The sequence below is a fragment of the Camelimonas sp. FR25 genome (assembly GCF_059740505.1).
Map to the genome: position 1 here is coordinate 57046 of NZ_JCAWFG010000103.1, position 115343 is coordinate 172388.

The window sequence follows — 115343 nt, forward strand, 5'->3', positions numbered from 1 at the left end:
GCGCACGTCGCCCAGCGTGATCGGCGCGCCATTGACCCGGGCCAGCACGGTTTCATCAGGCAGGCCGGCGGTGGGGTCGGCGGCGGTTGCTGCTGGCGACGCGCCGCGCTGGGCGCTGACCGCGGGCGTCACATTCGACCGGCCCTCGGCGTGGGTCGCAGCAGCGCCCGCAAGGCTGGCGGCGATTGCGGCGAGACCTGCGACGATGGCGCGGCGCGTGCTGGCGATGCGTACATGAACATGCATGTGGCTCGTCCTGGCTGGTTCGTTCAATCGTCTCGTCCGGGCGCCTGTCGCCTGGACGAACCCAAAGGTAGGCGCCGACCGGCAAGGCTACGGCATGGCTACGGCATGGGGCCGCCGGGGGCATTGTGCGCGAAGACGGCCAGCGCCGCCATCGCCATGTGGCGTGGCCGCCACGCCCTCAGGCGCGGTGAGCCTCGCCGTCCGACAAGCTACGCCCGCTGGGCCCCTGCGCAGCTCCCCGCTACGCCGATCGGCGCACCGCCTGCGTCAAGCCTGCTGCACCAAGCCTGGGGCGCCGATGGGCGTACCCGGGGTGGCGGCTCAGGGCGTCCAGGCCGGGCGGGGCCTGGCTTCCTCATCGGCGCGGTGGGCGTCGTCGATGACGTCGCGCAAGGCGCGCAGGGCCAGCTCGACGCCTTCGCCGGACGCCGCCGACAGCATCAGGGGGCGCTGGCGGCAGGCCGCAGCCAGTTCGGCCAGCCTCGCGGCGCGCGTGTCCTCGTCAAGCGCATCGATCTTCGACAGCGCCACCACCTGAGGCTTCTCCGCCAGCTCATTGCTGTAGGCGGCCAGCTCGTCGCGCACCACCTGATAGGCGCCGGCGATGTCTTCCTGGGTGCCGTCGACCAGATGCAGCAGCACGCGGCAGCGCTCGACATGGCCCAGAAAACGGTCGCCGAGGCCAAGGCCCTCATGGGCGCCCTCGATCAGGCCGGGGATGTCGGCGAGCACGAACTCGCGATTGTCCAGCGCGACGACGCCGAGGCCGGGATGCAGCGTGGTGAAGGGATAGTCAGCGATCTTCGGACGCGCCGCCGATACGGCGGCGAGGAAGGTCGACTTGCCGGCGTTGGGCAGGCCAACGAGGCCGGCGTCGGCGATCAGCTTGAGGCGCAGCCAGATCCATGCCTCCTGGCCCTCAAGGCCGGGATTGGCGCGACGCGGGGCCTGGTTGGTCGAGGTCTTGAAATGGGCGTTGCCAAAGCCGCCATTGCCGCCGCGCGCCAGGCAGACGCGCTGCCCGGCCTCGGTCAGGTCAAACAGCATGGTCTCGCCGTCTTCGGCCAGAATCTGCGTGCCTGCCGGGACTTTCAGCACCACATCATCGCCCTTGGCGCCGGCGCGGTTGCGGCCCATGCCGTGCATGCCGCGCCGCGCCTTGAAGTGCTGCTGGTAACGGTAGTCGATCAGCGTGTTGAGGTTGTCGACGCACTCGACCCACACATCGCCGCCGCGACCGCCGTCGCCGCCGTCCGGACCGCCGAATTCAATGAATTTTTCACGGCGGAACGAGACGCAACCTGCGCCGCCGTCGCCCGAGCGGATGTAGACTTTCGCCTGGTCAAGGAACTTCATGGCTTCCCGTAAATCACTGCCGGCCTGAGTGCAAACCGCGCCTCTCCATAGAGCATATTGCCCTGGGGCGGAACCTGATTCCGGCGTGGCGGATCGCCCGCCTTCGGAAGGCAGGTCACGCGCTTGTCGCCCCAAGTGGCCCTTGTCGCCCCAAGCAGCGCGCTAGTCGCCCCAAGCCGCGCTGTTGCGCCTTGAAGCCGCGTGCGTGTTGCCCCAGGACGCGCGCAGGGCGCGACTACGCTGGCCGCCAACAGCGCCGCCCCTGCGGCCCAGGAAGGCCAGGGCCGCTCGCCATGCGCGCCGGACAGAGGTTTCGGGCTGGCTTTCTCGCGGTTTGCGGGCAAATCTTGGGCAGGGAGACGCCGATTCAGGCGCCGGCGCGCATGGCGCCGCCGTTCCCGGCCGGTTTCTGGCGCGGCGGCCTCATGGACGCGCCTCACACCTCACAATGATGCGGGCGGCGCCATGACAGCACAACCAGGCCCCAGCAGCCACGCGACCCTCGGCGCTGATCCAGTGACGACGCGGGCCTCCAACCAGCTCGGCGTCGGGCTGATGGTTGGCGGCGTCTTCCTGTTCGCGCTCAATGACGTGCTGGGCAAATGGCTGGTCGGGACGTTCGGGGTCGGACAGATCCTGCTGGTGCGCAGCATCGCCTGTCTGCTGATCCTCGCGCCATTCTATATGCGCACCGGGCTCGCGCCGCTGTGGCAGGCGCCGCGCCCGGGCCTGCAAATCATCCGCGCCCTGTTTTCGGCTGCTGAGGTGGCGCTGTTTTACGCGGCGGTGATCTGGCTGCCGCTGGGTGACGCCGTCACCTTTTATATGGCTGGGCCGATTTATGTCGCGGCGCTGGCGGCGCTGTTGCTCGGTGAACGCACCGACACCACCGGCTGGCTGGCGATCTTCGCCGGCTTTATCGGAGTCATTGTGGCGCTGGAGCCAGGCGGGGCGAGCTTTACCTGGCCGGCGCTGATCGCTTTGGCTGGCAGCATCCTGTTCGCCTTTTCGATGATCATCACCCGCTATCTGCGCGGCACGCCTGATGTGGTGCTGGTGACTGGAACCACCGTCGGCGCCCTGCTGATCAGCATCGTGCTGCTGCCGTTTGGCGGCTGGAAGCCGGCGGGCGCGGTGGATCTGCTGCTGATGGCCTGGCTGGGCGTGGTGGCGCTGATCGCCCATGTCTGCGTCAACCGCTCGCTGCGGCTGGCGCCGGCGACGGTCGTTGTGCCCTATCAATATCTGCTGATTGTCTGGGCGATGTTTCTGGGCTGGCTGGCGTTCGACGAACAGCCGCGCCTCACGGCCATGGCCGGCTCGGTTATCATCGTCGTCGCTGGCATCTTCCTGTTCCTGCGCGAAAAGCGCCAGGAACCGGCCGATCCGGACATCGAGACGCCGCCGCTGCCATGATGGGCGCGCGCCAAAGCCGCCCCTGGCGGTTGCAAGGGGCGGATATTCAGGATGGATGAACCATCAGGCGTGGCCGCCTGATGGTTGGGCCTGTTAGCGCTGGCGAGCCTTGCGCTCGGCGTAACGCTGGTCGCGGCGGGCCTTGGCTGCTGCGGCCTCGGCGGCGGCGTTCTCGGCGGCCTCTGCGGCGGCGCGGGCTGCCTCAGCTTCCTGCGCGGCCTTCTGCTCAGCGGCGGCAGTTTCAAGCCGCTGCTTCTCGGCGGCGCGGGCCGCCTCGCGTTCGGCGCGGCGCGCTTCACGCTCTTCAGCCGCGGCCTTGCGCTCGGCGGCGCGGGCGTCAAGGCTGGCCTGGGCGGCCTCGCGCTTCTGGCGATAGGCTTCGAGCCGCCCCTGGGTCGCTTCGCGGGCGGCGTTGCGGCGGTCGGTGAAGGCGGCGTTTGGGATCGTACGCAAAACAGTTCCTTTGTGTGGGCGATAGCCACGAGCAATCAGACAACAGCATCTGATCGAACAGATTTGGCCCCAAGACAAGAGCGGCGCCCCCATCCACGCACATTTGCCAGAGCACATGTCCGGCAATTGCGCAGCGACGCGCGCCTGGGGCAGGCGCAAGGCAGGGGTGCATGCGGGCCAGGGCAGCTGGTCAGGACGGTCGCCACATCTGCTGGCACGTTTCCCGGACCAGGCGCGACGGCAAGCGCTGCAAGCTATCAGGCCGTGAGCACGTGGCATGGCCGCCGCCCCATCGGACAACGCCAATGCCCCATGCCGTAGGCTGGACATTATGGCCGACAAGGCGGCGAAAGTGAGGAGGGGCCGCGTGGGGCGGAGCCGCGCCCGCACTTCCTCCCGCTTCGCGTCAGCTGGCGCGGAACGGGAGGCGGGGAGGGTGGCCAAACTGGTCACAGCGCAACCAGCCTCGCCAACCGACGTGCTGGAGCGGATTATTCAGCGGCGATCGCCAGCGGCGTTAGCTCGGCGTGATCATTGGCCGCTGACCATACAGGCGTTGCCTCAGCTGCCTGGGCCGCGCGCGCGCGCCGCAGGCGCACCACCGGCAGCATGCCGCCCCGCGCCGGGAACGGCGACAGCCCGGTGCCCTGCACGTCGAAGCCGAGCTTGCCCAGAACGCGCAGCGAGGCGGCGTTATGGGTCAGCGCTTCGGCGCCAATTTCTGTGGCGCCAGTCTCGGCGAAGAACAGCTCGAGCACGGCGCCCGCCGCCTCGGTGGCGTAGCCGCGGCCCCAATATTCGGCGCCGAGCCAGAAGCCGAGGAAAGCGTGGTCGACGTCGTCGCGCGCCGAGAGCGCCGGCGGCTGCACGGCGACGACGCCGATCAGCTCGCGTGGCCGCTTCTTCTCGCAGATCGCCAGGGTCAGGCCATCGCCGCGTGCGTTGGCGAGGCGGGAGGCAAAGATGAACTGGTCGGCGCCGCCTTGCGGATAGGGATGCGGGATCAGCGCGGTCATCTCCGCCACCGCCCGGTCGCCGGCCAGATGCTCAATGGCGCTGGCGTCGGCAAGGCGTGGCCAGCGCAGGCACAGCCTGTCGGTGGTCAAAGAGAAACCGTCGTCGATGGTCTCGCGGGTAAACATTGGCTCCGCTCCGATTGGAACTGGCGAATCGCTCCTGCGCCCAGGATCAGTGGGCCTGCATCCGCTGCGGAAGGGAAGAACGAAGCGATTCACGGCGTCGTGAGAGAGGTGGTCCGGACGTCTGGACTGTCCGGAAACGCGCCATGGTCTCATCTGGTTCACCGCATTCGCCTGAAAACTGGCGCATGCATGTCCCAGAGTTGCGACACTGCTGTGACTGCTTGTCTTTTCGCCCCGCAAAGGATGCGGCGAAGACCAGGTCTTCGCCGAAGGCCAGAGCCGTCACCGCCCCTGATGGGTCGGCGTCGGCTGCTGATGTCCGTGGTCAGAACACGTCGGAACCCATCAGCCTGTTACGCCTGATGGCGACGCGCCATGTGCAGGAAGCAACTTCCATGCCGGAAAAACAAAAAAGGGGAGATGGCGCCCCATCTCCCCTTTTCCGGAACCTTGCAGACATGACGTGCAAGCTTGGTTCCGCCAGGGTCAGGGACGCCGGCGGAAGCTTGTGTCATAAGCCTTCGCCGTTACTCAGCCGCCGCTTTCGACGCTGCGTCATTCGCCGGTACAACCGATACGACCGAGCGGCCGAGACGGATGCCGAAGCGCACTGCGCCGTCGGTGAGGGCGAACAGGGTGTGATCCTTGCCGATGCCGACATTGGCGCCCGGATGGACCTTGGTGCCGCGCTGACGCACGATGATGTTGCCGGCCACGACTGCCTCGCCGCCGAACTTCTTTACGCCAAGACGGCGACCGTCTGAGTCGCGACCGTTACGGGACGAGCCGCCTGCTTTTTTATGAGCCATTTTATGTCTCCTTTATTTGCCGGGGGCCGGTCTTAGCCGTTGATGCCGGTGATGCGAACCAGGGTGAAGTCCTGGCGGTGACCGCGCTTGCGCTTCGAGTTCTGGCGACGACGCTTCTTGAACGCGATGACCTTGTCGCCACGGCCGTGGCTGACGATCACGGCGTCAACCGAAGCCTTGGCGGCGTCGGCGCCGGCCTTGAAGGTCTCGCCTTCGCCGACCAGCAGCACGTCAAACTTCAGGGCGTCGCCAGGCTCACCAGCCTGCAGGGCGATCGAAATCTTGTCTTCGGCGGCGACGCGATACTGCTTGCCGCCGGCTTTGATGACTGCGAACATCGTTTGTTCCCGTGTTCTACCCCGACCTTGACGCCTGACGCAGGGAGCGTCCGACAGCTGGCCGGCTTTTTGGCAGCCCGTTTCCGGTGCTATGACGCGAAAGCCGCTGATATAACGGCAGACGCAAAGGGTCCGCAGGCAGGAGATCCTGCGCGGAAGCGGCTACATAGTCCGGCGCGGCCCGAAATGTCAATGATCGATCAGCGGTTTCCGGCGATGGCGCCGCTGGAAGGCGGGTCGCCAATGGGGTCAGTCGCCAAGGGTATCAATCGCCACGGGGATCATCTGCGCGCTGGAGTGCGCACGAAACTGCGGGGCCGCCTTTTGGCCAATACCGCAGCTGCGCCGCGCCGCAGTAGGCTGCGGCCATGTTCAGGCGGGCAACACCCGCGCCATCTCATCTCCAGCCGTAAGGGGAGGCGGCTCCCGGGCGCGCCTGCTGCAGCGCACTTGAGCCAGCTTTCCTGTTCCAGCGTTCTTGCCCCACCGTGTTTCGCCCGCCGCACTGGCGCGCCAGATATTCCGAAGGACAGCATCATGTCAGCAAACGACGTCGTCATCGTCAGCGCCGCCCGCACGCCAGTGGGGTCGTTCTCAGGCGCGTTCGCCGCCATGCCCGCCCACGAGCTTGGCGCCGTGGCTATCCGCGCAGCGCTGGAGCGCGCTGGCGTCGAGGCCGGCGCGGTGGATGAGGTGATTCTCGGCCAGGTGCTCACCGCCGCCCAGGGGCAGAACCCGGCGCGGCAGGCGGCGATGAAGGCCGGCGTGCCGGTGGAGGCCAGCGCCTGGGGGCTCAATCAGGTCTGCGGCTCGGGCCTGCGCGCCGTCGCGCTTGGCATGCAGCAGATCGCCAATGGCGACGCGAAGGTGATCGTGGCCGGCGGCCAGGAATCCATGTCGCTGTCGCCGCACGCCCATCATCTGCGCGCAGCCACGAAGATGGGCGACGCCAGCTTCATCGACACCATGATCCGCGACGGTCTGTGGGACGCTTTCCATGGCTATCACATGGGCAATACGGCAGAGAACGTGGCGCGCCAGTGGCAGATCTCGCGCGATGAGCAGGACGCCTTCGCCGTGGCCTCGCAGAACAAGGCGGAGGCTGCAAAGAACGCGGGCCGCTTCGCCGATGAGATCGCCGCCGTCACCGTGCCGGGCCGCAAGGGCGACGTCACCATCGACACGGATGAATATATCCGCGACGGCGCGACGCTCGAGGTCATGGCGAAGCTGCGCCCGGCCTTCGTCAAGGATGGCACGGTCACCGCTGGCAACGCCTCGGGCATCAATGACGGCGCGGCGGCGCTGGTGCTGATGGGGGCCGATGAGGCGGCGCGGCGCGGCCTTACGCCGCTGGCGCGCATCGCCTCCTGGTCGACGGCCGGCGTCGCGCCGGAGATCATGGGCTCGGGACCGATTCCGGCGGCGCGCAAGGCGCTGAAGAAGGCGGGCTGGAAGGTGCAGGACCTCGATCTCGTCGAAGCCAATGAGGCCTTCGCCGCCCAGGCCATTGCCGTCAATCGCGACATGGGCTGGGACCCGGCCATCGTCAATGTCAATGGCGGGGCCATCGCCATCGGCCACCCCATCGGCGCCTCCGGCGCCCGGGTGCTGACCACGCTGCTGCATGAGATGCGGCGTCGCGACGCCCGCAAGGGCCTCGCCACCCTGTGCATCGGCGGCGGCATGGGCGTGGCGCTCACCGTCGAACGCTGAGTCGCGGCTTAGCCGACCTACGCCGACGGGCGTCGCGATGTTCGCGACGCCCGTCCTTTTTAACGCTGCGATGAAGACCATTGGCGAAGGCCGCCGACGCACCTCTCACCAGGTGATGCGCAGGCCGGCCTTGCCGCTCCAGCCATGACGGCGACCGTCGAAGCTGGTCTGGTAGCTGGCCGAGGCATAGAGCGCGGCGTTGGCGTTGAACTGGGCGGTGACGCCGGCGCTGATGTCGGCCCAGGCCCCCTTCATGTCGGAGCGGAATGGGGTGTAGCCGAGGTCGCTGGAAAAATTGGCGCGCGGCGTGCCGGCGAATTCATTCCACAGATTGGCGCGCACCCAGGCGTTCATGCCGATCGGGCCATTGCTGCTCTCGATGATCCACGAGCGCGACAGCCTCGCGCCGATGCGGGCGGCGACCGAATTCACGCGGGTGAATTTGACGAAAGCCGCATCATCATGGCCGCTGTCGAGGTTGATCTTCTGCAGGATGATCTGGGCCTGCGGCTCCAGCACCCAGCCATCGCCAAGCTGGATCGGGTAGCCGCCTTCCAGCGAGAACGCCGCGCCAAAGCCATCGGTATTGAAGGTTGCGACCCGGCCAGAGGCGGCCTTGGCGTTATACCTGGTGCCCTGGGCGACGGCGTCCACATACCAGCCCGTGGCGCCGTAATGGGTCCAATAAGCGCCGACGGTATAAGCGTCGAAGCGCATGTCGCCGGCGCGACCGCCTGCATAATGCTTGACGTCGCCATCGGCGCGGCCAGCGCCAATGTAGAAGCCGAGGTGATCACGGCTGCCGTCGGCGTGCTGCTTGCGATACAGGTCCATGCCGATCTGGAAGGCATAAAAATCCCAGGCGAAGCCGGGGCCGCCAGCATAGCTCCTGTCGCCTGAGACACGGCCATGGCTGCCGATCACCCGGCCCCACACGGCGTTGGCGATCGGCGAGCCGCCCGCCGCTGCGGAGAAGCCGCGCTGCAATTCCTGCTCGCCAACGCGCTCATGCAGGGTGCCCAGCATCGTCTGGCCGTAGAGCAGCGCCATCGACGGCAGCGCAGCATAGAGCGCCGTCTCTCGCCGATAGGCCGGCGCCCCTGGCGTGCCGCCGCCGCCGCGCGAGGCGTCGTCATCGGTGCGCAGATACCAGGATTCCGGGTCGGAGGCGTCGCGCGTCCCGCGGTGCAGCGTGTAGCGATAGGGGCCGACGAGCAGTGGCTGCGGCGTGTTGAAGGCGTTGGCGGCGGTGGTTGCGCCATTAATGGCGCTGACCACCTGGATGCCATTGCCCGGCGTCGCGGCGCCGGGGCCGCCGATGTTGGTGATCAGCAGCGGTGTGGACCCGGTGGCGCCGCCGCCATTAATGATCAGCCGGTCGGACGGCGAGCCATCGCCGCCCAGATAAGTGTTGAGCGCGATGGCGCCGCCAGCGCCGTGGTAGCTGCCGACGGTGAGGGTGTTGCCCACCTGGCCGCCGCCGCCGATCTGCACGAGGCCGGCGTTGACCAGCTGGCCGCCCACGGTGAAATTGCCGCCTGGGCCGTCGGAGAACGCCGCCATGGCGTTGGCCACCGCGAGGACGCCCTGGTTGGCCACATCGCCGGTGACAGCGCCATAGCCGCCGAGCGTCGCGCCCGGGGCGATGCTCACCTGGCCGGGGCCGATGACGGCGCCGCGATGGGCTGCGTCGCCCACCGCCAGCACGCCAGCCGCGACGCTGGTCGGGCCGCTGTAGCTGCTCACGCCGGTGAGCAGCAGCGCGCCGTCGCCGGCTTTGCTAAGGCCGCCAGCGCCGGTGACGCCCTGGGTGATGACGCCGGTGACGCCCGCCGCCACGTCGACGCCGCCATTATTGGCGGTGACCGAGACGGCGCGGGTCGGGGCGAGGGTGAAGCTGTCGGCGAAGCGCAGGGCGCCGCCGTCGAGGGTGATGGCGCCGTCCGGCGCGCCGAGCACGGCGTCGGCGCTGGCGGCGATCATGCCCTGGCGGATCAACAGCCCGCCGGAAAATGTATTTGCGCCAGCCTGGGGCGCGAGCGTCACCACGCCGTCGCCGGTTTTCTCCACCGCGCCTGCGCCGATGATCTGGCCAGCGTAGGTCGCGTCATCGCCGCCGGGCTGGGTGAAGCGCACCACGCCGTCGTTGCGGATATTGGCGACATTGGCGGCGGCGTCGGCGCGCACCGGCAGGTTCTGCGCCCGGCCTTCGAGCACGCCGGCGCTTTCGACAAGGGTCTCGCCCAGATAATTGCTGTTGTCGCCGGTCAGCGTCAGCACGCCAGCGCGCACCGTCGTGGTCTCATAGCCGGCGAGCGGGCCGGTGATGGTCCACTGGCCGGCGCCTTCCTTGATCAGCTCCTGGAAATTCGGCAGATGGCCCGCCAGCTGGTCAGTCGTGCCCGCATCGCCATTAAGGAACACCCGATTGCGACCGTCGCCGCCATCGATGGCGCCGTCGATGGTCGATCCGGCCCAGATATGCAGCTGATCATCGCCGTAACCGAAGGTGAGATCGCCATGCAGCAGCGCATCGGGCCGGTTGATCATGACGATGCCGGTGTCGGGGCTGAAGCTGCCCGTGCCGATCAGGGCGCCGCCTTCGACGCGGGTGATGACGCCATAATTGTCGACCACATTGGCGACGCCGGTGGTTTCGTCCTGAAACCACAGAGCGGCGCTCCATTCGGCGCTGACCAGGCCGTAATTGGTGATGCGATTGCCCGAGCCGTGCACATTGATGGCTTCGGCGTTCATCTGGTCGCCGGTCTTGATCACCGAGCCGCCGCGCTCGATGACGATAGTGGAATTGCTGTTGACCTCGATGGTGTTGAGGCCGGTGTTGTACAGGCCGCCAGGGCCATCCCACACCGTCTGGTTGGTCACCGTGCCGCCGTCGCGCACGGTGATCGTCGCGCCGTCATGCAAAGAGATGGCGTTGGCGTCGGCAGTGCTGACGGTGGCGCCGCTCTCGATGATCACGGTCTGATTGTCATTGGCCGGGTCGCGGCCCGTGCCGATGGTCTCCGTCCACGGGTTGGGCGCGGCGGATGTGCAGGTGGTGGTCGCCCCGGACAGAACGCAGGCGGCGAGCGCCGGGCTCGTCGTGAGGACGTGTACTGAGGCGGACACGGAAATCAGTCCCAGCGCGGTGGTGGAAGTCAACAAACGCCTGAACGCCGACATCAAGTTCTCCAGCCGTCCTGCACCGCTCATGGCGCGGTCAGGGAGCAGGCGCGGCAACGCACGCAAGATCATTGCGCGTGCGACAGATGTGGCGGGGAATGGCTGCGTTGCAGATTGTTGTCAGCCGAAAGCGCCAGCGCCTGGTGTTCATCAATGCGCAACGCCAGGTATCCGCTGGCGTTGGCGGTGTCGAACAACAATAGCGATGATGATCGGTCGGCTGATCCGGGCAATACGGACCGACATGCTACCGAATTGGGCCGCTGTTGCGCCTTTTGGGACTCATCGACATCTCCGGCCCTCTACCCCTTTCGCTGGATAGGCGCTTGTGACGATTATTATTAACACACCAGGCATAAGCTCTGCGGTTTCGTTTTACATCTGACATCACGGCGTCGCACAATTGCGCTGCTGCGGAGACGTAGGTTGCCTTTAGGGCATGTGCCGTCGTTGAGCGGTGGCGCCCTGGAGCGGTGGGGCCTTGGGGCGGCGAGCGCCCGGCGGAGACAATCGCGCGCGGCGGCGGGCATGCCCCAGGCCAGACCCCAGCCGGCATCACGCCTGTGCGACCGAATAGCCGCCGTGGCCAGCGCCATACGCTTGCGGGGTAGTCGTCCAGCCAATCCGATCTGTCGCTATGGGGTCGTGCTTAGACTTTCCTCCTAAGACGTATTTCCGCCCGCCCTTCGACTTTCAGCCAGTATTGCCCACGCTGCCGTCGTCGTATCACCCCCCGAACCGGCCGATGTCCAGATATCGGCGTCGGGCGCTGCGGTGTCGCCGGCGTGCGCGCCACGTCCGTATGGTTGTTGTGATGCGCATGTTCTGTACTGACGCGGTGTGATGCCGGTCGGACATGCTCACGTGGAGAAGATTTATGTCCCGGGTTGCTGTTGTTACGGGCGGTACGCGTGGTATTGGCGCGGCCATCTCGCAGGCTCTTGCTGCGGCAGGTTACAAGGTCGCCGCCGTATACGCAGGAAACGACGAGGCGGCGGCGGCATTTCGCGCGGAGACCGGCATCAGCGTCTATAAATGGGACGTGGGCGACGAGGCCGCCTGCGCCGAGGGGCTGGCGCGCGTCGCTGCAGAGCTCGGCCCGGTGGATGTGCTGGTCAACAACGCCGGCATTACCCGTGACGGCATGTTCCATCGCATGACGCTGGAGCAGTGGCGCGCGGTGATGAACACCAATCTCGATTCCATGTTCACCATGACCCGTCCGGTGATCGAGGGCATGCGTGAGCGGGGCTTCGGCCGCGTCATCAACATCTCGTCGATCAACGGTCAGAAGGGCCAGATGGGCCAGGCCAATTATTCCGCCGCCAAGGCCGGCGTCATCGGCTTCACCAAGGCGCTGGCGCAGGAAAACGCCGCCAAGGGCGTCACCGTCAATTGCATCTGCCCTGGCTATATCGACACCGATATGGTGGCGGCGGTGCCGGAAGAGGCGCTGAAGAAGATCATCGCCACCATCCCCACTGGACGCCTCGGCAAGGCCGATGAGGTGGCTGATCTGGTGGTGTTCCTTGCCTCCGACCGCGCCGGCTTCTTCACCGGCGCCGTGCATACGATGAATGGCGGGCAATATATCGGCAATGGCTGACGGCGTTTGACCGGACCGTGAGGCGTCGACACGGCGCATATGACGAAGGCGGCTCCCGTAGCCGCCTTTTTTGTTGCGCTGCGCCAGTCATGGCCGTGTACCCGGGGCCGCAAGGCTTCCCTTCGCGCCAGCGCTGGTCTAACCCCGCTGGCGATCGCCCGCCGCGTGATGCGGGCGCCAGAGCGGCGCCTGCGGCAAGCAGGCCGGGGAAACGGACCTGGGACATGGCATTTTCGGTGGGCTTGAAGAACCAGAACTGGCTGACGCTGACGGCGGACGACATCCGTGCCGGGGCGACCATGGTCGGCGACCACAATCCGGTGCATCACGATGAGGAATTTGCCCGGACAACGCGCTTCGGCGGGCTGTTCGCCAGCGGCGCCCACACCTCGGCGCTGCTCGCCGGCATGGTGAGCAAGGGCTGGCCAAAGCTGGAGACGCCAGGGGCGCCGCGCGGCTATGTCGGGGCGGATTATTTCGTCCAGTTCAAGGCGCCCTGCATGGCCAACCACCGCCTGCGCTTTGAATGGGTGGTGACGGCGATAGAGCCGACCAGCCGCGGCCAGATTATCAAGCTGGATGGCAGCGTGACCGATGAAGACACTGGCCAGCTGACGCTGACCGGCAAGATGACCATGTTCGGCTATTTCGACTGAGGCGTGGCCGCAGGGATATTGAACCCTCTGGCCCTCAGCGCCCCACCGCCGTCATGCCCGTGCCTGTCACGGGCATCCACGACTCTGCTGACGCTTGCGCTGTAGCTGCCGAAGACGTGGATGGTCGGGGGCGCCCGACCATGACGGTAAGTGGGGTGGGGCGATGGCGCCAGGCGCTATCAGAAGTTGTTTTTCCACTCGCGCAGGGCGGCGAACACCGCCACCGGGTCGCTGGCGTCGAGATTGACCGAGGCGGCCAGGGCCGGCTGGTCGGCGCGCAGGAAGGGGTTGGTGGCCTTTTCATCGCGCAGCAACGACGGCACCGTCAGCTGGTTGTCGGCGCGCTGGCCTTCAACCACGGCGGCGCGCAGCTTCAGCGCGGCGTTGTCCGGATCGACCGCGAGGGCGAAGCGGGCGTTCGACAGGGTGTATTCGTGGCCGCAGAACACCTGGGTGTCGTCTGGCAGCGCCGCGAGCTTCTGCAGCGAGCGCCACATGTCCTCCGGCGTGCCTTCAAGCAGACGGCCGCAGCCCAGCGCGAACATGGTGTCGCCGGCGAACAGGGCGTGGGCGCTGGGGAAATAATACGAGATGTGGCCTGCGGTGTGGCCAGGCGTGAACAGCACCTGGCCAGCGAGGGCGCCGACCATCACCGTATCGCCCTGGTTCACATAAACGTCCGCCTCGGGCACGAACTCGGCCTCGCGCACCGGCGCGACCACCCGGGCGCCGAAGCGCTCTTTCAGCGGCGCGACGCCAGCCACATGGTCCGGGTGCTTGTGGGTGACCAGGATGTCGGTCAGCGTCCAGCCGGTCTTGTCGAGGGCGGCGAGAATCGGCTCCACCTCTGGCGCGTCGATGGCGGCGCAGGCGCCTGTCTCGGTGTCGCGCATCAGGACGCCAATATTGTCGGACAGGCAGGGGAAGACGTGGAATTCGGCTGGCATGCGGTTATCTCACTGGTCAATAGGCCTGAACGCGGGTCAGCCGCGGCGCGACCGGGTGGTTTCGATCGGGGGCGCGTCCTGCATTGCAACTCCCCGGCGACGCCGTGAAGCAACAGCACATGACATCCTCAGGGCGTGCGCCCGATTCACTTCTGTCGCATCTTGCCCTGAAGCGTGATCCGATCAAACTGACCAGTGGCTACGATCCTGTCTGGCTGTCGACGGCGCCCAGGTCTGGGATGCGGTTCTGCGGCGCAGTCGGCGGGTGTAGAGAGGCGTAGGCCGGATCGTGCGGCAGGTGACCTGATCAGGCGTCGCCGTCAACAATTCGCCCGCGCGCAGCACGGAGCGGGCCTGCGCCGGGCAGTCTGTCTGAACCGGTCGCCGCAAGCGGCGCGATAACAAGGAGCAATATGGCCATCGACGTCGTCGACCTGCGCGCGTTCTACGCCACGGCCACTGGCCGCGCCGCCAGCCAGATCATCGGCAAGGCGGTGGCGTCGCTGTGGACGTCAACGCGCGGCTTGCGTGTGCTGGGCATCGGCTACGCCACGCCCTATTTGCCGCTGGTCAGCGCCGGGGCTGAGCGCGTCGCCGCCTTCATGCCCGCCGCCCAGGGCGTGGTGAACTGGCCAGCCAGCGGCGCCAGCGCCTCGGCGCTGGTCGACGCCGGCATGCTGCCGCTGCCCGACGCCGCCTATGACCGAGTGCTATTGGCCCACTGCCTCGAGCATGCAGATTCGTCGCAGGACGTATTGTCCGAGGTCTGGCGGGTGCTCAGCCCAGGGGGGCGGTTGCTGCTGGTCGCGCCCAACCGCCGAGGCGCCTGGGCGCGCAGCGACGCCACCCCATTCGGCCATGGCCAGCCGTGGAGCCGCACCCAATTGCGCAATCTCCTGCGCCAGAGCCTGTTTTCGCCCGAGCACTGGCTAGACGCATTATATATGCCGCCATTCCGCGACCGGCTGCTGCTGCGCTCAGCCACCGGCTGGGAGAAACTGTGCGGCGGCCTCGGTCTGCCCTTCGCCGGCGTCCATGTGGTGGAGGCGAGCAAGCAATTGCACCGACCGATTGCGGTGACACGCCACCAGCGGGTGGTGCGCTTCAATCCGGTGCTGGCCCCCGAGGCCGGGGGCGCGCTGTCACGCAAGGCGGCCCCGTCTGGCCGTCAGGACATGCGCTGACGTTGCAGGGCGGCGGGGCCTGAGCTGCGCCGGTAGGACTCAGGGCGCCGGCGCCACGTCGACCACGTAGCCGCGACCGCGATCATCGGCGGCGACAATCGCCAGCCGCGCGCCGGGCCGGCAGACCTCGCCCTTGGCCAAAAGCGTAAAGCCAAGTCGTGTCCGGGCCAGATCCGGGCGTTGCGTCGCCGTCGCCGCTGCTGGCCGCAGGCGCTGGCGCGGGCCGCTACCGGCGGCGACGCCGTCACACAGCGCCGTCATGAGGGTGGCGCGATCGGGGGCCGTGAGATCAACCGTCCAGCCGCTGATCGCCAGCTTGCCGTCGGGCATGCGCTGCACCGCCTCCACCACGCCCGCAGGTGTGGCGAAGCCAGCGCCAGCTGAGTGCAGGCGGGCGTTCAGTGCTCGGGGATCGTCGGTCGCTGCGGCCGGGGCGACCAGCGCCACCACCTGCGCCGCCGTGTGGCGCAGGCGCATGTCCATCACTTCGCGCACAGCGCCCCAGCCAGCTAACGCGGCGAAGAGGAGGCAATAGATGGTCGCCAGGCGCAGCAACTGCGTCTCGCCCTGCGCGTCGATGCGGGCGCGCAGGCGGGCGTAGAGGGCGAGATCAACCCGCCCAAGCAGCACGCCGACCAGCACCGCCAGCGCCATGGCCAGCGCCCAGGCCAGCGGCCAGGGCGTGGCCTCGGGCGTCCAGTGATAGACGGCGATGATCAGCGGAATATGGGCGAGGTAGATGGCGTAGCTGGCGTCGCCAAGGGTGAGCCCGAGCCTGCGCAGCCAGGCCAGCGCCGGGCGCACGAAACCTGCGGGCGCCTCCCGCGCTGCGGTGACGCTGCTGGATTGCGGGCCGATGGTCGCGGCGATGGCCAGGGCGGAGCACAGTCCGGCGATGGCGCGATAGTCCTGCAATCCCACAAAATCCCAGGCGAAGAACGCCGGCGCCGGCGCCAGCGCCAACAGGGCGGGGACGCGCAACCGCCCGGTCAGCCACGGGACCAGCATGCCGCAGGCGAAGGCGATATTGGCGCTGGCCAGCGGCAGGCGCAGGATATCCGGGGTCAGCGACGCCTCAAACTCTGGCCACAGCCACATGCGCGCGCCGATCAGCGCCAGCCATACAGCGGCTAGCGCCGGGATAAAGCGGGCGCAGCGCGCCCAGACCACCAGAAACACAAAGACGTAGAAGGTGACCTCAAACACCAGGGTCCATTCCACCGAGCCAAGGCTCCAGGCGGTGGGCCCCACGGGGACCAGGGTCAGCGACAGCAGGCGCGGCGTATGGAAATAGCCCGCCAGCAGCGGCGACAGCAGACAATACAGCGCGATGATCAGCAGATAGATCGGATAAATCCGCGCCAGCCGGTGCAACAGGAAGCGCCCGGGCGGCGTGCGCGGCGCGAGCCGCGCCATCAGGAAGCCAGAGAGCGCGAAGAACACCGCGACGCCCCAGACGGCGAAGCGCTCCCAGACATCGCTGAAGCCGGCGGGAGCGCCTGCCTTGAGCACGGCGTATTGCGCAGCGTGGTAGACCACGACGGTCAGCGCCGCCACGCCGCGGAAATATTGCAGCGCGTCGATGCGGCCGGGTCGGGATGCGATGTGCTGGGTCAAGGTGCGCGCCGGTCCATCCTGGCTGGGCGGCGGGCGAGCGCCGGCGCCACCGCAGGTTTTCACCCTTGCTGGAATGCTTCTCATAAACATCTGGTGAACGCACGGCGGATTTGCGCTGAACACGCGCTTCGCCAACCACCTCCACCGCCGTCATGCCCGTGCTCGTCACGGGCATCCACGTCTTGCCTGTGACCCGACCGGACGCGGCGAAGACGTGGATGGTCGGGTCAAGCCCGACCATGACGGTGAGTTGAGGAGGGCGATGGCGCGAGGTGATGTTCCTGGCGTTCGCCATGCCGTGAAACGGGGGCAAGCACGTACCCGCTAGCCGCTCCACCGCCGTCATGCCCGTGCTCGTCACGGGCATCCACGTCTCGCCTGTGACCCGACCGGACGCGGTGAAGACGTGGATGGTCGTGTCAAGCCCGACCATGACGGCGGGTGGGGGGGATGGCGCTGGTTCATGCCCTGGCGTTCGGCATGCCAGCGAAGCAGGTAACGCTACCTCGCCGTCACCCCCCCTGCCGTCATGCCCGTGCTCGCCACGGGCATCCACGACTTGTCTGTCACCCGAGCGGATGCGCCGAAGGCGTGGATGGTCGTGTCAAGCCCGACCATGACGGCAGTTGGTGGCGATGGCGCAAGGCCATGTCGATGGCGTTCGGCATGCCACCGAAGCAGGCAACGCTACCTCGCCGTCAACCACCCCTGCCGTCATGCCCGTGCCTGTCACGCGCATCCACGCCTTCCTGTCACCCGACCAAACGCGGCGCATGCATGGCCGGTCGGCACAGGTCCGACCATGACGTCGGGTGGGGGCCAGGGGCGGGACGATCTTGCAGGGCTATCAGGGCGCGACCACATTGTGCTATGTCGCGCCGTCCGGGCTTGGCCCAGGAGGGTTGCAACCTGCTGCTCGCATAAGGCGCGGGTGGACGGTGTCCGCGAGGCGTCACACGCCGGACGGCTTCTGAGTTACATGTGTTCCATGCGTTGCAGGACCGTTTCAGTCCGGCCCGCCAACACCAACGAATGCGGCTGCCATCACCATGCGAAGCTATCTCGATTTTGAAAAACCCGTCGCCGAGATCGAGGCCAAGATCGATGAATTGCGTGGCGTCTCCGGTGGCGACGTTGATGTAACGCTGGATGATGAGATCAATCGCCTGCAGGCCCGGGCCAGCAAGGCGCTGTCCGATCTGTATGGCGCGCTGACCCCGTGGCAGAAGACCATGGTCGCCCGCCACCCGGCCCGTCCGCATTTCCGCGACTATTGCGACGCCCTGATCACCGACATGACGCCGCTGGCCGGCGATCGCGCCTTTGGTGAGGATGAGGCGATCATCACCGGCTTTGGCCGCTTTCGCGGCGAGCCGGTGTGTGTGCTTGGCCAGGAAAAGGGCTGGAACACGGAAACCCGCCTGCGCCACAATTTCGGCATGGCCCGCCCTGAAGGCTACCGCAAGGCAGTGCGCCTGATGGAGATGGCCGACCGCTTTGGCCTCCCCGTGCTCTCCTTCGTCGACACCGCCGGTGCCTATCCGGGCATCGGCGCCGAGGAGCGTGGCCAGGCCGAGGCCATCGCCCGGTCGACCGAGCAGGCGCTCGGCCTTGGCGTCGCCAATGTGGCGCTGGTGGTCGGCGAGGGCGGCTCGGGCGGCGCGGTGGCGATCGCCGCCGCCAACCGGGTGCTGATGATGGAGCACGCCATCTATACGGTGGCCTCGCCAGAGGCCTCGGCCTCGATCTTGTGGCGCAACGCCGCCCGCGCCCAGGATGCGGCGACCAATATGAAGATCACCGCCCAGGACCTGCTGAAGTTCGGCATTATCGACGGCATCGTGCCGGAGCCGCTCGGCGGCGCCCATCGCGATCCTGCCGCCGCCATCCGCTCGGCGGGCGATGCGGTCGCCGCAGCGCTGCAGGAATTCGCCGGCATGACCCCGGACGCCATCCGCAAGGCGCGCGAAGACAAGTTCCTCGCCATCGGCCGTAAGGTCTGAGCCACGGGGAGGCGCGCCATACGCCGGCCTCCGGCGAAGCTGCTTGGCCTATGGTTTCGGCCCAGCTCCCTGCTGCATCGGCGAAAGCGGTCCAATGGGCGTGCCTTGATGGCGACCAAGGGCGGCTGTACAGCGCCAGGCGCCGTAGAGTCCCGCTCAGGTTGTGCTGTAATAATGCAGGCGCAACCACCGCGCGCGGCGCACACGCCATGGCACGGGCGGTCAGAACCGGCCAGTGGCAAAAACCCGTTGCCCAGGTCGGCTTCATAGTGTCTCATCCCCGTATCTGGCTGGATCCGGAGGGGCGATGGCGCCCGTTTCGTCACGCAAACGCGCGTGCGTCTTGCTTTCGTGACGCGCTGCATGACCAGCCGGCGTCGGGGCAACGGGGACGGCGGCTTTGCCGCAACGGCGCCTGGTAAGGGCTTGGTAAGGCGACCTGGCTACAGACTGATGCGTTCAGGCGCCTGTTGGGGTCGCTGGCCATAGTGGATTTGGGAAGATGCTGAAGCTTGTCACCCGCGCCACCATCTTTGCCGTCGCCGCGCTTGCGCTGGCGGCCTGCAAGGATCATGGCGGACTGAGCAGCGCCCGCGCCCGCGCGCCGATCCCCGCCAAAACCGTCGCCCTGATGCAGGAAAAGGGCATGAGCCCCAGCGCGCCGATCCTGGTGCGCTCGTTCAAAAAAGAATCCGAACTCGAGGTCTGGAAGCTTAACAACAAGGGCGAATATGCCCTGATGAAGACCTATCCGATCTGCCGTTGGTCGGGCCAGCTGGGCCCGAAGATCCGCGAGGGCGACCGCCAGGCGCCCGAAGGTTTCTACACGGTCACCCCGGCGCAGATGAACCCGAATTCGAGCTTCTATCTGTCGTTCGACACCGGCTACCCCAACGCCTTTGACCGCGCCCACGGCCGCACCGGCAAGCACCTGATGGTGCACGGCGCCTGCTCCTCATCGGGCTGCTTCTCGATGACCGATGAGCAGATCGCCGAGATTTACGCCATCGGTCGCGAGGCCTTTGTCGGCGGCCAGCGCTCGTTCCAGTTCCAATCCTATCCGTTCCGCATGACGCCGCAAAATCTGGCGCGCTATCGTAATGATCCCAACATTGCCTTCTGGAAGAACCTGAAGGAAGGCTCGGATTATTTCGAGGTCACCAAGCAGATCCCGGTCGTCGGCCTGTGCGACAAGCGCTACGTCTTCGGCTCGCGCGTCGCCAGCTGCGCCAGCCAGGAACCGCCGGCGATCGCCCAGGCGCTGGCGAACAAGCGCGCTGACGATGAGCAGAAGGTGGCGGACCTTGTCGCCGCCGGGCAGAAGCCGATCCGTCTGGTTTATCATGATGGCGGCCAGCACCCGTCGTTCCGCGGCGAGGGCGGTTCGCTGCTGAGCCTGTCGCGCCCGTCCGCTTACGGCGGCCAGGTCAGCCGGCCGGAAGGCCTGGCCAGCGGGCCGCAGGAACTGGTGCTGCCCGATACCGACGCGCCACGTGGCGCGCTGGCCATGACGCCGCGCCCTGGCCAGTCGACGCAGCAGGCGGACACGGACCCGCTGCCGACGGGTTCGGTCACCGCCGACGCCGCGCCCGCCGCCCAGCCACAAGACGGCGCGGCAACCGGTCAGCCGGTCATCTCGGGCGCCGCGCCCGCGCCCTCATCGGGCCTATTCAGCAAGGCCCTGTCACTGGGCGGCCTGCTGTCGTCGGACAGCAAGCCGGAGGCCCCGGCGGCCAGCAACCCGGACACCGCCCGCGCCAATGAAGGCGTGCGCCCCAGCGGCGGCTGATTCCCGACGCCTGGCGCGCCGTTCATCGCAACCAGTCGCCATGGCCTGTGCCGGTCGCAGATCTGAACCAGATTGCGCCTGAGCGCGTTGTCTGGACGCAGGCCGTAGCCCGCAGAGGCTGCTCGAGGCACGCGGTCGCAGCAGCCATGCGCGCCAGACGCTACGTCGCTAACAGTGTTTGCCAGGCAGTGCTGGGTTTGCGACGGCTGGTATGGCGGCGTTGGCGCTGCTGGCGGACAGCTTTGGCTGGCGCGAGACGAGGGCTGCCAATGGCGGAGGTCCCGGATGACGCATCGGCGTGATGGGCATAAGGCTGAGGCGGCACATGACGCGTCACGCGGCATGCAGCTGCGTCAGGCATGCGTTTGGAGTCCCCCTGCCGCCTCCTGCCTGGCGGTCGCCTGGTGGCTGCTGGGCGCTTTGCCTGCCACTGCATCCAACGCCGCATCGCCCGCGCCTGAGGCCGCGGCTATCGTCTCCACCCAAGCCCCCCAGCCCCCCCCGGCGCCCAGCAGTCCACCCGCGCCGGCCGCTCAAGCCGACGCTGCGGCGCCCACCATTGCGGCGCCCGATCGCCGGGCGCTGCGCGAGAAGGTGATGGCGGCGGCGCGGGCCGCTGGCATGCCGCCGGAGCTGGCCGACGCCGTCGCCACCGTTGAAAGCAACTACAACCCCGCCGCCATTGGCGGCGTCGGCGAGATCGGTCTGATGCAGGTGCTGCCATCGACGGCGCGCATGCTTGGGTTCGCCGGCACACTGACCGAGCTGGCGGCGCCAGAGGTCAATATTCGTTATGGCGTCAGATATCTGTCTGAAGCCTGGCGGCTGGCTAATGGCGATATCTGCACCACGGTGATGAAATACCGCGCTGGCCACGGCGAAAGCCGGTTCTCGCATCGCTCGGTGGCCTATTGCCTGCGCGTGCGATCGCACCTCGCCAGCCGCGGTTACAAGGTGACGGGAGAGGCGCCGCCGGCGACCTTCGGCGCGCCGGTGGGCGCCGTGCGTGTCGCCGGCAAGGGCACGCGCGCGGCTGGCCGCCGCAGCCGCTACAACTGGCGCGCCGCCGACGCCCGCATGAGCGCCATCACCGCGCGCATCTCCACATCCGCGTTGATCATCGCCCGTTAGCGCTGGAGCAGGGCGCTTACAGCCGGCGTCGCATCGCTCCGTCAGCAGCCCTGCAAACAACGGGGTGATTTGCCTGCGTTTAGGTGAATGTCCGCGAGGCTACATCAGAATCGCCGCCGTTAGCCGCTGTCAGACGCCCATAGCGTCAGCCAGGCTGTAGCTTTCTGGCAACAGCCGAAACCCTATCTGCGCCTGCGATTCCGGAATGACAGCAAGATGACGCCAGTTGCCTAATCCCTGGGCGTGGCGCCCGAAACTTCGCATTGCCTGGATTCATTCCAGAGCATGAATGTGGTTTCGAGATCTTCGATTTCCAGGGGGAAGAACCTTTATGCGCAAGCTTACTGCTCTCGGCGCCGCCGCATTTGGCGCCTTTGCATTTGTCGGCCAGGCTGTCGCCGCCGACCTGCCGTCCACCAAGGCGCCGGCTGAGGCCCCGGCTCCGGCCAAGTCGACCCTGTTCGACGTCGCCTTCGGCGTGAAGTACACCTCGAACTACGGCTTCCGCGGCATTTCGCAGTCGAACGGCTTTGGCGTCGCCCAGGGCTATGCCGAGCTGCAGATGTTCGACAATTTCTTCTACGTCAACGGCTTCGCCTCTAAGGTTGACCTGCCGACCCGCGCCACCGCCGAGACCGACATTGGCGTCGGTATCCGCCCGAAGTTTGGCCCGGTCACCTTCGACCTCGGCTTCATCCAGTACGGCTATCCGGGCGAGCGTCGCTTCCTCGACCCCTTTAATCCGGTCACCTACACCACTCTGACCGGCGCCACCTTCGACGCCCCGGCCATCCTGTCGCCCAAGAACTCCGAGTTCGGCGAAGTGCACGCCACCATCAGCGTCGAGCCGCTCACGGGCCTGACCCTGGGCGCTGGCGTCTATCACGCCTGGGACTTCCTCGGCCTCGGCGCCGCGGCGACCTATTACAACGGCACCGCCAAGTACAGCTTCCCGGCTGAATTCATGAGCGGCATGAAGGGCAATTTCTACGTCTCGGGTGAACTGGGCTACTTCCAGCTCGGCCGCGTCGCCCAGCGTCTCGGCGGCGCCAAGCTGAAGAGCTACACCACCTGGAACGCCGGCGCCGGTTACACCTATGAGAACCTGACCGTCGACTTGCGCTATGTCGACACTAACCTCAGCAAGGCCGATTGCTTCCTGAACAGCGGCGACCCGGCTGGCTTCATCAACGGCGGCAAGTCCAACTGGTGCGGCGCGGCTTTCGTCGCCACCGTCTCGCTGGACTTCACCCTGTCGGGTCTGCAGCAGGCCCTGGCCCGCTAAGCAACCCAGTCGCGGCAGGCCACGGGAGGCGCGGCCTGCCAGCGCTGGGACCAGCGATCGCCACTGGTGAGATGACAACACACAAGGGCGGCCCAGCAGGGTCGCCCTTTTTTGCTGCCGTCACGCCCCCGTCATGCCCGTGCACGTCACGGGCATTCACGTCGTGCCTGTCGCCGGGCCGGACGCGCCGCAGACGTGGATGGTCGGGTCAAGCCCGACCATGACGGTGAGTTGGGGAGGGCGATGGCGCGAGGCGATGTCCCTGGGGTCCGCCATGCCGTCTAAGGGGGCAGGCACATACCCGTTAGCCGCCTCTCCGCCGTCATGCCCGTGCTCGTCACGGGCATCCACGTCTTGCCTGTGACCCGACCGGAGGCGCCGCAGACGTGGATGGCCGGGTCAAGCCCGACCATGACGGTGAGATGGGGAGGGCGATGGCGCGAGGTGATGTCCCTGGCGTCCGCCATGCTGTCTAAGGTGGCAGGCATACACCCGTTTGCCGCCTCTCCGCCGTCATGCCCGTGCTCGTCAAGGGTATCCACGTCTTGCCTGTGACCCGACCGGATGCGCCGCAGACGTGGATGGTCGGGTCAAACCCGACCATGACGGTGAGTTGGGGAGGGCGATGGCGTGAGGTGATGTCCCTGGCGTCCGCCATGCCGTCAAAGGTGGCAAGCACATACGCGTTAGCCGCCTCTCCGCCGTCATGCCCGTGCTCGTCACGGGCATCCACGTCTTGTCTGCCGCCGGGCCGGACGCGCCGCAGACGTGGATGGTCGGGTCAAGCCCAACCATGACGGTGAGTTGGGGAGGGCGATGGCGCGAGGTGATGTCCCTGGCGTCCGCCATGCCGTCAAAGGTGGCAAGCACATACCCGTCAGCCGCCTCTCCGCCGTCATGCCCGTGCGCGTCACGGGCATCCACGTCTTGTCTGCCGCCGGGCCGGACGCGCCGCAGACGTGGATGGTCGGGTCAAGCCCGACCATGACGGTGAGTTGGGGAGGGCGATGACGCGAGGCGATGGCCCTGGCGTCCGCCACGCTGTCTAAGGGGGCAAGCACATACGCGTTAGCCGCCACGCCCCCGTCAAGCCCGTGCGCGTCACGAGCATCCACGCGCTGACGCCACATTGGCTGATGACGCCGCCAGGAAGCGGGCGCGCATTCGCGCAAGGGCCGGAGCCGGGGCACGCGGAGGTAAGCCACGCGCAGGCCAATCGTCCGCCGTGCGCGTTCGCCTGCGGTCCGGGGAGCCTTGTGGCGGGCAGCTGCGTCGGACATGGATCAAACCACCCACACAAGCCGCGTCATCACCCAGCCGGCGCCGGAACGCAAAAGGCGCCCAACAGGGGCGCCTTCGCAACATTGTTCTGGCGCATGGCGCCGTGTTGTCAGCTCAGCTGGCCGTGGCAGTGCTTGAACTTCTTGCCCGAGCCGCAGGGGCAGGGGTCGTTGCGGCCGACGCGGCCCCACGTCTCCGGATTGGCCGGGTCACGCTCCACCGCTTCGGCCTGCAGCGCGGGCTGCGGCAAATAGCCGGCGGTGATGAAATCCTGGCTGGAGGCGAACTCATCCTGGCCGGAGGTCGCGTCGATGTGGTGGCCTTCCATGGCCGGCAGCGACGGCTCCGGCGGGGCCTCAAACATCACTTCCACGCGCATCAGCTGGCCAGTGACCTGCTCGCGCAGATTGCCGATCAGCTGGTCGAACAGCTGGAAGGCTTCGGCCTTGTACTCATTCAGCGGATCGCGCTGGGCGAGGCCGCGCCAGCCGATGACCTGACGCAGATGGTCGAGGGTGACCAGATGCTCACGCCACAGATGATCAAGGCTCTGCAGCAGCACCTGCTTCTCGATATAGGTCATCAACTCCGGCGAGTTGAGCTCGATGCGGCTGGCGTAGGCCTCATCAGCGGCCTTGTGCAGGCGCTCGCGGATCTCCTCATCGGCGATGCCCTCTTCCTTGGCCCAATCCGCCACGGGCAGATCAAGGTTGAGGAAGCGCTGCACCGCCTCATGCAGGCCGTCGACGTTCCACTGCTCGGGATAGGCGTCCGGCGGAATGTTGCGGGTGACAATGTCTTCCACCGTCTCCTCGCGCATCTCGTCAATGGTCTCACGCACGCTCTCGGCGGCCATGAAATCGCGGCGCTGCTCAAACACGACCTTGCGCTGGTCGTTCATGACGTTGTCGTATTTGAGGATGTTCTTGCGCATGTCGTAGTTGCGCGCTTCAACCTTGCCCTGGGCCTTGGCGATCGCCTTGTTGATCCACGGGTGGTAGATCGCCTCGCCATCCTTGAGGCCGAGGCGCTGCAGCATGCCGTCCATGCGGTCGGAGCCGAAGATGCGCATCAGCTCGTCCTGCAGCGACAGGAAGAAGCGCGAACGGCCGGGGTCGCCCTGACGGCCGGAACGGCCGCGCAGCTGGTTGTCGATACGGCGGCTCTCGTGCCGCTCGGTGCCGAGCACGTAAAGGCCGCCTGCGGCCAGCGCCACCTGCTTCAGGCGGGCGACCTCGGCGCGGATTTCTTCCTCACGCGCGGTGCGCTCCGGGCCTTCCGCCATGTCGCCCAGCTCATAGGCGATGCGCATGTCGGCGTTGCCGCCGAGCTGGATGTCAGTGCCGCGGCCAGCCATGTTGGTGGCCAGCGTAATCGCGCCCGGCACGCCAGCCTGCGCGACGATGAACGCCTCCTGCTCGTGGAAGCGCGCGTTAAGCACGGCGAACTGCTTCGACGGATTGCCGGTGCGGGCGCCTTCGAACAGCGGATCGAGCACGCGCGGATTGGCGAAATCGAGCTGGCGCAGGCCCTGCTCTTCAAGGAAGGCGGCCAAGAGCTCGGACTTCTCGATGGAGGTGGTGCCCACCAGCACCGGCTGGCCGTTTTGCTGCGCCTCGGCGATCTCGGCGGCGATGGCCTGGAATTTCTCCCGCTCGGTGCGATAGACGGCGTCGTCCTCGTCCTTGCGCTGCACCGGCACATTGGTCGGAATCTCGATCACCTGCAGATTGTAGATGTCGAGGAACTCATCGGCCTCGGTGCCGGCGGTGCCGGTCATGCCCGAGAGCTTCTTGTACAGGCGGAAATAGTTCTGGAAGGTGATCGAGGCCAGAGTCTGGTTTTCCGGCTGCACCTGCACGCCCTCGCGCGCTTCCAGCGCCTGGTGCAGGCCTTCCGAATAGCGGCGGCCCTGCATCATGCGGCCGGTGAACTCGTCGATGATGACGACCTCACCGTCCTTGACGATGTAGTCCTTATCCTTGGTGAACAGCGTGTGGGCGCGCAGGCCCTGATTGACGTGATGCACCAGCGTGGCGTTGGCGGCGTCATACAGGCTGCCTTCGCTCATCAGCCCGGCTTCGCGCAGCAATTCCTCGATGCGCTCATTGCCGTCCTCGGTCAGCGACACGGAGCGCTGCTTCTCGTCGAGGTCGTAGTGCTCCTTGGTCAGGTGCGGGATCAGCCTGTCGATCTGGTTGTAGAGATCGGAGCGATCCTCCAGCGGACCGGAGATGATCAGGGGCGTGCGGGCTTCGTCGATGAGGATCGAGTCAACCTCGTCGACCACGGCGAAGGCATGGCCGCGCTGGGTCATCTGCGCGATCTCATACTTCATGTTGTCGCGCAGATAGTCGAAGCCGAATTCGTTATTGGTGCCGTAGGTGATGTCGCAGGCGTAAGCGGCGCGACGCTCATCGTCGTCAAGGCCGTGTACGATCACGCCGACGCTGAGGCCGAGGAAATTGTACAGCTTGCCCATCCAGCCCGAGTCGCGGCTGGCGAGGTAGTCGTTGACCGTGACGTTGTGGACGCCGAGGCCGGGCAAAGCGTTGAGATAGGTGGCGAGGGTCGCCACCAGGGTCTTGCCTTCGCCGGTCTTCATCTCGGCGATGGCGCCGTCATTCAACACCATGCCGCCGATGAGCTGCACGTCGTAATGGCGCTGGCCGAGCACACGCCGCGCGCCTTCGCGCACCACCGCGAACGCCTCTTCGAGCAGGTCATCCAGGGTCTCGCCCTTGGCGAGACGCGCCCGGAACTCATCGGTTTTCGCCCGCAGCTGGTCGTCGGTCAGCTTCTCCATCTGGGGCTCGAGCGCGTTAATGCGCTTGACCCTCGCCTGGTAACCCTTGACCCGACGGTCGTTGACCGAACCAAACAGCTTCTTCGCGAGAGCGCCGAACATCGAAGACCTTTCGGACAGGCGGAACGCCTGGGACTGTTGCGTACGCCCTGTTAATCAGGGCGGGGCGTGCAAGTCCACCAATAACGTCCGCCACGTCCCGCCGTCCGCCGACGAGGCCGGCGGCGGCGGAGCATGTGAAATCATCAACACCGCGGTCGCAAAAAGCGAGGGCGGCGCTGCGGCGCGATCCCGTTGGGGTCCAGCCGCCGCAGGTGTTTCAGAAAACTAGGGCCACTTTTCGGCGGGCGCCATCCCAAACCGGTTGGCGCGTTTAAGTTTCCTGTCCAAAATTGCCGGCGACACAGCATGGCGGAGCGCCCGTGACGCGGTCCCGGCGTGCCAGACATGGGGGGCGAGGGGCATAGTGGCAAGACTGCTGAGGTCACGAGCCGGCGCTTCTGGCATGGCTCGCAGGACCGCGCCCCGCCCGTCGCCTTCGTCATGGCATGGTCCGTGGCCGGCGTTGCGCCAGCGGCAGGCGGTGGCGTTGCGGCGTCCCAGATCGTGGGGACGCAAGCGCTAACCACAGATCTTGCAGACCCTATAGGGCGACCTGCGGCGCAAGGAAGCAGGGGCCGGCGACGCCAGCCCCTGCCTGCGTAACCCGTCATCCGCGCCGTCTCAGGTGCGTGACGGCTCATACCAGGCTGCGAAGATGCTGACGCATCCTGAAATGCTCAGGCGCCGCACGGGCTTGGCCGGAACCCGATGAGTGGCGCTCATCGGGTGCTGGCATCAGTCGATCGGCTTCAGCCCCGCCTCGATGGCGCCGCGGCGGTGCTCGAGGAAGGGCGGCAGCGACACGCTCTCGCCCAGCGTCTCCAGGGGCTCATCGACGGCGAAGCCTGGGCCGTCGGTAGCGATCTCGAACAGAATGCCATTGGGCTCACGGAAGTAGAGGCTCTGGAAGTAATAGCGCTCAACTTCCCCGCTGTTCGCAATACGCAGGCCCTGCAGGCGTTGCGCCCAGGCGTGGTATTGCTCGACGTCAGGGGTGCGGAAGGCGATGTGGTGCACCGCGCCTGCCCCCTGCCGCGCCGGCGCCTGGCCGGCGGCGTTGATCACATGCACCTCGGCGGCGGCGCCGCCGTCGCCCATGCGCCACACCCGCACCTCGCCGTGTTGCGGGTCTGCGTAGACCCGGTCGTGGCGCATGTTCAGCACCCGCTCCAGAACCAGCTCGAGCATGGCGACGTCCGCCACCGCAAGCCACACCGGCCCAAGGCCGCGAATCTGGCGCGCGGCAGGCACAGGGCTACGTTCCCAGATATTGGCCTCGCCCGCGCCGCCGTCGTCGACGAGCGCAAGGCGCTGCCCCTCCGGGTCCTCAAAAGGCAGGGTCAGGCGGCCATCAACCGTGGCGATCTCGCCATGGCTGACGCCAAGGTCGGTGAAACGCTGTTTCCAGTAGGCCAGCGTCTCCGCTCCCGCCACCCGCAGGGCTGTGCGCGTCACGCTATTGGCGCCGCGCTGCTCGCGGGCGGCCGGCCAGTCAAAGAAGGTCAGATCCGAGCCAGGCGCCGCCTTGCCGTCTGCGTAGAACAGGTGCCAGGCGCTGACATCGTCCTGGTTCACGGTGCGCTTGACCAGGCGCATGCCAAGCGTGCGGGTGTAAAAGGCGTGATTGTCACGGGCCTGGGCGGTGATGGCGGTGACATGGTGGAGGCCAGTGAGCTGCATGGCGTGCTCCTTCTCCGGCGCGGGCCGGGGATGGGCCAGTCATACGGGGCAAGCCCGTAGCCGGCGCGTGTGGTTCTGCTGGCTCACAAGGTGATGGGCGTCCGTGTGCAAATCCATATCTGCATTTGCATGATCATCATTGCAGCTGCGCAAATGAGGCTGCCTTATACCAGACCCCGATGAGCATGACGCATGGGGGACTGGTTAAGCCCTCGCGGCGCCTGAGCATGTTACGATGCGGATGCGTCAGCATCTTCGCATCCTGGTATTACGGCTCCAGCTCGGCGTCCCAGTACAGATAATCGAGCCAGCTCTCATGCAGGTAATTGGGCGGGAAATGGCGGCCGGCGTCGTGCAGGTCGAACACGCCTGGCTGTTGCGGCTTGCGCGCCGGGAACATGCCGATGTCCTCGCACATGCGGTCGGCCTTGCGCAGGTTACAGGGGGCGCAGGCGGTCACGACATTGTCCCAGGTGGTCTGGCCGCCGCGGCTGCGCGGCAGCACATGGTCGAAGGTCAGGTCATTGTGCGCGCCGCAATACTGGCAGGAGAAGCGGTCACGCAGGAACACGTTGAAACGCGTGAAGGCGGGGCGTCGCGACGGGCTGACCCAGGTTTTCAGCGACACCACCGACGGCAATTGCATCTGGAAGCCAGGGCTGCGGGCGACGACGTCATAGCTGGAGATGATGTTGACCCGGTCGAGGAACACCGCCCGGATGGCGTCCTGCCATGACCACAGCGACAGCGGGTAATAGCTCAGCGGCTTGAAATCGGCGTTCAGCACCAGCGCCGGACAGCTCTCCGGGCTGCGACCGGGATTGGCTCTGAGCGGCGAACGGACTCTCATGTGCACTGTCACAGGCGCAATCTCCCGCGAGAGCAGGCGCCAGACGGCCCAGGGTCCGGGCGGCGCCCCGTTCTCGGTCGTTGCGACGGGATCAGGTTGGCGCGTCGCCACGAGGCCGGAAGCCGGCCATCGCAGCGCCACGCACCTTGCCGGGATGCCGGGGCGGAAACGCTCACGCCAGAAGTCAAGGCTCGCCACGCCCCTTCCCATGCGCCAGCGCCCCGAGGGGCACATCATCCGGCCGCGCGCTCCGCCCGTCGCGGGAACGCTTGGGACATCCAGATCGTCGCGCCGTTGCGGCGTCGCAGGCTGCCGGGCCACGCAGGCCCGTCGCCATCGATCCGCAAGCCAACGCAGCGCCTGTGGCGTTGCGCCGCCCAGCCCGGGGCTTTCCACGCCAGCTTCAGCCTGGCGTATGCGCGTCCGGCAGGTGCGAAAGCTGCGCGCCAGACGTCGCCATGACGGCGCGCCTCGCTGACGCAGCCAGGAATAATCCCTGACCCTTGTCACAGGTTAGCGCCGCTCCACGACAGCCACATGATGACGCCGCGCCTTCGCCAATGGGGGAGGCGGATCGTGTCCCCAGGGCCGCGCAGGCCAGCAAGGCCAGCAGGCTCTCAGATCTACGCTTCTGCCCGTGTATCCCATACCGGGCCGAAACCCGGACAGGTGAAGACGCCGCCGCCGCCCGCAGCAAGGGTGGTCGCGCGCTCGACCTGGAGATTAACCAAATTTTAGCGATGTGGGAGCGCTTTTTCGCGCCAGGCGCGCGGCCTGATCAGGCTGGCCGCCGCTGTGCCTTTTGGGGCGCAAGTCCCGTTGGGGGGCAAGTCCCGTTGATGGCACTCTCGTTGGGGGGCATGTCCCGTAGGGGCACATGTCTTGCCATGGGCTGAGGGCGCAGACGCCTCATCAGCCAGCGCCGCTGCATGGCGCGGGTCTGTTGCGCCGCCATGCATCAAGGGTCCCAGCCGGGCGGCGGCTTGTGATGCAGCGCCATGCAGGCGCCGCTGCCGCTGCGTGCATCGCTGCGATGGCCGCGTTGGGGTGGCCAAAGGTGGCCAAGGGTGGCCAAAGGTGGCCAAGAGTGGCCAAGGGCGGCCAGTTTCCGCCACTGGCCGCGCGGGAGATCAGTTCGGACAGCTCAGCGCGTCGGCAGCGGCTTCTCGCCGCGATAATCGTAGAAGCCGCGCTGGGTCTTTCGGCCGAGCCAGCCGGCTTCGACATATTTCACCAGCAGCGGGCAGGGGCGATATTTGCTGTCGGCGAGGCCCTCGTGCAGCACCTGCATCACCGACAGGCAGACGTCGAGGCCGATAAAGTCGGCCAGCTGCAACGGGCCCATCGGGTGATTGGCGCCGAGGCGCATGGCGGTGTCGATCGAATCGACCGAGCCGACGCCCTCATACAGGGTGTAGATCGCCTCATTGATCATCGGCAGCAGGATGCGGTTGACGATGAAGGCGGGGAAGTCTTCGGCGACGGTGATGGTCTTGTTGAGGGCGCGGATGAAATCCTTGGCCTGCTCAAACGTCACGTCTTCGGTGGCGATGCCGCGGATCAGCTCCACCAGCTGCATCATCGGCACCGGGTTCATGAAATGCATGCCGATGAAGCGCTCGGGCCGGTCGGTGGAGGCGGCGAGGCGGGTGATGGAGATCGACGAGGTGTTGGAGGCAAGCAGGGTGTCGGGGCGTAGCACCGGGCACAGTTCGCCAAAAATCCGGCGCTTGGTCTCTTCGTGCTCCGTGGCGGCCTCAATGACCAGATCGCATTCGGCAAGATCGCTGAAGGTCAGCGCCGGCACGATGCGCGCCATGGCGGCGCGGCGGTCGGCCTCGCTGAGCTGGCCGCGCGCCGCCTGACGGGCGAGGTTTCCATCGATAGTGGCCAGCGCCGAATTCAGACGCTCCTCGCTCAGATCATTCAGCCGGACGTCGAAACCGGAAGCCGCACACACATGGGCGATGCCATTGCCCATCTGACCTGCGCCAATTACGCCAACTTTCCTGACTGCGATCGCCATGTCTTTGCCATCCGGAGTGGGGTTTTGCCGGCGGCGTCATAGCGCCGCGTGCGCCGGTTCGTGAACAGAACCGCCATATGGTCTTCACTCTAGCCATGTTGCCCGGGTTTGGACAGTGGTTGTGCGCCGCGACGTCACCAGTTGCAGGCCCGCCCTGCAGCCAAAGCGCAACTTGCGCAGAACTCTGGCGCGTCGGTCATCGCAACGGTCAGGCATACCCATGGTCAGACGTCACAGCGGTCCCGGATGACGCCCCAGCCAGGGGAGAAGGCGTCCGCCGTGCCCTTGCCGGCCGTTCCGCCGCCGCTCGGGCGATTTGTCGCAAGCCGCACGCCGAGGTGTGCAAGACGCAACGCGCGCAACACGCAATGCGCACATGACCCAATGCGCGCCAGACGCAAAAAGGGCGAGACCCGAGGTCCCGCCCTTCGCGATGCAATGCGGTTGTGTCCCGCCAGCCCAGGCTGGCCCCATGGGGCCAGGCTGGTCCAGTGGCGGACTTACTTGCCCACCGCGGCCTGCAGCTCAGGCACCAGCGTGAACAGGTCGCCCACCAGGCCGTAGTCCGCGACCTGGAAGATCGGGGCTTCTTCGTCCTTGTTGATGGCGACGATGACGCGGCTGTCCTTCATGCCAGCAAGGTGCTGGATGGCGCCGGAGATGCCGACGGCGACATACAGCTGCGGCGCCACGACCTTGCCGGTCTGGCCGACCTGCAGGTCGTTCGGGGCGTAGCCAGCGTCAACAGCCGCGCGCGAGGCGCCCATGGCGGCGCCGAGGGCGTCGGCCAGCGGCTCGATGTACTTGGTGAAGTTCTCTGCCGAGCCGAGCGCGCGACCACCGGAGACGATGATCTTGGCCGAAGCCAGCTCAGGACGGTCAGACTTCGACAGCTCTTCGCCCTTGAACGACGAGATCGCCGGATCAGCGGCGGCGGCGACGTCCTCAATGGCGGCCGAACCACCTTCGCCAGCGCTCTGGAACGCGGCGGTGCGGACGGTGATCACCTTCTTGGCGTCAGCCGACTGCACTGTCTGGATGGCGTTGCCGGCGTAGATCGGACGCTCGAAGGTGTCAGCGGAGACAACCTTGGTCACTTCCGAGATCTGCATGACGTCGAGCCTGGCGGCGACGCGCGGCAGGATGTTCTTGCCGTTGGCGGTGGCCGGCGCGACGATGGCGTCATAGGCGCCTGCGAGCGACACGATGAGGTCGGCGACCGGCTCGGCCAGGGCGTTGGCGTAAGCGGCGTTATCGGCCACCAGCACCTTGTCGACGCCAGCAAGCTTTGCGGCCTGCTCGGCGACGGCGCGGGCGCCCGAACCGGCGACCAGCACATGCACCGGGGCGCCGAGGCCCTTGGCGGCGGCGACAGCCTTGGCGGTGGCGTCGTTGAGGGCGGCGTTATTGTGTTCAGCCAGAAGCAGGGTGGTCATATCAGATAACTCCAGCCTCGTTCTTGAGTTTCGCGACGAGTTCCTCAACCGAGGCGACCTTGACGCCAGCCGAGCGCTTCGGCGGCTCAACCGTCGACAGCACCTTCAGGCGCGGAGCGACGTCGACGCCGAGGGTCTCAGGCGAGGTCTCATCGAGCGGCTTCTTCTTCGCCTTCATGATGTTCGGCAGCGAAGCGTAGCGCGGCTCGTTCAGACGCAGGTCGGTGGTGACGATGGCCGGGAGCTTCAGCTCAACGGTCTGCAGGCCGCCGTCGATCTCGCGGGTCACGGCGACATTGTCACCGGCGACCTCAACCTTCGAGGCGAAGGTGCCCTGGGCCCAGCCGAGCAGCGCGGCGAGCATCTGGCCGGTCTGGTTGCTGTCGTCGTCGATCGCCTGCTTGCCAAGGATGACAAGGCCGGGGTTCTCGTTGGCGACAACAGCCTTCAGCAGCTTGGCGACGCCAAGCGGCTCAACGGCGGCGTCGGTCTTCACCAGGATGCCGCGGTCGGCGCCCATGGCGAGCGCGGTGCGGATGGTTTCGCTGGCCTGCGCAGGGCCAATCGACACAACGACGATCTCGGTCGCAACGCCCTTTTCCTTCAGGCGGATCGCCTCTTCGACGGCGATCTCGTCAAAGGGGTTCATCGACATCTTGACGTTGGCGAGCTCTACGCCGGAGCCGTCCTGTTTCACGCGGATCTTGACGTTGTAGTCGACGACCCGCTTGACGGGCACGAGAATCTTCATACCGGCTTCCCTTCAAGCACGAACGGGGGCGGGAGATGCCCGGCGGCGGCGCCAGGCGCGCCCCACGCCGCGCTGTTGCGCACGTGCGGACCGTCCTCTCCCAAGGCGCCGGAACGTACCGCGCCGCAGGCTGTTGTCAATGTTTGCGGACTGGCTTTTTGACGATGGTCGTCATTGCTTGCGCCTGATCACGCGATGTTGGGCGCAATGGCGCGAGTTTCATTGTCATTCCAGCAGCTTGTCCTGCAGGAGCCTGCGGCGGGCCAGGCTGGAATGGCTCTGAATAGCTCAAGGCTGTGACGCGGGCGCCCATGCCATGTCCGCGCCCATCCCGCCGCGCCTGTCGATACTTCCGCAGCGTCGCCTGGCGGACCAGGCGCGACGCCGCCGCCAGGCCGGCCATAGCCGGCCTCGCCATGGCGGGGGCCGGCGCATGCCGCCAGCTCCCGCGTCTGTCAGAGGCGTCAGCGGTTCTGGCCAGGGGTCCACAGCACGTCGGCGGCGCCGCGATCATTGACCCAGCGCGCGGCGACGAACAGGAAGTCCGACAGCCGGTTGAGATATTTGATCGCCGCTGGCGTGACGATCTCGCCCTCGCGCGCCGCCAGCGCCACCGTCAGCCGTTCGGCGCGGCGGCACACCGTGCGCGACACATGCAGGGCGGCGGCGGCCGGCGTGCCGCCGGGCAGCACGAAGGAGCGCAGCGGCGACAGCTCGGCGTTGAGCAGGTCGATCTCCTGCTCCAGCCGCGTGACCTGCGAATCAACCGTGCGCAGCGGCTCATATTTCATGGGCTGGCCGGTATCGGGCGTGGCGAGGTCGGCGCCGAGATCGAACAGGTCATTCTGTATGCGCGCCAGCATGGCGTCGAGCGGCCCTTCCAGGGTTGCGGTCGACAGGCGGGCGACGCCGATGGTGGCGTTGGTCTCGTCCACCGTGCCATAGGCCTCGATGCGCAGGTCATGCTTGGGGCGGCGCTCGCCGGTGACAAGGCCGGTGGAGCCCGCGTCGCCGGTGCGGGTGTAGATGCGGTTAAGCGCGACCATGATGATCCTGTCGTCCTGGATATTGGCTGGTTGCAAACTGGGTTGGCGTGGCGTCAGAACGCCCGCCACCATAGCACGGCCATGGCGATGACGATGGCCACGAACTGCAGCAGCACGCGCATGCGCATCAGCTTCTGCGAGCGCTGCGGATCGCCGCCGCGCAGCATGTTAAACAGGCCCATGGCCAGCACGAGCACGACCGCAGCCACGGCGACGCCGACGAGCCAATTGTCCATTGTGGTCTCCTGCACATTTAGGCGCGCCCCGGGGTTAAGGGCGACTACGGCGCGCCGGGCGCGCGTTTTGTCCGCATCAACTAGAGCATTTTTGCAGGCAGCGCGAATAGCAGAGCCTGTTCCTGCCTGTAAGGATCGGCGCACGACCTCCCGCCCCATACAAGGCGCGATTTCCGATCGATCGGACGATGGCGATAGATCGCCAAGCGCTCTCATGCCGCGGCGGCGATTGGCTGCCCGGCAGCGGCCCTAGCGCGGCCCGAGCAGGCGCTCAAGATAGTCCAGCTCGTCGCGCTCGCGCTGGCGCTCACCTAGGCGGCGGCGCAGCTCATCGAGAATCCGCCGCGCCCGCGCCCCCGCCGCCTCGGCGGCCTCGCCGCTCTCCATGCCGCCCAGGCCCCGGTCAGCGCCGCGCAGCGGCCGGCCGAGAGGGTCCGTCTCCGGCCCCGAGCCTGAGCGCACGCCGCCCTTGCCGCCATCCTGTTCGGCGTCGCCATCCTGCCCCGCCTGGCCCTCAGCGTTGCGGCCCTTGCCGTCGGCCTCGGCCATCTGCCGCGCCAGATCCTGGGCGCTACGCCGCAGCTGGTCGAGGGCCCGGCCCTGGGCGTCGACAGCCTCGCCATGGCTGTCGCGTTGCAGCGCTTCGCCCGCGCCCTTCATGTCCTCGCCCGCTTCACCGAAGCCTTTGGCCGTATCGGCGCCGTCGCGCTTCAGTTGATCCCGTAGCGCCTCCAGATTGCGCTGCAGCGCCTGTTGCCGCTCCCGCAAAGCCGCAGAGCCGCCCTGAGATGGCGCGCCAGCGCTGTCACCTGGACGCTGGCCAGGCTGCGCGCCTGGGTCCTTACCCTGGCCTCGACCCTGCTGGCCTTGCGCCTGAGCTCCTTCTCCCTGGGTTCCTTCTCCGTGAGTCCCTTCGCCTTGCACTCCCTCGCCATCGTCCTGCGGGGCCTGGTCGGCCTGCTGGCCCTGGCGGAAGGTTTCATCGCGCAGCGCCTGCTGCTCGCGCATCAGCGCATCAAGGTCGCCCAGCGCCTTGCCCAGCCGCTGCGCCGTCTCGCCCTGCTGGCCCTCATCGCCGCCCGGTTGACCCTGGCCTTTGCCCTGACCCTGGGCTGGCGCGGCCATCTGCAAATTCTCCATGAGCTCGCGCAGGCGATCGAGCAGCCGTGCCGCTTCCTCGCGTCGGCCTTCGCGCGTCAGCTCCTGGATACGGTCGAGCAGCTTCTGCAGATCGTCCTGGGTGATATTGGTGGCGTTAGGATCGGCGGGCTGTTGCGCGCGCCGCTGCGCCTGGCGGCTCATCTCCGCCATGTAGCGGTCCATCGCCTGGCGCAATTCCTGCGACAGGCGGCGCATTTCCTCTTCGCCCGCGCCGCGCTCGATGCCGTCGCGCAGCGCCTGCTGCGCCTGGCGCAGGCGGCGCTCGGCGTCCGACAGGTCGCCATCCTCGATGACCAGCGCCAGCTCCCACAATTGCGCCGCCACATCCCGCAGCGCCTCATCGTCGGCGCCTGTGCGCAATTGTCCGGCGACGCGGCGCAGGCCGAGGTAATAGCCGGCCTTTGGCGTGAACAGCTCCGGCGCAATCAGCAGCGCGTCCAGCGCCGTCTGCACCAGCTCGCGCTGGTCGGGCGTGAGGATCAGGGCGCGGCGTTGCTCGATCAGCGCCCGCGCCAGCGGGTCGGCGAAGGTGCGCTCCGGCAAAGTGATGCGCACCGTCTCGCTGCGGCCCTGCTGGCCGGCGTCGTCGGTGACGACCAGCGTCAGATCAACCTCGGCCCCAGCCCAGGGGTGCGACGCCAGCTCGGCAACCGTCTTCACGACGGCGCCATCGGCCGGATTGGCGGGAAGGTTGAGCCGTATTTCTGGCGGCTCCGCCAGGCTACGCCCGCCAGCCGCGCCAGGCAGGCGGATTTCGGCCACGCCAGAGGCGAGGCCATAGTCGTCCGTGGCGCTGTAGCTGAGGCTCAGCGATCCGCGCGCGCCGCCCTCAGGCCGGCCCTTCAGGGTGATCTTCGGCGGCGCGTCAGCGGTGGTCTCGATCAAAAGGCGGCGGCTGACGCCGCCGGCCCGCACGGTGACCGGGCCGTCGCCAATGATGCGGTAGCGCGCCCGCTGCAGGCCAGACTGCGGCGCGGCGGGGCGGTCGGCGCCGGCGTCATCGGCGACAGGCGCAAGGCCAGCGCCAGGCTCGACCTTCAGCGTGGCGCCGCCTGCCGCCTGCAGCACCAGGGTGCTGTTGACTGGCACGCGCAGCGGCGCCTCACCGGCAGCGCCGGTCAGATCAAGCATCAGCGGCGGGCGACGGGTGTAGCGCGGCGGGTCGATCCAGCCATCGAGGCGTTGGGCGCTGGCCGCGGGCAACGGTAGCTGCAGGCGCAGCGCCGGTTGCAATTGTTCGCGCCAGTCTGGCCCGGCGATGACCACGGCCAACGCCAGCGCCAGCACCGGAATGGCGCGCAGGCCGTAGCGATCGCGGTCAGCCATGGCGATGCGCGGAGGATGTAGCCGCAAGGCGCTGAGCCGCCGCCGCACGTTGTCCTGCTGGCGCCGCCACAGCGCCCGCGACAGCGGATCATCGAGGCCCGTCGCCTGTTGGTCGAAAAACGCGCTGGCGATGCGGGCGTCGGGCCCATCCACCGACCGGTCGAGACGGGCGAGCGCCTCCGCCTGGCTGGGCCAGCGCAGCCGCGCCAGCGGCCACAGCGCCGCGAGGGCTGCGGCGATGAAGCCAAGCCGTGCGGCGCCAGCGAGCAGGGGCGGCAGGGCGGTGAACAGCCCGAGCAAGGCCGCCGCGACGAACAGCATGACCACCGCCAGCAGCGGCCACAGCGCCGGCCACAGCCGCTCCCAGAACAGCACATAGCGACTGCCGCGCAGCAAGGCATGCAGCCGGCGCGTCTGTCGGTCTGGCTGGGCTGGTGTCGCTCCGGCTCGCCGTTCAGCGGGTCCGGGGGGCGGCGCTGCGCTCATTCATGTCTCCGCGTCGCACTGACACGACGCTGTTGGCAATGTCCCACGCCGCATGGGCGCCTATGAGCTGGCGTAGCGACGGAAGGCGGCGCGCCGCAACGCCATGCAGCGCAACCTGAAACCGCAAAGCGGCGAGGCCATGGCCGCGCCGGGCATTTCCGCAGGCGCCTTCACCCTACAAACGCTGGCAGTACGGCTCCAAATTGGCCCGCGCCTTGCCCGTATCTGGCTGGACTTGCGCCGATTTTCTTGCGCCGATTGTTCGGCGCCAGATCTGTTTGCGCAAGCGGTCTGGCTGCCTTTGCCCGAGACCTGTGTGCGGCGCCTTCAGTCGAGCCAGTCCGGCGTGCGGTCGAGGGCGATCAGTTCTTCGACGCTGACGCGCGGCCGCACCACGGCGTGCTCCGATCCCTTGACCAGCACTTCCGGGATCAGCGGCCGGGTGTTGTAGGTCGAGGCCTGCACGGCGCCATAGGCGCCGGCGGTCATCACCGCCAGCAGATCGCCAGCCTTCAGCTGCGGCATCGAGCGGGCGAGGGCGAGGTAGTCGCCGGTCTCGCACACCGGCCCGACGATGTCGGCGACCATGTGCGGCGCGCCCACCGGATGGGCGACGACCGGCAGGATATCGTGGTGCGCCTCATACAGGGTGGGGCGGATCAGATCGTTCATCGCCGCGTCGACGATGACGAAGGTCTTGCCCTCGCCATGCTTCACATACAGCACCTCGGTGACCAGCACGCCGGCGTTGCCGACGATCAGCCGGCCTGGCTCGAACACCAGCGTCAGGCCGAGATCGCGCACTTCCTCGCGGATGATCCGGGCGTATTCGGCCGGAACGGGCGGCGGCGTATTATCGGCGTGGTACGGCACGCCCAGCCCGCCGCCCATGTCGAGGTGGTGCAGCTCATGGCCATCGGCCAGCAATTGCCGGGCGAAGTCCGCCATCAGCCGGGCGGCGTTGCCGAAGGGGGTGAGGTCGGTGATCTGGCTGCCGATGTGCATGTCGACGCCGCGAATGACCACGCCTGGCAGCAGCGCGGCGCGCGCGTAGACCGCGCGCGCCTGCGAAATCGGAATGCCGAACTTGTTGTCGAACTTGCCCGTCGAGATCTTGGCGTGGGTCTTTGCGTCAACGTCCGGATTGACGCGGATCGACACCGGCGCTCTGAGGCCCATGCTGACGGCGACCTCGGACAGGGTCTGCAACTCGGGCTCGCTCTCGACGTTGAAGCACAGGATGCCGGCTTCGAGCGCCGCGCGCATCTCGGCGCGGGTCTTGCCGACGCCCGAGAACACGATGCGCTCGCCAGGCACGCCGGCGGCGAGGGCGCGGGCCAGCTCGCCGCCCGAGACGATGTCCATGCCAGCGCCAAGGCGGGCGAGGGTCTTCAGCACCGCCTGGTTGGAATTGGCCTTCATGGCGTAGCAGATCAGCGCCGGGCCATCGTTGAAGGCCTCCGCGAACACCCGGTAGTGACGCTCCAGCGTCGCCGTGGCGTAGCAATAAAACGGCGTGCCGACCTCCTGCGCCACATGGCGCAGATCGACGTCCTCAGCGTGCAGCACGCCATTGCGATATTCAAAGTGACGCATGTGTCCGGTCCAGCGCAGCGGTCGAAATGGCGCGGGTTCTGGCCGGGCAGGCGGCCACGGCGAGAACTGGCGCAGTCTGTCAAAAACACGTTCCGCCGCTGATGCGGCGGACACAGCGGGCGCCAGATCAGGTCGCCTCTGGCGCCCAGGCAGGCGCCCGTGGGCCTGTCACAGCAGCGGGTCGAGGATAAACGGCCGGTTTGGAATCGGCGTCGCCCGGGGCTTTTTCTTGGCGCTGCCAGGGATTGGCGAGGAGGCCAGCGAGCTGCCGTCGGTCTGCTCCTCTTTGGGCGCATTCGGATCAGGCGGCGCTTCCAGCGCGCCACGGCGGCCGCAGGCGGCGAGGGCGAGCCCGACCGCAACCACGACCAGCGTGGTGCGTGCAAGGGCCGGAATGCGGGACGAGGAAGAAGCCAAATGCGTGATCCCCACGAAGGATGATGTCGGTCGTGACCGCTTATGCCACGAAAGCGGCGCAGAACGGAAACGCCAGCCGGCGCGCCTGCGCCGGCTGGCGCGCGCTCGCCAGGTTCAGGGCGGGCTCAGGGCGATGGGCCCTGCGCCCGCTCAGCCCTGCGCCCGTTTAGCGCTCGCTTAGCCCTTGGGCCTTGTCGTTACGCTCAAGCTTGCGCAGCCAGCGCCGCGCCTCACGCCGCACATTGGCCGGGGCGGCGCCGCCATAGCTGACGCGGCTGCGTACCGATTTCTCGACGCCGAGCACCGCGAAAATGTCCTGGGTGATGCGCGGCTCCACCGCCTGCATCTCCTCCAGCGACAGCTTTTCAAGGCCGACGCCCCGCTCCGAGGCGACGCCAACGATGCGGCCGGTGACATGGTGCGCCTCGCGGAACGGCAGGCCCAGCACCCGCACCAGCCAGTCGGCGAGGTCGGTGGCGGTGGCGTAGCCGCTGCCAGCCGCCTTGCGCATGGCTGGCAGGTTTGGCGTCAGGTCGTTGACCATGCCGGTCATGGCGGCGAGGCACAGCGACAGGGTCTGGATGGCGTCGAACGCGCCTTCCTTGTCCTCCTGCATGTCCTTGGAATAGGTCAGCGGCAGGCCCTTCATGACGATGAGCAGGCCGTTGAGCGCGCCGATCACCCGGCCCGACTTGCCGCGCACCAGTTCGGCGGCGTCGGGGTTGCGCTTCTGCGGCATGATCGACGAGCCGGTGGAGAAGGCGTCCGACAGGCGCACGAAGCCAAATTGCGGCGTCGCCCACAGCACGATCTCTTCGGCGAAGCGCGACAGATGCACGGCGCAGATCGCCGCCGCCGACAGGGTCTCGAGCACGAAATCGCGATCCGACACCGAATCAAGCGAATTGGCGGTGGGGCGGTCGAAGCCCAGCGCCGCGGCCGTCTGGTGACGGTCGATGGGGAACGAGGTGCCAGCCAGAGCGGCGGCGCCCAGCGGGCACTCGTTCATACGGCGGCGGGCGTCGACGAAGCGGCTGCGGTCGCGGCCAAACATCTCCACATAGGCCAGCAGGTGATGACCAAAGGTCACAGGCTGGGCCGACTGCAGATGGGTGAAGCCTGGCATCACAGCCCCGGCGAACTCCAGCGCGCGGGTCGCCAGCGCCTGCTGCAGACCGGCGAGCTGGACATCAAGGTCGTCGACGGCGTCACGCACCCACAGGCGCATGTCGGTGGCCACCTGGTCATTGCGCGAGCGGGCGGTGTGCAGGCGACCGGCGGTGGGGCCGATGAGGTCGGCAAGGCGCGCCTCGACATTCATGTGAATGTCCTCGAGGGCGCGGGAAAAAGCGAAGTCGCCGCTTTCGATCTCGCCGGCGATCTGGCGCAGGCCCTCGGCGATCTTCGCCGCGTCGGCCTTTTCAACGATGCCATTGTCGGCCAGCATGGCCACATGCGCCAACGAGCCGCGCACGTCCTGTGGGCCCAGCCTCTTGTCGAACGCGATCGAGGCGTTGATCTCTTCCATGATAGCGGCAGGCGCGGAAGAGAACCGGCCGCCCCACATCTTGTTGCTCATATTACGCCCGATCCTGGATAAATGAACGCATCTGGAAACAAACGAAGCGCCTCGCGCTCCACGGCCCGCACTATAAGCCTGGCCGCCGTCGCCGTCGCGCTTCTTGGCGCAGGGGTATATTGGCTTGCGCAAGATCGCAACGGTCCGGCGCCTGGCGCCAGCGCGCCGCAAGGGCAATCAGCGGCCCGGCAGGCAGCCGGGGCTGCGCCGCAGACGCCAGATGGCGCGCCCGCCAGCCAGTGCAAGGCGCGCGATCTCGCCAGCCTCGACGCGCTGGCCAAGGGCGAAGTCGCGGCGATGCGCATGGCGAAGCAGCCAGAGGCTTTGCCCGCCTTCAGCTTTGAAGATGGCGCAGGGGCGACGAAGACCCTCGCCGATTATCGCGGCCGGGTGGTGTTGCTCAATCTGTGGGCGACCTGGTGCGCCCCGTGCAAGCTGGAGATGCCGGCGCTCAACGCGCTGCAGGGCGCGCTCGGCGGCAAGGATTTCGAGGTGCTGGCCATCAATATGGACAGCCGCGACGCCGGCAAGCCGCGCGAATGGCTGCAGCAGAACAACATCGACAGGCTGAATTTCTATGCCGACACGCCTGGCAAGATATTCCAGGCCCTGCGCGGCGCAGGCCGCGCCTCGGGCCTGCCAGTCACTTTGCTCATCGACCGCGACGGCTGCCTGCTCGGCCAGCTTGATGGCGCGGCGGAGTGGCACTCGGAGGACGCGAAGGCGCTTGTCCGGGGGGCGCTCGGCGGTTGACGCCAGGGCGCGGCGCCGCCTGGCGCTACGGGCGTAGCATTTGCTGGCGCAGACGCGCCGATCCGCGCCCGGGCCCGCTCCAGCGGCCGGTCGACCAGATGGATGATGGCGGCTGACAGCGCCAGCGTGCCGAGCAGCGCGATCAGCGGGCCATCGAAACGGGTCGCATCACTGGCCTTGACGAGGTTGAGCAGCAGCGTGTGGCCGAGATACAGGGGATAAGCGTAGAGCCCGATGTAGCGGTCGATGCGGCTGTGTTGCGTCAGGTCGAAGACAAACGGCGTGCAGATGGCGACGGTGAGGAAGAACGTCCAGGCCTGCCAATGGTCGAGATCGCCATGGCGCCACAGCGGCGGCCACGCCACGGCGGCGAACAGGGCGAGGAAGGCCAGCGGCCGCAGCCGCAAGAACCAAATCCGCATCCTGACCAGCGCATAAAGCCGGTAGGACAGCACGCCGAGTAGAAAAAACACCGCCGTCGCCGGCAAAAAGAAATAGCGCCATGGCACGAGCGGCGCGCCGAGCCAGTACAGGCCAAGGCGGAGCGTCAGGCTGGCCAATGCCAGCGCCGCGATCACCCGCAGCCGCCGCGTCACCAGCAGCGGAGCCGCAAGGTAAAAGCAGACTTCCGCCCCCAGCGACCACACAGGCCCCAGCACATAGGACCACGCCGGGCCGCCAAACATGGCGATGACATCCGTGCCGATGAAGCTGACATTGCTGATGAAGGCCAGCAGCGTCACCAGGCGCCCGTCGCCCATATCCTGCAGCAGCAGGAAGCTGACGGCGCCTGTGGCCGCAAACAGTGCGGCGTAGCCGGCCAGAATGATCCAGTGGGCCGGGTACAGCCGCAGGGCGCGGTTCAGGTAGAAGCGCGGCGTCCCAAGCGGCAAATGCGCATATTTTTCGCAAATAACCATGGCGATGATGAAGCCGGAGACGATGAAAAACGCGAACACCGCGTGGCCGGACCACACGTAAATATTCAGCAGGCTGCGCCGGATGATCGAGACATAGCTGGACGCATCATCTGCGAACAGGATCTGTCGGGCGTGGTCGATGAACACGGACATCGCCAGAACAAGTCGAAAAAGGCCCAAAGATCACCCAACGGCAAAAGCACGATGGCCGGGGCTTAACCGTCAGACGCAGGGGCGGGAAGGGCCCGCTGGCGCGCCCGGCGATGGCGGGCCATGTTTGAGCCGTTGTTGCACAGCAATAAACAGGCGACGTCTGGCGTTCAGCTCGCCCGGCGCATGCCATGGGACATCTCACAACCATGCCAAGGCGATACCATCACGGCCCGCCCACCGACCATTTCGATGGCCGCCGCTTTTCCAATCCGGCCAGCTTCAATGCCGACAAACGCCTCGCCGACCTGTGGCGCTGGTGGCGGTCCGGTCAGCGCCAGGCGTGGCCGCGCTGGGTGGAGACGGCGCGCGCGCGTCCGGCGCCACAGGCAGACGGTGTGTGCGTCACCATGGTGGGGCATGCCAGCCTGCTGATCCAGGCGGGCGGGCTCAACCTGTTGACCGATCCGGTGTGGAGCGACCGGGCCGGCCCGCGCGGCCTGCTCGGGCCGCGTCGCGTCACCGCCCCTGGCGTTGACTTCGCTGATCTGCCGCGCATCGACGTCGTGCTGATCAGCCATAACCATTACGACCATTTCGACGCCAGGACCGTGCGTCGTCTGCAGCAGGCGCACCAGCCGCTATTTGTGACGCCGCTCGGCAACGCCGGGCAGTTACGCAAGGCGGCCCCTGGGGCGCGGGTGCTGAGCGGCGACTGGGGTGAGCGCGTGCAGCTGGAGGGCGGGGCCAGCATTGGCTTCACGCCAGCGATCCACTGGTCGCGGCGGGCGCTGCGCGACACCCGCATGGCGCTGTGGAGCGGCTTTGTCATCGACAGCGCCGCCGGGCGCATCTGGTTCGCCGGCGACACCGGCTATGGCGACGGCAGCATCTTTCGCAGCATCAGGCGGCAGTTCGGCGCCCCAGATGTGGCGCTGATTCCCATCGGCGCCTATGAGCCGCGCTGGTTCATGGCGGCGCAGCACGTCAATCCGGAAGAGGCGGTGAAAATTTTTGAGGATGTCGGGGCGAAGCGGGCGCTCGGCATGCACTGGGGCACGTTCCAGCTCACCGATGAGGGGCGGGAGCAGCCGCGGGAGGCGCTGGCCGAGGCCCTGCGCCAGCGCGGCCTCGATGCTGACAGCTTTCACGCCGCAAGCCCAGGCGAGGTGTTCAGCTTCTGATCTGTAATGCCAGAGCCCGATGAGCGTGACAGATCGGGTTCTGGCCAAGCCCGTGCGCCGCCTGAGCATTTCAGGATGCGGATGCGTCAGCATCTTCGCATCCTGGCATAGGGCTGGCGGGGCGTAGGCCAGACGCAACAACGCCCGCGCGAGGCGCGGGCGTTGTCGGTGACGGGCGAAGGGCTGATCAGCCCTCCTGCTTCACGGCGATGCCCTTTTCGGCGAACATGTCCTGCAATTCGCCAGCCTGGAACATCTCGCGGACGATGTCGCAGCCGCCGATGAACTCGCCCTTGATGTAGAGCTGCGGAATGGTCGGCCAGTTGCTGTAGCTCTTGATGCCCTCGCGGATGCCGTCATCGGCGAGGACGTTGACGCCCTTGTAGGTGACGCCGAGGTAATTGAGGATCTGGGCGACCTGGCCCGAGAAACCACACTGCGGGAAGTCCGGCGTGCCCTTCATGTACAGCACGACGTCGTTGGACTTCACTTCATTGTCGATCTGCGCGTTGATGTCGGTCATGTCGCGTTCCTGATGTCTCCGGCCAGGCTGCTTCGGGGGCAGCGCGCCGCTCGATCTGCTGACGCCAACGCCCACGCGCCGCGCCATCCTGCTCCTGCGCCACTATAGCCGGGTTTGGGACGACTGTAGCGTGCAAGGTCACTTCATCCTCATGTGTGCGACGCAACCGGCAAAGGCAAGCGGCGCGTGGCGGATTTGGCTGCGTGGCGTGTGAGGCGGCGCGGGGTGTTACGCCGGCGACGGCGTTGACGCCTTTGACGTGTGCGGGCGAGACGTTGGGGAGTTCTGGGGACGTGCGTGGACGCCGGGCGCCCGCCCAGGACATGGCGCCCGCCCAGGACGTGGATGGTCGGGTCAAGCCCGACCATGACGATCGGGGGGCGGGCGGCGCCGCTCCGCCCAGCCGTCATGCCCGTGCTCGTCACGGGTATCCACGCGTTTGGCGGCCAGTCATCAGTCATCGCCTGCCGCATTGAGCAGCGCCACGCTCCAGCCTGCGCCCGCCATGCCGGCAAGCACATCCCCCCTCAATCTGCGCCTGAGGCAGCCTGTGCAGATGTGCATCCGCGCACCTACGGGAGGCCTTGGCGCATCTATAAGCATATGCATGGAGCACGGTTGCTCCGGGGGACAAGCAGATGAGCGCAGTTAAGTCGATTGGTTCGATCATGTTCGCCACGCCGATTGGGTGGGCCACGATGGCCGCCGGCCTGATCGTCCTCGCCCGGCTCAGCGCCGCCTGATCCCCCGCTTTCTGGACCTCTGATCCGAGACCCCTAGCCGCCTTCCCCGGGCGGCTTTTTTCTTGTGCTGGGCGTAGGCTGATCGGAGAGGGCGGCGTTGGGTGGGCCCGAGCGCAGATGCCGTGACTCGCGGCGGGCGCTGCCGAGGCGTTGGGGAACGCCGGATGAGAGCGGGGTCACCCGGCGCCCCTCCAGGACGTGGATGGTCGGGTCAAGCCCGACCATGACGACCGGGGGGGAGGTGGGAGGCGCCACTACGCCCCAGCCGTCATGCCCGTGCTCGTCACGGGCATCCATGCGTTTGCAGGTCCGTCATTGACGCGAGCGTGTTCCGAGCAACAACCGCCACGCTCCAGCCTGCGCCCGCCATGCCGGCAAGCACATCCCCCCTCAATCTGCGCCTGAGCCAGCCTGTGCAGATGTGCATCCGCGCACCTACGGGAGGCGTTGGTGCATCTACAACCATATGCATGGAGCACGGTTGCTCCGGGGGACAAGCAGATGAGCGCAGTTAAGTCGATTGGTTCGATCATGTTCGCCACGCCGATTGGGTGGGCCACGATGGCCGCCGGCCTGATCGTCCTCGCCCGACTCAGCGCCGCCTGATCCCCCGCTTTCTGGACCTCTGATCCGAGACCCCTAGCCGCCTTCCCCGGGCGGCTTTTTTCTTGTGCTGGGCGTAGGCTGATCGGAGAGGGCGGCGTTGGGTGGGCCCGAGCGCAGATGCCGTGACTCGCGGCGGGCGCTGGCGAGGCGTTGGGGAACGCCGGATGAGAGCGGGGTCGCCCGGCGCCCCACAGGACGTGGATGGTCGGGTCAAGCCCGACCATGACGACCGGGGGAGGCTGTGCCCATACGCCCAGCCGTCATGCCCGTGCTTGTCACGGGCATCCACGCGTTTGTCGGCCAGACTTGCGCGCCAGGATGCGCCGGACAGAACCCGCCCGGTCCCACTCACCGTCCTCCATTTCGGCAGGCGCATCACCCACACCCTGCGCCTCACCCAGCCGGAGCGGATGCGCATCTGCGACCTGCCTCGTGGCGAGCCCCTGGGCGCGAAAAAACCGGGCGCTGGCCCGGTTTCGATGCTTCAACATGTGGCGTAAGCCAACGTCTGAGGCGTCCCGGTCGCGCTCAGTCCTTCGTCGGCGTCAGCGTGGTCAGGGCGAGGGCGTGCAGCACGCCGCCCATATTGCCCTTCAGCGCCGCGTAAACCATCTGGTGCTGGGCGACGCGGCTCTTGCCGCGGAACGCCTCGGAAATCACCGTGGCGGCGTAATGGTCGCCGTCGCCGGCCAGGTCCTGGATGCGCACGATGGCGTCCGGAAGGGCGGCGCGGATCATCTCTTCTATCTCACGGGCCTGCATGGCCATGGCGATACCTCATCTGGCGAAAATGGCCGGAGAGCGGGCGCTCTCCGGCCAGATTGATCAACCTGGGCCTGGTCAGCCGGCCATGTACTGCGGCAGCCAGTTGTCGTGGCCGGCCTTCAGATCGGACACCTTGGCCGGCATCTCGCCCGGGATGGCGATGGCGTCGCCGCCAGCCACGCCGAGCTTGCGGAACGGCACGCCCGCCGCCCTGGCTTCCTCGGCCACGGCGTCGATGGTGGCGGCGTCGGCGGCGATGACATAGCGCGCCTGGTCCTCACCGAACAAAAAGGCGTGGGCCGACATGTCGGTGGGCAGGGTGTCGAGGGCGACGCCAATGCCGCCGGCCATGGCCATCTCGGCGACCGCGACCGCAAGGCCGCCGTCGGAGACGTCATGCACGGTGGTGACGCGACCTGCGGTGATCAGGCCACGCACGAAGTCGCCATTGCGCCGCTCCACCGTAAGGTCGACCGGCGGCGGCGCGCCTTCTTCACGGCCACAAATGTCGCGCAGATACACCGACTGGCCAAGCCATCCTGTGGTGTCGCCAATCACCGCCAGCACGTCGCCCGCCTTGCGCAGGGCAACAGTCGCGTGCTTGGTCACGTCAGCCAGCACGCCGACGCCGCCAATGGTCGGGGTCGGCAGGATCGAGCGGCCCTGGGTCTCGTTGTAGAGCGAGACATTGCCCGAGACGACCGGGTAGTCGAGGGCGATGCAGGCCTCGCCAATGCCCTTGAGGCAGCCGACGAACTGGCCCATCACTTCCGGCTTCTCGGGATTGCCGAAGTTGAGGTTGTCGGTGATCGCCAGCGGCAGGCCGCCGACGGCGGTGATGTTGCGCCACGTCTCGGCCACGGCCTGGCGGCCGCCCTGCACCGGATCAGCCTCGCAATAGCGCGGCGTCACGTCGGTGGTGATTGCCAGCGCCTTGGGGCCGTCCTCGATGCGGACGATGGCGGCGTCGCCGCCTGGGGTCTGCACCGTATTGCCGAGAATCATGTGGTCATACTGCTCCCACACCCAGCGCTTCGAGCACAGGTCCGGGGTGGCGAGCAGGCGGGCCAGCGCCGTGGAATTGTCGACCGGGGCCGCCACCGACGCCGGGTCGATGGTCTCCTGGAAGAAATTGGTGATGTAGGGGCGATCATAGATCGGCGCCTCATCGCCCAGTTCCTTGATCGGCAGGTCGGCGACGGTCTCGCCCTGGTGCTTGACGACGAAACGCAGCGTGTCGGTGGTGTAGCCGACGACGGCGAAGTCAAGGCCCCATTTGCGGAAGATGGCCTCGGCCTCTTCACGCTTCTCCGGCTTCAGCACCATGAGCATGCGCTCCTGGCTCTCGGAGAGCATCATCTCATAGGCGGTCATGCCCTCTTCGCGGCACGGCACATTGTCGAGGATCAGTTCGACGCCGAGATTACCCTTGGCGCCCATCTCCACGGCGGAGCAGGTCAGGCCAGCGGCGCCCATGTCCTGAATGGCGATGACCGAATCGGTCTGCATCAGCTCAAGGCAGGCTTCCAGCAGCAGCTTTTCGGCGAAGGGGTCGCCAACCTGCACGGTCGGGCGCTTCTCTTCCGAATTGGCGTCGAACTCGGCCGAGGCCATGGTGGCGCCGTGGATGCCGTCGCGGCCGGTCTTGGAGCCGAGATAGACGATCGGGTTACCGACGCCGGTGGCGGCGGCGTAGAAGATGCCGTCGGTCTTGCACAGGCCGACGGCCATGGCGTTGACGAGGATGTTGCCGTCATAGCGGGTGTGGAAGCCCACCGCGCCGCCAACCGTCGGCACGCCGAACGAATTGCCATAACCGCCGATGCCGGCCACGACGCCCGACACCAGGTGACGGGTCTTCGGGTGGTCGGGCGAGCCGAAGCGCAGGGCGTTGAGCGCGGCGATCGGGCGGGCGCCCATGGTGAAGACGTCGCGCAGAATGCCGCCAACGCCCGTCGTCGCGCCCTGATAGGGCTCGATATAGGACGGGTGGTTGTGGCTCTCCATCTTGAAGGCGATGGCGTCGCCGTCGCCGATGTCGATGACGCCGGCGTTCTCGCCCGGACCCTGGATGACCCATGGGGCGCTGGTCGGCAGGCCCTTCAGGTGCAGGCGCGAGGATTTGTACGAGCAGTGCTCGTTCCACATGGCCGAGACGATGCCGAGCTCGGTGATCGTCGGCTCGCGGCCAATCAGGCCGATGAAGCGCTCGTACTCATCAGGCGTCAGGCCATGCTCGGCGACGAGTTGCGGGGTGATCTTGGTGGCGGTGGCGGTCATCGGTCGGTCAATGCTCTGTCAGGAGAGGGGGCGCGGCTGGGCAGGGCGGCGACGCCGCCCATCTTGCTCAGGCCGCCTGACGGGTGGCGAGGCTCTCGAACAGGCCGCGACCGTCGGTTCCGCCCACCAGGGCGTCGATCAGGTTTTCCGGATGCGGCATCATGCCCAGCACGTTGCGCTTCTCCGAATAGATGCCGGCGATCGAATTGATCGAGCCGTTGCAATTGGTCTGCGGCGACACCACGCCATCGGCGTCGCAATAGCGGAACGCCACCAGGCCTTCGCCCTCGATACGGGCGACCGCCTCGTCGCTGGCCTTCCAGTTGCCTTCGCCGTGGGCGATGCACACGTCGATGACCTGGCCCTGGGCGTAGCGGTGGGTGAAGGCGGTGTCAGCGCGCTCAACCTTGAGGTGCTGGCGCTTGCACATGAACTTGAGCCGGTCGTTGCGCATCAGCACGCCCGGCAGCAGCTGCGCCTCGCAGAGGATCTGGAAGCCATTGCAGACGCCCAGCACCAGGCCGCCGCGCGCGGCGTGGGCCTGCACGGCCGCCATGATGTTGGAGCGGGCGGCGATGGCGCCGCACCGCAGATAGTCGCCGTAGCTGAAGCCGCCTGGCAGGACCACGAGGTCCACGCCAGCTGGCAGTTCGGTCTCGGCATGCCAGACCATGGTGGGCGCAACGCCAGAGGCGCTCTTCAGCGCCCGGGCGATGTCACGCTCACGGTTGGAGCCAGGAAAGATAACGACGGCGGCTTTCATGATGCGTCCCGTGGCGGTTACGGTTGCCTGTTGGCGTCGGCGAGGCCTCTGGCGAGAGCTGCGCCCATGATGTCCATGACGGCTTCCGCCGCCCTGACGACTTTCGACATGGTGATGAAGCCATGCATCTGGTCGCTCATATGCAGGTAAGTGGTGCGCACGCCTGATTTCTCAAGCGTACGGGCGTAGGCTGCGCCCTCATCCGCCAGCGGGTCATAGCCCGCGGTGAGGACGAAGGCCGGCGCTAAGCCGGCGTGGGAGGCGGCGAGCATCGGCGATGCGCGCCAGTCGCCCTTGTCGGCGGCTGAGATGCCGTAATGGTCCGAAAACCACCGCACCGTCTCCGCCGACAGCGGAAAGTCACTGAGGTCCAGTGACTGCGACGGATAGGCGTTCTTCATGTCCACGGCCGGATAGATCAGCAGCTGAAAGGCCAGCGGCGGCAGATCGCCGTCGCGCGCCATCAGCGCCATCACCGCCGCGATATTGCCGCCGGCGCTGTCGCCGCCCACCGCGATGCGACGGGGGTCAACGTGCAGGCGCGCGGCGTTGTCGACGACAAAGCGCACGGCCGCGGCGGAATCATCGATGGCGGCGGGAAACACATGCTCGGGCGCCAGCCGGTAATCCACGGCGACGACGGCGCAGCCAGACACATTGGCCAGCTTGCGGCAGACGTAGTCGTGGGTCTCCAGATCGCCGATCACCCAGCCGCCGCCATGGAAATAGACGAGGCAGGGCAGGGCGGCGTAATCGTCGGCGCCCGCCGGACGGTAGTAACGCAATGGCACCGAACCCGCTGGGCCCGGCGCCTTGAAATGCTCCACCAGTCCGACGTCAGGCGCTTCTGGCCCTAACGCCCGCCGCGAATTGCGGTACGCCTCGCGCGCTTCCATGGGTGAAAGCGTGGTCATGGCGGGCCGCCCCGCGGCCTTCATGATGTCGAGAACGATCTGGGCGTCAGGGTCGAGCATGGTCTGGTTCCTCCGGCGTCAGGAAAGAATCTCGACCCTGTAATTTTCGATGACGGTATTGGCGAGCAGGCGCTCGCACGCTTCCTTCAGGGCCGCCTGCGCCGCCTCAGGTTGGGTCTGCGACAGCTCAATGTCAAAGACCTTTCCCTGGCGCACGCCAGTGACGCCTTCAACGCCCAGCGACGCCAGCGCGCCTTCAATAGCCTTGCCCTGCGGATCCAGCACGCCGGTCTTGAGGGTTACGGTGACTCGGGCCTTCATGGATGCTCCGGAATGTCAGGTTTGAAAGGGGGGCTTAGCCCGTCTTGCGCGCAAGGGCAATCCGCGAGACGCCGCAGGGGGAGGCCAGGGGGGTAGTGACAGGGCGACACGGGGGCAGCCAAGGGCCAGGCATGCCAGCTCCGGTCGGCGATCACGCGGCCTGGCAAGGCGGGCCTGCGCTAGCGACGCCCCTTTAGCGCCCGTCCCGTTCCGCCCGCGTCGGCATGATCGTCGGGATCAACGTCATTGGCGGGGGCGCGGGGGCGCGCGCCAGTGCCCGGCGGACGTGGGGCCGATGGCGGGGCCGCGGCCAATGCGTCTGCTGGCGCGGCATGCGGAGCTTCAGTTGCAGTTGTCCCGGTGGTCGGGGGCGCCGCGTCATTGGTTTCGGCAGCGCTGTCCGCGCCGGTCGAGGACTGAGGCGCTGTTATGGGCGCCGTCGGCGCCGGGGCAGATGGCGGCGCAACGTCGCGGCTCGCCTCGCTGACCGTGGCGCTGGTCTTCAGGCCGCCGCCGCGCCACACCAGCCAGCCATAAGAGGCGATGGCCACCAGCGCCATGGCCGGCATGATGATGCGCAGGGAGTTGAACGGCTCGTAAAACAGCAGGGCCGCCGCCGCGGTGCCGGCGAGGCCGCCGCCGATCTGCATGAAGCCGGTGATGGCGGAGGCTGCGCCGGCCATGCGCGGATAAGGGGCGAGGGCCGCGGTGGTCGCGCCGGGCATGATGAAGGCGTTGCCAAACGCCCACAGCGCCGTCGGCGCCATCACGGAAATGAACGACGGCGGCCAGATGCGCAGGCCAATGGCGAAGCCCAGCCCCGACAGCGCCACAAGGCCCAGCCCGACCGGCACCAGCCTGGTGGCGTCCATGCGCCGCAGCAACACCCCGGCCAGCGCCGCGCCGGTCATGAACGAGCCGGTCTGCGCCAGCATGCCCATGCCGAATTGCGTCGCTGTCAAACCAACGGTCTCGATCATCACGAAGGGCAGGATCGCCGCGAGCGTGTACAGGCCGCCTGGCGACATGGCGATGAGCAGGCTGGTGGCGACGAAGGCGCGGTCGCGCAGCAACACGCCATAATTGTGGGCCACAGCCCTGGGGCGGGCCAAAGCGCTGTCGCGGTTGCGGTTGGTTTCTGGGGTGACGAAGGCGATCAGCCAGATCGCCACCGCGCCATAGGCCACCATGACGAGGAAAATCGCCTGCCAGCCGATGGTGGTCAGGATAATGCCGCCGAGGGTTGGCGAAATGGCCGGGCCAATCGCCAGCATCACCCCGATCAGATTCATGATGCGGGCGGATTGCTGGCCGCTGTACTGGTCGCGGACCATGGCGCGCGACATGGAGATGCCGGCGGCGGCGCCGACGCCTTGCAGGATGCGACCGGCCAGCAGCCAGCTCATGTCGGGCGCGGCGGCGGCGATGATGCTGCCAGCCAGATAGACCACAAAGAAGCCAATGCCGATCGGGCGCCGTCCATAGGCGTCTGACAGCGGCCCGCAGACCAGCTGGGCGAAAGCGAAGCCGATGAAATAGACGGTCAGCGTCAGCTTGATGGCGGCGGGCGTGGTGTCGAAGGCGTGCACCATCGCCGGCATGGCCGGCGTGTACAGCGACATGCTGATCGGCCCGAGCATCACCACCAGCGCGCCGATCACCGCCGTGCGCATCTCACTCATCCGGCCATCCGGGCCGGTGGCGGCAGGGCGCGGGCGTAAGTTCATGGCGTCGTACCGGCAGCGCGATTGCGGTTGAGCGTATCGGCCATGGCGCCGGCGCCGGCGAGCGCCGCAAGGGCCAGCGACACCACCATGTTCCAGCCAGCCATCGACAGGCCGAGCACGCGGAACGCAGCATCCGAGCAACTGACCACCCGCACGCTTTGCAGCTGGTTGAGCAAATCAGCGGCGCTGGTCGGCGAGCCCTGGCCGGCGCATCCGGCCGGACCTTGCCAGAACTTCCACTCAACGCCAGCGTGAAAGGCGCCGAGGCCGGCGCTGATCAGGAACAGCAGCGACAAGACCAGCAGCCCAACCGAGCGCAGGCGCTTCTGATCGGTCGGGGTGATGGCGATCAGGGCCGCCAGCGGCGCGGCGAAATAGAACGGCATGCGCTGCTGCAGGCACAAAGGGCAAGGCAGATAGCCGAGCGCATGCTCCGAGAACAGGAAGATGGCGATGGTCGCCGCCGAGATGATCAGCACCAGCAGCGCCGCCCGGCGCGAGGTCAGCATGGCGGCGTGCATGGGCGCTCTCCTCAGATCAGGAACTTCGCCGCGACAAAGCCGGCGATAATGAAGAACACGATGGCGAAGCCGATGACGCCGGCATGGCGGTCCATCAGCCGGCGGATCGGGTCGGCGAACAATCGCATGGCTCCGGCGACCAGCGCGAACCGCAACCCGCGCGTGATGATGCACAGGATGACAAACCACAGCAGGTTATATTCGGCGAAACCGGACATAATGGTGATCAGCTTGAAGGGGATCGGGGTGAGACCCTTCAGCAGGATGATCCAGTGGCCATATTCGGCGTAGGAATGGCGGAAAGCCTCAACGCCGTCCTGCATGCCATACAGATTGATCACCCACTGGCCGAGGCTGTCGAACAGCAGATAGCCAATGGCGTAGCCAAACAGCGCCCCGGCGACCGACGCGACCGTGCAGATGAAGGCGTAGAACCACGCACGCTTCGGCCGGGCCAACGCCATCGGCGCCAGCATCACGTCAGGGGGAATCGGAAAGAACGAGCTCTCGGCGAAGGCGACGATCGCCAGCGCCCATGTGGCCCCTGGCCGGTTGGCCAGGCTCAACGTCCAGTCATAGAGCCGCTTGAACATGACGCCCTTCATAGGAGGCGGGCGCCGTGGCGTCTAATGTCCTTATCAGGGGACTGCGCCTGCTGGACCCGCAAAAATTGCATGGCGGGCGATCATTTGCCCGGGGGTTCCGTGGTGCAGGGCATGGCTCGCGGCCGTGTCGGGCCGCGTCGCCGCGTCTGCGCTTTCACCACTACGCTGGCCGCGGTTTCCGGAGAATGAACGGCGGCCGCCATGTATCGGCAAACAAAAACGGGCCTGGCGAACCAGACCCGTCACATTGTTTCAGTTACCTGGCCGGAGGGACAAGCGTCAGCAGCGCGGGGACAAGCCGCGCGCTACAGCGCAAGCTTTACTTCCCGGCGGCGTCTTCGGCCTGCACCAGACGCGGCCCCTGCGCCGTCGGATTCTCCGACTCAAGCAGGATGCCGAGCCGGCGCGCCACTTCCGAATAGGCCTCGACCAGGCCGCCCATGTCGCGACGGAAACGGTCCTTGTCGAGCTTGTCGGCGGATTTGACGTCCCACAGACGGCAGCTGTCCGGCGAAATCTCGTCGGCGACGACGATGCGCATCATGTCGCCTTCCCAGATGCGGCCCACTTCCATCTTGAAGTCGACAAGACGGATGCCGGCGCCGAGGAACAGGCCGGTGAGGAAGTCGTTGACGCGGATGGCCAGGGCCATGATGTCGTCGATTTCCGCAGGGTTGGCCCAACCAAACGCCGTGATGTGCTCTTCAGAGACCATCGGATCGTCGAGCGCATCGTTCTTGTAATAGAATTCGATGATCGAACGCGGCAGCTGGGTGCCTTCTTCCAGACCAAGACGCTTGGCGATCGAGCCGGCGGCGACATTGCGCACCACGACCTCAAGCGGGATGATCTCCACTTCGCGGATCAACTGCTCGCGCATGTTGAGACGGCGAATGAAGTGGGTCGGAACGCCAATGTCGTTCAGATTCTGGAAGATATATTCCGAGATGCGATTGTTCAGCACGCCTTTGCCGTCAATCACCTCGTGTTTCTTGGCGTTGAAGGCGGTGGCGTCATCCTTGAAGTGCTGGATCAGCGTACCAGGTTCCGGACCTTCATAGAGGACCTTCGCCTTGCCTTCGTAAATACGACGGCGACGATTCATCGGCGTATACCGTGTTTTTAGAAAATCCATAGGGGACCGCCGTCGCTCCTTGAGGGAAAGTGTCCGCGGCCTGCGGGCTTTTTCTGCGTGTGCAACCCGCCGTGGCAACCTAGCCGATCGGGGGCAGGAGCACAATGAGCGAGTTCTCGGGCGCGCGGGACTTGCCTGCGCGGGCTGTGACCCTGGCTTGAGCCACATTGGCGGGGCGTTTTCAAGGCAGGCGACGCCGCAGGCCGCCCCCAGCCCTGCCGGCGGGCGCGCCTGTCGGCCCCTCTGGCGTTGCTTTGGGCGATGGCTGCGGAGCGCCGCCACATATCCCCCGTTGCAGCAAGTTGCGTTCCACAGCGGCTTGTGACCCCCCTGGCGTAATGTCGCTATGGAAATGCCGCCCGGGTGTTCCTAGATTGGGGGGACAGAACAATTCCAGGCTGATCAATTCCAGGACAGGACCAATCGATGACGATCTTTGGCAAGCGTGAAGAAAGCTTCGAACGCAAATTTGCGCTGGATGAAGAGCTGCGCTTCAAAGCCAATGCCCGCCGCAACCGGCTCCTGGGAGAGTGGGTCGCCAGCAAGCTCGGCAAGAGCGGCCAGGACGCGTCGGATTACGCCCGTTCGGTGATCCTCGCTGACTTTGAGGAAGCGGGCGATGAGGACGTATTCCGCAAGGTGCGCGCTGACCTGGACGCCGCTGGCGTTAGCGTCAGCGAGACCGAGCTGCGCGAGACCATGGACCGCCTGCTGGCTGCGGCCGTGCAGGAAATCCAGGCCGGCAATTGAGCTGAGCCATCATCCATAAGACCGGGCGGCGCGCGTCCGATAACGGACTGGCGCGCCGTCTTTGGCGTCCGGGGATCGCCTGTGGCCCTTGCATCGGCTAACGCCCAGGTCTCGGCTACTGCCCAAGTCTCAGCTAACGCCCAAGTCTCGGCTAATGCTCAGGCCTGACGCCCGGGGCAGAGCGCGCAACGCCATGCCTGGTATGGCGATCGGCGCAGTGGATAGCGTGCGCTGGCGATTGACCTCAGTCATTGTGCCGCTATGATCCGCGCCCAGTGCCCCTGTGGTGGAATTGGTAGACGCGCTCGACTCAAAATCGAGTTCCGAAAGGAGTGCTGGTTCGAGGCCGGCCAGGGGCACCACTTCCTTTTTTCATGTCACGGATGTTCGCGCTCTGGCCATCGGCCGGGGCGTTTTTATTTGGGCTGGCAGGGTTGGCTTCCCCAGCCAGGGGCGCAAAGGACGCCTGAAGTGACGCATCATACCAGGATGCGAAGATGCTGACGCATCCGCATCCTGACATGCTCAAGGCGCCGCATGGGCTTGGCCAGAGCCCGATCTGTCAGCCTCATCTCGTTCTGACATCAATCGCCAAGCGGGAGCATCGCCAGGTCTGAACTGGCGCTCCTTAAGCCTTCTCGCCAGCGGCATCGCTTATGCCTCCTACCACTCCTGCGCCGCTGCACGGCCACCACGGGCCAGTTTACGTCTTTGTGCCTAATTGCCCGGGGGCGGGGCCGGACCGACAGTTTCAGCCAGTGTGGCGCGACGCCACGGCGCTGCGGCATCGGCCCCGGCGCCGGGGGCCAGCGGCGCGGCGGCGGCTGACCAATTGCGTCAGCCCATCGCGATGTCACCGCCTGTTGCGCCGATCTGAGCCGGAACTTGCTGATGCTGCTGAATATCCAGGGCCTGCGCGCCCTCGCCGCCACCATGGTGGTCTGGGTTCACGCCCAGGAGGTGCTGCCGCCCATGCCCATGCCGGAGTGGGCGGCGTCGTTTGGCTATGGCGGCGTCGATCTGTTCTTCGTCATCAGCGGCTTTATCATGGCTTACACCACCGCCGGGCGTCCGGCGCGGCCGCTGGATTTTCTGCTGCGGCGGCTGAAGCGCGTCGCGCCGCTGTATTACGCCGTGACCCTCGTGGTGGTGGCCGCCGCGCTGATCGCGCCCCAGGCCTTTCGTGGCACCGCCGCCAGTCTTTCTGATCTGCTTCAGTCCGTTCTGTTTATCCCGTTCGAGAAGCAGCCAGGCCGGATTTACCCGCTGTATTTTCTGGGGTGGACGCTGAACTATGAGATGGCGTTCTATCTGTTGTTCAGCCTCGGCCTGTTGCTGCCTGCCGCCTTCCGCACCCCGGTGATGGTCGGCGCGCTGCTCCTGCTCGCGGCGGTTGGCACGCAGATCGACAGCCAACACACGGCGGGGGTCGCCGCTTATGTCTATACGCGGCCGATCATCCTCGATTTTGCTGCTGGCATGGTCATCGCCGCGCTGGCGCGCACGAGGCTTCCAGCCCATGTGGCGCCAGGCCTGTGCTGGGCGGCGATGGCGCTAGCGGCGCTATGGTTCGTCGGTGGCGGCGCGGTGCTGCCCTATGCTCCTGAAGCCGCTGCGCCGCCCACCGCCACCTTCCTGCGCTTTGGCGTGCCGTCCATTCTGCTGGTCGGCGCCGCCATTGCGTTCGAACGCCAGGGCCGCGTCTTGCGATCGCCGCGGCTGCAATTGCTCGGCGACGCCAGCTATTCGCTGTATCTGTCGCACTTCCTGATCATCGCGCCGCTTGTCGTGATCGCCAACCGGCTTGAGGCGCCACTTGCGCTGCGCATTGGGCTGACCGCATTGGCCATGGTGCTGTCGCTGATTGGCGGCGTGCTGGTCTGGCGGTTCGTCGAGCGACCCCTGTCCGGCGACTGGTCGGCCTTCGCCGCCGTGCGGCGCTGGGCCACCAGCCTGAGATGGCGCCGTCTGGCGCAGCGGCCGGCGCTCAAACCCGCTGACATGCGGACATCTACGGACGCGAAGTGAGTTGCTGGCGCAGCCGCTGCATCGCTCAGGCTTCGACAAGGCCAAGGCCGCCTGACGTCCTGCCCCGACGATGCTGGCGTGCCCGCAAGCCCAAAAGCCCAGCTGCCGCTTTGGCTTGACCAGCTCCCGTTCACGCAAGTGCATCCCGCGTGCGTACGACGCCCCCAAAAACCGTGATGAGCCAAAATTTGCCGTTTCGTGCGCTGGCGGAAACCGCTATTGGCCGCACAGCGCCTCCGTGGCGCGGGCGGGAATGCCGCCGGCGCAGGGGTGGGGCATCGAAGGGCATCGCCGCGTCGCCTGTCAGGCGTCGTCGCCAACCAGACAGGGAACAGCCATGAGCATCCGTCGCATCCAGACCGGCCCCCGCATGAGCGAAGCAGTGGTCTACAACAACACCGTCTATCTGGCCGGTCAGGTCGCCGCTGGCGCCAGCGTCGCCGAGCAGACCCGCACCGTGCTCGGCCAGATCGACGCGCTGCTGGCCGAGGCTGGCTCGGACAAGTCGAAGATCGTCTCGGCCACCATCTATCTCACCGACATCGCCACTTTCGGCGAGATGAACGGCGAGTGGGAGAAGTGGGTGTCGCAGGGCAACACGCCGGCGCGCGCCACCGTCGAGGCCGGCCTCGCCGCGCCTGAGTACAAGGTCGAGATCCAGGTCGTCGCCGCCGTCTGATCGGCGCGCGCTTCGCTCCTGTGCGACCTGGGCGCATTCCGATAAAAAACGCTGCGATGCGCGGGTCCTGCCCGCGCATTTTTCTTTTGCGCCTGAGGCGTCATGCCGGGATAATCGGATGTTATCGCAACGACATCCTCATACTAGGATGCGAAGATGCTGACGCATCCGCATCCTGAAATGCTCAGGCGCCGCACAGGCTTAGCCAGGACCCGATGAGTCACGCTCATCGGGTTCTGGTATCAGATGCTCAGGCGGCGCGCGGGTTATCAGTCAGCCAGCACCAGCGCCCAATAGACGCCATAGCCCTGGCCCGGTGAGCTGGCCCTGGCGAGGCCGATGCGGTTCATGCGTGGCGACAGCATATTGCGGTTATGGCCTGGGGAACGCTTCCAGCGCTCGATCACCGTCGCCACATCCTGCGAGCCGGCGCTCAGATTCTCCGCTGCAGCGCCAGGGGCGCCATGGCGGTTCATGCGCGCCGTGAAATCGCCATGGGTGAGCTTGCCATATTGCGCCACCGCCACCGCCTGCTCGACGGCGGGCGCGTTCAGCGCGCTGTCGGCGCGCACCGGGCCGAGGCCATTGGCGGCGCGCCAGGCGCTGATCAGGCTGGCGGCGCGGCTGGCGTCTGAGGTGCTGACGCTGATGGACGCCCGCGACACGCGCTTCTGAGGCTCGCTGGCGCAGGCCGCGAGCAGAGCGGCGACGGCGGTGATGACCGCAACGGTCCGGACGGCGCGCGTGCGGATGGGAAACCGGCTGGAAAGGGAGAGGCTGTTCATGCCGTTCCCCTGCGCCAGAAATCAGGCAAGAGCATGTTACAGCAGGCGAATTTGCTGGCCGCGCAGGTCAGGCGACCTCAGTGGCCGGGTGCAGGGCTGCCCCCGACTGTGCGGCGCGATGACCGCCCACAAACACAAAAAAGGGCGACGCATGCTGCGTCGCCCGATGGCGGCCCCGCAGGGTCGACGCAGCGTCAGACGTCGAGGTTCGACACTGTCAGCGCATTGTCCTGGATGAAGGCGCGGCGCGGCTCCACCACATCGCCCATCAGCTTGACCAGCAGGTCGTCGGCGTCCTGCACGTCCTTGACCTTGACCTGCAGCAGCGAGCGGTTGTCGCGGTCCAGGGTGGTCTCCCACAGCTGGTCGGGGTTCATCTCGCCAAGGCCCTTGTAGCGCTGCAGCGAGATGCCCTTGCGACCAGCGGTGGTGACGGCGTCGAACAGCTCCGACGGGCCGTGAATCTGGGTGCTGTCAGCACGGCGCAGCAAGGTGGCTGGGCGGGTGTAGGCCTCGTTGAGCTGGGCGTGACGCTCGTGCAGGCGCAGCGCCTCGGCCGAAGCCAGCAGGCCGGCGTCCAGCTCCACGGTCTGCTTGACGCCGCGCACGACGCGCGACAGCAAAAAGCCGCCATTGTGCAATTCGCCGGTCCAGCCGCGCTCGGTCTCCTCCGACAGCACGTCGAGCCGCGCCGCCAGCACCGCGAGAATCCGCGTCGCCTCTTCCGGATCATTGTCGACGAGGCCAGCCTGCAGCGCGCCGGCGATGGCGGCCTGTTCGACCACCATGCGGTTATAGCGGGTGTGCAGCGACGACAGCAGATAACGGATGTGCCGCGCTTCCTCGATCAATGCCCGCAGGTCGAGGCCGCCGCGCTCCTCGCCGCTCTCCAGCCGCAAGGTCGCGCCTTCGAGGCCGCCGTCGATCAGATAATCGTCGAGCGCCCGCTCGTCCTTGAGGTATTGCTGCGACTTGCCGCGCGTCACCTTGAACAGCGGCGGCTGGGCGATATAGACGTGGCCGCGATCGATGATCTCGCGCATGTGGCGGAAGAAGAACGTCAACAGCAGCGTACGAATGTGCGAGCCGTCGACGTCGGCGTCCGTCATGATGATGATCTTGTGGTAGCGCAGCTTGTCGGCGTTGAAGTCTTCGCGACCAATGCCCGTGCCGAGCGCCAGGATCAGCGTGCCGATGGTCTCCGACGACAGCATCTTGTCGAAGCGGGCGCGCTCCACATTGAGGATCTTGCCGCGCAGCGGCAACACCGCCTGATATTCACGGGCGCGGCCCTGCTTGGCCGAGCCGCCAGCGGAATCGCCCTCGACGATGAACAGTTCCGACAGCGCCGGGTCGCGCTCCTGGCAGTCGGCCAGCTTGCCGGGCAGCGAGGCGATGTCGAGCGCGCCCTTGCGGCGCGACAGTTCGCGGGCGCGGCGGGCGGCCTCGCGGGCCGAGGAGGCTTCCACCACCTTGCCGACGATGGTCTTGGCCTCGGCCGGGTTCTCCTCGAGCCACTGGCTCAACGCTTCATTGATGGCGCCTTCGACCGCCGGGCGCACCTCGGAGGAGACCAGCTTGTCCTTGGTCTGCGATGAGAACTTCGGATCCGGCACCTTGACCGACAGCACGCAGGTCAGACCCTCGCGGCAGTCGTCGCCGGTCAGCGACACCTTTTCCTTTTTGCTCAGGCCCGATGATTCGGCGTATCCGGTGATCTGGCGCGTCAGCGCGCCACGGAAGCCGGCGAGGTGGGTGCCGCCGTCGCGCTGCCCGATGTTGTTGGTGAAGGCCAGTACGTTCTCGTGATAGGTGTCATTCCACCACAGGGCCGCTTCCACGGAAATGCCGTCACGCTCGGAGCGGATGACGATAGGCCTGGTCAGCAGGGGTGTCTTGGTGCGGTCGAGATAGCGCACAAAGGCTTCGACGCCGCCCTCATAGACCAGCTCCTCCACCTTGTGCTCGGCGCCGCGCGCATCCGTCAGCACAATGCGCACGCCCGAGTTGAGGAAGGCCAGCTCACGCAGGCGGTGCTCAAGGGTGGCGTAGTCGAAAGTGGTCTGGGTGAAGGTGTCGGTCGAGGGCAGGAAGCTGACCTTGGTGCCGCGCTGGCCATTGGCCGGGCCGACGATCTCCAGCGGCGACACCGCGTCGCCATGGCGGAATTCCATGGTGTGCTCGCGGTCATTGCGCCAGATGGTCAGGCGCAGCCACGACGACAAAGCGTTGACCACTGAGACGCCGACGCCATGCAGGCCGCCGGAGACCTTGTAGGAATTCTGGTCGAACTTACCGCCAGCGTGCAGCTGGGTCATGATGACCTCAGCCGCCGACACACCCTCTTCCGGGTGCAGGTCGGTGGGAATGCCGCGGCCATTGTCGGTGACGGTCACCGAGCCATCGGCGTTCAGGGTGACGGTGACCAGGGTGGCGTGCCCAGCCAAAGCCTCGTCAATGGCGTTGTCCACCACCTCATAGACCATGTGGTGCAGGCCAGAGCCGTCGTCCGTGTCGCCGATGTACATGCCAGGGCGCTTGCGGACCGCATCGAGGCCTTTGAGGACGCGAATGGAATCGGCGCCGTAGCTTTCGGGATCGGCGTTGCGGGCAGGTTCTGACATCGGTTTCCCTGAAGTTGCCGGACAGCGCGCCAGCTGGCGGCGCCATCGGCTGAACGGGTGATGCGCAAAAAGGGCGGCCGACCTGAGCCATCGCCAGCAAGCAGCCAACGGGGGCGGGCAGGGCGCCATAAGGTAAACTTGACCATCGCCGGGGCCGGCGGAGCAGCTGCTCCTCAAATACGGCTTGCGACAGTCAGGGGGTTCGCGCGCGCGCGTACATTACGAATCCCGTCCCGGTTTATATAAGCGTTTCAGCGCTCTTGCGCCAGCCTGGCGATCCTGGCGGCCAATTGCCTCTGCGGCGGCTGTGGGCAAGCAAAGTTGACTGGTCAGCCGGTGGGCCAGGGCAGGCAGGGCGGCGCCAGCAGGCCCGCGCCCTCACGCCATCAGCTGACAGGAGCCTGGCGTCACCAGCAGCCGTTGCGAACCGTCAGGCAATTCGCCGAATAGCGCCGGGTCAGCGCCGGTCATCCAGACCTGGGCCCCAAGCTCGGCCAGCTCGAGATACAGCGCCTGGCGGCGGCCGGGGTCGAGATGGGCGGCGATCTCGTCGAGCAGCACCAGCGGCGCCATGCCGCTCATGCCGGTGACCAGCCTGGCGTGGGCCAGCGCCATGCCAATCAGCAGCGCCTTCTGCTCGCCGGTGGAGCACAGTTCGGCTGGCATGTCGCGCGGCCCGTGGCGCACCGCCAGATTGGTGGTCTGCGGGCCGGAGAGGGTGCGGCCCGCCGCCCGGTCCCTGGCCCGGCCATCGCGCAGCAGGGCGCGGAAATGATCCTCCACATCCAGTGCTGGCGCGGTGGCGACCATATCCTCGATCACGCCGTCGAGCCGCAGCGCCGCCCATGGAAAGGCCGACGGCGCGTCCTGACGGGCGGCGGCCAGCGCCGCCAGCCGGTCGGCGGTCTCGCGGCGGGCCGAGGCCACCGCCACGCCGAGCTCAGCCACCTCGCGCTCCACCGCGTCGAGCCAGGCGCTGTCGGGCCGCGGCTGTTCCAGCAATTTGTTGCGGGAGCGCAGGGCGCGCTCGAAGGCGTTGACGCGGGCGCCATGGCTGGCGTCGACCGCCAGCACCAGCCGGTCGAGATAGCGGCGCCGGTCGCCGGGCGAGCCGGTAAACAGGCCGTCGAGGGCGGGCGTCAGCCAGACGATGCGCAGATATTCGGCGAAGGCGGCGGGGGAGCTGGCGGTCTCGCCATCGATACGGCTGCGGCGCATCAGCGCGCCGGCGCGGTTCTCCAGCGCCACGCCGAGGCGGGCGCCGGAGCTGGCGTCGTCAAGGGTCAGCGAGACGGCGAAGGCGTCGGCCATGCTGTCGCCAGCGCCCGGGCCACTTGCAGCGGCTGAGCCGGAGATGTCGACCGCCGCCTGGTCCTGCCCCGGCCTGAAGCGGCGCATGTCGCGCAGTTCGGCCCGGCGCAGGCCACGTCCGGGGGTGAACAGCGAGATTGCTTCCAGCACATTGGTCTTGCCGGCGCCATTGTCGCCGACCAGCGCGATCAGTTGCGCGTCGACCCGCAGGTCGAGCGACTGGTAGCTGCGAAAATCGCGCAACATCAGGCGCTGGATGCGCGGGGTCATGGGCATCGGCGGTTCCACGGCCTTGGACGGCTGGCGGCGGGCCGCGGCCAGTCAGCATAACGCCGCGCAACGGGGCGCGGCGCTTGTTCGGCGGGGGCGGCGGACGTGGCCGCGCCAGAATTTGCAGACGTCAGCGATCAGACCCGCATCGGCATCAGGACGTAAAGCGCCGGCGCGCCCTCGCGATCCTGGATGATGGTGGGCGAGCCGGCGTCGGCCAGCTTGAAGAAGGCGGTGTCGCCATCGAGCTGGGCGGCGATGTCGAGCAGATAGCGGGCGTTGAAGCCAACGTCGAGCTGGTCGCCCTCATAATCGACGCTGATCTCTTCCATGGCCGAACCCGAATCCGGATTGGTCACCGACAGGGTCAGCTTGCCTTCCTGCAACGACAGCTTCACGGCGCGGCCACGCTCGGAGGAGATGGTCGAGACGCGGTCGACCGCCGGGGTGAACTCGCCCAGTTCGACCACCATCACCTTGTCATTCCCTGCGGGGATGACGCGCTGGTAATCCGGGAAGGCGCCGTCGATCAGCTTGGAGGTCAACACCACCGAGCCGACGCTGAGGCGGATCTTGCTCGGCGACAGCTCGATGGTGGCTTCGCCGTCGACGCCATCGAGCAGCTTCTGAATCTCGGCCACCGCCTTGCGCGGCACGATCACCCCCGGCATGCCTTCGCAGCCCGCTGGCGCCGCAACGTCGACACGGGCCAGCCGATGGCCATCAGTGGCGACCGCGCGCAGCACGGTTTCGCCGTCGCCGGCCGCTGCGTGCAGGAAGATGCCGTTGAGATAATAGCGCGTCTCCTCGGTGGAGATCGCGAACTGGGTCTTGTCGATCAGCCGCTTGATGTCGGCGGCGGGCGCTGCGAAGCGGTAGGGCAGCTCGCCGGCGGCGATATCCGGGAAGTCGCTCTCGGGCAGGGCCTGCAGCGTAAAGCGCGAGCGACCGGCGCGGATCACCATCTGGGTCCCATCGCCGGCGCTGTCGAGCGACACCTGCGAGCCATCTGGCAGCTTGCGCACGATGTCGTACAGCACATAGGCCGGAACCGTCGTGGCGCCGGCGCCGCCGATCTCGGCGGCGACGCTTTCGGTCACCTCCAGATCAAGGTCGGTGGCCTTCAGGTTCAGCGCCCCGTCAGCCGCGCGCAGCAGCAGGTTTGACAGGATCGGAATGGTGTTGCGCCGTTCGACAACGCGATGGACATGGCCGAGCGCCCGGAGCAGAGCAGTTCTCTCGACAGTGACTTTCATGGCCGGACCCGTTGACGTTGTAGGAAACTGAAACGCCAGGGAGCCTGGCGCGCCTGCGCGCCACACGCGCTCGACCTGGGGGTCAGCATGGCGGCAGGGCTGCAGACAATGCAAGGTCCCGGCGGCGGAAGCAAGTCCCGCCAGCGGCGCGCGCTTATCCAGGCAGTTATCCCGAGGCGCTTACAGTCTGCTGTTGCGGCGCCCGCCAGCCATGCCCGGCGACATCACCAATAAACCAGGGCCCTCGACAGCCGCGCCGCGCCCGCGTCATCATGGCGTCCGCAGCGACGGAGCAGGGGAGCGGCGGTCGGCGCGGCCGCGCAGACACTGTGTGGAGGCAAGCCATGGGCGTACGCGACAGCATCGAGGCGTTTCAGGACGACATCATCGCCTGGCGACGCGACATCCACGCCTGGCCGGAGCTGGGCTTTGAGGAGACGCGCACGGCTGATTATGTCGCCACGCTGCTCGAACAATGGGGCGTGGAGGTGCATCGCGGCGTCGGCAAGACGGGGGTGGTCGGCGTGGTGCGCGGCCGTCAGGCGGCCAACGGCGGCAATGCCCGCCGCATCGGGCTGCGCGCTGATATGGACGCGCTGCCGATGGATGAGGCGACCGGCCTCAGCTTCGCCTCGCAAAATCCCGGCCGCTTCCATGGCTGCGGCCATGATGGCCACACCGCCATGCTGCTGGGCGCCGCGCGCTATCTCGCCGCCAGCCGGGATTTTGACGGCGTGGTGCACCTGATTTTCCAGCCAGCCGAAGAAGGTCTCGGCGGCGCCCGGGCCATGCTGGCCGACGGGCTGTTCTCGCGCTTTCCCTGCGATGAGATTTACGCCTTGCACAACGCCCCGGCCGGGGTCACCGGCCAGATCGGCGTCTGCAAGGGGCCAGCCATGGCCGGAGCGGACTTTTTCGACATTGAGATCACCGGCAAGGGCGCCCATGGGGCCATGCCGAACGCCGGCGTCGATCCGGTGATGGTCGCCACGGCCCTCGCCCAGGCCATGCAGACCATCGTCAGCCGCAACCTCGATCCGCACCAGCCGGCGGTGGTGTCGATCACCCAGATTCACGCTGGCTCCGCCTATAATGTCATTCCGGAAAAGGCGACGCTGGCTGGCACGGTGCGCGCCTTCGATGACCGGGTGCTGCGGAAAATCCGCGCCCGCATCGAGGCGCTGGCCGACGGCGTCGCCTCAGCCTATGGCGCGAGCGCGCGGGTGGATATCCGCAACGTGTTCAGCGTGCTGGTCAATTCTGACGCCCATTGCGACGCCGCCGCCGCCACGGCGCGCGATCTGTTCGGCGCCGACAGCGTGCGCCTCGATGAAACGCCGAAAATGGGCAGCGAGGATTTCGCCGACATGCTGCAGCAGACGCCCGGCGCCTATTTATGGCTGACCGGCAAGCACACCGCGCCGCTGCACAATCCGGCGTTCCTGTTAGATGAGGACATGCTGCCCATCGGCGCAGCCCTGCTCGCCGGCATCGCCGAACGCCGCGCCAGCGCCTGAGCTGCTGGGCGGTCTGACTTGGCCTTGCCGGGGAGGGGGGCGTTCCGCATCGGCCTTTGGTTGTCGCCTTAGCTGCGTCATGCCCGTGCTTGTCACGGGCATCCACGTCTTTCCACGCTGACCATATCGCTGCGGTCGCCGGCGCACGATGGGTCAAACGCGTGGATGCCCGTGACAAGCACGGGCATGACGGGGAGGGGACAGGCCAGGGCGCGGCGCCCACAAAAAAACCTCCGCGCCAGGCGGAGGTTTTTCGATTGCGGCGATGGCTGCCGGCGTTGGTCAGTCGAGCAGCATGCGCTTGAGCAGCTCGACCTCTTCCGACAGCGCCCGGTCTTCGCCTACGGCCTTGTCGATCTTGCGCACGGCGTGCAGCACGGTGGTGTGGTCGCGGCCGCCGAACCTGCGGCCGATCTCCGGCAGCGAGCGCAGGGTGAGCTGTTTCGACAGATACATGGCGATCTGGCGCGGCTTGACCACGGCGGCGGTGCGGCGTTCGGACAGGATGTCGGCGCGCGACACATTATAGCGCGTCGCCACCAGCTTCTGGATGTCCTCGATCTTGACGCGCTTGGGCTCGCGGGTGCGGACCAGGTCGCGAATGGCGTTCTCGGCGGTCTCCACCGTGATCTCGCCGCCCGACAGCGTGGTGTGGGCGAGCAGGCGGTTCACGGCGCCGTCGAGGTCGCGGCCGTTGGTGGTGATCACCGAGGCGACATAAGTCACGACCTCCGGCCCAACCACGAAGGCCGGGTGCTTGACCTGCATGGCGGCGATGCGCGCCTGCAGGATCGAGGTGCGCAGGGCGTCGTCGAGCGGGCCCATCTCGACCACGAGGCCGCCGGCGAGGCGGGAGCGCACGCGCTCGTCCAGGGTCTCGAGTTCGCTCGGCGGCCGGTCGGCGGCGACGACGATCTGGCGACCGGCGTCGATCAGCGCGTTGACCGTATGGCCGAACTCCTGCTGGATCGACTTGCCCTGGATGAACTGCACGTCATCGAGCACCAGGAGGTCGATGGCCCGCAGCCGCTCCTTGAAGGCCAGCGCCGTCTGCGATTTCAGCGCATTGACGAAGCCATACATAAAGCGGTCGGCGGTGAGATAGATCACCTTGCGGCCACGGCGCTCCATCTCCTGGGAGACGGCCTGCAGCAAATGGGTTTTGCCGAGGCCAACGCCAGCGTGCAGGAAAAACGGGCTGTACAGCGGCGCGCCGCCATCATGGGCGGCGATACGCTCGGCGGCGGCGTGCGCCAGCGCGTTAGAACGGCCGACGACAAAATTCTCGAAGGTCAGACGGGCGTCGAGGGCGTTGCCGACCATGTCGGCATCGCCGCTGGCGGACGGGCTCTGGGAGGCGGCTGGCGCGGCGGTGGGCGCAGCAGGAGCCGACGCCTGGGCCTGGGCGGCGCGGGCTGGCGCAGCCGCCGGCGCAGAAGCTGTGGCGATGCGGGCCGGCTGGGCCTGGCGCGGCGTCTCATCGGGCATACGTGGCGAGATCACCGCGCCGCCCGCCGAACGCACGCCAATGATCAGGCGGGTGATATCCGGAAAGCTGCCACGGAAAATGCCGAGCACGCGGTCGAGGTAATTGGCTTCGATCCAGCTCTTGAGGAAGCGGGTCGGCACCGTCAGCCGCGCGACCTCGCCAGAGATGGCGTCGAGCTCCAGCCGGCCAAACCAGCTCGAAAACACGTCTTCGCCGAGTTCGGCGCGCAGGCGACGGCGGACATTGTCCCAGGCGGCGGCGCGGTCGTCGCCCGCCATGTCGTCCAGAGTGTCGAGGGCGTGATCCGCAGACGCGCGATCCCGGATGCTGGAACCATTTCCGGCAACGCTGATCTCACCCTTTAGCATCCCTGCATACTCCGTATTGGTCACGCGGCGTCAGCCCATCTACAGGGTTGTCGCCACGTCAACTGGGTCCGCCGGGTCAGCACGGACCCGGTCAGCGTCCGCCATTTCAAGGCAGTCGCCGATAACGAAAGTGTAAAATCGCCGAAAGACGCGGCCGGTCAGGCGCAGTCGATAACAGTTGCGCGCCGGCGCCTGCGGAAACGAAGAAATGTTATATCTTCTTCCCGCCTGTGCTTGCGAATTTACGTAAAACAACTTGAGGAGAACTCGGGCGACCCGAGTGAAGTGACCTTACATGGGCGCCCCGGGGGCCGCAACTCGCTTGTTGGCAACTTTCGCCGCCGCCGCGCGTCTGATAGGCCCGCCAGCCGCCGCCGTCGCGGCGGCCTGCGCCACAACCCCTTGAACGTCCGTGATTTTCCCGCCGTTTTTCGGGGGTGTTGCGCATTCATGACATTCATATGATTGCGATGCGAAGCGGGCGCCGCTGGCGCCCAGGGCGCGCCCGATTCGATTGGATTCAGGTGCTTTGCAGCATAACCATATGGTATATATGGCTTTTGTCTGCGCGCTTCCATTTGGCGAGCAGCGTCATGCGGCTGTAATAACCGACGCCCCCTGTCAATGACATAAACCTGCCAAAATTCCGCGCCTGCGCCGTGACGCCACTGTCATCGGGACAATAAAAAAGGCGCAGCGACCAGCGCTGCGCCTTCCTTGATGCACGTCGGGTTGATCAGGCGCTGAGCGCCTTGACCCGGCTCGCCAGGCGCGAAACCTTGCGCGAAGCGGTGTTCTTGTGCAGCACGCCCTTCTGGGCTGCGCGCATGATTTCCGGCTGGGCGTTGCGCAGGGCAGTCGCCGCAGCAGCCTGGTCGCCGCCAGCGATCGCCTCTTCCACCTTGCGCAGGAAAGTGCGCATGCGGCTCTTGCGGCTCTTGTTCACAGCCGTACGAGCGAGGATCTTCCGGGTCGCCTTTTTGGCCGACGATGTGTTGGCCATCGCGCCGTCCTTGTGTTTGTCCGGGTCGTCTCCGGCTTGCCGGGACGACGCTTCGGGAAGTGAAAAATGATGCGGACGGCGCCGGGCCGTCCTGTTGGCTGGCTTATAGGTTGGGACGTCCGCCGCGTCAATCTGGGGCTGGCTGAATCTGGAAGATTTCCATCACCAGCCCCCGCCACGGCCCTTCTGCGTCGATAAACAGGCGTAACGCCATGGCGCAACAGGCGAAAACCAGCAGGGGACGGATCAGCGCCGCGCCCTTGCGGATGGCGAAACCCGCGCCGATGCGCGCGCCTGTCCAGGCGCACAGGCCCATCAGCAGGCCCAGCGGCCACGCCATCGGCTGGGTGAGGGCCAGAATCGCAAGGCCAGCGGCGTTGGAGGCGAAGTTCAGCGCCTTGGCCCGCCCCGTGGCGCGGGTGACGCCAAGGCCAAGCAGGCCAACAAAGGCCAGCATCAGCAGTGATCCGGTGCCCGGCCCGAATACGCCGTCATAAAAGCCGATGGCAGGCGCCAGCGTCAGGGTGAACAGCAGCGGGGTGATGCGCTGGTCGCGGTCGGCGTCGCTGAGTTTGCGCGACAGGCCCATATAAAGCGCGATGGCGATCAGCATGGGCGGCATGAAGGCGCGGAGGAAGCCAGTCGGCAGCACGCTGACCAGCAGCGCCCCGCCGACAGAGCCCAACGCCGCCATGGCGAACATCGGCCCGGTCTGGCGCCAGTCAATCAGCCCGGCGCGGGTGAAGGCGAAGGTGGCCGAACCCGAGCCGAAGCTCGCCTGCAATTTATTGACGGCGAGGGCGCTGCCGGGCTGGAAGCCGGCCAGCAACAGCGCCGGCAGCACCAGCAGCCCGCCGCCGCCGGCGATGGCGTCAATCAGGCCCGCAAGAAAAGCCAGCCCGGCGAGCAGGGCGACCACGCCGATGGTCAGGCTGGCCCCCGCCGTCATGGCGCCGCCCCAGTCGAGCGGCGTGTTGAGCAACTGCTGCAAGGGCGCGAGGGGGGCGGCGAATTCGCCTGCGAACATGGCGGTGGTCCTCGCAGTGGTCGTCGCCATTGTCGTCGCCATTGTCGTCGCAACTGTCGTGGGGGATGACGCCGGAGACGTGGCGCGCCAGCGTCGCTGGGCGCGTCCGGCGCGGGATGCGCCAGACAAAACGCCCCGCCGTGGGCCGGCGGGGCGTTGGTGTTATACCGTTGTCGCGGGTCTCGCCAGCGCCGTCAGGCGGCGGGCGTCAGGGTGGGCGCGGGCCTGTCACGGCCGACCAGCCCGCAAACCCCAATGGCGCGCCGTGAGGTAACTGGCTGCGTCGCGGCGCCTGGCCTTCGCCGGCCCGGGTCACGAATTGGTGAAGTTCGGCGGACGCTTGGCGACGAAGGCGGACATGCCTTCCTTCTGGTCGGCGGTGGCGAACAGGGCGTGGAACACGCGGCGCTCAAAGCGCACGCCTTCCGACAGGGTGGTCTCGAAAGCGCGGTTCACCGTCTCCTTGGCCAGCATCACCGACGGCAGCGAGAAGGAGGCGATGGTCTCGGCGGCCTTGAAGGCCTCCTCGAGCAGCTTGTCGGCGGGCACGACGCGGGCGACGAGGCCGGAGCGCTCGGCTTCCTCAGCGTCCATCATGCGGCCGGTGAGGCACAGGTCCATGGCCTTGGCCTTGCCGACGGCGCGGGCGAGGCGCTGGGTGCCGCCGATGCCGGGGATGACGCCAAGCTTGATCTCGGGCTGGCCGAATTTGGCGTTATCTGCGGCGATGATCATGTCGCAAATCATCGCCAGCTCGCAGCCGCCGCCGAGGGCGAAGCCAGCCACCGCGGCGATCATCGGCTTGCGGCGGGCGGCGATGCGGTCGCCGGTGATGAAGAAGTCTTCCAGATAGGTGGCCGGATAGGTCTTCTCTTCCATCTCCTTGATATCGGCGCCGGCGGCGAAGGCGCGCTCGGAGCCGGTGATCAGGATGGCGCCGATATTGGCGTCGGCCTCGAAGCCGTCGAGCGCCAGATTCAGCTCGTTCATGAGCTGGGCGTTCAGGGCGTTCAGGGCCTTCGGACGGTTCAGCGTGATGACGCCGACCTTGCCGCGCGTTTCGGCGATGATGGTTTCGTAGCTCATATGCGACCCCCTGGCCTTCAACGGATGTCTGCGTCGACGGGCTGTTCCGCCACGCCTGAAAAACCCTGACCGCGCCAAGGTAGCGCATCGCGCAAGCCGGGCGGCCACATGATAATCCTGGCGGATAATCCGGCCATGACTAGCCTGGCGCCATGGCCCCAGTCCATGGGGATTTCAGCGCCGCCGCCGTGCGCAGGCGCCCAAGGGTCAGCGTCTGCACGCAGTTCTGGACGCTTGCACGACGCCGTCAGGCGACGGGTCCCGGCGCGCGTTCAGCTCAGCGCTCATCCCATGTAGCAGGACTGCGCGCGTCAGCTCTGGCACGCAGCGCACCAGAAGGTCGAGCGGCCTGACTGGACATCGCGGCGAATGGTTCCGCCGCAGCCCGGCGTCGGGCAGGCGGCGCCGGTGCGGTCATAGACCCGGAACGCGTGCTGGAAGTATCCCAGCGCCCCATCGGTATGGCGAAAATCGGCGAGGGTGGAGCCGCCGGCCGCCACCGCCTCGTGGAGCACGTCGCGAATGGCCGTGGCCAGCAAGCTTGCTTCGGCAGCGGTGACGGCGCCTGCCTTGCGGAACGGCGACAGATGCGCCCGGTGCAGCGCCTCGCTCACATAAATATTGCCGAGGCCGGCGATCAGCCGCTGGTCGAGCAGCGCCGCCTTCAGGGGCGCTGCTTTGCCGGCGAACAGCCGCAACAGCGCCTCGCCGCCCAGCGCATTGCCCAGTGGTTCGAGGCCGATATTGCGGAACAGCGGATGCGCTTCGAGGCCGGCGCGCGGGATCAGCTCCATGAAGCCAAAGCGCCGGGCGTCATTATAGACGATGCTGACGCCGCTCCTGAGGTGCAGCAGCACATGATCATGCGGCGAGCTCCCACGGGCGGCGGCGTTGGCCGCGCCATAATAGAACGCGCCCGGGGCCTGCCCCGCCCCATCCGGGCTGTGAATGGTGAAGCGGCCCGTCATGCCCAGATGCATGACAAGGGTGTCGCCAGACGTGAGATCCGCCAGCAGATATTTGGCCCGTCGCCCCAGCGCCAGCACGTTCTGGCCCGTCAGCCGCTCGGCGAACCCTTCCGGAAACGCAAAGCGCAGATTGGGCCGGCGCAGCTCGACCTGGGCGATGGTCGCGCCAACGAGGCTGGGCTCAAGGCCACGACGGACGGTTTCGACTTCGGGTAGTTCCGGCATGAGAGGCTCCGGTGCGGCGCGGGGCGGCACGTTACGCCATATTGGTCGCATTGCCACAAGGGCGGCGCCTCTGACGTTGCGGTAGGCCGGAATGCGGCGGGCAGGGGCGGGCGCGCTGGATGGGCTGGGCGCCAGGCGCCTTGCGGTTGCGCACATGGCGGCTGGCGTTCATATCCCTGCATGGCGGCCCGTCGCATCATCCGCTATGTTGCCGCCTGCGAAAGGATGGCCCCATGACTGCCCGGACTGAGGACGGAACCGCTGACGCTGCTGGCGAGGCCGGCAAGGCGCGCACGCATTTCGGCTTTTCCACCGTCGACCTCGACAGCAAGCAGGAGCTTGTCGACGACGTCTTCCACAAGGTCGCCAAACGCTATGACGTGATGAACGACCTGATGTCGGGCGGGCTGCACCGGGCCTGGAAGGCCGACATGGTGGCGGCGCTCAATCCCTCGCCAAACCGGGCGCTGAAGGTGCTGGATGTGGCGGGCGGCACTGGCGACGTCGCCTTCCGCACCTTGCGGGCCGGCGGCGACAGCACCCAGGTCACGGTGCTCGACATCAACCGCGAGATGCTGGCGGTGGGGCGTGAGCGGGCCGGCGATGAGTTCGGCGACCGCATCGAATTCGTCCAGGGCAACGCCGAGGACCTGCCGTTCCCGGATAATTCGTTCGATGCCTACACCATCGCGTTCGGCATCCGTAACGTGCCGCGGCTGGAGAAGGCGATCTCGGAGGCCTATCGCGTATTGCGTCGCGGCGGGCGCTTCCTGTGCCTCGAATTCTCCAATGTCGACATGCCGGGGCTCGACAAGATTTATGACGCCTATTCGTTCCATCTGATCCCGGCCATGGGCCGCATGGTGACCGGCGACGCCGAGCCTTACCGTTATCTGGTGGAATCGATCCGCAAATTCCCCAACGCCGCGCTGTTCTCGGCCATGATCATGGACGCTGGCTTCACGCGGGTGAAGGCGCGACCGATGACCGGCGGCATTGTGGCCCTGCACTCGGGATGGAAGATCTGAGCCTGTGATCAGCACCCTGATTTACGGCGCACGACTGGTTGGCGTTGGCTTCGTGTTTGCGCGCGAGGGCGCGCTGGCGCTTGTCGATCCGGCCATGCTGCCGCCGCCGGCGCGGCTGGGCCTGCGCCTCGCGCGGCTGGTCGAGCGCCGGGGGGCTGGCGCCGCTCAGGGCGCGGCGGCGGGCGAAGGCCGGCTGGCGGCGGCGCTGACCCGGCTGGGCCCCAATTGGGTCAAGCTCGGCCAGTTTATGGCCACCCGCCCCGACGTGGTCGGGGTCAGGATCGCCCGCGAGCTGGAGCGGCTGCAGGATCGCATGCCGCCATTTCCCACCGCCCAGGCGCGCGCCATTATCGAGCAGTCGCTCGGGCGGCCCTTCAACGAGATTTTCATCGAATTCAGCGAACCGGTCGGCGCCGCCTCCATCGCCCAGGTGCATATGGCGCGGCTGGCGCCTGGCGCCCGGCGCAAGGCCGGCGAGGCCGACACGGCTGGCCCCGACGCTGACCTGGTGGCGGTCAAGGTGCTGCGCCCTGGCGTGCGGGCGCGCTTCCAGCGTGACCTTGGGGCCATGCGCTTCGCCGCCCGCGCCACCGAGAAGCTGCTGCCCTCGATGCGCCGGCTGCGGCCTGTGGAGGTGGTCGACACTTTGGCCCGTTCGGTGGCCATCGAGATGGATCTGCGGCTGGAGGCGGCGGCGCTGTCGGAGATGGCCGCCAATACCGCGGACGATCCGGGCTTCCGCACGCCGCGCGTCGAATGGGGATTCACCGAACGCGATGTGATGACCAATGAGTGGATCGACGGCGTCAAGCTGACCGATCTGGCGGCGGTCGACGCCGCCGGCTACGACCGCAAGCTGCTCGCCGCCAATATCATCCAGTCATTCCTGCGCCACGCCTTGCGCGACGGCTTTTTTCACGCCGACATGCACCCTGGCAATCTGTTCATCGACCGCAAGGAGCGGCTGGTGGCGGTGGATTTCGGCATCATGGGCCGGCTGGGGCACAAGGAGCGGCGCTTCCTCGCCGAGATCCTCTACGGCTTCATCGCCCGCGACTACCGTCGCGTCGCCGAGGTGCACTTTGAAGCCGGCTATGTACCGGCCTCGCATAATATTGATGACTTCGCCCAGGCCATCCGCGCCATCGGCGAGCCGATCCATAACCGGCGCGCCGACGAAATCTCCATGGGCCGCTTGCTGACGCTGCTGTTCGAGGTCACGGCGCTGTTTGAGATGCAGACCCGGCCCGAGCTGGTGATGCTGCAAAAAACCATGGTGGTGGTGGAGGGCGTCGCCCGCAGTCTTGATCCGCATCTCGACATGTGGACCACCGCCGACCCGGTGGTGCGCGACTGGATCACCCGCAATCTCGGGCCGGTGGGCCGGCTCGAAGAGGTTGGGCGCGGCGCCCAGGCGCTGATGCACCGGCTGGGGCAATTGCCCGACACGCTGGAGCGCGGCGAGCGGGTACTGGCGCGGCTGGAGCGGGCCACCGAATCCGGCTTCTCGCTCAGCCCGGACAGCACCGACCGCATAGGCCGGGCCGAGGCGCGCGGCATGCGCATGACCAGCCTCGCCCTGTGGGTGATCGCTGTCCTGCTGCTGGTGATGGTCTGGCGGATGTGAGCTGGGGCGGGCCCGGCGGGTTTTTCTCCGGGATGTGACGGAATTCCCCCTACGGCGTATATTGCCAAGGTCGGTGGCTTGCTTCAGTCATGAGGCGCCGGCCATGACGCTTGGTCACGACAAAAAGCGCAAGGCGGGCCTGAGGTCGCCAGGGTCAAACCGGGCCAAGGCGCACAGAGCCAGGCCGGGTGGAGCCAGGCCGGGTGGAGCCAAGCCGGACGGGGCCAGTTCGAGCGGTGCCGTCCCGAGACCGGCCAGATCATGGCGGCGGCGCTGGCCGTCGCCTGGACAGGAATAACGCGGCCCCGCGCTTCGCCGCGCGCCGCACGACGGTCGCCCCGTGCGGGCGGCGCAATGAGGGGAGAGGTCCATGCTGTCTGGTCACCGGATATTGCTGGTCATTGGCGGCGGCGTCGCCGCTTACAAGGCGCTCGATCTCATTCGCCGGCTCAAGGAGCGGGGCGCGGTCGTGCGCTGCGTGATGACAAAAGGCGCGCAAGAATTCGTCACGCCGCTGTCGGCCGCCGCCCTCTCCCAGGAAAAAGTCTTCACCGATCTGTTTTCGCTGACCGACGAAGCCGACATCGGCCACATCAAGCTGTCGCGGGATTCAGACCTGATCGTCGTCGCCCCGGCGACGGCGGATCTCATGGCCAGGGCCGCCAATGGCCTCGCCAATGATCTGGCCACCAATGTGCTACTGGCCACCGACAAGCCAGTGCTGATGGCGCCAGCCATGAACCCGCGCATGTGGTCGCATCCGGCCACGCGCCGCAACGCCGAGATTTTGGCCGCTGACGGCGTCATGTTCGTCGGTCCCAATTCCGGCACGATGGCGGAACGTGGCGAATCCGGGCTTGGCCGCATGGCCGAGCCGCTGGAGATCGTCGCGGCGATCGAGGCGGCGCTGGCCCGGGGGACCCTGGGGCAGAAGGCCTCCTCCGCCGCCCAGGTCGGCTATCAGAATGTGATCTATCAGGGTCAGGGCCCCGGCAAGCCGCCGCCTGGCCCGGGCCGGCTGCAGCCCCAGGGGCCGCTGAGCGGTCTGCGCGTCCTGGTCACCTCCGGCCCGACCCATGAGCCAATTGATCCGGTGCGCTACATCGCCAACCGCTCTTCAGGCCGCCAGGGGCATGCCATCGCCTTCGCCGCCGCCCAGGCCGGGGCGCATGTGACGCTGGTCAGCGGTCCGGTGACGCTGCCTGATCCGCCCGGCGTGCATATGGTCAAGGTGGAGAGCGCCCGTCAGTTGCTTGAGGCGGTGAAAGTGGCGCTGCCAGCTGACGCCGCCGTGTTCACCGCGGCAGTGGCCGACTGGCGCGTCGCCGGCGCCGCCGACGAAAAGATCAAAAAGACCGCCTCAGGCGCGCCGCCGAGCCTCGGCCTGGTCGAGAACCCCGACATCCTCGCCAGCATCTCGCGTCTGAAGAAGGGGCGCCCCACCCTGGTCGTTGGCTTCGCCGCCGAGACCGAGAAGGTGCTGGAACATGCCCAGGCCAAGTTGGCGCGCAAGGGCTGCGACTGGATCGTCGCCAATGACGTTTCGCCGGAAAGCGGCGTGATGGGCGGCGATCGCAACACTGTTCATCTGCTGACGGCTGATGGCGTCGAGGATTGGCCGACAATGACCAAGGACGAGGTGGCGCGTCGCCTTGTCGCCCGCATCGCCGACACACTGGCCCGTGGCGGGCCGGGCGCGGCATGATGGGTGAGGTGCGTCTGCTGCGGCTGGCTCACGCCGTGGGACTGGCCGCTCCGGCCTATGCCAGCGCGGGCGCGGCGGGCTTTGACCTGCGCGCCGCCTGCGACGGCGACATCGAGCTGGCGCCTGGCGCGCGGGCGCTTGTGCCGACTGGCTTCTGCGTCGCCGTGCCGACAGGCTGGGAAATTCAGGTGCGGCCACGCTCGGGCCTTGCGGTCAGGCATGGCGTCACCGTGCTCAACACGCCTGGCACCATCGACAGCGACTATCGCGGCGAGGTGATGATCTGCCTGATCAATCTTGGCGATGCTTCCTTCACCATCCGGCGCGGTGACCGTATCGCCCAGGCAGTGGTGGCCCAGGCGCCGCAATGGCGCCTGAGCGAAGTGACCGAGCTGGATGCAACCGCCCGCGGCGCCGGCGGCTTCGGCTCGACCGGCGTGGGCTGAGCCGACCTGCTGCCGCGCGGGGCGCGAGCGCCCCGTCCATGCCTGAGCATCGCGGCTCCCGGCCCTGCGTCGGGCTGTTGCCGCCGCCAAAGCGTGCGGCCATGCTGCGTCCCACCGCCACGGTTGAGGTGGGGATGGGGGGCGCCTAATTTACGATTCCTGAAGTGAAAAGCTTCCTTCGCACGGAGCATGCTGTTAAAACGCATGACCCCGGCGACGGAGGTGTTGCGTGCTGCCCAGGCAAAGCCCCATCTGACCTTGTGTCTGACAGGGCAGGGATCGCCTGGCGCAGCTTTATGGCAGTGATCGGGCGCCTGGCGACACGGTCACGGCCTCACGCGCCGACCAATGGGCTGGTCCGCCGCACGTGGGATGGCCACGCCATCAGCGTAGCGCGGCTGGACGATCGCCGACAGCCATCCCGCCATCCGTTGGCAGGAAGAGTGATCCGGCGGCGGTCCGCTTACGTATTGCACTCGCGAAGCTGCGCCCGGCTTCGCTGCACACGTCTGGAAGAGCGCCTGTGCGCCAGCGCGCGGCTGGCCTGGGCTAACGCAAGGGAGAATGCGCCATGATGCTGTTGTCGCGACGAAGCGTACTTGCCATCGCAGCGGTGGTTGACGTCGCGTTACACGCCAGGCCGCTCCCGGTGGCCGCCAAATTGCTGGCGGCCCGTCACAAGCTTCCGCCCCGTCATCTGGAAACCGTGCTGCAGACCCTGGTGCGCGCCGGTATTCTCAAGGGCGTGCGCGGCCCGCGCGGCGGCTACGAGCTGGCGCGCGAGCGTCGCCGCATCAGCGCCGGTCATATCGTGCGCGCCGTCATGTCGGCGAGCGAGGATGATGGGTTGCCGCCGCTGCCCGAGAGCCGGCTCGTGGAGCAGGTGATCGAGCCCGCGGTGAAAGACGCCGGCGAGGCCTTTCTGACACGGCTCGACAGTGTCACGGTGGAGGACTTGTGCCGCTCGGCCGAGGCGCGGCGGGTGTTTGGTGATTCCACAGCGCCTATGGATTTCACAATCTGAACCGTGGATTGTTTATTTACACAGCGACACGCAGCTTTATACTGCAGGCGACAATGAAGGGTGCCGCCATTGCGCCGGGCGCGAAGCGCGCCGCGAAACTCTGGCGGCTCCGGGCGCTGCGCCGCCTGGCGCGTTAATCTGGCGGCGGCAGGCTGCGGCCAGCAGCGGCCAGCAGCGGGCTCGGGCTTCGCCCAATCGTCTGGCGCCAGCGCGCCTTCCCCGTCAGCCTGGCTGATGGATCAGAAGGGGCGATGGTCAGGAAATGCTGGAGCACGATCCGTGGCGGATCACGCTCTTTGTGACCGTAGGAGCAAATCATGGCTGATCAGGCATCCAGCAGCGCGGGCGGCAAAGCCCCCGGTCGCGGCCGTATCTACGATTCAATCACCCAGACCATTGGCGATACGCCGCTGGTGCGGCTGAGCCGCCTGGCGGCCGAGAAAGGCGTCAAGGCCAATCTCCTCGCCAAGCTCGAGTTCTTCAACCCGATCTCCAGCGTCAAGGACCGTATCGGCGTCAGCATGATCGATGCGCTGGAAGCCGAGGGCCGCATCGCCCCAGGCGCGACGCTGATCGAGCCGACCTCGGGCAACACCGGCATCGCCCTGTCGTTTGTCGCCGCCGCCCGGGGTTATCGCCTGATCCTGGTGATGCCGGAGACCATGTCGATCGAGCGCCGCAAGATGTTGCAGCTGCTCGGCGCCCAGCTTGAGCTGACGCCTGGCGCCCAGGGCATGCGCGGCGCCATCGCCCGCGCCCAGGAACTGCACGGCCAGATCCCTGGCTCTATCATTCCGCAGCAGTTCGCCAATCCGGCCAATCCGGCGATTCACCGCGCCACCACTGCTGAAGAAATCTGGAACGATACCAACGGCCAGGTGGATTATTTCGTCTCGGGCGTCGGCACCGGCGGCACCATCACCGGCGTCGGTCAGGTGCTGAAGCAGCGCAACCCGGGCGTGAAGATCGTTGCGGTGGAGCCGGAGGATAGCCCGGTGCTGTCGGGCGGCCAGCCCGGCCCGCACAAAATCCAGGGCATCGGCGCCGGTTTCGTGCCAGACGTTCTCGATCGCGCCGTGATCGACGAAGTGATCACCGTCGGCAACCAGACCGCGTTTGACACCGCCCGCCAGCTCGCCCGCGTCGAGGGCGTGCCCGTCGGCATCTCGTCCGGCGCAGCTGTGGCCGCGGCGCTGGAGCTGGGCGCACGCCCCGAGGCGGCCGGCAAGAACATCGTCATCATCATCCCGTCCTTCGCCGAGCGTTATCTGTCGACGCCGCTGTTCGAAGGCCTCTGAGAGACCTGCCGGCGCCCCACCGGCGCCCGCGCTGAAAACCAGGAACGCGCCGTCACTGACGGCGCGTTCCTGCATTCTGGACCTGCTCTGGCGGCAGCTCGGCCGGCTGGGGCTGCTGCGGGCTGAGCGGCGTCATCAGCCAGTCGTCGACGAACCGGCGAAGGCTATCTGGCGATCAGGCCGCCAGTCATGCCTAGATGGGTGGCTGCTAGCGCGCCAGCATCCTGACATGGACAGCCGCAGGGGCCTGACCGCCGCGCAATGAGCGTGGCTCACCGCGCCGTAGCGTCAGTTCTTCGCCACGAAATCGTCGACGAGGATGGGGCCGAACAGCACCCAGCGCTTGCCGTCGAAGCGCATCATCTGGAACTGCTTGTTGATGCGGTAATCATCCTTGGTCGTGGTCGACATGCCGGGGAGGGAAAGATCCGGCGTGAAGTTCTGGATGTTGGTCGCCTGTTTGATGACGTTGGCGCGGGTCAAATTGTCGCCAGCCTGCTTCAGAATCTGCTCAAGGAACTGCGCCGTCGAATAGCCATAGGTGGCGATGCCGCTGTCAGCGTCTTCATTCGGCGCCCATTGCTTCATGAAGGCCTTGTAGCGCTTCATGCCCGGATCGTCGGCCCATTGCGGATCCAGCGGGTCCTTGCCGTAATTGACCGAGATGATGTCCTTTGAGTTCTCAAGGCCAGCCGGCACCAGGGTCTGGCTCACTGGCGTGGCGTTGATGTCCATGATGTGCACCGGCTTCCAGCCCATTTCGGCGGCCTTCTTGATGGCCTGGGCGGCGAAGCGCGGCGTCGACATATTGTAGAACAGATCAGCGCCAGAGGACCGCAGCTTCACCATCTGCGCGTCAATGGTCGGGTCGCTGAGCTCGTAGGACGCCTCCGAGACGATCATGGTCTTGGCCTTGTCGCCGAGCCCGTCCTTCAGGCCCTTGACGTAATCCTTACCGAGGTCGTCGTTCTGATAGAGGATGCCGATCTTGGCGTTGGGGTGGTTGGCCAGAATATATTTGGCGTAAATATGCGCTTCCGACTGGTAATTGGGGTTATAGGCCAGCGTCCAGGGGAAGTTCTTCGGGTCGGTGAAGCGTGTCGCGCCGGTCGAGGCCAAAAGCTGCGGCACTTTCTTCTCGTTGAGATATTTCTGCACCGCCGCGTTGGACGGCGTGCCGATGATCTGGAAGGTGCTGAGCACGCCGTCATTCTCCACCAGGCGGCGCACCTGCTCCACCGCCTTCGGCGGGTTATAGGCGTCGTCATACTGGATGAAGTTGATCTTGCGGCCGTTGATGCCGCCCTTCTCGTTGAGCATGCGGATATAGGCCGCCTGCACGCGGCCAATGCCGCCATAGGCCGACGCCGGACCACTGAGCGGCGTGGTCTGGCCGATCTTGATTTCGGTGTCCGAGGCGCCCTGGTCATATTTCTTTTCGGCGGCTGCCGGAGTGATGAAGGCGGGTCCTGCGAGCGCGGCGACGAGCGCGAGCGCGGCCAGCGCAGGCGTGCTTTTTCTGCTCATGCGTCTTCCTCCTGTGCCCGCGCGTGTCATCGCCGCGCAAGCTCAAGGGTGACGATAGAATTATTGTTATCACAAATATATTCGCCTTCCGGCTGAGGCGATGGCCTGAAACTGGCCGAAAAATCAGTCAATTAGCTGACATATCAGGTCGCTGACCGGCCAGCAGGCGAACAGCTGGCGCATGGCTGGCGCAATGTGTGCGTTGCGACATGCCTTGCCTGCATATGCACGGCAAAGCGAGCAACCGCAGCGGCCATTGGCGCAGTACGCCATGCGGCCGGGCGTGCTGGCCGGAGGAGGGCGGCGGACACACAAACGCCCGGCGCAGGGCCGGGCGTCTGGTCTGGCGTCAGTCTGGTCGATCAGTTGGCCCCTCAGGGTCAGATCTGATCAGCCTTCCTTGGCGTTCTTCATGCGCTTGCGCTCGTTCGGATCGAGGTAGCGCTTGCGCAGACGGATCGACTTTGGCGTCACTTCCATCAGCTCGTCGTCCTGAATCCAGGCCAGCGAGCGCTCCAGCGTCATGCGGATCGGCGGCGTCAGCTTGACGGCCTCGTCCTTCGAGGTGGTGCGGATGTTGGTGAGCTTCTTGCCCTTGAGCACGTTCACTTCAAGGTCGTTGTCGCGGTTATGAATACCGACGAGCATGCCCTGGTACACCTTGACGCCGGCGTCGATGATCATCGGGCCGCGATCTTCAAGGTTCCACAGCGCGTAAGCCACCGATTCGCCCTGTTCGTTGGCGATCAGCACGCCGTTGTTACGGCCGGCCATTTCGCCCTTGTGCGGCTCATAGCCGTGGAACAGGCGGTTCATGATCGCGGTGCCGCGCGTGTCGGTGAGCAGCTCGGACTGGTAGCCGATGAGGCCACGGGTCGGGGCATGGAACACCAGACGCAGGCGATTGCCGCCCGACGGCTTCATCTCGATCATGTCGGCCTTGCGCTCCGACATCTTCTGCACGACCGTGCCGGAATATTCCTCATCGACGTCGATGACGACTTCTTCCATCGGCTCCAGCGTGTCGCCGTTCTCGTCCTGCTTGAACACCACGCGCGGACGCGACACGGCCAGCTCAAAGCCTTCGCGACGCATGGTCTCGATCAGGATCGACAGCTGCAATTCGCCACGGCCCGAGACGAAGAAGCTGTCCTTGTCGGCAGATTCCTCGATCTTCAGCGTCACATTGCCCTCGGCCTCCTTGTACAGGCGGTCGCGGATCATGCGGCTGGTGACCTTGTCGCCTTCGGTGCCAGCCAGCGGGCTGTCATTGACGAGGAAGGACATGGTCACGGTCGGCGGATCGATCGGCTGGGCCTGAATGGCCTCGGTCACCGACGGGTCGCAGAAGGTGTCGGCCACCGAGCCCTTGACCAGGCCGGCGATAGAGACGATGTCGCCTGCCTCACCCACTTCGATCGGCTGACGCTCGATGCCGCGGAAGGCGAGAATCTTGGAGACGCGACCGTTCTCGACCAGATTGCCATGACGGTCGATGACCTTGATGGTCTGGTTTGGCTTCACCGTGCCGGCGGCGATGCGACCGGTGATGATGCGGCCGAGGAACGGGTTCGCCTCAAGCAGCGTGCCGAGCATGCGGAAAGCGCCGGGCTCAACCTTGGCTTCCGGAACGTGCTTCAGCACCAGGTCGAGCAGCGGCTCAAGACCCTGGTCCTTCGGGCCTTCCGGCGTGTCGGCCATCCAGCCGTCGCGGCCCGAACCATACATGATCGGGAAGTCGAGCTGTTCGTCATTGGCGTCGAGCGCCGCGAACAGGTCGAACACCTCGTTGATCACCTCATTGGCGCGGCCATCGGGGCGGTCGATCTTGTTGATGGCGACGATGGGCTTCAGGCCGATTTTCAGCGCCTTGCCGACCACGAATTTGGTCTGCGGCATAGGGCCTTCAGCGGCGTCGACCAGCACGATCACGCCGTCAACCATCGACAGGATGCGCTCAACCTCGCCGCCGAAGTCGGCGTGGCCGGGGGTGTCGACGATGTTGATGCGGGTGTCTTTCCAGACGATCGAGGTCGCCTTGGCCAGAATGGTGATGCCGCGCTCTTTTTCGATGTCGCCGGAGTCCATGACGCGCTCGGCGACGCGCTGGTTCTCACGGAACGAGCCGGACTGCTGCAGCATCTTGTCAACCAGCGTCGTCTTGCCGTGGTCAACGTGGGCGATGATCGCGATATTGCGAAGTGACATATGAAAGGCGCCTGCCTGTGTTTCAGCGCGTGTCGGCTGGAAGCGAACCGGAAATGACAGTTCGACTGGCCGATTCATCAGGGCTGAACACGACCATGCAACGGCAACCGCCCGGTCCCGACGGGACCTGCGCCATTTTTGCTGATGCCCCCATATGCAAGCCCGCGACGCAGGATGCAACCCCCGGAGGACAATCCTGTCATATGAAACAGTGATGTGGCGCATGTGACAGCGCGATCGCAGGCGCAGTCTTGGCCCAATTTTTTCTGGCGTCTGACCGGATTGGGCGCGGCGAGCGGTCGGCGCGGGGCGCGATATTTTGAGGTCGAAACGTCGTGATCGGCGCGCTCAAGGGGGCGATGGGCCGCCCGGATGGCCAGGATGAGGCGCATTTGGCCTTGCGGCCCGTCACGAAAAAAGGGCCGCCCGGCTGATGCGGGCGGCCCTCAAATCTATCGTAGCAGAGGCGAGTTCGCCGCCTCAGAGGCCGAGCTTCCGCTTGCGCTGGGCGAGGGTGCGCAGGCGCAGGGCGTTGAGCTTGATGAAGCCGGCGGCGTCGCGGTGGTCGTAGGCCACGGCGCCTTCCTCGAAGGTCACCAGCTCCTGGTCGTAGAGCGAGTAGGGGCTCTGGCGGCCAATGATGTGGACGCCGCCCTTGTACAGCATCAGGCGGACGTCGCCGGTGACGAACTCCTGGCTCTTGTCGATCAGCGTCTGCAGCATCTCGCGCTCGGGCGAGAACCAGAAGCCGTTGTAGATCAGCTCGGCGTATTTCGGCATCAGCTCATCCTTGAGGTGAGCAGCGCCGCGGTCGAGGGTGATCGACTCAATGGCCCGGTGCGCGTCCAGCAGGATCGTGCCGCCCGGGGTCTCATACATGCCGCGGCTCTTCATGCCGACGAAGCGGTTCTCGACCAGGTCGAGACGGCCAATGCCATTGTCATGGCCCAGCTTGTTGAGATGGGTCAGCAGGGTGGCCGGGCTCATCTTCACGCCATCGATGGCGACCGCGTCGCCCTTCTCAAAGGCGATGGTGATGATGGTCGGCGTATCCGGAGCGTCGAGCGGCGAAATGGTGCGCGAGAAGACGTAATCCGGCACCTCGTCGTTCGGGTCTTCCAGGACCTTGCCCTCGGACGAGGAGTGCAACAGATTGGCGTCGACCGAGAACGGCGCTTCGCCGCGCTTGTCCTTGGCGATCGGGATCTGGTGCTTCTCGGCGAAATCGAGCAGCGCGGTGCGCGAGGTCAGGTCCCATTCGCGCCAGGGGGCGATGACGGTGACGTCGGGCTTCAGCGCATAATAGCCGAGCTCGAAGCGCACCTGGTCGTTGCCCTTGCCGGTGGCGCCATGGCAGACGGCGTCGGCGCCGAGCTTTTCGGCGATTTCGATCTGCTTCTTGGCGATCAACGGGCGGGCGATCGAGGTGCCGAGCAGATAGACGCCCTCATACTGGGCGTTGGCGCGGAACATCGGGAAGACGTAGTCGCGCACGAACTCTTCGCGCAGGTCTTCGATGTAGATGTTCTCGGGCTTGATGCCGAGCAGCAGCGCCTTTTCGCGCGCCGGCTCCAGCTCCTCGCCCTGGCCGAGGTCAGCCGTGAAGGTGATGACCTCGCAGCCATAGGTCGTCTGCAGCCACTTCAGGATGATCGAGGTGTCGAGCCCCCCGGAATAGGCCAGGACGACCTTGTTGACGCGCTTTCCCGTCATGATCTTTCCACTGTCACGCCAGCCCGCATTGGCCGGGCCGGCTTCAAAAAGGCGTTTTCCGTTCAGGCGGCGTCGCCTGGCCGGAAAGCGCCCGGATTGCGATGGCGCGGGCCTGCGCTACGGCAGGCGCCCGCGCCTCTCTTAACCTTGCATACGCGCGCGGACCAGAAGGTCAAGCGTCGCGCCCCGCCGCGCGCCTGCTGGCTGGCGCTCGCGCCGCTTGTTGGGTCGCCTGTTGCGTCCCTTGTTGCGCCGCTTGTTGTGTCCCTTGCCGCCTCTCAGGCCGCCTTCCCGCCAGAAAGACGTGGATGCCCGTGACGAGCACGGGCATGACGGCAGTTGGTCTGGGGTGTCGGGAGCGCCTTCAAGGAGCCGCGGGCGCCCCTCCACTTGCCCCTCCAACTGATCCTCCCCTTGCCATTCCACCTGACGCTCCGCTTGCCGCGCCGCATCTGGCGTCACCGGCGCCCCCGGCCATGCCCGGACGCCGCGGCTCCCACCACCGCCGTCATCCCCGTGCTCGTCACGGGGATCCACGTCTTCTGGCCGCGCCACACGCCAGCCGCAGAGGCGATGCGCCGACGCCCCCGCCGCCCAGAAAACCTCACAACGCGCGCAAACCCGCCCGCGCCCATGCCGTCCTCCCAGGGCCCATCCGCTTGACAAGTCGACAGGGAGCCTGATTTTGCAGCACAGAGGGCGCGGCCCTGCGGCGGCATCGCCGGAGCGCAGGCGCAGGCAGCACAGGGGCGGAGGGCCCACATGGCGCATATTGATATCGCCCGTCGGGTCTATGACCACAGCTGGAAGCTGGACCCGATTGTCCGCGGCCTGCTCGACACCGACTTCTACAAGCTGCTGATGCTGCAGATGATCTGGGGGCTGCGCCGCGACGTGCGCGCCGATTTCACCCTGATCAACCGCTCGAAGGATATCCGCCTCGCCGACCAGATCGACGAGCAGGAGCTGCGCGACCAGCTCGATCACGCCCGCACCCTGCGCTTCTCCAAAAAGGAGATGATCTGGCTGGCCGGCAACACCTTCTATGGCCGCAAGCAGATCTTTGAGCCGGATTTTCTGGCCTGGCTGGCGGAGTTCCAGCTGCCGGAATATGAGCTGCGCCGCGAGGATGGCCAGTTTGTGCTGAATTTCACCGGCCCCTGGACCCACACCTCCATGTGGGAGATCCCGGCGCTGGCCATCGTCAATGAGCTGCGCTCGCGCGCCGCCATGCGCAAGATGGGGCGATTTGATCTCGACGTGCTCTACGCCCGGGCCAAATCGCGGCTGTGGGACAAGGTGGAGCGGCTGCGCCAGCTGCCAGATCTGCGCATTTCCGATTTCGGCACCCGCCGTCGCCACGGCTTTCTGTGGCAGCGCTGGTGCGTTGAGGCGCTGAAGGAAGGCCTCGGCAAGTCGCTGCTCGGCACCTCCAACGTGTTGCACGCCATGGAGACCGACCTCGAAGCCATCGGCACCAACGCCCATGAGCTGCCGATGGTGATGGCGGCGCTGGCCGACAGCGATGAGGAGCGGCTGCTGTCGCCTTATCGCGTGCTCGAATCCTGGAAGAAATATTATGGCGGCAATCTGCTCGTCGTGCTGCCTGACGCCTTCGGCTCCACCACCTTCCTCAAGCACGCCCCGGACTGGGTGGCGGACTGGACCGGGTTCCGCCCGGATTCCAAGCCGCCGATCGAAGGCGGCGAGGAGATCATCGCCTGGTGGCGTCTGAAGGGCCGCGATCCGCGCGAGAAGCTGCTGGTGTTCTCTGACGCCCTCGACGTCTCCTCCATCGAGAAGACCTATCGCCATTTCCATGGCCGGGTTCGCATGAGCTTCGGCTGGGGCACCAACCTCACCAATGATTTTGAGGGCTGCGCCACGGCGTCCGACGTCGACCTGCGCCCGGCCTCGCTGGTGTGCAAGGTGTCCAGCGCCAATGGCCGCCCCGCCGTGAAGCTCTCCGACAATCTGGCCAAGGCGACGGGCACGCCAGAGGCGATCGCCGACTACATGCGGGTGTTCGCTTATGAGGCGCCGGGAGCCCACGCCGCGCCCACCGTCGACGAGGTGGCTTAATACCAGAACCCGATGAGCGTGATAGATCGGGTTCTGGCTAAGCCCGTGCGGCGCTTGAGCATTTCAGGATGCGGATGCGTCAGCATCTTCGCATCCTGGTATAAGCGGGCTGTGCGGGGGCGTAAGGAACTGTTGTGAGCGAGGGTTGGGATACATCGGCGGCGGCCTGGATCGCCTCGCTCGATCAGGACTTTTCACGCCACGGCGTGCTCGATGGCCCGATGCTCTCTAGGGTGCGGGCAGGCGGCTATGGCCGGGCGCTGGATGTCGGCTGCGGCGAGGGGCGGTTCTGCCGGATGATGCAGGCGGAAGGCGTCGCCAGTATCGGCGTTGATCCCACGGCTGAGTTGATCGGCGTGGCGCGGGCGCGTGACCCGGCGGGCGACTATCGCATCGGCAGGGCCGAGCGCCTCGACTTTGCCGACGCCAGCTTCGACCTCGTGGTCAGCTATCTCTCCCTCATCGACATTGAAGGGCTGGAGGCGGCGGTCGCCGAAATGGCCCGGGTGCTGCGGCCTGGCGGCGCCATCCTCGTCGCCAATCTCACCAGCTTCAATACGGCGGGCGGCTGGCGCGACGAGCCCGGCCAGCCGTCTCGCTTCGAGATGGATCATTATTTGGAGAGCCGGGCCGAGTGGGTGGCGTGGAAGGGCATTCGCGTGCGCAATTTCCACCGGCCGCTGTCGCGCTACATGCAGGCGTTCCTTGCCCAGGGCCTGCGTCTGACCCTGTTCGACGAGCCTGCCCCGGCCCCAGACTGGCCCGACCAGCAGCTGGCCGCGCGTTACCGTCGCGCTCCCTGGCTGGTGCTGATGGAATGGCGCAAGGACCAGACTGGCTGAACTGGCGGCGCCATTGCCCGCGCATCCGCCGGTTGCGCTGACTGCGGGCGCATTCCGGGCTATCTGGCAATCCGGCGTACCTGCAAGGCGTCGCCGCCCTGATCCGGCGCGGCGCATGCGCCGTCTCGCTCAGCGGCGCAAAACCTGCTACAGCCAGGCGCAAAATCCCATGAAGCGGCTGCGGCGCCCACGGCGCGGCCCGCATAGCGGCGGTCCTCCCGCCAGATCGCACAGTGATGAACGTCCAGACTCCCGAGGCCAAAGCCGTCGCCCGGCGGCGCACCTTCGCCATCATCTCGCACCCGGACGCCGGTAAAACCACGCTAACCGAAAAGCTGCTGCTGTTCGGCGGCGCCATCCAGCTGGCGGGCGCGGTGAAGGCCAAGCGCGGCGGCGCCGCCACGCGCTCGGACTGGATGGGCATTGAGAAGGAACGCGGCATCTCCGTCGTCACCTCGGTGATGACGTTTGAGTATGACGACCACGTCTTCAACCTGCTCGACACCCCAGGCCACGAAGACTTCTCGGAAGACACTTACCGCACGCTGACCGCCGTCGACGCCGCCGTCATGGTCATCGACGCCGCCAAGGGCATCGAGGCGCGGACGCGCAAGCTGTTCGAGGTCTGCCGCCTGCGCGACATCCCGATCATCACCTTCATCAACAAGCTCGACCGCGAGGCCCGCGACTGCTTCGAGCTGCTCGATGAGGTGGAGAAGACGCTCGCCCTCGACACCTCGCCGGTGACCTGGCCGATCGGCTCGGGCCGCTCCTTCGCCGGCACCTATGACCTGCGCAACCGCCGCGTGCGCCTGGTCGACAAGGACGACGAAGGCTTTGTGGTGTCGGGCACGGATGATCCGAAGCTGCTGGAGCTGCTGCCGGAGCATGAGCGCGAGGCTTTCCACGAGAGCGTCTCGCTGGCCGAGATGGCGCTGGAGCCCTTCGACCTTGAGGCGTTCCGCCAGGGCCATCTGACGCCGGTGTTCTTCGGCTCGGCGCTGCGCAATTTCGGCGTGCGCGACCTCATCGACGCGGTGGCCGAGTTCGCCCCGCCGCCGCGCGGCCAGCAGGCCGCTGGCCGGGTGGTGGAGCCGACCGAGCCGCGCATGAGCGGCTTCGTGTTCAAGATCCAGGCCAATATGGATCCCAACCACCGCGACCGTATCGCCTTCATGCGCGTCTGCTCCGGTCGGCTGACGCGCGGCATGAAGGCGAGGCTAGCCCGCACCGGCAAGCCGATGACCCTGTCGGCGCCGCAATTCTTCTTCGCCCAGGACCGCTCGATCGCCGAAGAAGCCTTTGCAGGCGACGTGGTCGGCATTCCCAACCATGGCACCCTGCGCATTGGCGACACGCTGACCGATGGCGAGGATCTGGTGTTCCGCGGCGTGCCGAGCTTCGCGCCGGAACTGCTGCGCCGCATCAAGCTCACCGACCCGATGAAGGCCAAGAAACTGAAGGAAGCCCTGCAGCAGATGGCCGAGGAGGGCGTGGTGCAGGTGTTCAACCCGCTCGATGGCTCCGGCTCCATCGTCGGCGTGGTCGGCGCGCTGCAGCTCGACGTGCTGAAGGAGCGGTTGCAGGCGGAATATGGTCTGCCAATCGACTTCGAGCCGACCCGCTTCAGCATCTGCCGCTGGGTGACCTCGGACAAGCAGGCCGAGCTCGACAAATTCGTCAACTCGCACACCTCGTCGATTTCGCTCGATCTCGACCGCGAGCCGGTGTTCATGACCACCTCGGCGTTCTCGCTCAATTATGAGCTGGAGCGCTATCCGGACATCAAGGCGTCCGACATCAAGGACTATCAGGCGGGCGTCGCCGGCTGAGGCGCCGCCGCTTTCCGGCGCGCCATGGGCATCAGGCGCGGCCGTAATTCGAGACCAGACATGACTGCGCCGGCGAATGGCCGCGCGCGAACCGGGACATTCCATGGCGCTTCCACCCCTGCTCACCCTTTCCGGCGTCCGCCTGCGGCTTGGCACGCAGCAATTGCTGGATGGCGCCGAGCTGTCGGTGGCGCGCGGCGACCGCGTCGTGCTGGTCGGCCGCAATGGTTCGGGCAAATCCACCATGCTCAAGGTGGCCGCGGGCCTCGTGGAGCCTGACGCCGGAACCCGCTTTTTGCAGCCGGACGCCACCTTGCGTTACCTGGCGCAGGAGCCGGACCTCTCCGGCCATGACACTGTGATGTCCTGGGTGATGGAGGGGCTGACCGAGGGCGACGACAGCTGGCGCGCCAGCATGTATCTGGAAAAGCTCGGCCTGACCGGCGAGGAGCACCCGTCCAGCCTCTCAGGCGGCGAGGCGCGTCGCGCCGCTTTGGCCCGCACTTTGGCGCCCGAGCCAGACATTCTGCTGCTCGACGAGCCGACCAACCATCTCGATTTGCCCAGCATTGAATGGCTGGAAGAGGAGCTGGCTGGCCTGCGCACGGCGCTGGTGCTGATCTCCCACGACCGGCGGTTTCTGGAGAAGCTCGGCAAATCGGTGGTGTGGCTCGATCGCGGCCAGACCCGCCGGGCCGAGATCGGCTTTGACCGCTTCGAGGCATGGCGCGACGAGGTGCTGGAGCAGGAAGAGGTCGCCGCCCAGAAGCTGGATCGCAAGATCGCCGCTGAAGAGCATTGGGTGCGCTATGGCGTCACCGCCCGGCGCAAGCGCAATGTGCGGCGCATGGGCGAGCTGTCCAACCTGCGCCAGCAGCGGCGCGAGGCGCGCAAGGCGGTCAATCAGGCGTCGAGCCAGGTCGCCATGTCGGCGTCCGAGGCTGACCTGTCCGGCAAGCAGGTGATCGAGGCCAAAGGCGTCTGCAAGAATTTCGGCGATCGCGCCATCGTCAGCGACCTCAATCTGCGGCTGCTGCGCGGCGACCGGCTTGGCGTCATCGGCCCCAATGGCGCCGGCAAGACGACGCTGATCAACATGCTGATCGGCCAGCTGGAGCCAGACGCCGGCGTCATCCGGCTTGGCGCCAATCTGGAGCTGGCGACGCTCGACCAGCGCCGCGCCTTGCTCAACCCCGACGCCACCCTGGCCGAGACGCTGACCGGCGGACGCGGCGACAATGTGTTTGTCGGCGGCCAGCCGCGCCATGTGGTCAGCTATATGTCGGACTTCCTGTTCCCGCCCGAGACGGCGCGGACGCCGGTGAAGGTGTTGTCTGGCGGCGAGCGCGCCCGGCTGATGCTGGCGCTGGCCATGGCGCGCGCCTCCAACCTTCTGGTGCTCGACGAGCCGACCAACGATCTCGACCTCGAGACGCTGGACGTGCTGGAGGAGATGCTCAGCGCCTATTCCGGCACGGTCATTCTGATCAGCCACGACCGTGACTTCCTCGACCGCATCGTCGACGCCGTGCTGGTCCCGGAAGGCGATGGCCGCTGGCAGGAATACGCTGGCGGCTATTCCGACATGCTGCGTCAGCGCGGCGCCGAGATCGCCAGCACCAAGGCGCAGTCAAAGCAGCCGGCCAAACCGGCGACCGCCAAGGCGGCCGCCGCCAACGCCGCCGAGCCGAAGCCGTCAGCGAAGCGCATGAGCTTCAAGGACAAGCACGCGCTGGAGACGCTGCCCAAGACCATCGCCGAGCTGGAGGCGAAGCAGAAGCTGGTGCAGCAGAAGCTGGCCGACCCGGAGCTTTACGTGAAGGATCGCGCCGTCTTCGAAAAATTCACCGCCGCCGCCGCTCAAATCCAGGAACAGCTCGCCGCCGCCGAAGACCGCTGGCTCGAGCTGGAGATGCTGCGCGACGAGCTGGATGGCGCGTGAGGCTTATCCCATCGCCCGATGCGCGTGGCTGATCGGGCTTGGATCACGCCGCTACGATGCAGCGGTTGCGTGCGGCGGTTGATGCGCCTGATCAGGGTTTCAGCGCCTTGGTCAGCGTCGCCACATTGCTCTGCATCATGGAAATGTAATCCGGCGCCGGTCCGTCTGCGGGCGACAGCGAATCGGTGAACAGCTGGCCGCCGAGCGTCACTTTGGTCTCGCGGGCGATGCGCTGCATCAGACGTGGGTCGGAGATATTCTCCAGGAACACCGCGGGGGCCTGCTCCGCCCGGATCTGGCGGATGACGCGGGCGACATCGGTGGCCGAGGCTTCCGCCTCCGTCGACAGGCCCTGCGGCGCCGTCAGCTTCAGGCCATAGGCGCGGCCGAAATAGCCGAAGGCGTCGTGGGTGGTGATGATCCGCCGCCGCTCCAGCGGGATGGCGGCGATGCTGCTGCGGATATGAGCGTCGAGCTGCTTCAGCCGCGCCATATAGGCGTCGGCCCGGGCCATATAGCTGGCCTTGCCGTCCGGGTCGGCGGCGATCAAACCGTCGCGAATATTGCGCGCATAGATCAGGGCGTTGCCGACGTCCTGCCAGGCGTGCGGGTCGAGGCCGCCATGGTCATGGGCGTGGCCCTGCGGCGCGTGCTGGTGGACGTGGCCTGGCGCGCCCTCATCAAGATGCGCGGCGTCGACGCCCATGCTGGCGACCACCACAGGGGCCCTGGCGCCGGAGGCCTTGATCAGCCGCGGCATCCAGCCTTCGAGGTTGAGGCCATTGGTGATGATCAGCTTCGCTGCGGCGAGGCGGGCGGCGTCGGCGGGGGCAGGGGAGAACACATGGGCGTCGCCGCCTGGGCCGACCAGCGCGGTGACGTCGACGCGCGCGCCGCCAATCTGCCGGGCCATGTCGGCGAGGATCGAGAAGCTGGCGACGACGGGCAGTTTCGCCGCAGGAGCGCTGGCCGGATCGCCTTGGGCGGCGGCCGCTTGCGCCAGCGCGCCAGACGAAGCCAGAGCAGCCGGCGCCAGGGCGAATGTGACGGCGAGCGCCGCGACAAACCCGCGCCGCGACAGCCGGGCGTTGGCGGCGCCGGGCTTGGCTGTGGCGTCGGACAGGGCGGGGCGAGGCGCGAAAGGCATCGGGAATTCCTGCAGGTGCGGCGTATGACATGTAACGCGCGGCGCCGGGCGAAAATATGTGGGACGCCAGCGAATAGCGGGCGCCGCGCCTGATCAACAGGCAGCGGCGTTTGGCGATTTGTAATGCAATAACATTACAAACTCAACCGCCGCTGGAGCCACGTAGTGCGCCGGGCAAGGCGAGGGTCTCCCGACGCCTGCCCGCGCCGCAGCCGAGACCCGCCCGTTCAGATCGCCTCAGGAATCAGCGCGCTGGAAGATGATCTCCATGGTCCGCGCCATGGTCTCCAGATCTTTGGGGTCGATGCCGGCGACGATGTCCGCCTGATAGGCGTGGGCCAGCGGAATGATCTGGTCGTGCAGCGCCCGACCTTCATCGCTGAGCCACAGATTGATCTCGCGCCGGTCGTGCGGGCTAACCTCGCCGCGCACCAGGCCGCGCTGCTCCAACGCCGTCACCGCGCGCGACACCTTGGTCTTGTGCATGCGGCTATGCTGGCCGATGGCCTTGGCGGTGAGGGGGGAAAAGGCGCCCAGCGTCGCCAGCACCCGCCATTCAGGAATGGCGATGTTGAACCGGCCGAGATATTGCCGCGCCAGCCCCTGGGCCACCACCTCCGACAGAACGGAAAAGCGGTAGGGCAAATAGGCCTGCAGGTTAAGGCTCGGCTGGCCGCTGTCAGTGGCGTCGTCCGTTGACATGGTCACTTCTGCGCTTGCGTGAGAGGAATCCAGACCCCGTGGCGCCCGCATAGCATGCTTCCGCCTTGTGGGGGCATGTTTTTTGCGAAGAGGCGTACTCACGTTTTGCAGCGGGCGCCCCAGTTTTGGGCCGCCGCATCTGCCGGGCCGCAGCGCAAGGCCAGGCGTGGATGCCCGTGACAAGCACGGGCATGACGGTTGAACAAAACACAGCCCCACCTCCCGCCGTCATGGTCGGGCTTGACCCGACCATCCACGTCTTGCGGCGCCAGGACCTGTCACGACTTGCCAAAACCTGTCACGACCTGTTTCGCCCGGTCCGGTTTCCCCCCTCCCACGTCTCCAGATCCTGCGTTCCACACCTTGCAACGTCCCGACTCGTTCGCGCCCTAACCTGCCGCCGACACCGCCCGGCGACGCCAGCCGTCCCAGCGCCGTCTCATGCGAAAACCTTGGCGCGGCGCCCAGGTTGTTTCTATGATCAACGCAGGCGGCCCAAGACCGCCCGGCGCGGCGCGATGCGGCCACGACCGGCCTCACAGAGGGAGTGACACAGCGATGATGGACCTAATGGTGCACCTGGATGGCACGCCAGAGGATGAGGTTCGGCTCGCCCATGGGCGCGCTGTGATCGCCAGCGTTGGCCCGGCCAATGTCACGCGGCTTGTCGGGCTGTTCACCAATGCGCTGCCGGAATTCGCCACGGTGATGCCGATCGAGGCAGGCGCCGCCGCCGTCTCGGTGGTGGCCGATATTGAGGATCAGGTGCGGCGTGAGGGCGATCTGATCGAGCAAAAACTGGCGGAGCGTCTCGCCGGTTTCGGCGTCGCCTCGGAGGTGCGCCGGCTTGAGGCCCGCCCGGCCGGGCTGGCGAAGCTCGCCGCCCGCCATGCCCGCTGGGCCGATCTGTTCATCGCCACCTGCCCCTATCGCGGCGAGCCCGAGCAGGATTGGGGCGATCTGGTCGAGGCGGTGCTGACCGAGAGCGGTCGCGGCATCCTGCTGGCCCCACCCGGCGCCCATGCCCCCGAGAAATTCGACCGCATCCTGATCGGGTGGCGCGATTGCCGCCAGGCCACGCGTGCGGTGGCCGAGGCCATGCCGCTGATCTCACAGGCGCACGCCACCGACATCGTCTACGCTTTTACCAGGGAAGATGAGGCGACCACCCGCTCGGCCGAGGATCTGGCGGCGCATCTGCGGCGCCAGGCTGGCAAGGTCGAGGTGCATCCGGTCAAGCTCGACGCCGGCGTCGCCACCGAAGCCCTGCTGGATGAGAGTGAACGCCTCGGCGCCAATCTCATCGTCATGGGCGGCTATGGCCAGTCGCGCTGGCTGGAATGGTTCATGGGCGGCACGACGCGCGACGTCATCACCCAGACCGACCGGGCGCTGCTGCTGGCGCACTGAGGCGACCATCATCGCAGGTCCCTTGCGGCGCGACCATCATCGCCGTCGCGCAGGTCTGAACAACTGATGCCTGGATGCGAAGCTGCCGACGCATCCGCATCCGGAAAAGCTCAGGCGCGCGCCTTTGGCGTGCTGGCCCGTCTGGTCCGGCACAGCGTCTGGCCGCCAGCAGGCGAGGGAAGAGCGGCCATGCGCTCCTCCTTCATGCAGGGCACGCACCTGAACCAGGCCAGCGACCACCTTTGACCCGCACCGCGCTCAGCGCGTTTTGATGACCACCCGGCCGATCGCCTTACGGTCGCGGATCAGCTCAAACGCCTCACGCCAGTTCTCCAGCGACACCACATGCGAGATATGCGGCTTGAGCTTGCCCGAGGCGGCCAGCTCGGCGAGGGCGGCGCGGGCGCGCTCGCCGCTGGCCGGATCATGCTTCGCCGATTCGCCAGCCCGGACGCCGAGCACGCTGGCCCCCTTGATCAGCACCAGATTGGTCGCCGCCTTGCCGACGCCGCCGGTGAAGCCGATGATCAGCAGGCGGCAGCCCCAGTTCATGCAGCGCAGGCTCTGCTCGAAGATCTCGCCGCCGATCGGGTCGAACACCACATCGACGCCCTTGCCGCCGGTCAGGCGCTTGACCTCATCCTTGAACGGTCCATCTCCATACAGGATGGCGTGGTCGGCGCCGCTGGCGCGGATCACCTCAAGCTTCTCCGGCGACGAGGCGCAGCCGATCACCGTCGCGCCCATCATCTTGCCGATCTGCACCGCCGCGAGGCCCACGCCGCCGCCCGCGCCATGCACCAGCAGGGTCTCGCCCGCCTTCAGGAAGGCGCGTTCGTTGAGCGCATACCAGGCGGTGAGATAGGCGACGCGGAAGCAGGCGCCTTCCTCAAACGACAAAGCGTCGGGCAAGGGCACGAGCTGGCTCTCCGCCGCCACCGCCTCTTCGGCGAAGGCGCCGGTCTTGCCGCTCATCATCACCCGGTCGCCGACCTTGACGCTGGCGACGCCGGGGCCGGTCTCAACCACCACGCCCGCCGCCTCCATGCCCGGCACATAAGGCACGACAGGCTTGAACTGGTAGCCGCCGGTGGTCATCAGCAGATCGGGGAAATTGATGCCGGCGGCGTGGATCTCAACGCGGGCCTGGCCTGGGCCAACCGGCTGGCGCGGGGTGTCCTGCAGCGACAGGCCGTCGAGGCTCTCAAGCGCATGGCAGACGACGGAACGGGGCATGGGGGCTTCCTCGGTTCTTGTTCTTGTAGCGTGATGATGGTGTCCGGCACGCTCATACCAGGATGCGAAGATGCTGACGCATCCGCATCCTGCATTGCTCAGGCGCCGCACGGGCTTAGCCAGAACCCGATGAGTCATGCTCATCGGATTCTGGCATCAGGCGTCGCGTTCAGACGTCGCGGGCGCGCAGCAAGGCGGCGCGGATCAGCGGCATGCGGTCATTGCCGAAATACATGTCGTCGCCATTGATGAAGATGGTCGGCGAACCAAAGCCGCCGCGCTGCGGCACTTCTTCGGTGTTGCGACGCAGCTGGTCCTTGACCTCGGGTGAGGCGATGCCGGCGAAGAACGCGTCGCGGTCAATGTCGAGCGCCTCAAGGATCGGGATCAGGTGCTCGTCCTGCGAGATGTCGTTTTCATCGCGCCAGTAGCTCTCGAACACGGCGCGGGCGAAGGGAACCAGTTTGCCATGCGGCTCCAGCCAGATGCAGCCGCGCATGGCCTTCACCGAATTGACCGGAAACACCTTGGGCCAGTTGATCTCAATGTCGCAATAGCGGGCCCAGTCATCGAGATCCTTGCGCATATAGGCCGCCTTCTGCGGCACCGGCTTCTCGCGCGAGGCATAGACGGTGGGATTGACGGTGTTGAAGATGCCGCCAACCAGAATGGGCTTCCAGATAATGGTCTCGCCCAGTTCGTCAGCAAGCCGGATCAGCGATTCAAAGCCCAGATAGGTCCAGGGGCTGGAACAGTCGAAATAGCATTCAATGGTGGCCATGGCGGTTACCTCTGCTGGCGCGGCGGCGGCAGTCTTCAACGGGGTGGGGTCAGTCAGCGGCTGGGGCGGCGCCTGCGCTGGTCTGGCCGAACAGCACCTTTTTGGCGTCGTCGTTCATCGGCTTGCGCCAGTCCTTGCCGACGGCGAGGCCGGCCTGCAGCTGCGGCCGGGCGCGCAGTTCGGCGTACCAGCGGGCGATGTGCGGATAGGCGTCCAGCGAGATGCCCTGGGCCTTGTGGGTCATGATCCACGGGAAGATCGCCATGTCGGCGATGGAATACGCCCCGGCGACACATTCCCCGGTCTCGCCCAGCTGGCGGTCGAGCACGGCGTAGAGTCGCCGCGCCTCATCGCCATAGCGCTTGATGCCGTAGTCGATCTTTTCAGGCGCATAGAGTTTGAAATGGCCGTGCTGGCCGAGCATCGGGCCGAGCCCGCCCATCTGCCACATCAGCCATTGCAGCACGCGATAGCGCCCACGCGCATCGCGCGGCAGGAAGCGCCCGGTCTTGTCGGCGAGATATTCGAGGATGGCGCCCGATTCGAAGATCGCCAGCGGCGCGCCGCCATCGGCGGGGGCGTGGTCGACGATCGCCGGCATACGCCCATTGGGGCTAATGGCCTGAAATTCGGGCCGGAACTGCTCGCCAGCGCCAATATTGACGGGGATCACCGTGTAAGGAACGCCCGCCTCTTCGAGGAAGATGGTGATCTTGTAGCCGTTGGGCGTCGGCCAATAGTGCACGTCGATCATCAGGCGTTCTCCCGGGTGGCGTTGCGCCTCCTTAAGCGGGCGCGCGGCCGGTGCTGGCGTATGTTGTCGTTATGGGGCGCGGGGGCATCGCTGCTCCAGCGCCAGTCGTCCTGCGCCCGCGTCGGGGCGGTCGCGCGGTCGCTCAGACCTTCGGGTCAGCGTAATTGGCGGCGCGCTTTTCCATATTGGACATGATCGCCTCAACCTGATTGGGGCTGCCGATCAGCGCCTGCTGCTCCACCGCCTCATCGGTCAGGCCTTCGGTCGGCGACACCACGCCGGCGCGGTTGAGGATGCGCTTGCTGGCGCGCACTGCGTCCGGGCTCTTGTCGGCGATCTGGCGCGCCGTCTCCATGGCTTCGGCGTAAGGGTCGGCGCAGACGCGGGTGGCGAAGCCCATGGCCAACGCCTCTTCGCCATTGAAGATGCGGCCGGTGTAGGTCAGCTCGCGCACCACGTCCTCACGGGCGAGGTGGCGCATGATCTGCGTGCCGGCCATGTCGGGCACCAGGCCCCATTTGATCTCCATCACCGACATGCGCGTATCTGGCGTCACGTAGCGCATGTCGGCGCCCAAAGCGAGCTGGAAGCCGCCGCCAAAGGCCACGCCATGGATGGCGGCGATCACCGGAACCGGCAGCTCGCGCCAGCCCCACACGGCGTATTGCGGGCGATTGGCGGCGCCATGGGTGCGGGCGGCCAGATCGCGCGGGATCGCGCCTTCCTTGCCGCCGCCATCGGCCATCTTGCCGAAATTGCCCATGTCGAGGCCGGCGCAGAAGGCGCGGCCTTCGCCGGAGAGCACGACGACGCGGACCTTGGGGTCTTTCTTGAGGGTCTCGACCGCTTCAAGCAGCGCATTGAACATGGCGTCGTCGAGGGCGTTCATCTTGTCGGTGCGAATGAGCTTCACATCGGCGACGCCATTGGTGACGGTGATGGAAATGCGGCCCTGCATGGTGTGTCGTTCCCTGAGTGTCAGCCTGCGGAGGGCAGGCGGCGCTGGCCTGCGCTGTGCGCCTACCAAGCATTCGATTGATTGTGTGTGATCGTCAGGAGCGGCGGCGGATTGTCAAGCGCTGGTGGCGCGATTTGGCGCCCATAGCCATGCGGCGCCGCGCACGCCAGAGCTGTCGCCGTGCATGGCGCGGCGCAGCGGCGTGGTGAACACGTCTGAAAACACATGCGCGGCGATGGCGGCGGGCAGGTCCTGATACAGCTCGTCGATGTTGGAGACGCCGCCGCCGAGCACGATGACGTCCGGATCAAGCACATTGATCACCGCCGCCATGGCGCGACCCAGCCGCGCGACGTAGCGGGCGTAACCCGAGCGCGCCAGCGGCGCGCCCTGGCGCACCGCCGCCATGGCCTGGGCGGCGTCGCGGCCAGCCCCGCATGCGGCGGCGAGCGCCGGGCCGCTGAGGAAGGTCTCGTTGCAGCCATGCTGGCCGCAATAGCACGGCCTTGCGCGCGCCTCCTCCGGGCCGACGTGCGGCAGGGGCACGTGACCCCATTCGCCAGCGATGGCGTTGCGGCCGCGCAGCGGCCGGCCGCCGATGGCGATGCCAGAGCCAACGCCCGTGCCGAGAATCAGCGCCCACACCACCTCAGCGCCAGCGCCGGCGCCATCCGCCGCCTCGGAGGCGGCGAGGCAATTGGCGTCATTCTCCACCAGCGCAGGCCGGCCCAGCGCCGCCTCCAGATCGTCCTGCAACGGCCGGCCGTTCAGCCAGGTGGAATTGGCGTTGCGGATCAGGCCGGTGGCCGGCGACCGCGAGCCAGGGATGCCGACGCCGACCGGGCGCGGGGCGCCGTCATGCAGCGGCCCGACGCCCGCCGCCGCCTCGGTCTCGCGCACAAGGGCGGCGATGGCCGCGACCCCGCCCGCATAGTCGCCAGCCGGGGTGGCGGCGCGCCGGCGCGACAGTTCGGCCCCATCCGGGTCGAGCACGATGGCCTCGATCTTGGTGCCGCCGAGGTCGACCCCGGTGCGGACCACGGGGGCATGGTGGATGAAGGCCGCCATGGCCCCTCCGTGTGATGGGTTTTGCGCGTCATGGTCGCACGGACCCGGCTGATCAGGCCGAGGGAAGCTCCCTGAAAGGGACAGCGACACCCGCCCGCTCCATCAGGGGTGGAGCATGCGAAAGGCTTTACCCCTTGCCCGCGCTCCTGGCGCATGGCCTGGCTCAGTCGAGGCGGTCAATGAAGCGGCTGAAGGCGTCCACGAAGCCGGTGAGGAATTTGGCGGTGCGCGGGTCGGTGACGGCGCCGTCGGCGTCGATCTGGTCCGGCTTCCACGAGAAATAAATCTCTGGCTGGCCCATCAGCACGCCGCCGATGACCCCGATGACGGAGCGCAAATGTTGCTGCGCCGCCGCGGTGCCGATCGCGCCCGGGCTGGCGCCGATGACGGCGGTCGGCTTGTTCTGCCAGCTGCTGTCGCCATAGGGGCGGGAGCCCCAGTCGATAGCGTTTTTCAGCAGCGCCGGGATGGAGCGGTTGTATTCCGGCGTGACGAACAGCACGGCGTCGCTGTGGGCGATGTCCGCCTTGAAGCGGGTGACGCTGGCGGGCGGGGCCTGCCACAGATCGTCGTTATACATCGGCAGATCGTCGATCTGGACGAGGGTGCAGGCGAGCTTGCCTTCGGCCAGCCGGCTCACGGCCCGCGCCAGCTGCTGGTTCAGCGACCCCTGCCGCACGCTGCCGACCACCACTGCGACTTTCTTCATCGGAAACTCCTCTGCAAGCGTCACACCGACGCACCCGACTGCCTGAGCGGGATCACCCCAAGGCTATATCACTTAAGGGGCGCCTGGCCCCAAGGGTCACAACCACGCGCCTGAGGCGCGGGTCGCAGGCGGGGGCGGGCGCACTGGATCGGAAAGGCCCGGGCCTGCTCCCGCCGTCCTGAGCCGGCCATGCGTCGTGCAATCCTGACACAAGCCAGCCCCGGCGCAATCGCAGGCGATGATTGCGCGTAAGGTCAGGTTGCGGCTATTGCCCAATTGATCACACGCGCAACAGTCGGCGGGCGGCGGCCCGCGCCACATATCCATGCGCGGCGGCGGACGCCGCGTAACCATGCAAGGCACGTGTCCCGCAAAAGGGGGGCGCGGCACAGGGAGGAACACAGGTTATGGCGATCCAACGTCCAGGCAAGGGGCATCCATTCGCGGGTCAGGACATCCGCACGCTCGTCGATTTTCGCGCCCAGGCCAGCGGCGACAAGCCGTTCATCGTTTGGGAGCCCTTCTCGGGCGCTGGCTACGCCTGGAGCTTCGCCCAGTTCGCCAACCGGCTGGCGCGCTTCGCCGCCGGCCTGCAGGCGCGGGGCGTGCGCCCCGGCGACCGCGTACTGGTGCATCTCGACAATTGCCCGGAATCGATCGTCTCCTGGCTGGGCTGCGCCTATGCCGGCGCCGTGGCGGTGACCACCAACGCCCGCTCCAGCGCCGATGAGCTGACCTATTTCGCCGACCATTCCGGCGCGGTCGCCGCCATCACCCAGCCGAAGTTTGCGTCGCTGGTGGCCAGCGCCTGCAAGGGCCTGAAGTGGATCGCTGTCACCGAGACCGACAATGGCGATGACGCCGGCGCCAATACGCCGTCGCCCGCCGACGCCTTCAGCTCCATTGACGGTGAGCCAGCCAATCTGCTGGCCCGCCCGCATGACGCCATGGCGCCGTTCTCGATCCAGTTTACCTCCGGCACCACCTCGCGGCCCAAGGCGGTGCTGTGGACCCACGCCAACGCCCTGTGGGGCGCCAAGGTCAACGCCTCGCACGAGCAGCTGCAGCCCTCAGACGTGCATCTGATGACCATGCCGCTGTTCCACACCAACGCCCAGGCCTACACCCTGCTGGCGTCGCTGTGGGCGGGCGTCACCTGCGTGGTGCAGCCGCGCTTCTCGGCCTCGCGCTTCTGGCCGGTGTCGCAGAAGCACGGCGTCACCTTCACTTCGATGATCCCGTTCTGCATCAAGGCGCTGATGAGCCTCGACGTGCCGCAGCACAGCTACCGCACCTGGGGCGTCGGCGTCTGCCACGGCCCGTGGGACGCGCATTTCGGCGTGCGCTCGCTGGGCTGGTGGGGCATGACCGAGACCATCACCCATGGCACCGTCGGCGAGCTCAACGGCTACAGCCGGCCGATGTCGATGGGCCGCTGCGCGCCGGAATACCAGGTGCGGATCGTCGACGACAATGGCGCTGAACTGGGCGCGGGCGAGACTGGCGACTTCCAAATCCTTGGGATCCCCGGCCTTTCGCTGTTCGCTGCCTATGACGGCAATGAGCAGGCGACCCGCGACAGCTTCACCGAAGACGGCTGGTTCATCACTGGCGACCGCGTCAGCCTGATGGAGGACGGCTTCTGGGTGTTCGCCGACCGCTCCAAGGACATGCTGAAGGTGGGCGGCGAGAACGTGGCGGCGTCGGAGATCGAGCGGGTGATCATGACCGTGCCGGGCATCTCGGAGTGCGCGGTGGTGGCGAAGAAGCATGAGATGCTCGATGAAGCGCCGGTGGCGTTCATCCTGCCCAATCCAGGTCCGGTCGCGCCGGATCTGGCCGATCAGGTGCTGGCCGCCTGCCAGGCCCAGCTGGCCAAATTCAAGGTGCCGCACGAGGTGCGCGTGGTCGCTGAGCTGCCGCGCTCGACGCTGGAAAAGATCAACAAGGCCACTTTGCGCAAGCAACTTGAGGCGTCTTCATAAAACCGCGATGCCGTTGATGCTGGGGGTGCGTGCGCGCACCTCACATCCCCGTGAACAGGCGGATGATCCTCACAGCTGATGGGGGCGGGTTACGGATGGTTCTCCGGGATCCGCCGCCATGGAGCTGGCGGGAGCACCGCCTGGAGCTGGGGAATGAACAAGGCTAACAAGCGGATCAGGGACTTTATCATTATGGTGGTTATTCCAGCGCTGATCGGACTGGCCATAGCGCTGGCGGCGTCGGCCCAGCCGGCGCAGGCGCAGTCAACCGTGCAGACACAGGCGCCGGTCGCGCCGCAAACATCGACGCAGGACGCCACCATAGCGGGGGCCCCCCAGGGGGTACGCAAAGTTGTGGCGCGGTGTGCGCTGGTCATCGACGCCGATAGCGGCGCGCCGATCTTCCGCAACGGCGATTGTCACGTGCGGCGCGGTCCCGAATCCACCTTCAAACTGCCGCTGGCGGTCATGGGCTTCGACAGCGGCGTGCTGGTCGACGCGCACACGCCCGCCATCGCTTTCGACGGACGCTTCAAGGCGCCCCAGCGCGATCACAAGATCGTCGATCCGAGCATATGGGAGCGCGACAGCGTCGTGTGGTATTCGCGCGAGCTGCTACGCCGCATGGCTGAGCGCGACGGACCGGACGTGCTGACCCGCTGGGTCAAAAAACTGGGCTATGGCAATGCCGACGCCAGCGGCGATGCGGGAAAGAACAACGGCCTGACCAACGCCTGGCTCAATTCATCGCTGGCCATTTCGCCGGAGGAACAGACGGCGTTCCTGCGCCGGCTGCTGCGCGATGAGCTGCCCGCCTCAGCCCGCGCCCAGGAGCTGACCCGGGCCATCGTGCCCAGCTTCGCGGGGCAGGACGGCTGGAAGGTGTATGGCAAGACCGGTTCGACCGGACGCCTGACGGCGCAGGGGCCGAAAGGCCCGGTGGTCGAGGAGCGCGGCTGGTTTGTCGGCTGGGGCGAGAAGGGCGGTCGGCGCGTGATTTTCGCCGTGCATGAGCATGATCGCGGCGGCCGCGACGACGGCACATACGCCGGCCCGCGCGTGCGCGACTGGACGTTGCGGCAGTTCAACAATCTGGCGACGCCCCCAGGGAGCCGGGCCACGGGCGAAACGCCGGCGGGCAGGTGATTGGCGCTGGCGTCGGCGAACAGGGGTGGTGAAGGCCATGGGGCGGAGCATGGCCCCCTCAGTCCAGGCCGCGAAGATGCTGACGCATCCGCGACCTGGCATGCCCAGTCGCCGCATGGGCTTGACCGGACGCCGATCAGCCATGCGCATCGGGTTCCGGTATCAGACGGCCGGCGTATTGCCCTTGCGGGCATAGCGCAGCACGGCCACCACCTGGCGCGCCACATCGGCTGGCGTCAGGCGGGATGATGGCCGGTACCAGGTCACCGCGCCATTGAGCGCGCCGAGCAGGTGCAGGCGGAACTGGTTGCGGTCGATGCCATCGGGCAGGTCGAGCGGCTCGATCAGGCTGTCGAAAAGTCGTTCGTGCTCGTCACGCGGCTGGATCAGCTGCGAGCGGACGCTCTGCAATCCCGGTGGAAACTTCACGTCCAGCACGGCGGTGCGATCGCCGGTCAGCAATGATTCGCAATGGGCGATGGCGCCGGCCTCGAGCCGCGCCCAGGCGCCCTCGACGCCCTCAATGGCGGTGCGCACCGCCTCCGTCACCATGCGGATGTTGGCGTCATAGACGGCGACGAACAGCTCTTCCTTAGAGGCAAAGTGATAATACAGCGAGCCGGAGAGCAGGCCTGTCGCGGCCGCGATCTCGCGCATGGAGGCGCCCTCAAAGCCGCGTGCAGCAAACAGTTTGCCAGCTTCATTGAGGATCTGTTTGCGACGTTCAGCGGCGCCGGCGTCAGCGCCGCGCTCACTGTCCTTGCGTTTGCGACCGGTCGACCTGGTCATGACACCTCCACACTGCGCCAGACCCCGCCGGGAACGGCGCAGGCCATGCGATGCCGCCGCGGCGAAAGGCGCGAGGGGCAATGCGCCAGTCTAACAAACGATAGGTTGACGGGCTAGCTGCATTGCCCAATATCACGCTTGGTGTTCAACGCCATATCGTTTACAGCCCAGCGTGAGCAGGGGGGGCTGATTGTCCGCCTGCGCCAGTCCGGGGACGCTTGCGCGCCAGCGCCAGCGCCGGCTGGCCTGTCACGATGACGCGTCCGGTCGTCGCGTGGCGGCCCGGAGGCCGCTGACGGACGCGCTATGGAGATTCTGGAATGGATATCAACGGTATTTCGGCGATCGTCACGGGCGGCGGTTCGGGCCTCGGTGAGGCGACCGCGCGCGCACTGGCTGCGAAGGGCGCCAGGGTCACGATCGTTGACGTACAGGAAGACAAGGCCCGTCAGGTCGCCGCCGACATCGGTGGTCTGGCCGTGCGCGCCGACGTCACCAGCGAGGACGACATCCGCGCCGCCTTCAAGGCCGCCGGCGAGGCCCATGGCGTGGTCCGCATCGTCGTCAATTGCGCTGGCGTCGCCCCGGCCGTGCGCGTGATGAGCAAGAAGGGCGTGCACGCCCTCGACGTCTTCCAGCGCACCATCAACATCAATCTGCTGGGCAGCTTCAACGTCATTCGCCTGTGCGCCGAGCAGCTGATCGAAGCTGATCTGGTCGGCGAAGAGCGCGGCGTGATCATCAACACCGCCTCGGTGGCGGCTTATGACGGCCAGATCGGCCAGGCTGCTTACGCCGCCTCCAAGGGCGGCGTCGTCGGCATGACCCTGCCGATCGCCCGCGACCTCGCCCAGTATGGCATCCGCGTCAACACCATCGCTCCTGGCATCTTCCTGACGCCGATGCTGATGGGCCTGCCGGAAGAGGCGCAGAAGAGCCTCGGGCAGCAGGTGCCGTTCCCGTCGCGTCTCGGCAAGCCGGAAGAATATGGCAAGCTGGCCGTGCACATGGTCGAGAACGCCATGCTCAACGGCGAAGTGGTCCGTCTCGACGGCGCCATCCGCATGGCGCCGCGCTGAGCTGAAGGCCAGGGCTCCGGGACCACCCCGGAGCCTCCCCGCCTCCTGAGGGGGCGGGCGTCGTGACGGTCCGGGCGGGCCGTGACGTCGCCCGCGCAACTGGCGGCTTCAACGCCAGCACGCATTCATGCCGCCGGCCCCTGCGCGGAATGGGGGAGGCGGCGCACGCCTTGCAGGACTGACGGCGCCGCGCCACGGCTGGCGGGCGCCCAAGGGGAGGAAACATGACGCTCGAACGCATGAAGCTCACCATCGATGGCCCGGTCGCCATCCTGGCTTTCAACCATCAGGAAGTGCTGAACGCCCTGTCGCCGAAGCTGCTGCAGGACTTCAACACCGCTCTCGACCAGATCGAGGACCCGGCCTCGGGCGTGCGCTGCCTGGTGCTGACCGGCGAAGGCCGCGCTTTCTGCGCCGGCGCCAATCTGCAGGGCGACATGGGCAAGAAGGACGGCGGCAAGATCGACGCCGGCGCCGCGCTTGAGACCGTGTATCACCCGATCCTTCGCCGCCTGCGCAATCTGCACTGCCCGATCATCACGGCGGTGAACGGCCCGGCCGCCGGCGCCGGCATGAGCTTCGCCGTGATGGGCGACCTCATCGTCGCCGCCCGCTCGGCCTATTTCATGCAGGCCTTCCGTCGCATCGGCCTCGTGCCGGATTGCGGCTCGACCTGGCTGCTGCCGCGCCTGATCGGCCGCGCCCGCTCGCTGGAGCTGTCGCTGCTCGGCGACCGCCTGCCGGCCGAGAAGGCGCTGGAGTGGGGCCTAATCAACCGCGTCGTCGATGATGGCGAGGCGCTGAACGAAGCCCTGAAGATCGCCACCGAGCTGGCCAATGGCCCGACCGTGGCCCTCGGCCTGATCCGCAAGCTCTATGTCGAATCTACCGACAACAGCTTCGAAGAGCAGCTCGACCTCGAGCGCCAGTCGCAGCGCACCGCTGGCCGCGCCGCCGACTTCGCCGAGGGCGTGCAGGCGTTCCTCGAAAAGCGCCCGGCCCAGTTCAAGGGCAAGTAAGCTCTGGACTAGCCTTTTGGCGTTAGCGCATCATGAAAAGGCGGCCTGCGGGGCCGCCTTTTTTTGTGGCCGCGCGTGGCGCGCTCTCGCACCGGCCATGGGCGCCGAGAGGGCGGCGGCATCCATCGCCTTGCCACACAAAAAAGCGGGCCGCGTGGCCCGCTTTTGACATGTTGCGGCAGTTGCGCCCTGACGCCGCGCGGCGACAGAGCTGACGCATCCGTAGCCCGCCAAACTCAGGCTCAGGCCCAAGCTCAGGCTCAGGCCCAGGCTCAGGCGCTCGCCGGGCTCTGACGTTACTCGGCGGCGACGCCCCGTTCAGCCACCGTGCGCGCATCGAGCACGATGACCGCTGCGTCTGGCGTCGGCGCGAACAGCCGGTCGACCAGATCGGCGCGCCGGTCCAGCGCGGCGCGCTGGTTGATGTAGCCCTTGTCGGTGATCTCATTGCCATCCACTGAGGGCGGCTCCGACATCAGCATGGCGCGGGCGATGCGGGTCGACGAGCCTGGGTTCTCGGCGTTGTAAGCCTTGAGACCTTCGCGCACCCGCTCAATCACCGCCGGATGGCGGATCAGCTCTTCGGCGCCCGCTTCCGGCAGGCCAGCCAGCTGGCGGCAGGCGAGCACGTTGGGGAACACCAAAAGCGCGATATAGTCCTTGTCCTGACCCGCCACCACGGCGTCCTGGGCCACGGGCGACATGGCGGCGACGGCGGCGACGCGCAGCGACCCCACATGCACGAAGGTGCCGGTGAGCAGCTTGAAGTCCTCAACCACGCGGCCCTTGAACACCAGGCCCTCTTCAGGACGGCTCTCGTCAACGAACACGCCGGCGTCGCCGATCTTGTAGAAGCCTTCCTCGTCGAACGCCTTTTCGGTCAGCTCCGGCTGGCGGTAATAGCCAGGCGTCACGGTGACGCCGCGCAGGCGCAGCTCATATTTGTCGCCCACCGGCACCATCTTCAGCTCCATGCCGGCGAAGGGCAGGCCGATGAGGCCGACACGTTCGGTCTCCCAATAGGTGTAGGTGGCCGTCGGCGCCGTCTCGGTGCAGCCCCAGCCGGTGGAGAACACATAGCGCTTGCCGGTGTATTTGACCGCCAGCTCCTGCATGCGGGTGTACAAATCATCCGGCAAGGTGGCGCCGCCATAGCCGAGCTGGCGCAGGTTCTTGAAGAAGGATTTGCACAGCTCCTCATCGCGCTCCATGGCCGAGACCAAGGCGGCGAAGCCCGCCGGAACGCTGCCGTAATAGGTCGGCGAGATCTCGCGCAGATTGCGGATGGTCTCGTCAAACTGTCCCGGCAACGGGCGGCCGTCGTCGATATAGAACGAACCGCCATCGGCCAGCACCGAATGGAAGGTCGAATTGCCGCCCATGGTGTGGTTCCACGGCAGCCAGTCGAGCACGGTGCGGCGGTTCTCCGCCGGGTCGCGCGGACAGGCCTGCTGGCCCATGGCGACATTCGCCGCCATCATCTCCTGGGTGTTGATGACCGCCTTCGGCATGCCAGTGGAGCCGGAGGTGAACAGCAGCTTGCCGATGGTCTGCGGCGTAATTGCATCGATCGAAGCCCCAACCGCCGGCGTCACCGGCGTCTGCTCCCAATCGGCGAAAGCGACGCTGTCGACGCCTGGAACCGGGCGATCGACGTGCACCACGGTGACGCCATCCAGATCAAGCGCCGCCAGCGATTTGGCGAAGGCCGGACCGTCCTGGACCATGATGACGCCTGGCGTCAGCAGGTTGAAGACGTGGCGCAGCTTGACGAAATCCTCGCTCATCAGCGAATAACCCGGTGACACCGGGGCCGCCGGCAGGCGCGCCTGCATGGCGGCCTGGGTCATCAGCGCGTGCTCAATCGAATTGCCGCTGAGGATCATCACCGAGCGCTCGGGCGACAGATTGAGGTCGAGCAGCGCCTGGGTCAGGGCGTCGACGCGCCGCTTGGCCTCGCCATAGCTGACCTTGTGCCAGGCGCGGCTCGGGCCGCGACGCTGGGCCAGCCAGACCTCATCCGGAGTTTCCGCCGCCCACTTCGCCAGAAAATGCGGGATGTGCTTCTCATAGGGCATGAGCGGGATGCGCTGGCGCATCACCAGCGAGCCATCGTCCCGACGCTCCAGCTCAATGTCGCGCGGCATGAAATTGAGTTTGTGGAAGGGCGGCAGCGCGCTCCCGGTCATGGCGTCTCTCCTGGCGATGCTATTGTCCGGGAGCTTGTCGCCGTCGACAGCATGTCGCGGTCGCTCCCTTGTTTCACCAGGCACGATATAGGTGATCGGCGGCTTGCGCCAGAGCCGCGCCGACGCTGCTTCTCCAGAGGGTCCTGCGCGCGCCAGCTGGGTGGGGCGACACGCAAAACGCCCGGGGACAGGATCCCCGGGCGTCGTGTGATATCAGGCCGCCAAGCGACTGGCGCATCCGCGCGCTGCAAGGCTTATACTAGGATGCGAAGATGCTGACGCATCCGCATCCTGAAATGCTCAGGCGCCGCACGGGCTTCGCCAGAACCCGATGAGTCATGCTCATCGGGTTCTGGTATCAGGCGCGGTTTGCTGCGCTGTGATCAGGCCGAGGCAGGGCCCTTGTTGTCCTTCGGCCAGTAGCGGTCGCGCAGCAGGCGCTTCATCAGCTTGCCGGTAGGGGTGCGCGGCAGCTCGGGGTCGAAGTCGATGCTCTTCGGGCACTTGATCGGCGACAGCTTCGAGCGGCAATAGGCCATAAGCTCGGCGGCGAGCTCGGGGCCAGCCTCATAGCCGTCCGCTGCCTGCACCACGGCCTTGACCTCTTCGCCCATCTCGGCGTTCGGCACGCCGAACACGGCGGCGTCTGTCACCGCCGGATGGCCGATCAGCGCGTCCTCGGTCTCCTGCGGGTAAATGTTCACGCCGCCGGAGATGATCATGTAGGACTTGCGGTCGGTGAGGAACAGATAGCCGTCCTTGTCGAGGAAACCGACGTCGCCGAGCGTCGACCAGCCGTGCTCATTATAGGCGCCAGCGGTCTTCACCGGGTCGTTGTGATACTCGAAGCGCGGCGTGTTGGCGAAATACACCTGGCCGATATCGCCAGGGCCTTCGAGCTGGCCATCCTCGCCAACGATCTTGATGTCGCCGACCAGGGCGCGGCCCACGGTGCCGGGACGCTCCAGCGCTTCCTTCGAGGTGACGATGGTGACGCCATTGCCTTCTGAGCCGGCGTAATACTCGAGGATGATGGGGCCCCACCACTCGATCATCGCCTTCTTGACGTCAGCCGGGCACGGCGCCGCCGCGTGGATCACCGACTTGAACGACGAGGTGTCGTATTTGTTGCGCACGTCCTCCGGCAGCTTGAGCATGCGGATGAACATGGTCGGCACCAGCTGCGAGAAGGTGACCTTGTACTTCTCGACGAGGCGCAGATATTCCTCGGCGTCAAACTTATCCATGATGATCGAGGTGCCGCCGTAGCACATGATCATCATGTTAAAGCGCATGGGCGCCGCGTGATACAAAGGCGCCGGCGACAGATAAATCGTCTCGGAATTGGCGCCCGCCATCTTGCCGACCAGCGCATCCAGGAACGGATTGAGCTGGGTGATGGGCGAATTCTCGAATTCCTTCTTCACGCCCTTCGGCTTGCCGGTGGTGCCCGACGAATACAGCATGTCATGGCCGGTCACCTCATCGGCGATCGGCGTCGTCGGCAGGTCCTTCACGGCGTCTTCAAACGACTGGAAGCCCGGGACCGTGCCGCCGATCATGAAGCAGTGGGTGTCGGCGCTCAGCTGCTGGCGCAATTCTGCGGCGCGGTCGGCGTATTTGACCGAGGTGATGAAGACCTTGGCGCCGCAATCGCCGACGATATAGGCGATCTCTTCCGGCTGCAGATGGGTCGAGATGGCGGTGTGATACAGACCAGAGCGCTGGGCGCCGAAGGTGATCTCATAGAAGCGCGCGCTGTTCTCCAGCATATACGCCATGTGATCCTGCGGCTTGAGGCCGAGCGAACGGAACAGATGCGCCACCTGGTTCGAGCGGGCGTCCAGCTGGCCATAGGTCACGGTCTCGCCGGTGGCGGCCATGATGTAGGCGGGCTTGTCCGGATTCGCTTTGGCGTGAATCGAAGGATGCGTCATTCTGAAATTTCCCCCCCTGCATCGGGTTAATACTGAACTTCTGGCGTGTTCGCGCAGTGTGACAAGCATGAACCGGCGTCCCGCGCAAGCAGCGACCGCCCAACCCGTTCCATGCCGCCCCCCATCCCGGCGCGATGTATGGAACACTAGTCACACACGACCGCGGCAAACAAGCCCTGCGCCCCCAGTCATGGACCAGGCTGGCCGCGACGCCCCCCGGTCTTTGGTAGGGTGCTCGCTTTGGTAGGGGGCTCGCTTTGGTAGGGGGCTCGCCCGTTGACGCGCGCCTCCGCCGATCCGCCGCCTCGTCGGGACAGGCGCAGGATGGGCCGCGGTAGGCCGCCCATAGAGAGAAGCCCATAGAGAGCCGCCAACGCGCGCCGCCCAACGTCAGCCGTCATGCCCGCGCTCGTCGCGGGCATCCACGCGTTGCCAGGCCGTTGGGAGCAAGCTGACACGCGTGGGGGCGGCGTTTCCGGGCAGAGGCGCGTGCACGCCATCACGGGGCGACAGGCGGCGACCGAAACCGTGGATGCCCGCGACGAGCGCGGGCATGACGGAGCATATGTGGCGGCGGGCGTGGAAGGCGCCCTTGGGCGCCAGTCCGACAACGCAAGACGCCCGGGACGAGGTCCCGAGCGTCGCCAGGTCAGGCGTTGCGCTGGCTGTTGCAGGTCAGGAGGCTGCCGGGCCCTTGTTGTCCTTCGGCCAGTAGCGGTCGCGCAGCAGGCGCTTCATCAGCTTGCCGGTGGGGGTGCGCGGCAGCTCGGGGTCAAAATCGATGGTCTTCGGGCACTTGATCGAGGACAGCTTCGAGCGGCAATAGGCCATCAGCTCAGCGGCGAGCTCGGGGCCTGCCTCATAGCCTTCCGCCGGCTGCACCACGGCCTTGACCTCTTCGCCCATCTCGGCGTTCGGCACGCCGAACACGGCGGCGTCGGTGACCGCCGGATGGCCGATCAGCGCGTCCTCGGTCTCCTGCGGGTAAATGTTCACGCCGCCAGAGATGATCATGTAGGACTTGCGGTCGGTGAGATAGAGGAAGCCGTCCTTGTCGAGGAAGCCGACGTCGCCGAGCGTCGACCAGCCCTGCTCATTGTAGGCGCCGGCGGTCTTCACCGGATCATTGTGGTAGGCGAACTTCGGCGCATTGGCGAAATACACCTGGCCAATGTCGCCGGGCGCTTCTTCCTTGCCGTCCTCGCCGACGATCTTGATCTCGCCAACCAGCGCGCGGCCAACCGTGCCGGGGCGCTGCAGCGCTTCCTCAGAGGTGACAATGGTGACGCCATTGCCTTCGGAGCCGGCGTAATATTCGAGGATGATCGGACCCCACCAGTCGATCATCGCCTTCTTGACGTCCGCCGGGCAGGGGGCGGCGGCGTGGACGGCGCACTGCAGCGACGACAGGTCATATTTGTTGCGCACGTCTTCCGGCAGCTTGAGCATGCGGATGAACATGGTCGGCACCAGCTGCGAGAAGGTGACCTTGTATTTCTCGACGAGGCGCAGATATTCCTCAGCGTCAAACTTGTCCATGATGATGGATGTGCCGCCGTAGCACATGACCATCATGTTAAAGCGCATGGGCGCTGCGTGATACAGCGGCGCCGGCGACAGATAGATCGTGTCGGAGTTGGCCTTGCACATCTTGCCGACCAGCGCGTCGAGGAAGCCGTTGAGCTGGGTGGCGGGGATGTTGTCGAACGGCTTCTTCACGCCCTTCGGCTTGCCGGTGGTGCCGGACGAATACAGCATGTCCGGGCCAGTCACCTCATCGGCGATGGCCGTGGTCGGCAGGTCGCGGACCGCCTCCTCGAACGAGTTGAAGCCAGGCGCCGTGCCGCCGATCATGAAGCAGATGGTGTCGTCGCTCAGCTGCTTGCGCAATTCGGCGGCGCGGTCGGCGTATTTGACTGAGGTGATGAACACCTTCGCCCCGCAATCGCCGACGATATAGGCGATCTCGTCAGGCTGCAGATGGGTCGAAATCGCCGTGTGATACAGGCCGGAGCGCTGGGCGGCGAACATCACTTCATAGAAGCGCGCGCTGTTCTCCAGCATCCAGGCGACATGGCCCTGCGGCTCAAGGCCAAGCGAGCGGAACAGATGCGCGATCTGGTTGGAGCGGGCGTCGAGCTGGCCATAGGTCACGGTCTCGCCGGTGGCGGCCATGATGTAGGCGGGCTTGTCGGGATTGGTGCGGGCGTGGATGGAAGGATGCGTCATCTCTCGAAAATCCCCTGCCGGGTGGCGCAGCCATGGGCGGCCATCAGCGGCGTTGTGACAGCGGCGTTGCGCGCCAGCCTGTCCTGAGTTCCAGCACGGACGCCTGGCCGGGGCGCGGCGGCGCCCCGGCGAGGGTCGGGCGCGGCGAGGTCCGCCCGGCATGACCGATCACAGTGATCAAGGTCTGCCCAGGCTTTCCCGGTGTGGGCGCAATCGCCATCAGATGCGTGCGTCTGATGCGAAAGCGCCCCGCCGCGCGCCAGCCTTACTTGATGAGGTCGCAACCGCCCTCATTGACCGGGCGGATCATCTCGTCGCCAGGGATCGAACGGATCACCTTGGCCAGGTCCCACTCGCCCTTGACCTCAGACGGCGCCTTGACCTCGAGCAGCAGCATGTCGCGGATGACGCGGCCATCCTCACGCAGCTTGCCGTTTTTGGTCATGAAGTCGTTGATCGGCAGCTCGCGCATCTTGGCCATGACAGCGCTCGCGTCATCGCTTTTGGCGGCGTCAACAGCCTTCAGGTAATGCGACACGGCGCTGTACACCGCCGCCTGGGTGTGCGCCGGCGGGCGGCCCATCTTCGCCTCATAGCGCTTCGAGAAGGCGCGGCTGGCGTCGTCGGCGTCCCAGTAATAGCCGGCGAGGAACACGGCGCCCTGGGCCAGCTCCGGACCAATGCCGTGGGCGTTGATGATGGTGAAGATCGGTACGGCCAGCTTGACGCCCTTGTTGGTGACGCCGAACTCAGCCGCCTGCTTGATCGAATTGGTGGTGTCGGCGCCGGCGTTGAGCAGGGCCAGCACCTTGGTGTCATGGCCCATGGCCTGCATCAGGAAGGAGGAATAGTCCGAGGTGGCGATCGGGGCGCGCACCGCGCCGGTGATCACGCCGCCATCCTGCTTCAGGGTGCGGGCCATGTCTTCCTGCATGGCGTGGCCGAACGCGTAGTCGGCGGTCAGCAGGAACCATTCCTTGTGCTTGTCGTCGAGCAGCGCCTTGGCGAGGCCCTTGGCCAGCGAATAGCTGTCATACAGCCACAGCGCGCCGGTGGGCGAGCACGACTTGCCATAGAGGTCAGCGTGGGCGCTGCCGACGTGAATGGCGATCTTGTTATTTTCCTTGGCCAGCTGCTGGATGGCCAGCGACACGCCGGAATTGGCCATATCCATGAAGATGTCGACCTTGTCCTGGTCGATCAGCTTGCGGGCATGGGCCAGCGCCACGTCCACCTTCAGGCGGTGGTCGATGGACAGCAGCTCGACCGGCTTGCCGCCGGCGGTCTTGTTGTGGTCCTCGATCGCCAGCTCAGCGGCGACGACGGAGCCCTTGCCCGAGGTGTCGGAATAGGCCGACGACTGGTCGTTCATCACCGCGATGCGGACGACGTCGTCAGAAATCTTGCCGGCCTCAGCCTGGGCCTGGTTTGCGGAGAAAGCAGGCGCCGCAAAAGCGAGCGCGCACAGGGCGCCAAGGAGGCGCTGTTTCAAGGTCTTCATCGTTCCCTCTTGCGCCGCCCGTTGCCGGGCTGGCGTGTCTTGCTGCGTCGGCCTGGAAAACCTGTGCAGGATCAAAGCGCCACGACGCTGCGCGCCTTGCGGCGTGAAGCGAAGGGGCAGGCAGCGATGCGCGGCCCGTCCTGAGGTTTCATCCCGTCCGCAGCCCGACATGGTCAGAGCGCGAAGACTTTATTTGTGGAGCCGGCGCAGCAAACCGCGTCGGCGGGCGTTCGCCACAGGCGAACACGAGAGACAGGCCTGCGCGGGCACGGCCACGCGCACAGTCTCCTGTCTTGCGCCAGGGGCGTCAGCGAACGCTGGTCCCTGGCCTGACCGGTCCCGCTGGGGACCACGGCCGCGCTGGCTGGGCCAGGGGGGCGTCCGCGGCGTTGCGCCGTGGGCCGCCCGCTGGCGCGCCTGCATCTGGAGTGACCGGGCGGGCCTCCCGCCAGGCTGGCGTTATCGCTCTTGCCCG

General features: G+C 66.8%; 87 protein-coding genes, 1 tRNA gene and 1 pseudogene (1 of these 89 running past the window's edge). 31 read left to right on the plus strand and 58 right to left on the minus strand.

What is annotated here, in order from left to right; genetic code table 11:
- Nucleotides 1-246, minus strand: the 5' end (the start) of a protein-coding gene (locus AC6A67_RS15250; protein WP_498037410.1) for a peptidylprolyl isomerase. 972 nt of this gene lie to the left of the window's left edge; only the first 246 of its 1218 coding nucleotides appear in the window; its start codon is at nucleotides 244-246; its stop codon lies off the left edge, out of view.
- 321 nt (nucleotides 247-567) lie between these two features.
- A complete protein-coding gene (gene obgE, locus AC6A67_RS15255; protein WP_498037411.1) occupies nucleotides 568-1602 on the minus strand; it encodes a GTPase ObgE in 1035 nt (344 codons plus the stop codon).
- A gap of 465 nt (nucleotides 1603-2067) precedes the next feature.
- Here obgE and AC6A67_RS15260 point away from each other — a divergent pair, with 465 nt between their 5' ends.
- A complete protein-coding gene (locus AC6A67_RS15260; RefSeq protein WP_498037412.1) occupies nucleotides 2068-3018 on the plus strand; it encodes a DMT family transporter in 951 nt (316 codons plus the stop codon).
- Nucleotides 3019-3111: 93 nt separating this feature from the next.
- On the opposite strand, the gene AC6A67_RS15265 is transcribed toward AC6A67_RS15260, so the two are convergent.
- The 4 genes from AC6A67_RS15265 to rplU form a co-directional block, all read right to left on the minus strand.
- Nucleotides 3112-3471: a DUF6481 family protein gene (locus tag AC6A67_RS15265; protein WP_498037413.1), complete on the minus strand. Its 360-nt coding sequence runs from the start codon at nucleotides 3469-3471 to the stop codon at nucleotides 3112-3114.
- 491 nt (nucleotides 3472-3962) lie between these two features.
- Nucleotides 3963-4613: a GNAT family N-acetyltransferase gene (locus AC6A67_RS15270; protein ID WP_498037414.1), complete on the minus strand. Its 651-nt coding sequence runs from the start codon at nucleotides 4611-4613 to the stop codon at nucleotides 3963-3965.
- Between the two features lie 527 nt (nucleotides 4614-5140).
- Entirely contained in the window at nucleotides 5141-5422 is a 282-nt protein-coding gene (rpmA, locus tag AC6A67_RS15275) for a 50S ribosomal protein L27 (protein ID WP_498037415.1), read from the minus strand.
- A 32-nt stretch (nucleotides 5423-5454) separates the two neighbouring features.
- Entirely contained in the window at nucleotides 5455-5760 is a 306-nt protein-coding gene (rplU, locus tag AC6A67_RS15280; protein WP_498037416.1) for a 50S ribosomal protein L21, read from the minus strand.
- A gap of 537 nt (nucleotides 5761-6297) precedes the next feature.
- Here rplU and AC6A67_RS15285 point away from each other — a divergent pair.
- Nucleotides 6298-7476, plus strand: coding sequence for an acetyl-CoA C-acetyltransferase (locus AC6A67_RS15285; RefSeq protein ID WP_498037417.1), 1179 nt, complete (start codon nucleotides 6298-6300; stop codon nucleotides 7474-7476).
- 105 nt (nucleotides 7477-7581) lie between these two features.
- Here the strand turns inward: AC6A67_RS15285 and AC6A67_RS15290 are convergent, their stop codons facing one another.
- The gene (locus AC6A67_RS15290; RefSeq protein ID WP_498037418.1) at nucleotides 7582-10662 is read right to left on the minus strand and encodes an autotransporter family protein; all 3081 of its coding nucleotides are present in this window, start codon (nucleotides 10660-10662) and stop codon (nucleotides 7582-7584) included.
- A gap of 68 nt (nucleotides 10663-10730) precedes the next feature.
- On the minus strand, nucleotides 10731-10859 hold the full coding sequence (locus AC6A67_RS15295) for a hypothetical protein (protein WP_498037419.1): 129 nt from the start codon (nucleotides 10857-10859) through the stop codon (nucleotides 10731-10733).
- 680 nt (nucleotides 10860-11539) lie between these two features.
- Between AC6A67_RS15295 and phbB the strand changes: the two genes are divergently transcribed.
- Together phbB and AC6A67_RS15305 are read left to right on the plus strand one after the other, a co-directional pair.
- Complete coding sequence (gene phbB, locus AC6A67_RS15300) at nucleotides 11540-12268, plus strand: acetoacetyl-CoA reductase (RefSeq protein ID WP_498037420.1); 729 nt, start codon at nucleotides 11540-11542, stop codon at nucleotides 12266-12268.
- A 224-nt stretch (nucleotides 12269-12492) separates the two neighbouring features.
- Nucleotides 12493-12924 carry a MaoC family dehydratase gene (locus AC6A67_RS15305; RefSeq protein WP_498037421.1) on the plus strand — a complete coding sequence of 144 codons (432 nt, stop codon included), beginning with the start codon at nucleotides 12493-12495 and terminating at the stop codon, nucleotides 12922-12924.
- A 179-nt stretch (nucleotides 12925-13103) separates the two neighbouring features.
- Here the strand turns inward: AC6A67_RS15305 and gloB are convergent, their stop codons facing one another.
- The gene (gloB, locus tag AC6A67_RS15310; RefSeq protein WP_498037422.1) at nucleotides 13104-13871 is read right to left on the minus strand and encodes a hydroxyacylglutathione hydrolase; all 768 of its coding nucleotides are present in this window, start codon (nucleotides 13869-13871) and stop codon (nucleotides 13104-13106) included.
- A gap of 413 nt (nucleotides 13872-14284) precedes the next feature.
- On the opposite strand from gloB, the gene AC6A67_RS15315 reads away from it, so the two are divergent.
- Nucleotides 14285-15055 carry a methyltransferase domain-containing protein gene (locus AC6A67_RS15315; protein WP_498037423.1) on the plus strand — a complete coding sequence of 257 codons (771 nt, stop codon included), beginning with the start codon at nucleotides 14285-14287 and terminating at the stop codon, nucleotides 15053-15055.
- A gap of 39 nt (nucleotides 15056-15094) precedes the next feature.
- Here the strand turns inward: AC6A67_RS15315 and AC6A67_RS15320 are convergent, their stop codons facing one another.
- Complete coding sequence (locus AC6A67_RS15320) at nucleotides 15095-16672, minus strand: acyltransferase family protein (RefSeq protein WP_498037424.1); 1578 nt, start codon at nucleotides 16670-16672, stop codon at nucleotides 15095-15097.
- A gap of 1049 nt (nucleotides 16673-17721) precedes the next feature.
- On the opposite strand from AC6A67_RS15320, the gene AC6A67_RS15325 reads away from it, so the two are divergent.
- The 4 genes from AC6A67_RS15325 (at nucleotide 17722) to AC6A67_RS15340 (ending at nucleotide 22880) form a co-directional block, all read left to right on the plus strand.
- Nucleotides 17722-18675: an acetyl-CoA carboxylase carboxyltransferase subunit alpha gene (locus AC6A67_RS15325; protein ID WP_498037425.1), complete on the plus strand. Its 954-nt coding sequence runs from the start codon at nucleotides 17722-17724 to the stop codon at nucleotides 18673-18675.
- A gap of 502 nt (nucleotides 18676-19177) precedes the next feature.
- A complete protein-coding gene (locus AC6A67_RS15330) occupies nucleotides 19178-20464 on the plus strand; it encodes a L,D-transpeptidase family protein (RefSeq protein WP_498037426.1) in 1287 nt (428 codons plus the stop codon).
- A gap of 597 nt (nucleotides 20465-21061) precedes the next feature.
- Nucleotides 21062-21595 carry a transglycosylase SLT domain-containing protein gene (locus tag AC6A67_RS15335; RefSeq protein WP_498037427.1) on the plus strand — a complete coding sequence of 178 codons (534 nt, stop codon included), beginning with the start codon at nucleotides 21062-21064 and terminating at the stop codon, nucleotides 21593-21595.
- Nucleotides 21596-21926: 331 nt separating this feature from the next.
- On the plus strand, nucleotides 21927-22880 hold the full coding sequence (locus tag AC6A67_RS15340) for a TorF family putative porin (protein ID WP_498037428.1): 954 nt from the start codon (nucleotides 21927-21929) through the stop codon (nucleotides 22878-22880).
- 1390 nt (nucleotides 22881-24270) lie between these two features.
- On the opposite strand, the gene secA is transcribed toward AC6A67_RS15340, so the two are convergent.
- The 12 genes from secA to argH all read right to left on the minus strand — a co-directional run bounded on the left by secA (nucleotide 24271) and on the right by argH (nucleotide 41659).
- A complete protein-coding gene (gene secA / locus AC6A67_RS15345; protein ID WP_498037429.1) occupies nucleotides 24271-27069 on the minus strand; it encodes a preprotein translocase subunit SecA in 2799 nt (932 codons plus the stop codon).
- Between the two features lie 735 nt (nucleotides 27070-27804).
- Nucleotides 27805-28749: a ring-cleaving dioxygenase gene (locus AC6A67_RS15350; protein WP_498037430.1), complete on the minus strand. Its 945-nt coding sequence runs from the start codon at nucleotides 28747-28749 to the stop codon at nucleotides 27805-27807.
- Between the two features lie 268 nt (nucleotides 28750-29017).
- Complete coding sequence (locus AC6A67_RS15355; RefSeq protein WP_498037431.1) at nucleotides 29018-29599, minus strand: HNH endonuclease; 582 nt, start codon at nucleotides 29597-29599, stop codon at nucleotides 29018-29020.
- Nucleotides 29600-30743: 1144 nt separating this feature from the next.
- Nucleotides 30744-31625 carry a 3-hydroxybutyryl-CoA dehydrogenase gene (locus tag AC6A67_RS15360; protein WP_498037432.1) on the minus strand — a complete coding sequence of 294 codons (882 nt, stop codon included), beginning with the start codon at nucleotides 31623-31625 and terminating at the stop codon, nucleotides 30744-30746.
- A 500-nt stretch (nucleotides 31626-32125) separates the two neighbouring features.
- Nucleotides 32126-33061 (minus strand): electron transfer flavoprotein subunit alpha/FixB family protein, encoded by a 936-nt coding sequence (locus AC6A67_RS15365; protein WP_498037433.1) that lies wholly within the window; start codon nucleotides 33059-33061, stop codon nucleotides 32126-32128.
- A 1-nt stretch (nucleotide 33062) separates the two neighbouring features.
- Nucleotides 33063-33812, minus strand: a complete 750-nt coding sequence (locus AC6A67_RS15370) for an electron transfer flavoprotein subunit beta/FixA family protein (RefSeq protein ID WP_498037434.1) — start codon at nucleotides 33810-33812, stop codon at nucleotides 33063-33065.
- 464 nt (nucleotides 33813-34276) lie between these two features.
- Nucleotides 34277-34858: a cob(I)yrinic acid a,c-diamide adenosyltransferase gene (locus tag AC6A67_RS15375; protein ID WP_498037435.1), complete on the minus strand. Its 582-nt coding sequence runs from the start codon at nucleotides 34856-34858 to the stop codon at nucleotides 34277-34279.
- 53 nt (nucleotides 34859-34911) lie between these two features.
- On the minus strand, nucleotides 34912-35094 hold the full coding sequence (locus AC6A67_RS15380; RefSeq protein ID WP_498037436.1) for a twin transmembrane helix small protein: 183 nt from the start codon (nucleotides 35092-35094) through the stop codon (nucleotides 34912-34914).
- Between the two features lie 249 nt (nucleotides 35095-35343).
- Complete coding sequence (locus AC6A67_RS15385) at nucleotides 35344-38067, minus strand: TIGR02302 family protein (protein ID WP_498037437.1); 2724 nt, start codon at nucleotides 38065-38067, stop codon at nucleotides 35344-35346.
- Between the two features lie 327 nt (nucleotides 38068-38394).
- Nucleotides 38395-39663: a diaminopimelate decarboxylase gene (gene lysA, locus AC6A67_RS15390; protein WP_498037438.1), complete on the minus strand. Its 1269-nt coding sequence runs from the start codon at nucleotides 39661-39663 to the stop codon at nucleotides 38395-38397.
- A gap of 168 nt (nucleotides 39664-39831) precedes the next feature.
- Nucleotides 39832-40080, minus strand: coding sequence for an LPS translocon maturation chaperone LptM (gene lptM / locus AC6A67_RS15395; RefSeq protein WP_498037439.1), 249 nt, complete (start codon nucleotides 40078-40080; stop codon nucleotides 39832-39834).
- A 166-nt stretch (nucleotides 40081-40246) separates the two neighbouring features.
- The gene (gene argH / locus AC6A67_RS15400) at nucleotides 40247-41659 is read right to left on the minus strand and encodes an argininosuccinate lyase (RefSeq protein ID WP_498037440.1); all 1413 of its coding nucleotides are present in this window, start codon (nucleotides 41657-41659) and stop codon (nucleotides 40247-40249) included.
- A 21-nt stretch (nucleotides 41660-41680) separates the two neighbouring features.
- On the opposite strand from argH, the gene tlpA reads away from it, so the two are divergent.
- Nucleotides 41681-42412, plus strand: coding sequence for a thiol:disulfide interchange protein TlpA (gene tlpA / locus AC6A67_RS15405; protein WP_498037441.1), 732 nt, complete (start codon nucleotides 41681-41683; stop codon nucleotides 42410-42412).
- 116 nt (nucleotides 42413-42528) lie between these two features.
- On the opposite strand, the pseudogene AC6A67_RS15410 reads toward tlpA, so the two are convergent.
- A pseudogene (locus AC6A67_RS15410) lies at nucleotides 42529-43512 on the minus strand (acyltransferase family protein); the annotation flags it as partial.
- A gap of 161 nt (nucleotides 43513-43673) precedes the next feature.
- Between AC6A67_RS15410 and AC6A67_RS15415 the strand changes: the two are divergent.
- Nucleotides 43674-44666: an MBL fold metallo-hydrolase gene (locus tag AC6A67_RS15415; protein ID WP_498037442.1), complete on the plus strand. Its 993-nt coding sequence runs from the start codon at nucleotides 43674-43676 to the stop codon at nucleotides 44664-44666.
- A gap of 187 nt (nucleotides 44667-44853) precedes the next feature.
- Here the strand turns inward: AC6A67_RS15415 and grxD are convergent, their stop codons facing one another.
- The 10 genes from grxD to purC all read right to left on the minus strand — a co-directional run bounded on the left by grxD (nucleotide 44854) and on the right by purC (nucleotide 55569).
- On the minus strand, nucleotides 44854-45189 hold the full coding sequence (gene grxD, locus AC6A67_RS15420) for a Grx4 family monothiol glutaredoxin (protein WP_498037443.1): 336 nt from the start codon (nucleotides 45187-45189) through the stop codon (nucleotides 44854-44856).
- A 1877-nt stretch (nucleotides 45190-47066) separates the two neighbouring features.
- A complete protein-coding gene (locus AC6A67_RS15425; RefSeq protein ID WP_498037444.1) occupies nucleotides 47067-47306 on the minus strand; it encodes a BolA family protein in 240 nt (79 codons plus the stop codon).
- A gap of 72 nt (nucleotides 47307-47378) precedes the next feature.
- Nucleotides 47379-49583 carry a phosphoribosylformylglycinamidine synthase subunit PurL gene (gene purL, locus AC6A67_RS15430; protein WP_498037445.1) on the minus strand — a complete coding sequence of 735 codons (2205 nt, stop codon included), beginning with the start codon at nucleotides 49581-49583 and terminating at the stop codon, nucleotides 47379-47381.
- A gap of 67 nt (nucleotides 49584-49650) precedes the next feature.
- On the minus strand, nucleotides 49651-50346 hold the full coding sequence (gene purQ / locus AC6A67_RS15435; protein ID WP_498037446.1) for a phosphoribosylformylglycinamidine synthase subunit PurQ: 696 nt from the start codon (nucleotides 50344-50346) through the stop codon (nucleotides 49651-49653).
- A 17-nt stretch (nucleotides 50347-50363) separates the two neighbouring features.
- On the minus strand, nucleotides 50364-51320 hold the full coding sequence (gene lipP1, locus AC6A67_RS15440) for a LipP1 family hormone-sensitive lipase (RefSeq protein WP_498037447.1): 957 nt from the start codon (nucleotides 51318-51320) through the stop codon (nucleotides 50364-50366).
- An 18-nt stretch (nucleotides 51321-51338) separates the two neighbouring features.
- A complete protein-coding gene (gene purS, locus AC6A67_RS15445) occupies nucleotides 51339-51581 on the minus strand; it encodes a phosphoribosylformylglycinamidine synthase subunit PurS (protein ID WP_498037448.1) in 243 nt (80 codons plus the stop codon).
- 179 nt (nucleotides 51582-51760) lie between these two features.
- Nucleotides 51761-53263 (minus strand): multidrug effflux MFS transporter, encoded by a 1503-nt coding sequence (locus tag AC6A67_RS15450; RefSeq protein ID WP_498037449.1) that lies wholly within the window; start codon nucleotides 53261-53263, stop codon nucleotides 51761-51763.
- Nucleotides 53264-53304: 41 nt separating this feature from the next.
- Nucleotides 53305-53829 (minus strand): disulfide bond formation protein B, encoded by a 525-nt coding sequence (locus AC6A67_RS15455; protein ID WP_498037450.1) that lies wholly within the window; start codon nucleotides 53827-53829, stop codon nucleotides 53305-53307.
- 11 nt (nucleotides 53830-53840) lie between these two features.
- Nucleotides 53841-54422 (minus strand): YqaA family protein, encoded by a 582-nt coding sequence (locus tag AC6A67_RS15460; RefSeq protein ID WP_498037451.1) that lies wholly within the window; start codon nucleotides 54420-54422, stop codon nucleotides 53841-53843.
- Between the two features lie 331 nt (nucleotides 54423-54753).
- On the minus strand, nucleotides 54754-55569 hold the full coding sequence (purC, locus tag AC6A67_RS15465) for a phosphoribosylaminoimidazolesuccinocarboxamide synthase (protein ID WP_498037452.1): 816 nt from the start codon (nucleotides 55567-55569) through the stop codon (nucleotides 54754-54756).
- A 426-nt stretch (nucleotides 55570-55995) separates the two neighbouring features.
- On the opposite strand from purC, the gene AC6A67_RS15470 reads away from it, so the two are divergent.
- The 4 genes from AC6A67_RS15470 to AC6A67_RS15485 all read left to right on the plus strand — a co-directional run bounded on the left by AC6A67_RS15470 (nucleotide 55996) and on the right by AC6A67_RS15485 (nucleotide 59026).
- Nucleotides 55996-56319: a DUF1476 domain-containing protein gene (locus tag AC6A67_RS15470; RefSeq protein WP_498037453.1), complete on the plus strand. Its 324-nt coding sequence runs from the start codon at nucleotides 55996-55998 to the stop codon at nucleotides 56317-56319.
- A 277-nt stretch (nucleotides 56320-56596) separates the two neighbouring features.
- A tRNA-Leu gene (locus AC6A67_RS15475) sits at nucleotides 56597-56681 on the plus strand.
- A 529-nt stretch (nucleotides 56682-57210) separates the two neighbouring features.
- The gene (locus tag AC6A67_RS15480; RefSeq protein ID WP_498037454.1) at nucleotides 57211-58347 is read left to right on the plus strand and encodes an acyltransferase family protein; all 1137 of its coding nucleotides are present in this window, start codon (nucleotides 57211-57213) and stop codon (nucleotides 58345-58347) included.
- A gap of 337 nt (nucleotides 58348-58684) precedes the next feature.
- Nucleotides 58685-59026, plus strand: a complete 342-nt coding sequence (locus AC6A67_RS15485; protein ID WP_498037455.1) for a RidA family protein — start codon at nucleotides 58685-58687, stop codon at nucleotides 59024-59026.
- A 269-nt stretch (nucleotides 59027-59295) separates the two neighbouring features.
- Here the strand turns inward: AC6A67_RS15485 and AC6A67_RS15490 are convergent, their stop codons facing one another.
- From AC6A67_RS15490 to dnaN, 4 genes are all read right to left on the minus strand, one after another.
- Entirely contained in the window at nucleotides 59296-59811 is a 516-nt protein-coding gene (locus tag AC6A67_RS15490) for a CAP domain-containing protein (RefSeq protein WP_498037456.1), read from the minus strand.
- Between the two features lie 194 nt (nucleotides 59812-60005).
- Nucleotides 60006-62435, minus strand: a complete 2430-nt coding sequence (gene gyrB / locus AC6A67_RS15495) for a DNA topoisomerase (ATP-hydrolyzing) subunit B (RefSeq protein ID WP_498037457.1) — start codon at nucleotides 62433-62435, stop codon at nucleotides 60006-60008.
- Between the two features lie 378 nt (nucleotides 62436-62813).
- The gene (locus AC6A67_RS15500; RefSeq protein WP_498037458.1) at nucleotides 62814-64022 is read right to left on the minus strand and encodes a DNA replication/repair protein RecF; all 1209 of its coding nucleotides are present in this window, start codon (nucleotides 64020-64022) and stop codon (nucleotides 62814-62816) included.
- 131 nt (nucleotides 64023-64153) lie between these two features.
- Nucleotides 64154-65272 carry a DNA polymerase III subunit beta gene (gene dnaN, locus AC6A67_RS15505; protein ID WP_498037459.1) on the minus strand — a complete coding sequence of 373 codons (1119 nt, stop codon included), beginning with the start codon at nucleotides 65270-65272 and terminating at the stop codon, nucleotides 64154-64156.
- A 344-nt stretch (nucleotides 65273-65616) separates the two neighbouring features.
- Here dnaN and AC6A67_RS15510 point away from each other — a divergent pair, with 344 nt between their 5' ends.
- A complete protein-coding gene (locus AC6A67_RS15510) occupies nucleotides 65617-66789 on the plus strand; it encodes a M20 aminoacylase family protein (protein WP_498037460.1) in 1173 nt (390 codons plus the stop codon).
- A gap of 282 nt (nucleotides 66790-67071) precedes the next feature.
- Here the strand turns inward: AC6A67_RS15510 and dnaA are convergent, their stop codons facing one another.
- From dnaA to mutM, 5 genes are all read right to left on the minus strand, one after another.
- Complete coding sequence (dnaA, locus tag AC6A67_RS15515; protein WP_498037573.1) at nucleotides 67072-68556, minus strand: chromosomal replication initiator protein DnaA; 1485 nt, start codon at nucleotides 68554-68556, stop codon at nucleotides 67072-67074.
- Nucleotides 68557-69382: 826 nt separating this feature from the next.
- Nucleotides 69383-69649, minus strand: coding sequence for a 30S ribosomal protein S20 (gene rpsT / locus AC6A67_RS15520; RefSeq protein WP_498037461.1), 267 nt, complete (start codon nucleotides 69647-69649; stop codon nucleotides 69383-69385).
- 127 nt (nucleotides 69650-69776) lie between these two features.
- Entirely contained in the window at nucleotides 69777-70598 is an 822-nt protein-coding gene (locus AC6A67_RS15525; protein WP_498037574.1) for a TSUP family transporter, read from the minus strand.
- A 390-nt stretch (nucleotides 70599-70988) separates the two neighbouring features.
- Entirely contained in the window at nucleotides 70989-71762 is a 774-nt protein-coding gene (locus AC6A67_RS15530) for an enoyl-CoA hydratase (protein ID WP_498037462.1), read from the minus strand.
- Nucleotides 71763-72073: 311 nt separating this feature from the next.
- Nucleotides 72074-72955, minus strand: coding sequence for a bifunctional DNA-formamidopyrimidine glycosylase/DNA-(apurinic or apyrimidinic site) lyase (gene mutM, locus AC6A67_RS15535; RefSeq protein WP_498037463.1), 882 nt, complete (start codon nucleotides 72953-72955; stop codon nucleotides 72074-72076).
- Between the two features lie 233 nt (nucleotides 72956-73188).
- On the opposite strand from mutM, the gene ubiE reads away from it, so the two are divergent.
- The 6 genes from ubiE (at nucleotide 73189) to cysK (ending at nucleotide 80083) form a co-directional block, all read left to right on the plus strand.
- The gene (gene ubiE, locus AC6A67_RS15540; RefSeq protein WP_498037464.1) at nucleotides 73189-73983 is read left to right on the plus strand and encodes a bifunctional demethylmenaquinone methyltransferase/2-methoxy-6-polyprenyl-1,4-benzoquinol methylase UbiE; all 795 of its coding nucleotides are present in this window, start codon (nucleotides 73189-73191) and stop codon (nucleotides 73981-73983) included.
- A gap of 4 nt (nucleotides 73984-73987) precedes the next feature.
- A complete protein-coding gene (ubiB, locus tag AC6A67_RS15545; RefSeq protein ID WP_498037465.1) occupies nucleotides 73988-75610 on the plus strand; it encodes a 2-polyprenylphenol 6-hydroxylase in 1623 nt (540 codons plus the stop codon).
- Between the two features lie 370 nt (nucleotides 75611-75980).
- Entirely contained in the window at nucleotides 75981-77315 is a 1335-nt protein-coding gene (locus tag AC6A67_RS15550; protein ID WP_498037466.1) for a phosphopantothenoylcysteine decarboxylase domain-containing protein, read from the plus strand.
- Complete coding sequence (gene dut / locus AC6A67_RS15555; protein WP_498037467.1) at nucleotides 77312-77761, plus strand: dUTP diphosphatase; 450 nt, start codon at nucleotides 77312-77314, stop codon at nucleotides 77759-77761. Before AC6A67_RS15550 ends, dut begins: the two co-directional genes overlap by 4 nt.
- Before the next feature lie 571 nt (nucleotides 77762-78332).
- A complete protein-coding gene (locus AC6A67_RS15560; RefSeq protein ID WP_498037468.1) occupies nucleotides 78333-78785 on the plus strand; it encodes an RrF2 family transcriptional regulator in 453 nt (150 codons plus the stop codon).
- A 317-nt stretch (nucleotides 78786-79102) separates the two neighbouring features.
- Nucleotides 79103-80083, plus strand: coding sequence for a cysteine synthase A (gene cysK / locus AC6A67_RS15565; RefSeq protein WP_498037469.1), 981 nt, complete (start codon nucleotides 79103-79105; stop codon nucleotides 80081-80083).
- 288 nt (nucleotides 80084-80371) lie between these two features.
- Here cysK and AC6A67_RS15570 read toward each other — a convergent pair whose 3' ends face one another.
- The 3 genes from AC6A67_RS15570 to AC6A67_RS15580 all read right to left on the minus strand — a co-directional run bounded on the left by AC6A67_RS15570 (nucleotide 80372) and on the right by AC6A67_RS15580 (nucleotide 85531).
- On the minus strand, nucleotides 80372-81610 hold the full coding sequence (locus tag AC6A67_RS15570; RefSeq protein ID WP_498037470.1) for an ABC transporter substrate-binding protein: 1239 nt from the start codon (nucleotides 81608-81610) through the stop codon (nucleotides 80372-80374).
- A gap of 390 nt (nucleotides 81611-82000) precedes the next feature.
- Nucleotides 82001-83818, minus strand: a complete 1818-nt coding sequence (gene typA, locus AC6A67_RS15575) for a translational GTPase TypA (RefSeq protein ID WP_498037471.1) — start codon at nucleotides 83816-83818, stop codon at nucleotides 82001-82003.
- A 480-nt stretch (nucleotides 83819-84298) separates the two neighbouring features.
- Complete coding sequence (locus tag AC6A67_RS15580) at nucleotides 84299-85531, minus strand: argininosuccinate synthase (protein ID WP_498037472.1); 1233 nt, start codon at nucleotides 85529-85531, stop codon at nucleotides 84299-84301.
- Between the two features lie 762 nt (nucleotides 85532-86293).
- Here AC6A67_RS15580 and AC6A67_RS15585 point away from each other — a divergent pair.
- From AC6A67_RS15585 to AC6A67_RS15600, 4 genes are all read left to right on the plus strand, one after another.
- Complete coding sequence (locus AC6A67_RS15585; RefSeq protein ID WP_498037473.1) at nucleotides 86294-87613, plus strand: nicotinate phosphoribosyltransferase; 1320 nt, start codon at nucleotides 86294-86296, stop codon at nucleotides 87611-87613.
- A 134-nt stretch (nucleotides 87614-87747) separates the two neighbouring features.
- Complete coding sequence (locus tag AC6A67_RS15590; protein ID WP_498037474.1) at nucleotides 87748-88455, plus strand: class I SAM-dependent methyltransferase; 708 nt, start codon at nucleotides 87748-87750, stop codon at nucleotides 88453-88455.
- 236 nt (nucleotides 88456-88691) lie between these two features.
- Nucleotides 88692-90287, plus strand: coding sequence for a peptide chain release factor 3 (locus AC6A67_RS15595; protein WP_498037475.1), 1596 nt, complete (start codon nucleotides 88692-88694; stop codon nucleotides 90285-90287).
- 103 nt (nucleotides 90288-90390) lie between these two features.
- Nucleotides 90391-92229 carry an ABC-F family ATP-binding cassette domain-containing protein gene (locus AC6A67_RS15600; protein ID WP_498037476.1) on the plus strand — a complete coding sequence of 613 codons (1839 nt, stop codon included), beginning with the start codon at nucleotides 90391-90393 and terminating at the stop codon, nucleotides 92227-92229.
- Between the two features lie 91 nt (nucleotides 92230-92320).
- Here AC6A67_RS15600 and AC6A67_RS15605 read toward each other — a convergent pair whose 3' ends face one another.
- Complete coding sequence (locus AC6A67_RS15605; RefSeq protein WP_498037477.1) at nucleotides 92321-93376, minus strand: metal ABC transporter substrate-binding protein; 1056 nt, start codon at nucleotides 93374-93376, stop codon at nucleotides 92321-92323.
- A 237-nt stretch (nucleotides 93377-93613) separates the two neighbouring features.
- A complete protein-coding gene (locus AC6A67_RS15610) occupies nucleotides 93614-94078 on the minus strand; it encodes a MarR family winged helix-turn-helix transcriptional regulator (protein ID WP_498037478.1) in 465 nt (154 codons plus the stop codon).
- Between the two features lie 570 nt (nucleotides 94079-94648).
- Here AC6A67_RS15610 and AC6A67_RS15615 point away from each other — a divergent pair.
- On the plus strand, nucleotides 94649-95488 hold the full coding sequence (locus AC6A67_RS15615) for a universal stress protein (protein WP_498037479.1): 840 nt from the start codon (nucleotides 94649-94651) through the stop codon (nucleotides 95486-95488).
- 258 nt (nucleotides 95489-95746) lie between these two features.
- On the opposite strand, the gene AC6A67_RS15620 is transcribed toward AC6A67_RS15615, so the two are convergent.
- From AC6A67_RS15620 to AC6A67_RS15645, 6 genes are all read right to left on the minus strand, one after another.
- Nucleotides 95747-96724 (minus strand): NADPH:quinone oxidoreductase family protein, encoded by a 978-nt coding sequence (locus AC6A67_RS15620; protein WP_498037480.1) that lies wholly within the window; start codon nucleotides 96722-96724, stop codon nucleotides 95747-95749.
- 169 nt (nucleotides 96725-96893) lie between these two features.
- On the minus strand, nucleotides 96894-97505 hold the full coding sequence (locus tag AC6A67_RS15625; RefSeq protein ID WP_498037481.1) for a 2-hydroxychromene-2-carboxylate isomerase: 612 nt from the start codon (nucleotides 97503-97505) through the stop codon (nucleotides 96894-96896).
- A gap of 49 nt (nucleotides 97506-97554) precedes the next feature.
- Nucleotides 97555-98259: a glutathione S-transferase N-terminal domain-containing protein gene (locus tag AC6A67_RS15630; RefSeq protein ID WP_498037482.1), complete on the minus strand. Its 705-nt coding sequence runs from the start codon at nucleotides 98257-98259 to the stop codon at nucleotides 97555-97557.
- A 142-nt stretch (nucleotides 98260-98401) separates the two neighbouring features.
- Nucleotides 98402-99217 (minus strand): crotonase/enoyl-CoA hydratase family protein, encoded by an 816-nt coding sequence (locus tag AC6A67_RS15635; RefSeq protein ID WP_498037483.1) that lies wholly within the window; start codon nucleotides 99215-99217, stop codon nucleotides 98402-98404.
- 114 nt (nucleotides 99218-99331) lie between these two features.
- Entirely contained in the window at nucleotides 99332-100285 is a 954-nt protein-coding gene (locus AC6A67_RS15640) for an ROK family protein (RefSeq protein ID WP_498037484.1), read from the minus strand.
- A gap of 163 nt (nucleotides 100286-100448) precedes the next feature.
- Nucleotides 100449-100994 (minus strand): NADPH-dependent FMN reductase, encoded by a 546-nt coding sequence (locus AC6A67_RS15645; protein ID WP_498037485.1) that lies wholly within the window; start codon nucleotides 100992-100994, stop codon nucleotides 100449-100451.
- A 407-nt stretch (nucleotides 100995-101401) separates the two neighbouring features.
- On the opposite strand from AC6A67_RS15645, the gene AC6A67_RS15650 reads away from it, so the two are divergent.
- Nucleotides 101402-102979, plus strand: coding sequence for an AMP-binding protein (locus tag AC6A67_RS15650; protein ID WP_498037486.1), 1578 nt, complete (start codon nucleotides 101402-101404; stop codon nucleotides 102977-102979).
- A 153-nt stretch (nucleotides 102980-103132) separates the two neighbouring features.
- Nucleotides 103133-104125 carry a penicillin-binding transpeptidase domain-containing protein gene (locus AC6A67_RS15655; protein WP_498037487.1) on the plus strand — a complete coding sequence of 331 codons (993 nt, stop codon included), beginning with the start codon at nucleotides 103133-103135 and terminating at the stop codon, nucleotides 104123-104125.
- Between the two features lie 162 nt (nucleotides 104126-104287).
- On the opposite strand, the gene AC6A67_RS15660 is transcribed toward AC6A67_RS15655, so the two are convergent.
- A complete protein-coding gene (locus AC6A67_RS15660; protein WP_498037488.1) occupies nucleotides 104288-104914 on the minus strand; it encodes a TetR/AcrR family transcriptional regulator in 627 nt (208 codons plus the stop codon).
- 320 nt (nucleotides 104915-105234) lie between these two features.
- Here AC6A67_RS15660 and AC6A67_RS15665 point away from each other — a divergent pair, with 320 nt between their 5' ends.
- A complete protein-coding gene (locus AC6A67_RS15665) occupies nucleotides 105235-105993 on the plus strand; it encodes a 3-hydroxyacyl-CoA dehydrogenase (protein WP_498037489.1) in 759 nt (252 codons plus the stop codon).
- A 224-nt stretch (nucleotides 105994-106217) separates the two neighbouring features.
- Nucleotides 106218-107012: an enoyl-CoA hydratase/isomerase gene (locus AC6A67_RS15670; RefSeq protein ID WP_498037490.1), complete on the plus strand. Its 795-nt coding sequence runs from the start codon at nucleotides 106218-106220 to the stop codon at nucleotides 107010-107012.
- A 296-nt stretch (nucleotides 107013-107308) separates the two neighbouring features.
- Here AC6A67_RS15670 and AC6A67_RS15675 read toward each other — a convergent pair whose 3' ends face one another.
- The 4 genes from AC6A67_RS15675 to AC6A67_RS15690 form a co-directional block, all read right to left on the minus strand.
- Entirely contained in the window at nucleotides 107309-109201 is a 1893-nt protein-coding gene (locus tag AC6A67_RS15675) for an AMP-binding protein (protein WP_498037491.1), read from the minus strand.
- A 383-nt stretch (nucleotides 109202-109584) separates the two neighbouring features.
- Nucleotides 109585-111138: an acyl-CoA synthetase gene (locus tag AC6A67_RS15680; RefSeq protein ID WP_498037492.1), complete on the minus strand. Its 1554-nt coding sequence runs from the start codon at nucleotides 111136-111138 to the stop codon at nucleotides 109585-109587.
- Nucleotides 111139-111813: 675 nt separating this feature from the next.
- Nucleotides 111814-113367, minus strand: coding sequence for an acyl-CoA synthetase (locus AC6A67_RS15685; RefSeq protein ID WP_498037493.1), 1554 nt, complete (start codon nucleotides 113365-113367; stop codon nucleotides 111814-111816).
- Nucleotides 113368-113632: 265 nt separating this feature from the next.
- Nucleotides 113633-114868, minus strand: a complete 1236-nt coding sequence (locus AC6A67_RS15690; protein WP_498037494.1) for an ABC transporter substrate-binding protein — start codon at nucleotides 114866-114868, stop codon at nucleotides 113633-113635.
- Nucleotides 114869-115343 lie beyond the last annotated feature (475 nt).

Coding starts and splice junctions, on each gene's coding strand:
- AC6A67_RS15260 (WP_498037412.1), top strand. CDS start 2,068: ATGACAGCACAACCAGGCCCCAGCAGCCACGCGACCCTCGGCGCTGAT.
- AC6A67_RS15470 (WP_498037453.1), top strand. CDS start 55,996: ATGACGATCTTTGGCAAGCGTGAAGAAAGCTTCGAACGCAAATTTGCG.
- AC6A67_RS15680 (WP_498037492.1), bottom strand. CDS start 111,138: ATGACGCATCCTTCGATTCACGCCAAAGCGAATCCGGACAAGCCCGCC.
- purQ (WP_498037446.1), bottom strand. CDS start 50,346: ATGAAAGCCGCCGTCGTTATCTTTCCTGGCTCCAACCGTGAGCGTGAC.
- AC6A67_RS15330 (WP_498037426.1), top strand. CDS start 19,178: ATGCTGAAGCTTGTCACCCGCGCCACCATCTTTGCCGTCGCCGCGCTT.
- purC (WP_498037452.1), bottom strand. CDS start 55,569: ATGGATTTTCTAAAAACACGGTATACGCCGATGAATCGTCGCCGTCGT.
- AC6A67_RS15335 (WP_498037427.1), top strand. CDS start 21,062: ATGGCGGCGGCGCGGGCCGCTGGCATGCCGCCGGAGCTGGCCGACGCC.
- AC6A67_RS15600 (WP_498037476.1), top strand. CDS start 90,391: ATGGCGCTTCCACCCCTGCTCACCCTTTCCGGCGTCCGCCTGCGGCTT.
- dnaN (WP_498037459.1), bottom strand. CDS start 65,272: ATGAAAGTCACTGTCGAGAGAACTGCTCTGCTCCGGGCGCTCGGCCAT.
- dnaA (WP_498037573.1), bottom strand. CDS start 68,556: ATGGCGGGCGACGACCGCGCCGCCGCCTGGGACAATGTCCGCCGTCGC.
- typA (WP_498037471.1), bottom strand. CDS start 83,818: ATGTCACTTCGCAATATCGCGATCATCGCCCACGTTGACCACGGCAAG.
- phbB (WP_498037420.1), top strand. CDS start 11,540: ATGTCCCGGGTTGCTGTTGTTACGGGCGGTACGCGTGGTATTGGCGCG.
- AC6A67_RS15350 (WP_498037430.1), bottom strand. CDS start 28,749: ATGCAGCTCACTGGCCTCCACCATGTCACCGCCATCACCGCCCAGGCC.
- AC6A67_RS15355 (WP_498037431.1), bottom strand. CDS start 29,599: ATGAGAGTCCGTTCGCCGCTCAGAGCCAATCCCGGTCGCAGCCCGGAG.
- ubiE (WP_498037464.1), top strand. CDS start 73,189: ATGACTGCCCGGACTGAGGACGGAACCGCTGACGCTGCTGGCGAGGCC.
- AC6A67_RS15315 (WP_498037423.1), top strand. CDS start 14,285: ATGGCCATCGACGTCGTCGACCTGCGCGCGTTCTACGCCACGGCCACT.
- AC6A67_RS15625 (WP_498037481.1), bottom strand. CDS start 97,505: ATGGCCACCATTGAATGCTATTTCGACTGTTCCAGCCCCTGGACCTAT.
- AC6A67_RS15640 (WP_498037484.1), bottom strand. CDS start 100,285: ATGGCGGCCTTCATCCACCATGCCCCCGTGGTCCGCACCGGGGTCGAC.
- cysK (WP_498037469.1), top strand. CDS start 79,103: ATGGCTGATCAGGCATCCAGCAGCGCGGGCGGCAAAGCCCCCGGTCGC.
- AC6A67_RS15480 (WP_498037454.1), top strand. CDS start 57,211: ATGCTGCTGAATATCCAGGGCCTGCGCGCCCTCGCCGCCACCATGGTG.
- AC6A67_RS15580 (WP_498037472.1), bottom strand. CDS start 85,531: ATGACGGGAAAGCGCGTCAACAAGGTCGTCCTGGCCTATTCCGGGGGG.
- AC6A67_RS15510 (WP_498037460.1), top strand. CDS start 65,617: ATGGGCGTACGCGACAGCATCGAGGCGTTTCAGGACGACATCATCGCC.
- lysA (WP_498037438.1), bottom strand. CDS start 39,663: ATGCGTCACTTTGAATATCGCAATGGCGTGCTGCACGCTGAGGACGTC.
- AC6A67_RS15685 (WP_498037493.1), bottom strand. CDS start 113,367: ATGACGCATCCTTCCATCCACGCCCGCACCAATCCCGACAAGCCCGCC.
- AC6A67_RS15690 (WP_498037494.1), bottom strand. CDS start 114,868: ATGAAGACCTTGAAACAGCGCCTCCTTGGCGCCCTGTGCGCGCTCGCT.
- AC6A67_RS15635 (WP_498037483.1), bottom strand. CDS start 99,217: ATGCAGGGCCGCATTTCCATCACCGTCACCAATGGCGTCGCCGATGTG.
- AC6A67_RS15570 (WP_498037470.1), bottom strand. CDS start 81,610: ATGAGCAGAAAAAGCACGCCTGCGCTGGCCGCGCTCGCGCTCGTCGCC.
- AC6A67_RS15340 (WP_498037428.1), top strand. CDS start 21,927: ATGCGCAAGCTTACTGCTCTCGGCGCCGCCGCATTTGGCGCCTTTGCA.
- AC6A67_RS15385 (WP_498037437.1), bottom strand. CDS start 38,067: ATGAGCGCAGCGCCGCCCCCCGGACCCGCTGAACGGCGAGCCGGAGCG.
- AC6A67_RS15380 (WP_498037436.1), bottom strand. CDS start 35,094: ATGGACAATTGGCTCGTCGGCGTCGCCGTGGCTGCGGTCGTGCTCGTG.
- AC6A67_RS15525 (WP_498037574.1), bottom strand. CDS start 70,598: ATGACGGCGGGGGCCAGCCTGACCATCGGCGTGGTCGCCCTGCTCGCC.
- AC6A67_RS15585 (WP_498037473.1), top strand. CDS start 86,294: ATGGCGCATATTGATATCGCCCGTCGGGTCTATGACCACAGCTGGAAG.
- AC6A67_RS15610 (WP_498037478.1), bottom strand. CDS start 94,078: ATGTCAACGGACGACGCCACTGACAGCGGCCAGCCGAGCCTTAACCTG.
- AC6A67_RS15375 (WP_498037435.1), bottom strand. CDS start 34,858: ATGGTCGCGCTTAACCGCATCTACACCCGCACCGGCGACGCGGGCTCC.
- AC6A67_RS15500 (WP_498037458.1), bottom strand. CDS start 64,022: ATGCCCATGACCCCGCGCATCCAGCGCCTGATGTTGCGCGATTTTCGC.
- AC6A67_RS15455 (WP_498037450.1), bottom strand. CDS start 53,829: ATGCACGCCGCCATGCTGACCTCGCGCCGGGCGGCGCTGCTGGTGCTG.
- AC6A67_RS15450 (WP_498037449.1), bottom strand. CDS start 53,263: ATGAGTGAGATGCGCACGGCGGTGATCGGCGCGCTGGTGGTGATGCTC.
- AC6A67_RS15665 (WP_498037489.1), top strand. CDS start 105,235: ATGGATATCAACGGTATTTCGGCGATCGTCACGGGCGGCGGTTCGGGC.
- gyrB (WP_498037457.1), bottom strand. CDS start 62,435: ATGTCAGAACCTGCCCGCAACGCCGATCCCGAAAGCTACGGCGCCGAT.
- dut (WP_498037467.1), top strand. CDS start 77,312: ATGATGGGTGAGGTGCGTCTGCTGCGGCTGGCTCACGCCGTGGGACTG.
- rplU (WP_498037416.1), bottom strand. CDS start 5,760: ATGTTCGCAGTCATCAAAGCCGGCGGCAAGCAGTATCGCGTCGCCGCC.
- AC6A67_RS15485 (WP_498037455.1), top strand. CDS start 58,685: ATGAGCATCCGTCGCATCCAGACCGGCCCCCGCATGAGCGAAGCAGTG.
- AC6A67_RS15285 (WP_498037417.1), top strand. CDS start 6,298: ATGTCAGCAAACGACGTCGTCATCGTCAGCGCCGCCCGCACGCCAGTG.
- rpmA (WP_498037415.1), bottom strand. CDS start 5,422: ATGGCTCATAAAAAAGCAGGCGGCTCGTCCCGTAACGGTCGCGACTCA.
- AC6A67_RS15670 (WP_498037490.1), top strand. CDS start 106,218: ATGACGCTCGAACGCATGAAGCTCACCATCGATGGCCCGGTCGCCATC.
- AC6A67_RS15415 (WP_498037442.1), top strand. CDS start 43,674: ATGGGACATCTCACAACCATGCCAAGGCGATACCATCACGGCCCGCCC.
- AC6A67_RS15325 (WP_498037425.1), top strand. CDS start 17,722: ATGCGAAGCTATCTCGATTTTGAAAAACCCGTCGCCGAGATCGAGGCC.
- AC6A67_RS15460 (WP_498037451.1), bottom strand. CDS start 54,422: ATGTTCAAGCGGCTCTATGACTGGACGTTGAGCCTGGCCAACCGGCCA.
- AC6A67_RS15620 (WP_498037480.1), bottom strand. CDS start 96,724: ATGCCCCGTTCCGTCGTCTGCCATGCGCTTGAGAGCCTCGACGGCCTG.
- AC6A67_RS15550 (WP_498037466.1), top strand. CDS start 75,981: ATGCTGTCTGGTCACCGGATATTGCTGGTCATTGGCGGCGGCGTCGCC.
- AC6A67_RS15645 (WP_498037485.1), bottom strand. CDS start 100,994: ATGAAGAAAGTCGCAGTGGTGGTCGGCAGCGTGCGGCAGGGGTCGCTG.
- purS (WP_498037448.1), bottom strand. CDS start 51,581: ATGAAGGCCCGAGTCACCGTAACCCTCAAGACCGGCGTGCTGGATCCG.
- AC6A67_RS15370 (WP_498037434.1), bottom strand. CDS start 33,812: ATGAAGATTCTCGTGCCCGTCAAGCGGGTCGTCGACTACAACGTCAAG.
- AC6A67_RS15660 (WP_498037488.1), bottom strand. CDS start 104,914: ATGACCAGGTCGACCGGTCGCAAACGCAAGGACAGTGAGCGCGGCGCT.
- AC6A67_RS15305 (WP_498037421.1), top strand. CDS start 12,493: ATGGCATTTTCGGTGGGCTTGAAGAACCAGAACTGGCTGACGCTGACG.
- AC6A67_RS15655 (WP_498037487.1), top strand. CDS start 103,133: ATGAACAAGGCTAACAAGCGGATCAGGGACTTTATCATTATGGTGGTT.
- AC6A67_RS15365 (WP_498037433.1), bottom strand. CDS start 33,061: ATGACCACCCTGCTTCTGGCTGAACACAATAACGCCGCCCTCAACGAC.
- AC6A67_RS15560 (WP_498037468.1), top strand. CDS start 78,333: ATGATGCTGTTGTCGCGACGAAGCGTACTTGCCATCGCAGCGGTGGTT.
- AC6A67_RS15270 (WP_498037414.1), bottom strand. CDS start 4,613: ATGTTTACCCGCGAGACCATCGACGACGGTTTCTCTTTGACCACCGAC.
- argH (WP_498037440.1), bottom strand. CDS start 41,659: ATGAGCAACAAGATGTGGGGCGGCCGGTTCTCTTCCGCGCCTGCCGCT.
- AC6A67_RS15595 (WP_498037475.1), top strand. CDS start 88,692: ATGAACGTCCAGACTCCCGAGGCCAAAGCCGTCGCCCGGCGGCGCACC.
- tlpA (WP_498037441.1), top strand. CDS start 41,681: ATGAACGCATCTGGAAACAAACGAAGCGCCTCGCGCTCCACGGCCCGC.
- AC6A67_RS15650 (WP_498037486.1), top strand. CDS start 101,402: ATGGCGATCCAACGTCCAGGCAAGGGGCATCCATTCGCGGGTCAGGAC.
- AC6A67_RS15490 (WP_498037456.1), bottom strand. CDS start 59,811: ATGAACAGCCTCTCCCTTTCCAGCCGGTTTCCCATCCGCACGCGCGCC.
- lipP1 (WP_498037447.1), bottom strand. CDS start 51,320: ATGCTCGACCCTGACGCCCAGATCGTTCTCGACATCATGAAGGCCGCG.
- purL (WP_498037445.1), bottom strand. CDS start 49,583: ATGACCGCCACCGCCACCAAGATCACCCCGCAACTCGTCGCCGAGCAT.
- AC6A67_RS15630 (WP_498037482.1), bottom strand. CDS start 98,259: ATGATCGACGTGCACTATTGGCCGACGCCCAACGGCTACAAGATCACC.
- AC6A67_RS15675 (WP_498037491.1), bottom strand. CDS start 109,201: ATGACCGGGAGCGCGCTGCCGCCCTTCCACAAACTCAATTTCATGCCG.
- AC6A67_RS15530 (WP_498037462.1), bottom strand. CDS start 71,762: ATGAGCTACGAAACCATCATCGCCGAAACGCGCGGCAAGGTCGGCGTC.
- AC6A67_RS15425 (WP_498037444.1), bottom strand. CDS start 47,306: ATGGCCATGCAGGCCCGTGAGATAGAAGAGATGATCCGCGCCGCCCTT.
- gloB (WP_498037422.1), bottom strand. CDS start 13,871: ATGCCAGCCGAATTCCACGTCTTCCCCTGCCTGTCCGACAATATTGGC.
- secA (WP_498037429.1), bottom strand. CDS start 27,069: ATGTTCGGCGCTCTCGCGAAGAAGCTGTTTGGTTCGGTCAACGACCGT.
- AC6A67_RS15290 (WP_498037418.1), bottom strand. CDS start 10,662: ATGTCGGCGTTCAGGCGTTTGTTGACTTCCACCACCGCGCTGGGACTG.
- AC6A67_RS15615 (WP_498037479.1), top strand. CDS start 94,649: ATGGTGCACCTGGATGGCACGCCAGAGGATGAGGTTCGGCTCGCCCAT.
- mutM (WP_498037463.1), bottom strand. CDS start 72,955: ATGCCGGAACTACCCGAAGTCGAAACCGTCCGTCGTGGCCTTGAGCCC.
- rpsT (WP_498037461.1), bottom strand. CDS start 69,649: ATGGCCAACACATCGTCGGCCAAAAAGGCGACCCGGAAGATCCTCGCT.
- AC6A67_RS15360 (WP_498037432.1), bottom strand. CDS start 31,625: ATGGCGATCGCAGTCAGGAAAGTTGGCGTAATTGGCGCAGGTCAGATG.
- AC6A67_RS15605 (WP_498037477.1), bottom strand. CDS start 93,376: ATGCCTTTCGCGCCTCGCCCCGCCCTGTCCGACGCCACAGCCAAGCCC.
- obgE (WP_498037411.1), bottom strand. CDS start 1,602: ATGAAGTTCCTTGACCAGGCGAAAGTCTACATCCGCTCGGGCGACGGC.
- grxD (WP_498037443.1), bottom strand. CDS start 45,189: ATGACCGACATCAACGCGCAGATCGACAATGAAGTGAAGTCCAACGAC.